This is a genomic window from Variovorax sp. UMC13, assembly GCF_014170375.1.
GTDB lineage: Bacteria > Pseudomonadota > Gammaproteobacteria > Burkholderiales > Burkholderiaceae_C > Variovorax.
The window spans coordinates 169454-281472 of record NZ_LZZW01000024.1; the positions used below are offsets into that span (position 1 = coordinate 169454).

102 protein-coding genes, 3 pseudogenes and 1 riboswitch (2 of these 106 running past the window's edge) are annotated in these 112019 nt (G+C 69.4%); of the genes and pseudogenes, 28 read left to right on the plus strand and 77 right to left on the minus strand.

Annotated features, from left to right (window positions below; all coding sequences use genetic code 11):
* The 4 genes in view from A9977_RS20130 to A9977_RS20145 are tightly spaced (at most 57 nt apart) and all read right to left on the minus strand, a layout consistent with a single transcriptional unit that may run on beyond the window.
* Positions 1-376: the 5' portion of a rhomboid family intramembrane serine protease gene (locus A9977_RS20130; RefSeq protein ID WP_183026652.1), read on the minus strand. The gene continues 218 nt to the left of window position 1, outside the view; only the first 376 of its 594 coding nucleotides appear in the window; it begins with the start codon at positions 374-376; its stop codon lies off the left edge, out of view.
* 57 nt (positions 377-433) lie between these two features.
* Positions 434-1654 (minus strand): MFS transporter, encoded by a 1221-nt coding sequence (locus tag A9977_RS20135; RefSeq protein WP_183026653.1) that lies wholly within the window; start codon positions 1652-1654, stop codon positions 434-436.
* Complete coding sequence (aroC, locus tag A9977_RS20140; protein ID WP_183026654.1) at positions 1654-2766, minus strand: chorismate synthase; 1113 nt, start codon at positions 2764-2766, stop codon at positions 1654-1656. The genes A9977_RS20135 and aroC overlap by 1 nt, the downstream gene beginning before the upstream one ends.
* 32 nt (positions 2767-2798) lie before the next feature.
* Positions 2799-2984: a hypothetical protein gene (locus A9977_RS20145; protein WP_183026655.1), complete on the minus strand. Its 186-nt coding sequence runs from the start codon at positions 2982-2984 to the stop codon at positions 2799-2801.
* Positions 2985-3148: 164 nt separating this feature from the next.
* Between A9977_RS20145 and A9977_RS20150 the strand changes: the two genes are divergently transcribed.
* The 3 genes from A9977_RS20150 (at position 3149) to A9977_RS20160 (ending at position 5179) form a co-directional block, all read left to right on the plus strand.
* Complete coding sequence (locus A9977_RS20150) at positions 3149-3742, plus strand: GbsR/MarR family transcriptional regulator (RefSeq protein WP_183026656.1); 594 nt, start codon at positions 3149-3151, stop codon at positions 3740-3742.
* A 152-nt stretch (positions 3743-3894) separates the two neighbouring features.
* A complete protein-coding gene (locus A9977_RS20155; protein WP_183026657.1) occupies positions 3895-4278 on the plus strand; it encodes a nuclear transport factor 2 family protein in 384 nt (127 codons plus the stop codon).
* A 550-nt stretch (positions 4279-4828) separates the two neighbouring features.
* On the plus strand, positions 4829-5179 hold the full coding sequence (locus tag A9977_RS20160; RefSeq protein ID WP_183026658.1) for a hypothetical protein: 351 nt from the start codon (positions 4829-4831) through the stop codon (positions 5177-5179).
* 19 nt (positions 5180-5198) lie between these two features.
* Here A9977_RS20160 and cydX read toward each other — a convergent pair whose 3' ends face one another.
* The 11 genes and pseudogenes from cydX to A9977_RS20210 all read right to left on the minus strand — a co-directional run bounded on the left by cydX (position 5199) and on the right by A9977_RS20210 (position 19108).
* Positions 5199-5348, minus strand: coding sequence for a cytochrome bd-I oxidase subunit CydX (gene cydX / locus A9977_RS20165; protein ID WP_183026659.1), 150 nt, complete (start codon positions 5346-5348; stop codon positions 5199-5201).
* A gap of 152 nt (positions 5349-5500) precedes the next feature.
* On the minus strand, positions 5501-6655 hold the full coding sequence (gene cydB, locus A9977_RS20170) for a cytochrome d ubiquinol oxidase subunit II (protein WP_183026660.1): 1155 nt from the start codon (positions 6653-6655) through the stop codon (positions 5501-5503).
* A gap of 16 nt (positions 6656-6671) precedes the next feature.
* The gene (locus tag A9977_RS20175; RefSeq protein WP_183026661.1) at positions 6672-8285 is read right to left on the minus strand and encodes a cytochrome ubiquinol oxidase subunit I; all 1614 of its coding nucleotides are present in this window, start codon (positions 8283-8285) and stop codon (positions 6672-6674) included.
* Positions 8286-8333: 48 nt separating this feature from the next.
* Positions 8334-10082, minus strand: coding sequence for an amino acid ABC transporter ATP-binding/permease protein (locus A9977_RS20180; protein ID WP_183026662.1), 1749 nt, complete (start codon positions 10080-10082; stop codon positions 8334-8336).
* Complete coding sequence (gene cydD, locus A9977_RS20185; protein ID WP_183026775.1) at positions 10079-11761, minus strand: thiol reductant ABC exporter subunit CydD; 1683 nt, start codon at positions 11759-11761, stop codon at positions 10079-10081. The genes A9977_RS20180 and cydD overlap by 4 nt, the downstream gene beginning before the upstream one ends.
* A 254-nt stretch (positions 11762-12015) precedes the next feature.
* Entirely contained in the window at positions 12016-12978 is a 963-nt protein-coding gene (locus tag A9977_RS20190) for a nitronate monooxygenase family protein (RefSeq protein ID WP_183026663.1), read from the minus strand.
* Positions 12979-13142: 164 nt separating this feature from the next.
* A complete protein-coding gene (locus tag A9977_RS20195) occupies positions 13143-14933 on the minus strand; it encodes an acyl-CoA dehydrogenase (RefSeq protein ID WP_183026664.1) in 1791 nt (596 codons plus the stop codon).
* Positions 14934-15027: 94 nt separating this feature from the next.
* Entirely contained in the window at positions 15028-15960 is a 933-nt protein-coding gene (locus tag A9977_RS34365; protein WP_259652071.1) for an electron transfer flavoprotein subunit alpha/FixB family protein, read from the minus strand.
* Between the two features lie 195 nt (positions 15961-16155).
* A pseudogene (locus A9977_RS34370) lies at positions 16156-16713 on the minus strand (electron transfer flavoprotein subunit beta/FixA family protein); the annotation flags it as partial.
* A 153-nt stretch (positions 16714-16866) separates the two neighbouring features.
* Entirely contained in the window at positions 16867-18150 is a 1284-nt protein-coding gene (locus A9977_RS20205) for a mechanosensitive ion channel family protein (protein WP_183026666.1), read from the minus strand.
* A gap of 1 nt (position 18151) precedes the next feature.
* Positions 18152-19108 carry a histone deacetylase family protein gene (locus A9977_RS20210; RefSeq protein ID WP_183026667.1) on the minus strand — a complete coding sequence of 319 codons (957 nt, stop codon included), beginning with the start codon at positions 19106-19108 and terminating at the stop codon, positions 18152-18154.
* A 100-nt stretch (positions 19109-19208) separates the two neighbouring features.
* Between A9977_RS20210 and A9977_RS20215 the strand changes: the two genes are divergently transcribed.
* The 4 genes from A9977_RS20215 to mltB are packed head-to-tail and all read left to right on the plus strand — an operon-like array spanning position 19209 to position 24248.
* Complete coding sequence (locus A9977_RS20215) at positions 19209-20129, plus strand: MoxR family ATPase (RefSeq protein WP_183026668.1); 921 nt, start codon at positions 19209-19211, stop codon at positions 20127-20129.
* 12 nt (positions 20130-20141) lie between these two features.
* The gene (locus tag A9977_RS20220) at positions 20142-21110 is read left to right on the plus strand and encodes a DUF58 domain-containing protein (protein ID WP_183026669.1); all 969 of its coding nucleotides are present in this window, start codon (positions 20142-20144) and stop codon (positions 21108-21110) included.
* Positions 21104-23110: a DUF3488 and transglutaminase-like domain-containing protein gene (locus A9977_RS20225; protein WP_183026670.1), complete on the plus strand. Its 2007-nt coding sequence runs from the start codon at positions 21104-21106 to the stop codon at positions 23108-23110. The genes A9977_RS20220 and A9977_RS20225 overlap by 7 nt, the downstream gene beginning before the upstream one ends.
* A gap of 52 nt (positions 23111-23162) precedes the next feature.
* Complete coding sequence (mltB, locus tag A9977_RS20230) at positions 23163-24248, plus strand: lytic murein transglycosylase B (RefSeq protein ID WP_183026671.1); 1086 nt, start codon at positions 23163-23165, stop codon at positions 24246-24248.
* A 15-nt stretch (positions 24249-24263) separates the two neighbouring features.
* Here mltB and A9977_RS20235 read toward each other — a convergent pair whose 3' ends face one another.
* The 6 genes from A9977_RS20235 to A9977_RS20260 are packed head-to-tail and all read right to left on the minus strand — an operon-like array spanning position 24264 to position 30767.
* Positions 24264-25253, minus strand: coding sequence for a tripartite tricarboxylate transporter substrate-binding protein (locus tag A9977_RS20235; protein WP_183026672.1), 990 nt, complete (start codon positions 25251-25253; stop codon positions 24264-24266).
* Between the two features lie 40 nt (positions 25254-25293).
* Positions 25294-26145, minus strand: coding sequence for a CoA ester lyase (locus A9977_RS20240; RefSeq protein ID WP_183026673.1), 852 nt, complete (start codon positions 26143-26145; stop codon positions 25294-25296).
* Complete coding sequence (locus tag A9977_RS20245; RefSeq protein WP_183026674.1) at positions 26142-27497, minus strand: MmgE/PrpD family protein; 1356 nt, start codon at positions 27495-27497, stop codon at positions 26142-26144. The genes A9977_RS20240 and A9977_RS20245 overlap by 4 nt, the downstream gene beginning before the upstream one ends.
* Complete coding sequence (locus A9977_RS20250) at positions 27497-28678, minus strand: CaiB/BaiF CoA-transferase family protein (protein ID WP_183026675.1); 1182 nt, start codon at positions 28676-28678, stop codon at positions 27497-27499. The genes A9977_RS20245 and A9977_RS20250 overlap by 1 nt, the downstream gene beginning before the upstream one ends.
* An 11-nt stretch (positions 28679-28689) precedes the next feature.
* Positions 28690-29859: an acyl-CoA dehydrogenase family protein gene (locus A9977_RS20255; RefSeq protein WP_183026676.1), complete on the minus strand. Its 1170-nt coding sequence runs from the start codon at positions 29857-29859 to the stop codon at positions 28690-28692.
* Positions 29860-29876: 17 nt separating this feature from the next.
* Positions 29877-30767: a MaoC family dehydratase N-terminal domain-containing protein gene (locus A9977_RS20260; RefSeq protein ID WP_183026677.1), complete on the minus strand. Its 891-nt coding sequence runs from the start codon at positions 30765-30767 to the stop codon at positions 29877-29879.
* A 95-nt stretch (positions 30768-30862) separates the two neighbouring features.
* Here A9977_RS20260 and A9977_RS20265 point away from each other — a divergent pair, with 95 nt between their 5' ends.
* Positions 30863-31798 carry a LysR substrate-binding domain-containing protein gene (locus tag A9977_RS20265; RefSeq protein WP_183026678.1) on the plus strand — a complete coding sequence of 312 codons (936 nt, stop codon included), beginning with the start codon at positions 30863-30865 and terminating at the stop codon, positions 31796-31798.
* On the opposite strand, the gene A9977_RS20270 is transcribed toward A9977_RS20265, so the two are convergent.
* Positions 31779-33485: an S-layer protein gene (locus A9977_RS20270; protein WP_183026679.1), complete on the minus strand. Its 1707-nt coding sequence runs from the start codon at positions 33483-33485 to the stop codon at positions 31779-31781. The genes A9977_RS20265 and A9977_RS20270 overlap by 20 nt on opposite strands.
* Before the next feature lie 184 nt (positions 33486-33669).
* Here A9977_RS20270 and A9977_RS20275 point away from each other — a divergent pair, with 184 nt between their 5' ends.
* From A9977_RS20275 to A9977_RS20315, 9 genes are all read left to right on the plus strand, one after another.
* Complete coding sequence (locus A9977_RS20275) at positions 33670-34638, plus strand: protein kinase family protein (protein WP_183026680.1); 969 nt, start codon at positions 33670-33672, stop codon at positions 34636-34638.
* Between the two features lie 18 nt (positions 34639-34656).
* Positions 34657-35634, plus strand: coding sequence for a VWA domain-containing protein (locus A9977_RS20280; protein ID WP_183026681.1), 978 nt, complete (start codon positions 34657-34659; stop codon positions 35632-35634).
* Positions 35635-35647: 13 nt separating this feature from the next.
* Positions 35648-36958 carry an adenylosuccinate synthetase gene (locus A9977_RS20285; RefSeq protein ID WP_310936172.1) on the plus strand — a complete coding sequence of 437 codons (1311 nt, stop codon included), beginning with the start codon at positions 35648-35650 and terminating at the stop codon, positions 36956-36958.
* A 100-nt stretch (positions 36959-37058) separates the two neighbouring features.
* Positions 37059-38696, plus strand: a complete 1638-nt coding sequence (locus A9977_RS20290; RefSeq protein ID WP_183026683.1) for an FAD-dependent oxidoreductase — start codon at positions 37059-37061, stop codon at positions 38694-38696.
* On the plus strand, positions 38693-39022 hold the full coding sequence (locus tag A9977_RS20295; RefSeq protein ID WP_183026684.1) for a ferredoxin family protein: 330 nt from the start codon (positions 38693-38695) through the stop codon (positions 39020-39022). The genes A9977_RS20290 and A9977_RS20295 overlap by 4 nt, the downstream gene beginning before the upstream one ends.
* A gap of 16 nt (positions 39023-39038) precedes the next feature.
* Positions 39039-40022 carry an ABC transporter substrate-binding protein gene (locus A9977_RS20300; protein WP_183026685.1) on the plus strand — a complete coding sequence of 328 codons (984 nt, stop codon included), beginning with the start codon at positions 39039-39041 and terminating at the stop codon, positions 40020-40022.
* Between the two features lie 81 nt (positions 40023-40103).
* Positions 40104-41822 (plus strand): Hsp70 family protein, encoded by a 1719-nt coding sequence (locus A9977_RS20305; protein WP_183026686.1) that lies wholly within the window; start codon positions 40104-40106, stop codon positions 41820-41822.
* On the plus strand, positions 41819-43174 hold the full coding sequence (locus A9977_RS20310) for a J domain-containing protein (RefSeq protein WP_183026687.1): 1356 nt from the start codon (positions 41819-41821) through the stop codon (positions 43172-43174). Before A9977_RS20305 ends, A9977_RS20310 begins: the two co-directional genes overlap by 4 nt.
* A gap of 501 nt (positions 43175-43675) precedes the next feature.
* Entirely contained in the window at positions 43676-44671 is a 996-nt protein-coding gene (locus A9977_RS20315; protein ID WP_183026688.1) for a tripartite tricarboxylate transporter substrate binding protein, read from the plus strand.
* A 362-nt stretch (positions 44672-45033) separates the two neighbouring features.
* On the opposite strand, the gene A9977_RS20320 is transcribed toward A9977_RS20315, so the two are convergent.
* The 7 genes and pseudogenes from A9977_RS20320 to A9977_RS34380 form a co-directional block, all read right to left on the minus strand.
* On the minus strand, positions 45034-45216 hold the full coding sequence (locus A9977_RS20320) for a hypothetical protein (RefSeq protein WP_183026689.1): 183 nt from the start codon (positions 45214-45216) through the stop codon (positions 45034-45036).
* Positions 45217-46261: 1045 nt separating this feature from the next.
* A complete protein-coding gene (locus tag A9977_RS20325; protein ID WP_183026690.1) occupies positions 46262-46468 on the minus strand; it encodes a hypothetical protein in 207 nt (68 codons plus the stop codon).
* Positions 46469-46595: 127 nt separating this feature from the next.
* Positions 46596-46967, minus strand: coding sequence for an Imm8 family immunity protein (locus A9977_RS20330; RefSeq protein ID WP_183026691.1), 372 nt, complete (start codon positions 46965-46967; stop codon positions 46596-46598).
* Positions 46968-46977: 10 nt separating this feature from the next.
* Positions 46978-47262: a DUF637 domain-containing protein gene (locus A9977_RS34655; RefSeq protein ID WP_183026692.1), complete on the minus strand. Its 285-nt coding sequence runs from the start codon at positions 47260-47262 to the stop codon at positions 46978-46980.
* 290 nt (positions 47263-47552) lie between these two features.
* Positions 47553-47948, minus strand: coding sequence for a DUF596 domain-containing protein (locus A9977_RS20340; protein WP_183026693.1), 396 nt, complete (start codon positions 47946-47948; stop codon positions 47553-47555).
* On the minus strand, positions 47945-51787 hold the full coding sequence (locus A9977_RS20345; RefSeq protein ID WP_220811941.1) for a DUF637 domain-containing protein: 3843 nt from the start codon (positions 51785-51787) through the stop codon (positions 47945-47947). The genes A9977_RS20340 and A9977_RS20345 overlap by 4 nt, the downstream gene beginning before the upstream one ends.
* Before the next feature lie 597 nt (positions 51788-52384).
* Positions 52385-53581, minus strand: a pseudogene (locus A9977_RS34380) (filamentous hemagglutinin N-terminal domain-containing protein); the annotation flags it as partial.
* Positions 53582-54000: 419 nt separating this feature from the next.
* On the opposite strand from A9977_RS34380, the gene A9977_RS20355 reads away from it, so the two are divergent.
* Positions 54001-55017 (plus strand): tripartite tricarboxylate transporter substrate binding protein, encoded by a 1017-nt coding sequence (locus A9977_RS20355; RefSeq protein WP_183026696.1) that lies wholly within the window; start codon positions 54001-54003, stop codon positions 55015-55017.
* 17 nt (positions 55018-55034) lie between these two features.
* On the opposite strand, the gene A9977_RS20360 is transcribed toward A9977_RS20355, so the two are convergent.
* Complete coding sequence (locus A9977_RS20360) at positions 55035-55229, minus strand: hypothetical protein (RefSeq protein ID WP_183026697.1); 195 nt, start codon at positions 55227-55229, stop codon at positions 55035-55037.
* Between the two features lie 19 nt (positions 55230-55248).
* Positions 55249-55830 carry a type 1 glutamine amidotransferase domain-containing protein gene (locus tag A9977_RS20365; protein ID WP_183026698.1) on the minus strand — a complete coding sequence of 194 codons (582 nt, stop codon included), beginning with the start codon at positions 55828-55830 and terminating at the stop codon, positions 55249-55251.
* 218 nt (positions 55831-56048) lie between these two features.
* Here A9977_RS20365 and A9977_RS20370 point away from each other — a divergent pair, with 218 nt between their 5' ends.
* The 4 genes from A9977_RS20370 to A9977_RS20385 all read left to right on the plus strand — a co-directional run bounded on the left by A9977_RS20370 (position 56049) and on the right by A9977_RS20385 (position 61225).
* Complete coding sequence (locus A9977_RS20370; protein WP_183026699.1) at positions 56049-56714, plus strand: response regulator; 666 nt, start codon at positions 56049-56051, stop codon at positions 56712-56714.
* A gap of 12 nt (positions 56715-56726) precedes the next feature.
* Positions 56727-58199, plus strand: coding sequence for a sensor histidine kinase (locus A9977_RS20375; RefSeq protein WP_183026700.1), 1473 nt, complete (start codon positions 56727-56729; stop codon positions 58197-58199).
* Entirely contained in the window at positions 58196-59215 is a 1020-nt protein-coding gene (locus tag A9977_RS20380; protein ID WP_259652061.1) for a tripartite tricarboxylate transporter substrate binding protein, read from the plus strand. The genes A9977_RS20375 and A9977_RS20380 overlap by 4 nt, the downstream gene beginning before the upstream one ends.
* 291 nt (positions 59216-59506) lie before the next feature.
* Positions 59507-61225: a hypothetical protein gene (locus A9977_RS20385; RefSeq protein WP_183026701.1), complete on the plus strand. Its 1719-nt coding sequence runs from the start codon at positions 59507-59509 to the stop codon at positions 61223-61225.
* Positions 61226-61230: 5 nt separating this feature from the next.
* Here the strand turns inward: A9977_RS20385 and A9977_RS20390 are convergent, their stop codons facing one another.
* The 12 genes from A9977_RS20390 to A9977_RS20445 all read right to left on the minus strand — a co-directional run bounded on the left by A9977_RS20390 (position 61231) and on the right by A9977_RS20445 (position 78680).
* A complete protein-coding gene (locus A9977_RS20390; protein WP_183026702.1) occupies positions 61231-61812 on the minus strand; it encodes a VWA domain-containing protein in 582 nt (193 codons plus the stop codon).
* Between the two features lie 89 nt (positions 61813-61901).
* The gene (locus A9977_RS20395; protein ID WP_183026703.1) at positions 61902-62993 is read right to left on the minus strand and encodes an ATP-binding protein; all 1092 of its coding nucleotides are present in this window, start codon (positions 62991-62993) and stop codon (positions 61902-61904) included.
* Positions 62990-66820 carry a cobaltochelatase subunit CobN gene (gene cobN / locus A9977_RS20400; protein WP_183026704.1) on the minus strand — a complete coding sequence of 1277 codons (3831 nt, stop codon included), beginning with the start codon at positions 66818-66820 and terminating at the stop codon, positions 62990-62992. Before cobN ends, A9977_RS20395 begins: the two co-directional genes overlap by 4 nt.
* Before the next feature lie 170 nt (positions 66821-66990).
* Entirely contained in the window at positions 66991-68040 is a 1050-nt protein-coding gene (gene cobW / locus A9977_RS20405) for a cobalamin biosynthesis protein CobW (RefSeq protein WP_183026705.1), read from the minus strand.
* 28 nt (positions 68041-68068) lie between these two features.
* Positions 68069-68992 carry an LLM class flavin-dependent oxidoreductase gene (locus A9977_RS20410; RefSeq protein ID WP_259652062.1) on the minus strand — a complete coding sequence of 308 codons (924 nt, stop codon included), beginning with the start codon at positions 68990-68992 and terminating at the stop codon, positions 68069-68071.
* Positions 68989-69759 carry an ABC transporter ATP-binding protein gene (locus A9977_RS20415; RefSeq protein WP_183026706.1) on the minus strand — a complete coding sequence of 257 codons (771 nt, stop codon included), beginning with the start codon at positions 69757-69759 and terminating at the stop codon, positions 68989-68991. The genes A9977_RS20410 and A9977_RS20415 overlap by 4 nt, the downstream gene beginning before the upstream one ends.
* On the minus strand, positions 69756-70709 hold the full coding sequence (locus tag A9977_RS20420; RefSeq protein WP_183026707.1) for an iron ABC transporter permease: 954 nt from the start codon (positions 70707-70709) through the stop codon (positions 69756-69758). Before A9977_RS20420 ends, A9977_RS20415 begins: the two co-directional genes overlap by 4 nt.
* Before the next feature lie 288 nt (positions 70710-70997).
* Entirely contained in the window at positions 70998-71888 is an 891-nt protein-coding gene (locus tag A9977_RS20425; RefSeq protein ID WP_183026708.1) for an ABC transporter substrate-binding protein, read from the minus strand.
* Entirely contained in the window at positions 71888-74056 is a 2169-nt protein-coding gene (locus tag A9977_RS20430; protein WP_259652063.1) for a TonB-dependent receptor, read from the minus strand. Before A9977_RS20430 ends, A9977_RS20425 begins: the two co-directional genes overlap by 1 nt.
* A 129-nt stretch (positions 74057-74185) precedes the next feature.
* Positions 74186-74436: riboswitch (cobalamin riboswitch) on the minus strand.
* A 121-nt stretch (positions 74437-74557) separates the two neighbouring features.
* Positions 74558-75115: a fasciclin domain-containing protein gene (locus tag A9977_RS20435; RefSeq protein WP_183026710.1), complete on the minus strand. Its 558-nt coding sequence runs from the start codon at positions 75113-75115 to the stop codon at positions 74558-74560.
* A 100-nt stretch (positions 75116-75215) separates the two neighbouring features.
* On the minus strand, positions 75216-76289 hold the full coding sequence (locus A9977_RS20440; RefSeq protein WP_183026711.1) for a phospholipase: 1074 nt from the start codon (positions 76287-76289) through the stop codon (positions 75216-75218).
* Positions 76290-76301: 12 nt separating this feature from the next.
* Positions 76302-78680, minus strand: coding sequence for a Tex family protein (locus A9977_RS20445; protein ID WP_183026712.1), 2379 nt, complete (start codon positions 78678-78680; stop codon positions 76302-76304).
* Between the two features lie 81 nt (positions 78681-78761).
* Between A9977_RS20445 and A9977_RS20450 the strand changes: the two genes are divergently transcribed.
* On the plus strand, positions 78762-79262 hold the full coding sequence (locus tag A9977_RS20450) for a hypothetical protein (RefSeq protein WP_183026713.1): 501 nt from the start codon (positions 78762-78764) through the stop codon (positions 79260-79262).
* Here A9977_RS20450 and A9977_RS20455 read toward each other — a convergent pair.
* The 4 genes from A9977_RS20455 to A9977_RS20470 are packed head-to-tail and all read right to left on the minus strand — an operon-like array spanning position 79259 to position 82201.
* Positions 79259-79546 carry a DUF3325 domain-containing protein gene (locus tag A9977_RS20455; protein WP_183026714.1) on the minus strand — a complete coding sequence of 96 codons (288 nt, stop codon included), beginning with the start codon at positions 79544-79546 and terminating at the stop codon, positions 79259-79261. The genes A9977_RS20450 and A9977_RS20455 overlap by 4 nt on opposite strands.
* The gene (locus A9977_RS20460; protein WP_183026779.1) at positions 79543-81117 is read right to left on the minus strand and encodes a PepSY domain-containing protein; all 1575 of its coding nucleotides are present in this window, start codon (positions 81115-81117) and stop codon (positions 79543-79545) included. Before A9977_RS20460 ends, A9977_RS20455 begins: the two co-directional genes overlap by 4 nt.
* 59 nt (positions 81118-81176) lie before the next feature.
* Entirely contained in the window at positions 81177-81413 is a 237-nt protein-coding gene (locus A9977_RS20465; RefSeq protein WP_183026778.1) for a DUF3649 domain-containing protein, read from the minus strand.
* 59 nt (positions 81414-81472) lie between these two features.
* Positions 81473-82201: a DUF4198 domain-containing protein gene (locus tag A9977_RS20470; protein WP_183026715.1), complete on the minus strand. Its 729-nt coding sequence runs from the start codon at positions 82199-82201 to the stop codon at positions 81473-81475.
* Between the two features lie 250 nt (positions 82202-82451).
* Between A9977_RS20470 and A9977_RS20475 the strand changes: the two genes are divergently transcribed.
* Both A9977_RS20475 and A9977_RS20480 read left to right on the plus strand, forming a co-directional pair.
* Entirely contained in the window at positions 82452-83018 is a 567-nt protein-coding gene (locus A9977_RS20475; protein WP_183026716.1) for a DUF2239 family protein, read from the plus strand.
* Positions 83019-83230: 212 nt separating this feature from the next.
* Entirely contained in the window at positions 83231-84529 is a 1299-nt protein-coding gene (locus A9977_RS20480; RefSeq protein ID WP_183026780.1) for an MATE family efflux transporter, read from the plus strand.
* Positions 84530-84548: 19 nt separating this feature from the next.
* On the opposite strand, the gene A9977_RS20485 is transcribed toward A9977_RS20480, so the two are convergent.
* Positions 84549-84827: a DUF4148 domain-containing protein gene (locus A9977_RS20485; protein ID WP_183026717.1), complete on the minus strand. Its 279-nt coding sequence runs from the start codon at positions 84825-84827 to the stop codon at positions 84549-84551.
* 155 nt (positions 84828-84982) lie between these two features.
* On the opposite strand from A9977_RS20485, the gene A9977_RS20490 reads away from it, so the two are divergent.
* Complete coding sequence (locus A9977_RS20490; RefSeq protein ID WP_183026718.1) at positions 84983-85960, plus strand: formylglycine-generating enzyme family protein; 978 nt, start codon at positions 84983-84985, stop codon at positions 85958-85960.
* A gap of 24 nt (positions 85961-85984) precedes the next feature.
* On the opposite strand, the gene A9977_RS20495 is transcribed toward A9977_RS20490, so the two are convergent.
* The 11 genes from A9977_RS20495 to A9977_RS20545 form a co-directional block, all read right to left on the minus strand.
* A complete protein-coding gene (locus A9977_RS20495; RefSeq protein ID WP_183026719.1) occupies positions 85985-87496 on the minus strand; it encodes an FAD-dependent oxidoreductase in 1512 nt (503 codons plus the stop codon).
* A 279-nt stretch (positions 87497-87775) separates the two neighbouring features.
* Positions 87776-88090 carry a type II toxin-antitoxin system RelE/ParE family toxin gene (locus A9977_RS20500; RefSeq protein ID WP_183026720.1) on the minus strand — a complete coding sequence of 105 codons (315 nt, stop codon included), beginning with the start codon at positions 88088-88090 and terminating at the stop codon, positions 87776-87778.
* Positions 88087-88368 carry a YlcI/YnfO family protein gene (locus A9977_RS20505; RefSeq protein ID WP_183026721.1) on the minus strand — a complete coding sequence of 94 codons (282 nt, stop codon included), beginning with the start codon at positions 88366-88368 and terminating at the stop codon, positions 88087-88089. The genes A9977_RS20500 and A9977_RS20505 overlap by 4 nt, the downstream gene beginning before the upstream one ends.
* A 181-nt stretch (positions 88369-88549) precedes the next feature.
* Positions 88550-89050, minus strand: coding sequence for a hypothetical protein (locus A9977_RS20510; RefSeq protein WP_183026722.1), 501 nt, complete (start codon positions 89048-89050; stop codon positions 88550-88552).
* Between the two features lie 49 nt (positions 89051-89099).
* Positions 89100-89720, minus strand: coding sequence for a membrane integrity-associated transporter subunit PqiC (locus A9977_RS20515; protein ID WP_183026723.1), 621 nt, complete (start codon positions 89718-89720; stop codon positions 89100-89102).
* Positions 89717-91357, minus strand: a complete 1641-nt coding sequence (locus A9977_RS20520; protein WP_183026724.1) for an intermembrane transport protein PqiB — start codon at positions 91355-91357, stop codon at positions 89717-89719. The genes A9977_RS20515 and A9977_RS20520 overlap by 4 nt, the downstream gene beginning before the upstream one ends.
* The gene (locus tag A9977_RS20525) at positions 91350-92024 is read right to left on the minus strand and encodes a paraquat-inducible protein A (RefSeq protein ID WP_183026725.1); all 675 of its coding nucleotides are present in this window, start codon (positions 92022-92024) and stop codon (positions 91350-91352) included. Before A9977_RS20525 ends, A9977_RS20520 begins: the two co-directional genes overlap by 8 nt.
* Positions 92021-92671 carry a paraquat-inducible protein A gene (locus A9977_RS20530; protein WP_183026726.1) on the minus strand — a complete coding sequence of 217 codons (651 nt, stop codon included), beginning with the start codon at positions 92669-92671 and terminating at the stop codon, positions 92021-92023. The genes A9977_RS20525 and A9977_RS20530 overlap by 4 nt, the downstream gene beginning before the upstream one ends.
* An 11-nt stretch (positions 92672-92682) precedes the next feature.
* Complete coding sequence (locus A9977_RS20535) at positions 92683-94131, minus strand: MFS transporter (protein WP_183026727.1); 1449 nt, start codon at positions 94129-94131, stop codon at positions 92683-92685.
* On the minus strand, positions 94132-95355 hold the full coding sequence (locus A9977_RS20540) for a multidrug effflux MFS transporter (protein ID WP_183026728.1): 1224 nt from the start codon (positions 95353-95355) through the stop codon (positions 94132-94134). It abuts the gene before it with no gap.
* A 60-nt stretch (positions 95356-95415) separates the two neighbouring features.
* Complete coding sequence (locus tag A9977_RS20545; protein WP_183026729.1) at positions 95416-95889, minus strand: hypothetical protein; 474 nt, start codon at positions 95887-95889, stop codon at positions 95416-95418.
* Positions 95890-96213: 324 nt separating this feature from the next.
* On the opposite strand from A9977_RS20545, the gene A9977_RS20550 reads away from it, so the two are divergent.
* Entirely contained in the window at positions 96214-96564 is a 351-nt protein-coding gene (locus A9977_RS20550; protein ID WP_183026730.1) for an alpha/beta hydrolase, read from the plus strand.
* 23 nt (positions 96565-96587) lie between these two features.
* Here A9977_RS20550 and A9977_RS20555 read toward each other — a convergent pair whose 3' ends face one another.
* The 5 genes from A9977_RS20555 to A9977_RS20575 form a co-directional block, all read right to left on the minus strand.
* The gene (locus A9977_RS20555) at positions 96588-97160 is read right to left on the minus strand and encodes a methylated-DNA--[protein]-cysteine S-methyltransferase (protein WP_259652064.1); all 573 of its coding nucleotides are present in this window, start codon (positions 97158-97160) and stop codon (positions 96588-96590) included.
* Positions 97153-97431, minus strand: coding sequence for a hypothetical protein (locus A9977_RS20560; RefSeq protein ID WP_183026731.1), 279 nt, complete (start codon positions 97429-97431; stop codon positions 97153-97155). Before A9977_RS20560 ends, A9977_RS20555 begins: the two co-directional genes overlap by 8 nt.
* A gap of 25 nt (positions 97432-97456) precedes the next feature.
* Positions 97457-97873, minus strand: a complete 417-nt coding sequence (locus A9977_RS20565; RefSeq protein ID WP_183026732.1) for a hypothetical protein — start codon at positions 97871-97873, stop codon at positions 97457-97459.
* A gap of 86 nt (positions 97874-97959) precedes the next feature.
* A complete protein-coding gene (locus A9977_RS20570; RefSeq protein WP_183026733.1) occupies positions 97960-98763 on the minus strand; it encodes a transporter substrate-binding domain-containing protein in 804 nt (267 codons plus the stop codon).
* A 46-nt stretch (positions 98764-98809) separates the two neighbouring features.
* Positions 98810-99496, minus strand: coding sequence for an RraA family protein (locus tag A9977_RS20575; RefSeq protein ID WP_183026734.1), 687 nt, complete (start codon positions 99494-99496; stop codon positions 98810-98812).
* A 76-nt stretch (positions 99497-99572) separates the two neighbouring features.
* Between A9977_RS20575 and A9977_RS20580 the strand changes: the two genes are divergently transcribed.
* Positions 99573-100289: a FadR/GntR family transcriptional regulator gene (locus A9977_RS20580; RefSeq protein ID WP_183026735.1), complete on the plus strand. Its 717-nt coding sequence runs from the start codon at positions 99573-99575 to the stop codon at positions 100287-100289.
* A gap of 12 nt (positions 100290-100301) precedes the next feature.
* Here the strand turns inward: A9977_RS20580 and A9977_RS20585 are convergent, their stop codons facing one another.
* The 13 genes and pseudogenes from A9977_RS20585 to A9977_RS20645 all read right to left on the minus strand — a co-directional run.
* Positions 100302-100466, minus strand: a complete 165-nt coding sequence (locus tag A9977_RS20585) for a hypothetical protein (RefSeq protein WP_183026736.1) — start codon at positions 100464-100466, stop codon at positions 100302-100304.
* 7 nt (positions 100467-100473) lie between these two features.
* A complete protein-coding gene (locus tag A9977_RS20590) occupies positions 100474-102150 on the minus strand; it encodes a bifunctional diguanylate cyclase/phosphodiesterase (protein ID WP_183026737.1) in 1677 nt (558 codons plus the stop codon).
* A gap of 74 nt (positions 102151-102224) precedes the next feature.
* The gene (locus A9977_RS20595) at positions 102225-103100 is read right to left on the minus strand and encodes a hypothetical protein (RefSeq protein ID WP_183026738.1); all 876 of its coding nucleotides are present in this window, start codon (positions 103098-103100) and stop codon (positions 102225-102227) included.
* Between the two features lie 64 nt (positions 103101-103164).
* Positions 103165-104071, minus strand: a pseudogene (locus tag A9977_RS20600) (SDR family oxidoreductase).
* 85 nt (positions 104072-104156) lie between these two features.
* A complete protein-coding gene (locus A9977_RS20605) occupies positions 104157-105095 on the minus strand; it encodes a glutathione S-transferase family protein (protein ID WP_183026739.1) in 939 nt (312 codons plus the stop codon).
* Positions 105096-105159: 64 nt separating this feature from the next.
* Positions 105160-106785 (minus strand): isovaleryl-CoA dehydrogenase, encoded by a 1626-nt coding sequence (locus A9977_RS20610; RefSeq protein ID WP_183026740.1) that lies wholly within the window; start codon positions 106783-106785, stop codon positions 105160-105162.
* Between the two features lie 23 nt (positions 106786-106808).
* Positions 106809-107825, minus strand: coding sequence for an NADP-dependent oxidoreductase (locus tag A9977_RS20615; RefSeq protein WP_183026741.1), 1017 nt, complete (start codon positions 107823-107825; stop codon positions 106809-106811).
* Between the two features lie 124 nt (positions 107826-107949).
* The gene (locus tag A9977_RS20620) at positions 107950-108408 is read right to left on the minus strand and encodes a PaaI family thioesterase (protein WP_183026742.1); all 459 of its coding nucleotides are present in this window, start codon (positions 108406-108408) and stop codon (positions 107950-107952) included.
* Positions 108409-108422: 14 nt separating this feature from the next.
* On the minus strand, positions 108423-109214 hold the full coding sequence (locus A9977_RS20625) for an SDR family oxidoreductase (RefSeq protein ID WP_183026743.1): 792 nt from the start codon (positions 109212-109214) through the stop codon (positions 108423-108425).
* Positions 109215-109353: 139 nt separating this feature from the next.
* Positions 109354-109632 carry a Dabb family protein gene (locus tag A9977_RS20630; protein WP_183026744.1) on the minus strand — a complete coding sequence of 93 codons (279 nt, stop codon included), beginning with the start codon at positions 109630-109632 and terminating at the stop codon, positions 109354-109356.
* An 11-nt stretch (positions 109633-109643) separates the two neighbouring features.
* Positions 109644-109859, minus strand: a complete 216-nt coding sequence (locus tag A9977_RS20635) for a hypothetical protein (RefSeq protein ID WP_183026745.1) — start codon at positions 109857-109859, stop codon at positions 109644-109646.
* A gap of 17 nt (positions 109860-109876) precedes the next feature.
* Entirely contained in the window at positions 109877-111709 is a 1833-nt protein-coding gene (locus A9977_RS20640; protein WP_183026746.1) for an acyl-CoA dehydrogenase, read from the minus strand.
* Between the two features lie 45 nt (positions 111710-111754).
* A protein-coding gene (locus A9977_RS20645; RefSeq protein WP_183026747.1) for a helix-turn-helix domain-containing protein crosses the window boundary here: on the minus strand, positions 111755-112019 show its 3' portion. It continues 755 nt past the right edge of the window; 265 of the gene's 1020 nt are visible here — the last part of the coding sequence; its start codon lies beyond the right edge, outside the window — the gene reads right to left on this strand; the stop codon is at positions 111755-111757.

The following is a 112019-nucleotide window of genomic DNA, read 5'->3' on the forward strand; positions in this document are numbered from 1 at the left end:
CGAAGCCCAGCAGCAGGCCGAACAGGCCGCCCGAGGCGCCCACCGTGGGCGCGCCGCTGCCGCTCCAGGCCGCGACCGCGAGCTGGGCCAGCGCGGCGAACAGCACGCTCACGAAGTAGAAGACCAGGAAGCGCTTCGGGCCCCAGACGCGCTCGAGCTCGGCGCCGAACATGAACAGGCCGAACATGTTGAACACCAGGTGCGACATGCCGCCGTGCAGGAAGGCGTAGCTCAGCACCTGCCAGGGCATGAAGCCGCCCGAATCGACGGGCCACAGCGCGAACATCGCCAGGCCGTCGACGCCGAGCGACTGCATCAGGAAAACGACCACGCAGCTGAGGATCAGCGCCTGGGTGGCGGGCGGCATGGCAAACATCGGGGCTCCGTTTCTGGGGTCTGGGTCTGGATCAGGGAAGAAGGCGCACGGTGCGACTCAGGCCGCGGCGCGAGGTTCCGGCGCCGGGCCCGAAGTGCCCGCCTCGGCCAGCACCATGCGCCAGGCGCACAGCGTGCCCAGCACCGCGAGCACCGAGGCGGCCGCGAACATCGCGCCGAAGCCGAAGCGGCTGGCCAGCGCCCCGCCGGCCAGCACGCCGGCCACGCCGCCGATGCCGTAGCCGACCACGGTGAACAGCGCCTGGCCGCGGCCGCGCAGCCGGCCCGGAAAATGGCGCGTGACCAGCGCGATGCAGGTCGTGTGATGGGCCGCGAAGCTCAGGCCGTGCAACAGCTGCGCGACCACAATGGCCCACAGCCACTGCCCCGCCGCCCCGGTGAGGGCCATGCGCGCGATCGCCACCACGCTGCAGATCAGCAGCCAGCGCGCCATCGGGAAGCGGCCGATGATCCGGCCCTGCACGAAGAACCAGCCGACCTCGGTCACGATCGACAGCGCCCACAGCGCGCCGATCACGCCCTTGCCGTAGCCCAGCGAATCGAGGTAGAGCGAGAGAAAGCCGTAGATCGAGAAATGCGCCGTGATGTGCAGGCACAGCGAGGCCAGGAACCAGCGCACCGCGGGCTGGCGCAGCACCGGGCCGACCGGCATGCGCGCCTCGTCGTGCGCGGCCGGCGGCTCGCGCACGTCGGGCAGGCGCCAGGCGGCCCACAGCACCAGCGCCAGCGTGATCGCGGCCCAGGCGGGGAAGTGGCCCATGCCGAAGCGATCGAACCATTCGCCCGCGACCGAGACCGTGAGCAGGAAGCCGGCCGAGCCCCAGAGTCGGATCCGGCCATAGCGCCCCCAATCGCCCGCCACCAGCTGCGCCATCGCGGCTTCGGTCAGCCCCATCATCGAACTGGTGTGGGTGAACAGCAGCAGCAGCACGAAGCCGATCCACCAGGCATTGCCCGGCACCCAGAGGCCGAAGGACACGGCCAGCGCGATCGCCGCGCTGATGCGCAGCAGCCGCACGCGCTCGCCGGTGTGGTCGCTCAGCGCGCCCCAGGCATAGGGCGCGAACACGCGGGTGAAGGACTGCACCGCCGCCAGCAGGCTGATGGTGAAGATCGGCAGCCCCTGGTCCTTGAGCCACAGCGGCAGGTAGGGGTTGAAGAAGCCGATGTGCGCGAAATAGCTCGCCGACAGCGCGGCGAACGCCAGCAGGTGACCGCGGCCCCCCGCGGGGGACGGCGGGGGTGGCGCGGTGGCCACTAGAGGAAGGAGGCCTGCAGCGGTGCCGCGGGTGCTTCGGTGTCGGCCGGGGCCTTTTCGCCGTTCTGTGCGCGCTGGCGCAGCGCATGTTCCATCACCACCAGCGCCAGCATCGCCTCGGCGATCGGCGTGGCGCGGATGCCCACGCAGGGGTCGTGCCGGCCCTTGGTCACGACCTCGACCGGCTGGTTGTTCACGTCGATGGACTGGCGCGGGCTGATGATCGAGCTGGTCGGCTTGATCGCGATGCTCACCTCCAGGTCCTGCCCGGTGCTGATGCCGCCGAGCACGCCGCCTGCGTTGTTGCTCGCGAAGCCGTCGGGCCGGATCGAATCGCCGTGCGTGGTGCCGCGCTGCGCGACGCTGGCGAAGCCGGCGCCGATCTCCACGCCCTTGACCGCGTTGATGCCCATCATCGCGAAGGCGATGTCGGCATCGAGCTTGTCGAACAGCGGCTCGCCCAGGCCGACCGGCACCTTCGAGGCGGTCACGCGGATGCGTGCGCCGCAGGAGTCGCCGGCCTTGCGCAGCGCGTCCATGTAGGCCTCGAGCGCCGACACGTCGGCCACGGGCGCGAAGAAGGGGTTGTTGGGCACGTGCTGCCAGTCCTCGAAGGGAATCACGGTCTCGCCGATCTGCGTCATGCAGCCGCGGAACACCGTGCCGTACTTCTCGAACAGCCATTTTTTGGCCACCGCGCCGGCCGCCACCATCGGCGCCGTGAGCCGGGCCGAGGAGCGCCCACCGCCGCGCGGATCGCGGATGCCGTACTTCTTCCAGTAAGTGAAGTCGGCATGGCCGGGCCGGAACTGCTCGGCGATGGCGCCGTAGTCCTTGCTGCGCTGGTCGGTGTTCTGGATCAGCAGCGCGATCGGCGTGCCGGTGGTCTTGCCCTGGTAGACGCCCGACAGGATCTGCACCGCGTCGGGCTCGTTGCGCTGCGTGACGTGGCGGCTGGTGCCGGGGCGGCGACGGTCGAGGTCGCCCTGGATGTCGGCCTCGGTCAGGGCCATGCCGGGGGGACAGCCGTCGATCACGCAGCCGATGGCCGGGCCGTGCGACTCACCGAAGTTGGTGACCGCGAAGAGATTGCCGAAAGTGTTGCCGCTCATGGCGGAGGATTATCCCCACAATGGCGCGCACTTCAGCCGACCCGCGCATCCATCCGCTGGATCAGCTCGCCTATTTGCAGGTCGATGGCGAACAGCCGCTCGTTGAGGATCGCGGTCTGCAGCCGCAGCGCTTCGACGATGGCGCGGGTCTGCGGGTCGGGCGCGTTGTCGACCAGCACCGACAGTTCGTGCAGCTTCTTGCGCAATTCGTTGCTCATGCAATGCCTTTCGTGGGGGCTGGATGTGGCGACCAGTATCGGTGCGGCGCGAAACGCAGGTCAATCCGGAAGCACCCCGGAAGCACCCTGGAAACTGGAAACGTGGAAACGCCAGAATTTCAGAACTTCTTGAAGCTTCAGCACCAACGCGCAACAATCACGGCATGCCCAGCACCAGCAGCCCTCCCCTCGAGCTCCCGCCCCTCAACCGCCAGTTCGTCGCCCACTTCGGCGAGATGGGCAGCAAGTGGGGCATCAACCGCACCGTTGGCCAGATCTATGCGCTGATCTTTTTATCGGAGCGTGCGCTCAACGCCGACGAGATCTCCGAGCTGCTGGCCTTCTCGCGCTCCAACGTGAGCATGGGTTTGAAGGAACTGCAGGCCTGGCGGCTGGTGCGCCTGCGCCATCAGTCCGGCGACCGCCGCGAGTACTTCGAAGCGCCGTCGGATGTCTGGGAGATCTTCCGCGTGCTCGCCGAGGAGCGCCGCCGCCGCGAGATCGAACCCACGCTGTCGATGCTGCGCATGGCGCTGCTCGAGGAACCCACCTCGGCCGAGGAGCGCCATGCCCAGCAGCGCATGCGCGAGATGCACGACCTGATCGACCGGCTGATGAAGTGGTTCGACGACGTGCAGCGCCTGGCGCCCGAGACCGCCATGCAGCTCATGGGCATGGGCGCGACCGTGACCAAGGTGCTGGGGCTCAAGGACCGGTTGACGGGCGGGGGCAAGCGGGGGAAGGCGGCCGAGAAGTAGGCTGCGCGCCGCAGGGGTCCACTTCCGCGACGCGCCAAAAGCTGACGCCGTCATGGCGATCGAGCCGGCAATCAACAGCAGCCGGACGGGTAGAAGCGGCCTGGCCGGTACGCGTTGTTTGCATGCGTCGGCCGAACACAGGAGCGTTTTGAATGTCCGAGACCCACAAGGCAATTCTGCAGAAGGCCAATGCGGCCATCACCCGAGGCGACTGCGAGGGCTTCCTCGCCCTCTGCACCGAGGACACGACCTGGACCTTCGTCGGCGACAGGACACTGCGCGGCAAGCAGGCCGTGCGCGAGTGGATGGCCATCGCCTACAAGGAGCCGCCCCGCTTCGAGGTGCATCGCCTGATCGCCGAGGGCGACGCGCTCGCGGCTCTCGGGGATATCCTGCTGAAGGACGAAGAAGGCAAGACCAGCCGCCACGCGTATTGCGATGTCTGGCGCTTTCGCGACGGCAAGATGGCCGACCTGCAAGCCTTCGTGATCGAGGCCCGTCTGGAAGAAGGCGATGAACTCGCGCAAGGGGGCTGACAACCCGGTACACGCGCCACGCGCCACGCGGCAGGCCCCGGCTCGGCGCGGAAGCGCCCGACTCACTGGATGACGGCGAAGAACTGACCCGAGGACCCCCAGCTCATACCGTCATTTGTAATAGCCACATCGATGAAGCAACCGTAGGGGCCCGTCAGTGCCGGCGTACCGGAGAGGATGCCGGTGGCGGTGTTCAGACCATGCCAGGTGGCAGATCGCACTGTCCGGCCCGCGCCGCGTAAGACTTGGCATCGAGAAACGGCTCCAGTTTGAATGGCTGGCTGACGTAGGCAGCCTGGTAGGAATTGCTCGACCCCGAGCCGCCCGTGTTCAGGTAACTGAAGCTCGCAACGCTGACGTTCGCGCGGCGCGGCGCCCACACTGCTCGAATGGCGCCTCGTCCGTTTCTTGCGGATGGCATGCGATGCAGACATTCCAGCCAGGAGCACACCGTGGACAGAGAGGCAAGGGGTGTCCGTTCGACGACCATGACGCAGGTGGCGAGTGGCCTCGGCCCCCCACGCGTATCGGCCCGGTCGGCGGCCCCGCGATGATGCGGAACGGCGAGCTTCGCGTCCTGGCCACCTTCATCGGCTGGCGCGGGCTGCCGTGGGTCGCACTGGCCAGCAACAGCCTGAATCCGGTCTTTCGCCTTGAAAGCGGGCAGTTGGTGTTCCGCGTGCTGCGCCTGCGGCAGCGGCCTCATGCGGAGGTGCGCGAAGTCGATGTGCGCTCGACCCACGGCACCTTCAATCTGATCTTCACGTTCCGCGACGCGCGCCTGACCTTCGTGGGCAACGTCGGCACCGCCGCCCGCGGCGCGGCCGCCTTGGCACGGCTGCCCGCCAGCGTCCCTCTGTCCGAGCGTGCGCGTGCTGCGCTGCAGCCGCCACCGGCTTGACCGGTCCGTCAACAGCCGGCTACAAGCGCTCCTGATTCCGGGACGGTTCAGGCGTCTCGAACTTGTCGCGGCGAATCGCTTCGTCGTCCATCAGCTCGTACCACATCGCATTGAGCACCGCGAAGGTGGCTGCCAGCGGCAGCCCCAGGATCCAGGCGAAGTACCACATCTGTCAGTCCTTTCCGAACCTCTCGGTTCTCGTTGCATTCCATCGGGGGTGGGCCAGTGACACCGCGGAACCGGCTTTGCCGGGCCGCTGGTGTCGCCCCCTCGAGGGGGAAGCCGAAGCGACACGCAGTGCGCGAGGCCTCGGGGGTGGGCCTAGTACGCGTGTCCGCGCTCATCTCGAATGGCTTCGGCATCCACCTTGCCCCACAGCACGTGGTAGACCCAGGTGGTGTAGGCCACGATGATCGGCAGGAAGATCGCGGTCGCGACCAGCATGTTGAACAGCGTCAGGTGGCTCGAGGACGAGTCCCACACCATCAGGCTGGCGCGCGGGTCAATCGACGAGGGCAGGATGAAGGGGAACATCGACGCGCCCACGCTGAGCACGATGCCCGCGATCGACAGGCCGCTGGCCAACAGCGTGGCCACCTCGCGCCGCAGGCGCAGGCCGATCAGCGCCAGCAATGCGCCCGCGAGACCCAGCACCGGTGCCGCCCACAGCCAGGGCTTGGCCGCGTAGTTGAGGAACCAGGCGCCGGCGTGCAGTTCGGCGGTCTTGAGCATCGGGTTCGACGGGCCGGTGGTCGGCAGCGCGCTGGTCACGCGGTAACCGTCGATCCAGGTCCAGAGCGCGAAGCCGGCCAGCGTGTAGAGCAGCAGCGTGGCGATGGCGGCCCAGCTGCCGTAAGTGCGTGCGCGTTCGGCCACGGCGCTGTCGGTCTTGAGCTGCAGCCAGGCCGCGCCGTGCATCAGCATCATCGCGACCGACACCAGGCCGCACAGCAGCGCGAAGGGGTTCAGCAGGCCGAAGAACGTGCCGTCGTAGAAGATGCGCATGTCGCTGGCAAAACGGAAGGGCACGCCCTGCAGCACGTTGCCCACGGCCACGCCGTAGATCAGCGCCGGCACCAGGCCGCTGGCGAACAGCACCGCGTCCCAGCGCGCGCGCCAGGCCGGCTCCTCGCGCTTGCTGCGGAACTTGAAGGCCACGGGCCGCAGGATCAGCGCGACCAGGATCACGAACATCGCGAGGTAGAAGCCCGAGAAGGACACCGCGTAGAGCTGCGGCCAGGCCGCGAAAACCGCCCCGCCGCCCAGGATCAGCCAGACCTGGTTGCCTTCCCAGACCGGGCCGACGCTGTTGATGATCACGCGGCGCTCGTTGTCGTTGCGCCCCGCGAAGGGCAGCAGCATGCCGGCGCCGAGGTCGAAGCCGTCGGTGACCGCATAGGCGACCAGCAGCACGCCGATCAGCAGCCACCAGACCATGCGCAGGGTTTCGTAGGAGATCAGTTCGTTCAGGACCATGGTGTGTGCTCCTCGGTTATTCGGCGGCGCCGGTCAGGGGGCGCGGCGAGGCGCGCAGCTCGGGTGCGGCACCGGCGCGGTAGAGCGCGGGCGGCGGCACGGGATGCTCCTCGGGCCCCTTGCGGATGGCCTTGAGCATCAGCTTCATCTCGATCACGAACAGCGTGGTGTAGATCGCCACGAAGCCCACGATGGTGATCAGCAAGGTGGTCACGCCCAGGTTCGACACCGCCACGGCCGTTGGCAGCACGCCTTCGATCACCCAGGGCTGGCGGCCGACCTCGGCCACGATCCAGCCGCACTCGGCGGCGATCCACGGCAGCGGGATCGCGAACACCGCGACCTTGAGCAGCCACGGGTGCGCATCGAGCCGGCGCCGCGTCGACAGCACGAAGAAGGTGGCGGTGAGCAGGATGAAGAACATGCCCAGCCCGACCATGATGCGGAAGGACCAGTAGAGCGGCGCCACCGCGGGGACCGTGTCCCAGGCGGCCTTCTGGATCTGCTCGGGCGTGGCCTGGCGCGGGTCGTCGACATAGCGCTTGAGCAGCAAGGCGTAGCCCATCGACTGTCCGTTGGCCTCGAAGGCCTCGCGCGCGGCGGCCGGCACCGCGGCATCGCTGCCGGCCGCGCGGATGGTCTGCAGCGCGTCGTAGGCCTTGATGCCCGCGTGGATATGCTCCTCGGCGCGCTCGACCAGTTCCTCGATGCCGGGGATCACGGTGTCGAGCGAGCGGGTGCCGATCAGGCCCATCACGGCCGGGATGTGGATCGCATAGTGCGTCTCGCGCGCGGCCTGGTCGGGGAAGCCGAAGGCGGTGAAGGCGGCCGGCGCGGGCTCGGTCTTCCACATGGCCTCGATCGAGGCCAGCTTCATCTTCTGGTGCTCGGTCGAGAGGTAGCCGCTCTCGTCGCCCAGCACCACCACCGACAGCGAGGCCGCGAGGCCGAAGGACGCGGCCACGGTCATCGAGCGCTTGGCGAGTTCCAGGTGCCGGCCCTTGAGCACATACCAGGCCGACACGCCCAGCACGAAGATCGCCGCCACCGTGTAGCCGGCCGACACCGTGTGCACGAACTTGGCCTGCGCCACCGGGTTGGTCAGCACGGCGAAGAAATCGGTGACCTCCATGCGCATGGTCTGCGGGTTGAAGGCCGAGCCCACCGGGTTCTGCATCCAGCCGTTGGCGATCAGGATCCACAGCGCCGAGAAGTTGGAGCCGATGGCCACGGCCCATGTGGTCATCAGATGGCCGACCTTGCTGAGCTTGTCCCAGCCGAAGAAGAACAGGCCGACGAAGGTGGCTTCGAGGAAGAAGGCCATCAGGCCTTCGATGGCCAGCGGCGCGCCGAAGACGTCGCCCACGTAGTGGCTGTAGTAGCTCCAGTTCATGCCGAACTGGAACTCCATCACGATGCCGGTGGCCACGCCCATCGCGAAGTTGATGCCGAAGAGCACGCCCCAGAACTTGGTCATGTCGCGCCAGACCGTGCGCCCGGTCATCACGTAGACCGTCTCCATGATGGCGACGATCACCGCGAGACCGATGGTCAGCGGCACGAAAAGGAAGTGGTACAGCGCCGTGAGGGCGAACTGCAATCGGGAGAGAGCGACGATGTCGAGGTCCATGGGGAGGTTCCTTTCGTTTCTTCTTCGGTCGTGGCGTCGTGTGTGGCGTCAGTCGGGGCGCAGGGTGCGCAGCGCGGCCTCGAAGGCCGGGGTGCCGCGCGCGAGCTCGGCCGTGAGGCGGCCGTCGTCGAGGCACAGCAGCCGGTCGGCCAGCGCGGCCTCGCGGCGCAGGTGGGTGGCGATCAGCAGCGTGCGGCCCGTCGCCGCGGCGGCCAGGCGCTGCAGCACGTCGTGGGCCGTGGCGGTGTCGAGCGCTTCGGTGGCCTCGTCCAGCAGCCAGAAGGAGGCGTCGCGCAGCAGCAGCCGCGCGAGCGCGAGCCGGCGCAGCTGGCCGCCCGACAGGCCCAGCCCGCCCTCGCCCAGCGCGGTGTCGAGCCCGACCGCGGTGGCGCGCACCTCGGCCGCCAGGCCCGCGGCCTCGAGCACCGACCAGAGCCGCGCATCGTCGGCCGAAGGGTCGGCCAGCCGCAGGTTGTCGCGCAGGTCGTCCTGGAACAGCTCGGTGCGCTGCGTGAGCAGGCAGTGCGGCGGCACGCGCAGTTCGCCCTGCGTGGGCGCGAGTTCGCCGGCCAGCACCGAGAGCAGCGTGGACTTGCCAGCGCCGCTGGGGCCGATCAGCGCCACGCGCTCGCCGGGCGCGATCGTGAAAGAGAGGCCGTGCAACGCCTGCACCGCGCTGCCTTCGTAGCCCGCGACGATGTCGTGCAGGCGGACGTCCTCGGAGGCGGCGGCCGGCACCGGTGGCGCGCTGTCGTGCATGCGCGGCGCGAGGCGGCGCACCGCGAGCCAGGTGCGGCCGGCCTCGAGTGCGCCGCGGCGCAAGGCGGCGAAGGGCTCCGTGGCCGTGAGCGCCAGCAGCAGGGCCAGCGCCGCGGCCGGCGCGCCGATCGCGCCCTCGCCCGCCAGCGCGCCCACCCCCAGCAGCACCGCGACCAGGGTCAGCGTGCCCGCCAAGCCATAGCCCATGCCGGCGCGCAGTTCGAGGCGGTTGAGCGCCAGGTCGGCGCGCGCGAGCCGGCGGTCGGCCGCGGCCAATGCCTCGCATTGCGCATCGAGCCGGCCCGCCATCGCGAGCTCGGTCTGGCCGGCCACGAGGTCGACCGCGCGGGCACGCAAGGCTTCCATCGCCTGGGCGCGCCGCATCGCATGCGGCTTGGCGCGCTGCGCCACGACCCAGGCCATGCCCCAGCCGAAGGCGATCAGCCAGCCGGTCAGCGCCACGCCCATGCCGATGTGCATGAAGCCCAGCACCGTGCCCGCCAGCAGCGCCGCGCCGAGGGCCGCGAGGGCCGGCACGATCAGGCGCAGGTAGAGCGATTCGAGCGCGTCGATGTCGGCCGTGAGCCGGAACAGCAGCCGGGCCGGCCGGGCCTGCAGCCGCCGCGCCGCCTCGGGCCGGGCCCAGCCGCGGAACAGGCGTTCGCGCAGGTCGGCCAGCGCGGCGAAGGTGGCGTCGTGCGTCACCAGGCGCTCGCCGTAGCGCGCGCCGGTGCGGCCCAGCGCCAGCAGCCGGATGCCGGCCGAGGGCGCGAACACGTCGAACACCAGCGCGGTGCTGGCGCTCAGGCCGGCCAGCGCGGTGGCGGTGATGAACCAGCCCGACAGGCCCAGCAGCGCCATGCCCATCAGCACGGTGAGCGCGGCCAGCGCGGCGCCCAGCGCGAGCCGGCGCGGGGCGGTGGCGAGCAAGGGGCGCAGGACGGTGCGCAACTCGCTGGCGGCACGGCTCGGCGGCACGACCCGTCCGCGGAAACCGGGGCGGCGACGACGCGTCTTCAGGGGAATGCTCGTGCTCATAGCTGAATGACGCGGTTCATGCGCGCGGCCAGGACGGGGTCGTGCGTCACGGCGATCAACGTCTTGCCGTGCGCCAGTTCCATCAGGGCATCCGCCACGCGCTCGGCCGTTTCGCAGTCGAGGTGCGCGGTGGGCTCGTCGACCAGCAGCAGGTCGGCCGCGGGCTGGGCCGCGATGCGCGCCAGCGCGAGCCGCACGGCCTCGCCGCCCGACAGGCCGCTGCCGCCTTCGCCCAGCGCGGTGGCGGGATGGGCCTGCGCCACGCCGCCCAGGGCGGCGAAGCGCATCGCCTGTTCGACCTGCGGGCCGTGCACGCCCTCGCGCCCCAGCGCCACGTTGGCTTGCACCGATCCCGCGAACACATGGGGGCGCTGGCCCATCCAGCCGATGCGGCGGCGCAGGCCGGCGGCGCTCGCGTCGTCCAGCGCGACGCCGCCGATGGCGATCTCACCCGAATCGGCCGGCACCAGGCCCGCGATCAGGCTCAGCAGCGCGGTCTTGCCGGCGCCGCTCGCGCCCATCAGCGCGACGTGTTCGCCGGGCGCGATGCGCAGGTCGAAGCCTTGCAGCACCGGCGCTTCGCCGGCATGGCCGAAGTGCAGGTCGCTGATCCGGACCGAGGGTGCGCCGACGCGCTCGCCCACGGCCGCCTCGCCCTGTGCGCCCGGCAGCGGCACGCCGCCCTCGGCCAGCCCGTCGAGCGCGTCGAGCGCCGCCTCGCCAGCCGCGCGGTCGTGCCACACGGCCGACAGCTCGCGCAGCGGCTCGTAGAAGGCCGGCGCCAGCAGCAGCACGAACAGACCTTCGCCCAGCGTGAGGCGCGTGCCCCAGCTGCCGAATTCCAGCGTGCCCAGCAGATGGAAGCCGACATAGACCGCGACCATCGCCACGCCCAGCGCAGCGAACAGCTCCAGCACCGCGGACGACAGGAAGGCGATGCGCAGCACGGCCATGGTGCGGCGACGCAGCGACTGCGCGGCCTCGCCCAGCCGGCGCGCGGTGGCGTCGACCGCGCCCAGCGCGCGCAGCGTGGCCAGACCGCGCAGCCGGTCGAGCAGGAAGGCGTTCATGCCGCCCATCGCCACCATCTGCTCGCGGCTCGCGGCCTGCGCGCGCCAGCCCACGATGGCCATGAACAGCGGGATCAGCGGGGCCGTGACCAGCAGGACCAGCGCCGCCACCCAGGAGAACCAGGCCACCAGCGGCAGGATGCACAAGGGCACCAGCACCGCGCGCCAGCGCGCGGGCTGGTAGCGCGCCAAGTAGGGCACCACCGCCTCGGCCTGCTCGGCGATCGCGCTGGCCGCCAGGCCCGAGGCCGGCCGGCGCGCATCGAGCGGCGAGCGGGCCGCCAGCGCGCGCGCCACCTGCGCGCGCAAGGCCGAGAGCTGGGTCCGCACCTCGGCGAACACGCGGCGCGCGCCCCAGGCCTCACAGGCCGCGCGCGCCACGCCCAGCAGCAACACGCCCAGCGCCGGCAGCCACACCGCGGCCATGCCCTCGCCCGCGCCCAGCCCCTGCACCGCCCAGGCCAGCAGGCCCGCCTGCGGCAACCAGAACAGCGCCGCGGCGCCCTGCACCAGGCTGCCGAGGCCCGGGGCCGCCAGGGCGCGCAAGGCATCGGTCGACCGGCCGACGGCCTCGGGCGATGGCGTGGTGTGGGAAGGCGACGAAGACATCTTTGTGGGATTCATGTAATTTCAGTATTTACTGAAACTTCCTGAAGTTTAAAGGATGTGCGCTGCGTTTGCACGGCGCATGATGACCGCGATACGTGAAATGGCCAAAGACAGGCGCGCGCGGCTGCGCGGCCACGGGCTCTCGCGAGGTGGCGGCGGGGTCGCAGCAAGGGATTTTTTCGAGCGGCGCTGGACGCGCCGTCGTTCACCGCCCAGGCACTGGGCGGGGGGTCAGCCGGCCGAGAGGAAGCGGATCAGAGCGCCAGCCGCGCGCGCGCCGCGAGGTACTCGCGCTTGAGCTTCTCGACGAAGGCCGCGGTGCTGGTCACCTCGGTGATCGCGCCGATGCCCTGGCCCGAGCCCCAGATGTCCTTCCAAGCCTTGGCCTTGCTGCCGTCACCCGAGGCGAAGTTCATGGTCTTGAGGTCGCCCTGGGGCAGGTTCGCGGGGTCCATGCCGGCCGCGACGATGCTGGGCGCGAGGTAGTTGCCGTGCACGCCGGTGAACAGGTTCGAGTAGACGATGTCGTCGGAGCTGCCGTCGACGATGGCCTGCTTGTAGGCCTCGCTGGCGCGGGCTTCCTCGGTCGCGATGAAGGCGGTGCCGATGTAGGCGAAGTCGGCGCCCATGGCCTGCGCCGCCAGCACCGCGTCGCCGCTGGCGATCGAGCCCGACAGCGCGATCGGGCCGTCGAACCACTGGCGGATCTCCTGGATCAGCGCGAACGGGCTCTTCACGCCCGCATGGCCGCCGGCGCCGGCCGCCACGGCGATGATGCCGTCGGCGCCCTTCTCGATCGCCTTCTTGGCGTACTTGTTGTCGATGATATCGTGCAGCGTCACGCCGCCGTAGCTGTGCACCGCTTCGTTGACGTCGACGCGCGCGCCCAGCGAGGTGATGACGATCGGCACCTTGTACTTCACGACCATCTCCATGTCGTGCTCGAGCCGGTCGTTGCTCTTGTGCACGATCTGGTTGATGGCAAAGGGCGCGGCCGGCTTGTCGGGGTTGGCCTTGTTGTAGGCCGCGAGTTCCTCGGTGATTTCGATCAGCCACTCCTCCAGCTGCGCGGCCGGCCGCGCGTTGAGCGCCGGCATCGCGCCGACCACGCCGGCCTTGCACTGGGCGATCACCAGCTTGGGGTTGCTGATGATGAAGAGCGGCGAGCCGATGATGGGCAGCGGCAGGTTCGCGAGCACGGAGGGGAGCTTGGACATGGTGCTTGTCTCAGGAAAGTTGAGGGATGCGGGATCGGACTTCCGGACGCAGAAGGAAGACAAAAGTGACGCAGAGGACGCAGAAGAGACCGAAGACAAATTTTGATTTTTCTTCTGCGACTTCTGCGTAACCTTTGCGACTTCTGCGTCCGGAAGTCCGTGTTTCAGAAGGCGTCGAGCGCCAACGCAGTGACGCTCTCGGCGCCGTCGACGATGCTGTCGCGCAGGCCCGGCGCCTTGTTGAGGATGTGCTCGGCATAGAAGCGCGCGGTCGCGACCTTGGCCTGCATGAAGGCCACTTCGTGGCCGGCCCGGGCCTGTTCCTCGGCGATCAGCAGCGAGCGCGCCAGCTGCCAGCCGGCCACCAGGTTGCCCGCGAGCATCAGGTAGGGCACGCTGCCCGCGAACACCGCATTGGGCGAGGCCTTGGTCTGGCCGGCGACGAAGTTCACCACGTCGACGAAGGCTTCGCGCGCGGCCTTCAGGCGCTTCTGCACCGCGCGCGCATCGGCACTGTCGCGCTTGGCGAGTTCGGCTTCGGTGGTTTCGATCTGCGCGGCGATGGCCTTGGCGGTCTGGCCGCCGTCGCGCGCGGTCTTGCGGCCCACGAGGTCGTTGGCCTGGATCGCGGTCGTGCCTTCGTAGATGGTCAGGATCTTCGCGTCGCGGTAGTACTGCGCCGCGCCGGTCTCCTCGATGAAGCCCATGCCGCCGTGCACCTGCACGCCCAGCGAGGTCACTTCCAGGCTCATCTCGGTGCTGTAGCCCTTGACCAGCGGCACCATGAATTCGTAGAAGGCCTGGTTCTGCTTGCGCGCGTCGGCATCGGGATGGTGGTGCGAGGCGTCGTAGGCCGCGGCGGCCACCGAGGCCATCGCGCGGCAGCCTTCGGTGTAGGCGCGCATCGTCATCAGCATGCGCTTGACGTCGGGGTGGTGAATGATCGCCGCGCTGCCGTTGATCGAGCCGTCGACCGGGCGGCTCTGCACGCGGTCCTTGGCGTAGGCCACGGCGTGCTGGTAGGCGCGCTCGGCGATTGCGATGCCCTGCATGCCCACCGCATAGCGGGCCGAGTTCATCATGATGAACATGTACTCGAGGCCGCGGTTCTCCTGGCCCACGAGGTAGCCGACGGCACCGCCATGGTCGCCGTACTGCAGCACGGCCGTGGGCGAGGCCTTGATGCCCATCTTGTGTTCGATGCTCACGCAGTGCACGTCGTTGCGCGCGCCCAGCGAGCCATCCTTCTCGACCATGAACTTGGGCACCACGAACAGGCTGATGCCCTTCACGCCCTCGGGCGCGCCGCTCACGCGGGCCAGCACCAGGTGCACGATGTTCTCGGCCATGTCGTGCTCACCGTAGGTGATGAAGATCTTGGTGCCGAAGACCTTGTAGGTGCCGTCGGGCTGCGGTTCGGCACGGCTGCGCACCAGCGCGAGGTCGCTGCCGGCCTGCGGCTCGGTGAGGTTCATCGTGCCGGTCCACTGGCCGCTCACCAGCTTCTCGAGGTACACCGCCTTGAGTTCGTCCGAGCCCGCCGTGAGCAGCGCCTCGATCGCGCCGTCGCTGAGCAGCGGGCACAGCGCGAAGCTCATGTTGGCCGAGTTCAGCATTTCGCCGCAGGCCGCGCCGATGGTCTTGGGCAGGCCCTGGCCGCCAAAGTCCGCGGGGTGCTGCAGGCCCTGCCAGCCGCCCGACACGTACTGCGCGAAGGCGTCCTTGAAGCCCTTGCTGGTGGTGACTTCGCCGTCCTTGAAGGACGAGGGGTTGCGGTCGCCTTCGACGTTGAGCGGTGCCACCACGTCCTGGTTGAAGCGTGCGCACTCCTCGAGCACGGCCTGTGCGGTGTCGAGGCCGGCTTCCTCGAAGCCGGGCAGCTTGGCGATCTCGCCGATGTGGGCCAGGTGCTCGATGTCAAACAGCATGTCCTTGAGGGGGGCGGTGTAGCTCATGGGGTGTCTCCAGGGGGCAGCCGCATCGACAGCGGCTGCAGATATGAAAAAGGCATCGCGAACGATGCCCTCTTGTCCAGTCGTCGAAGGCCGATCAGAGCGCCTTGACGAGCTCCGGCACGGCGACGAACAGGTCCGCCACCAGGCCGTAGTCGGCCACCGAGAAGATCGGTGCCTCTTCGTCCTTGTTGATCGCCACGATCACCTTGGAGTCCTTCATGCCCGCCAGATGCTGGATCGCGCCCGAGATGCCGGCCGCGATGTACAGCTGCGGCGCCACGATCTTGCCGGTCTGGCCCACTTGCCAGTCGTTCGGGGCGTAGCCCGCGTCGACGGCCGCACGCGATGCACCCAGGCCCGCGTTGAGCTTGTCCGCCAGCGGTGCCATCACCTCTTGGAACTTCTCGGCGCTGCCCAGCGCGCGGCCACCCGAGACGATGATCTTGGCGGCCGTCAGTTCGGGGCGCTCGCTCTTCGTGACCTCGCGGCCCACGAAGGCGCTCTTGCCGCTGTCGGCCACGCCTTCGGCGGTTTCGACCGAAGCCGAACCACCCGTTGCGGCTGCCGCATCGAAGCCGGTGGTGCGCACCGTGATGACCTTGGTCGCATCGCCGCTCTGCACGGTGGCGATCGCGTTGCCGGCGTAGATCGGACGCTCGAAGGTGTCGGCGCTCACCACGGCCGTGATGTCGCTGATCTGTGCCACGTCCAGCTTGGCGGCCACGCGCGGTGCGACGTTCTTGCCGTTGGCGGTCGAGGGGAACAGGATGTGGCTGTAGTTGCCGGCGATCGCCAGCACCTGCGCGGCCACGTTTTCAGCCAAGTTCTCGGCCAGGCTCGGGCTGTCGGCCACGATGACCTTGGTGACGCCGGCGATCTGCGCGGCGGCCTTGCCGGCTTCGGCGGCATTGGCGCCAGCGACCAGCACATGGACTTCACCGCCGCAGGCGATGGCTGCGGTCACGGTGTTGAGGGTGGCGGGCTTGACCGTGGCGTGGTCGTGTTCAGCAATGACAAGTGCGCTCATGTTCCAGATCACCTTCGCTTCGTTCTTCAGTTTGTCCACCAGGGTCGCGACGTCGGGCACCTTGATGCCGGCACCGCGCTTGGGCGGCTCGCTGACCTTGAGGGTCTTCAGGCGCGGCTTGACGTCCACGCCCAGGTCCTCGGGCTTGAAGGTGTCGAGCTGCTTCTTCTTCGCCTTCATGATGTTGGGCAGCGTCACGTAGCGCGGCTCGTTCAGGCGCAGGTCGGTCGTGATCACGGCCGGCAGCGTGAGCGTCAGCGTCTCCATGCCGCCGTCGACTTCGCGCGAGACGGTGGCCTTGTCGCCGGCCACTTCGACCTTCGAGGCGAAGGTGGCTTGCGGCAGGTCGGCCAGCGCGGCCAGCATCTGGCCGGTCTGGTTGGCGTCGTCGTCGATGGCCTGCTTGCCCAGGATGATCAGCTGGGGCTGTTCCTTGTCGACCAGCGCCTTGAGCAGCTTGGCGACGGCCAGGGGCTGCAGCTCTTCGGTGGTCTCGACCAGGATGCCGCGGTCGGCGCCGATGGCCATCGCGGTGCGCAGGGTTTCCTGGCACTTCGCGTCGCCGCAGGAGACGGCGATGACCTCGGTCACCACGCCCTTCTCCTTCAGGCGCACCGCCTCTTCGACGGCGATCTCGTCGAAGGGGTTCATGCTCATCTTGACGTTGGCGATGTCGACGCCCGTGCCGTCGCTCTTCACACGGACCTTGACGTTGTAGTCGACGACCCGTTTGACTGGGACCAGAACCTTCATGGGTATGACTCCGTAGGATTGCAAAACTGAGTGAATTCGGGGTAGCCAATCATTCTAGGGCGAGGGCTTCGTGGGCCCTGTCCGTTTCGGTCACCGCCGAGGCAGGCCGATTCCGACTGGCGGAAAAGAACGATCGTGCTTTTTTAGGGAAAATTATACGGGAGGTGCCATCGGCGCCTGCTGAAAACCCTCGGGCAGGGATGCGACCCGCAGCACGCGCTGTGGATAGGGAATGTCGATGCCCGCGGCGCGCAGGCCCTCGAGGATCGCGATGTTGATGGCCGAACGCAGGTTGTCCCGGCCCTTTTCCGGGTCGGTGACCCAGAAATGCAGCGTGAACTCCAGGCCGTCGGGCGCGAAGTTGGTCAAGTAGGCGATGGGCGACGGGTCGGTCATGACCCGCGCCTGGGCCTTGGCCGCCTCGACCAGGATCGACTGCACCTGCGCCACGCTGCTCTCGTAGCCGACCACGATGGCGGTCGTGATGTTGAACTTGCGGTCGGAGATCGACAGGTTCTCGACCCGGCTGGTGATCAGCGATTCGTTGGGCACGATGGCCTCGCGCCCGTTGCCCGCGCGGATCAGGGTGTAGCGGGTCTTGATGTCGGTGATCCGGCCCTCGAAGCTGTCGACCTTGACGTTGTCGCCGATGCGGATCGAGCGCTCGAGCAGGATCACGAAGCCGCTCACGTAGTTGGCCGCCAGCTTCTGCAACCCGAAGCCCAGGCCCACGCCCAGCGCGCCGCCCAGCACCGACAGCGCGGTGAGGTCCACGCCCACGGCCGACAGCGCGAACAGCAGGCCGATCAGCAGCAGGATCGCGCGGATCGCGTTCGAGGCCACCTTGCGCATCGAGAGGTCGGTCACGGCCTCGCGCAGGATGCGCTTCTCGATCGTGCTGGAGATCCAGAGCGCCACCACCAGCACCAGGCCGGCCGAGAGCGTGCCCTGGAAGAAGGTCAGCAGGCTGACCCGGGTCTTGCCGAAGGCCAGCGTGATGTCGTCGAGCTCGGCCAGCACCGGCGGCAGCAGGCCGACGATCCATAGCACCGCGCCGGCCCAGGCCGCCCACGACACGGTGCGCTCGACCAGCCGCACCAGCGTCGAGGCCGGGAACACCGCGCGCAGCACCCGCGCGATCAGCCGGATCGCGGCCAGCGACACGAACACCGAGACCGCGATGCGCAGCACCACCACCACCTGGAAGTCGTGCACCACGCGCCGCGCCAACTCGGTGAACACCAGCGCCAGCAGCGGGAACAGCAGGCCGTCGAAGGTGCGCGCGCCGAACCAGATCGAGTCGCTGGGCTGGTCGCGGCCGAACCAGCGGCTCACGCCCCAGGCCAGCGCCACGCAGGCCACCAGCGCCGCCAGCTCGATCCAGAGGCCGCGCGCCTGGACCTGGGCCAGCCGCGCCATGAAGTCGTCGAGGTTCATCTCAGCGCAGGTCTGCGAGCACCCGGATGTGGGCCTCCACGCTCTGGGCCAGCGCGTCGAGGTTGTAGCCGCCCTCGAGCAGCGACACGATGCGCCCGCGCGCATGGCGCCGCGCCACCTCGTGCACCCGCTCGGTGATCCAGGCGAAGTCGTTCTCGTTGAGCCGCAGCTGGCCCATCTCGTCGTCGCGGTGGGCGTCGAAGCCGGCGCTCACGAAGATCATCTGGGGCTTGAAGGCGTCCAGCCGCGGCAGCCACATCATGTCGATCAGCTCGCGGATGTCCATGCCCTTGGTGTAGGCCGGCACCGGCAGGTTGAGCATGTTCGCCGCCGGATGGTCGACGTTGCTGAAAGGATAGAAGGGATGCTGGAAGAAGCCGACCATCAGCACGCGCGGATCGCCGGCCAGGATGTTCTCGGTGCCGTTGCCGTGGTGCACGTCGAAGTCGACGACGGCCACGCGTTCCAGCCCGTGCACCTCGAGCGCATGGCGCGCCGCGATCGCCACGTTGTTGAGGAAGCAGAAGCCCATGGCCTGCTCGCGGCACGCATGGTGGCCGGGCGGGCGCACCGCGCAGAAGGCGTTCTCGAGCTGGCCCGACATCACGGCGTCGGTGGCGGCCACCGCGGCGCCGGCCGCCCGGCGCGCGGCCAGCACGGTGTAGCGCATCAGCACGGTGTCGGGGTCGAGCATCGCGTGGGTGGGGCCGCCGGCGGGGTTGTCCTCGATCAGGCGCTGGCTCAGCGATTCGAGATGTTCGAGGTGGGCCACGCTGTGGGCCCGGGTGATCTGTTCGAGCGTGGCCAGCGGCACGTCACAGCGTTCGAGGGCGTCGCCGACGCCGGTGAGCAGCAGCCGGTCCTCGATGGCGTCGAGGCGTTCCGGGCATTCGGGGTGCCCGCCGCCCATGTCGTGTTTCCAGCAGTCGCGGTGTGTGAAGTAGCCGGTTTTGCCCATGTCTCGGTCGATCTCACCGCGGACTCGTCGCTGCGCCCCGCCACCCTTAGCCGGCGTGGGCCTTCGCGCCTTGCGGTATGGTTTGCATATGGATACAAAAATGGACGTTGCCGCAAAGCTCGCCAGTTTGCTGGCTCAGCTTAACACGGTGATCGTGGGCAAAGAGGCGCAGGTGCGCGACTGCGTGGCCTGCCTGCTGGCGGGCGGCCACCTGCTGATCGAGGACGTGCCGGGGGTCGGCAAGACCACCCTCGCCCACGCGCTCTCGCACACCTTCGGGCTGCAGTTCTCGCGCGTGCAGTTCACGGCCGACCTGATGCCGGGCGACCTGTCGGGCGTGGCCATCTACGACCGCAACCAGCAGGCCTTCGTGTTCCATCCCGGGCCGATCTTCTCGCAGGTGCTGCTGGCCGACGAGATCAACCGCGCCAGCCCCAAGACCCAGAGCGCGCTGCTCGAGGCGATGGAGGAGAAGCAGGTGACCATCGAAGGCGAGACCCGGCCGCTGCCCACGCCCTTCTTCGTGATCGCCACCCAGAACCCGCACGACCAGCTCGGCACCTTCGCGCTGCCCGAATCGCAGCTCGACCGCTTCCTGATGCGCATCTCGCTGGGTTACCCCGACCGCGCGGCCGAGCGCGAGCTGCTGGCCGGCGCCGACCGGCGCGAGATGCTGGCCACCCTGCCCGCGCTGCTCGACGCGGGCGAACTGCAGGCGCTGCAGCAGCGCGTGCAGCAGGTGCACGCCTCCGAACCGCTCCTGAACTATGTGCAGGACCTGATCGCTGCCACCCGCGACGGCCGCTGGTTCCTGCAGGGCCTGTCGCCGCGCGCGGGCATCGCGATCCTGCGCGCCGCCAAGGCGCAGGCGCTGCTGGCTGGGCGCGACTACGTGGCGCCCGACGACGTGCAGGCCGTGCTGCCGCAGACCGTGGCGCACCGCGTCACGCCCGTGGGCGACGCCGGCCGCGGCGCCTTCGAGCAGGTGCGCGCCATGGTCGCCGCGATCCCCCTCCCCTGACCTGAACCGTCCATGATCGCCACGCTGCGCCGGCGCATCGACGGCTGGTTCCTGTCCCGCCGGCCGCCCAGCGACATGCTCGCGCTGACCCAGCGCAACGTCTACATCGTGCCGACGCGCGCGGGCTGGATGCTGGCGCTGACGCTGGTCGTGTTGCTGGTCGCGTCGATCAACTACCAGCTCAACCTGGGCTACCTGCTGACCTTCATGCTGGCCGGCTGCGTGGCCGTGGGCATGCACGTGAGCCACGCCACGCTGCGCGGCCTAGCCATGCACCTGATGCCGCCCGAGCCGCAGTACGCGGGCAGCGCCGCCATGTTCCGCATCGTGCTGCACAACGCGCGGCGCAGCGTGCGCCACGGCATCGGCCTGGCGGTGCGCGGCAGCGGCCAGTGGGCCTGGTGCGACGTGCCGGCCCAGGGCAGCGAGACGGTCGAGATCGCCTTCAAGCCCGAGCGCCGCGGCCTGCACCCGGTGCCGCCGCTCACGGCCGAGACTCGTTTTCCGCTCGGCACCTTCCGCGTCTGGACCGTCTGGCGGCCGGCCTCGCCGCTGCTGGTCTACCCCGCGCCCGAAGCGCATCCGCCGGCCCTGCCGCCCGGCGAACCGCTGTCCGGCGATGCCAGCACCTCGCTGGCGCGGGCCGCGAGCGCCGGCGAATACGACGGCGTGCGCGCCTACCGCCGCGGCGACCCGCTCAAGCTGGTGGTCTGGAAGAAGGCCGCGCGCGCCCAGGCTGCGGGCTCCGACGAACTGGTGAGCCGCGACACCCAGCAGTCGCAGCGGCACGAGCTCTGGCTCGATGCCCAGCATGCCGGCCTGCCCGATGTCGAGGCCCGGCTCTCGCGCCTGTGCGCCTGGGTGCTGATGGCCGACCGGCTGGGCGTGGACTACGGCCTGCGCGTGGCCGGGCGGCAGGTGCCGCCTTCGCAAGGCGAAGCGCATCGGCGCCGCTGCCTCGAGGTGCTGGCCACATGCTGAACCTGACACAACGGCTCGGCACGCTGCCGCGCGATGCGCGCGACACGCTGTTCCTGCTGTGCGTGATCGCGCTCGTGCTGCTGCCGCAGGTCGGCGCCCTGCCCCTGTGGTGCACGCTGTTCACGCTCGGCGTGCTGGTCTGGCGCGGCACCCTGGCCGTGCAGTCGCGGCCGCTGCCCGGGCGCTGGTGGCGCTTCGCGCTGCTGGCGGTCGCGCTGGCCGCCATCTTCGCCAGCCACCGCACGCTGCTCGGGCGCGATGCGGGCGTCACGCTGGTGGTGGTGCTGCTCGCGCTCAAGACGCTGGAGGTGCGCGCGCGCCGCGACGCGCTGGTGATCTTCTTCCTCGGCTTCTTCGTGATGCTGACCAACTTCTTCCAGTCGCAGTCGCTGCCGACCGCGGTGGCGATGCTGTTGGCGCTGCTGGGCCTGCTGACCGCGCTGGTCAACGCCCACATGCCGGTGGGTCGGCCGCCGCTGCTGCAGGCCGCGCGCACCGCGGGCGGCATGGCGCTGCTGGGCGCGCCGATCATGCTCGCGCTGTTCATGCTGTTCCCGCGCATGGCGCCGCTGTGGGGCACGCCCAACGACGAGATGACCGGGCGCAGCGGGCTGTCGAACAGCATGCGCGTGGGCACCATCGCGCAGCTGGCGCTCGACGACGGCATCGCCGCGCGCGTGCGCTTCGATGGCGGCAGCCCGCCGCCCCAGCCCCAGCTCTACTTCCGCGGCCCGGTGCTGTCGAACTTCGACGGCCGCGAATGGACCGCGACCCCGCCCTGGGAGCGCGGCAGCTTCGACGCCAACCTGCGCGTGCGGGGCGAGCCGGTGCGCTACGAGGTCACGCTCGAGCCCAGCAACCGGCCCTGGCTGCTCACGCTCGACGCCCCCGCGCCGAAAACACTGCCCGAGATCCCCGGCCTGCGCGTGATGGCCACGCCCGAACTGCAATGGGTGGCCAACCGCGCGATCGGCGACCTGGTGCGCTACCGTGCCGAGAGCTATCCGGACTTCCAGAGCGGCCCGCTGCGGCGCACCGCGGCGCTGCAGCCCTATGTGGCGCTGCCCGCGGGCCGCAATCCGCGCACGCTCGCGCTCGCGGCCGAGATGAAGCGCGATCCGCGGTTGGCCAATGCCGACACGCCCGCTTTCGTGCAGGCCGCGCTGGACCGCCTGCGCAGCGGCGGCTACAGCTACACGCTGGAGCCCGGCGTGTACGGCGACGAAACCGCCGACGAGTTCTGGTTCGACCGCAAGACCGGCTTCTGCGAACACATCGCCTCGGCCTTCGTGGTGCTGATGCGCGGGCTCGACATCCCGGCGCGCATCGTCACCGGCTACCAGGGCGGCGAGCTCAACGGCGTCGACGGCTACTGGGTGCTGCGCCAGTCCGACGCCCACGCCTGGGCCGAGGTCTGGCAGGCCGGCACGGGCTGGACGCGGGTCGACCCCACGGCCTCGGTCTCTCCCGGGCGCATCGGCAGCTTCCAGCGGCTGAGCACGCCACCGGGCTTCTTCGCCAACGCGATCGGCACCATGAGCCCGACGCTGTCGCAGAACCTGCGCGCGGCCTGGGAGGCGGTCAACAACCGCTGGAACCAGTGGGTGCTCAACTACACGCAGAGCCGCCAGCTGGACCTGCTCAAGTCACTGGGCTTCGAATCGCCCAGCCTGCAGGACCTGGCCACGGTGCTGCTCTGGATGCTGGTGATCGCGACGTTGGGCGGCGCGGGCTGGACCTTGTGGGAGCGTGCCCAGCACGACCCCTGGCTGCGGCTGCTGCGCCGCGCGCGCCGGCGCCTCGAGAAGGCCGGCCTCGTCCTGCCCGAGCCGGCCACGCCGCGCCAGATGGCGGCGCTGGCCACGCAGCGCTTCGGTGCATCGGCCCAGCCTGCGCACGACTGGCTGCTCGCGCTCGAGGCGCAGCGCTATGCGCCCGCGCCTGCCACCGCGCTGGGCCCATTGCGCGCCGAATTCCGCCGGCTGCGCTGGCCCGCCTGAAAGCAGCGGTATTCCCACAAGGCGCTTTGCGGGGCGACGGCACAATCGACGCATGCGACGCCTCTCCTCGACCGCCCCCTCCCTTCTCGCCGGCCTGCTCCTCGCGGCCCTGGCCCTGCCGCCCGCGGCGATCGCGCAGAACGCCGATGCGCGCCGCGGCGCGACCGCGGTGCGTGGCACCGTGCCCTACGCCACGCGCGACGATGCGATGCGCTTCGCCGACGACGTGGCCGCGCGCCGCAACCTCGACCGCGACTGGGTGCGCGCCACCATCGGCGCCGCGCAGCTGCTGCCCAACGTGCCGCGGCTCATGCTGCCGCCGGCCAAGGGCTCGGCCAAGAACTGGAACGCCTATCGCGCGCGCATCGTCGACCCCATCCGCATCAACGCCGGTGTGCGCTTCTGGCGCGACAACGCGGCGCTGCTGGCGCGGGCCGAGGCCGAGTACGGCGTGCCGCCCGAGATCATCGTGGGCATCATCGGCGTCGAGACGCTCTATGGCCGCATCATGGGCAACTTCCGCGTGATCGATGCGCTGGCCACGCTGTCCTTCGACTTCCCGCAGGGCCACCCGCGCGCGGCCGAGCGCGAGGCCTTCTTCCGCGGCGAGCTCGAGAGCTTCCTGAGCATCGAGAGCCGCACCGCGCAGGACCCGCTGGTGCCGCTGGGCAGCTATGCCGGCGCCATGGGCATGCCGCAGTTCATGCCCAGCAGCCTGGCCAAATACGCGGTCGATTTCGACGGCGACGGCCGCATCGACCTGGTGAACAACACGGCCGACGTGATCGGCTCGGTGGCCAACTACTTCAAGGCCTTCGGCTGGCAGCGCGGCATGGCCTCGATCTTCCCGGTGCGCCTCGACCCCGAGCGGCTGAAGATGCAGATCCTGATGGCGCCCGACATCAAGCCCACCTTCAGCGCCGACAGCTTCGTCGCCGCCGGCGCCACGCTGCGCGGCGAGGCGCTGTCGCACCCGGGCCTGCTCGCGCTGATCGAGCTGCAGAACGGCCCCGACGCGCCCAGCTACGTGGCAGGCACGCAGAACTTCTACGTGATCACGCGCTACAACTGGAGCAGCTACTACGCGATGTCGGTGCTCGAGTTGGGCAACGAGGTCAAGGCGATCGTCTCGCCCTGACCTGGCACGGCCGGATCAGTCCGCCTGCACGCCCGAGGCCTTGATGACCTTCCCCCACTTCGCGGTCTCGGCGGCGAGATGGGTGCGCAGCGATTCGGGCGTGACCTTGTCCATCGGCACGATCTCCGAACTCAGCTCGGCGATGCGAGTCTTCACCGCCTCGTCCTGCAGCGCCGCCCGCAGCGCCACGTTGAGCTTGGCCGTGACCTCGGGCGGCGTGCCTTTGGGCGCATAGACGCCGTGCCAGACCTTCACGTCGAAGCCCTTGAGGCCCTGCTCGTCGAGCGTCGGGATGTTGGGCATCGAAGCCAGCCGCTGCGGCGTGGTCACGCCGAACACCTTGACCCGCTGGCCGTCCTTGATCACCGGCGCGGTCTGCGTCGTCTGGTCGCACAGCAGGTCGACCTGACCGCCCATCAGGTCGTTGAGCGCCGGGCCCGCGCCCTTGTAGGGCACGGTCGTGAGCTCGACCCCGATCTGGCTCGCGAACAGCAGGCCGCAGAGCTGCGACACGGCGCCGATGCCGGCATTGGCCAGCGAGACCTTGTCCTTGTGCGTCTTCACATAGGCCAGCAGCTCGGGGAAGTTGTTGGCCGGGAAGTCCTTGCGCGACAGCAGCGTCATCGGCACGTCGAGCACCTGGCCGATGTACTCGAAGTCCTTCAGCGGATCGAAGCTGAGCTTCTTGTAGAGCGCCGGCGCGGTCGCCATGCCCATGTGATGGATCAGGATGGTGTTGCCGTTGGGCGCGGCGCGCGCCACCCGCGCCGGTGCGATGGTGCCGCCCGCCCCCACCGTGTTCTCGACAATCACCGTCTGGCCCAGCGACTTGCCCATGGGGATGGCCAGCATGCGCGCCACCACGTCGGTCGGGCCGCCGGCCGAGTACGGCACGACCAGGGTGATGGGTTTGTCGGGCCAGGCCGACTGCGCCAGCGCGTGAATCGGCAGCAGTGTCGCGGCCAGTGCGATGCCGCCCAGCCATGTTCGGGTCTTCGATGCCATGTCGTCTCCTAGGGTGTTGTGAACTGAAACCGGTGGCCGCTCAGGCCGGATGAGCCTCCTGCGCCAGCAGGCGCTCGGCCAGCCGGACCACGGGCGCGTCGACCATGCGGCCGTCGACCTTGACCACGCTGCCGCCCGCCGCGCCTACCGCCTCGCAAACGCGGCGCGCCCAGGCCCGCTCATCGGCGCTGGGCGTGAAGGCGGCCTGCACGACCGCGACCTGTTCGGGATGCACGCACAGCTTGGCGCCGAAGCCGCCCCGGCGCGCACGCGCCGCCTCGGCCGCGAGCCGCGCCGTGTCGCGCCAGTCGGCGGTGATGCCGTCCACCGGCGGCGCCAGGCCCGCGCGGCGCGAGGCCAGCAGCAGCGCGAGCCGCACCGGCACCAGCTCGGCCTCGTCGGGCCCGCAGGCCAGGCCCGCGTCGAGCTGGAAATCCAGATGGCCGAACACCAGGCGCAGCACCTGCGGCGCGGCGGCCAACGCAGCGAGCGCATCGAGACCGGCCACCGATTCGATCAAGGGCAGCAGTGCCACGTCAGGGCCCACGGCGCGAGCCAAGGCCGCGAGATCGCCGGCACGCTCGGCCTTGGGCAGCAGCACGCCGGCCAGCCGCCGCTGCGCCGCGAGGCGGCCGGCCAGCGCCACGTCCTCCGCATGCCAGGGCGTGTCGCTGGCGTTGATGCGCACCAGCAGCCGGCCGTGCGCAGCGCTCGGCAGGGCCGCGAAGCTGTGATCGAGCTGCGTGCGCGCCGCGGCCTTGCGCTCGGGCGCCACCGCGTCCTCGAGGTCGACGACGACCGCGCCCGCGCCGCTCGCCAGCGCGCGCGCATGGCGCTCGGGCCGGTCGCCCGGCACGAACAGGAAGGTGCGGGCCAGGGCCAGCGTCGTCATGCGGCGGCCCCGAGCAGCGGGCCGACCACCGGCGCCTCGGCCACGCGCCACAGCGCTGCGATGGCGCTGCGCATCCCGGCCTCGCTCGCGCCGCCGCTGAAGGCCGCGAGCCGCAGCGCCTTGGCCGTGATCTCGTCGCGGCTCAGCGTGTTGCCCGGGTCGCCCTTGGGCTCGTCGACCCGGCCTTCCAGCACACGGCCGTCCCGGGTGCGCACGGTGACCTTGCCGATCCAGCGCCGCGGGTACGCGGCGTCGACCTCGGCGTCGAGCGCCATGTGCACGCGCTCGCGCAGGGCCACCGTGGCGTCGTCGCGGAAGTGCGCGTCGAACTCGGCCAGCCCGGCCTGGCCGAAGCGCGCGACCAGCGCCAGCACCGTGCCCATCGAGAACTTCGACTGGTGCACCGTGGCCGGATCGACCACCGGCCCGAGCACGTCGAGCGCGCCCTGGTGCACGTGGGTCAGCACGCGCTCGATGTCGTCCGCGCGCAGGCCGTGCGCCTGCATCACCGCCAGCAGCGCATCGGCGGCCGGGTGCGTGTGGCGGCAGGAGGCGTGGTACTTGAACGAGGTCTCGGCCAGCGCCCAGCGCGTGCCCAGGCCGTCGACCAGCTTCGCCGGATCGGCGTCGCTCGACATGCCGGCCGCCAGGCCCTGTGGGCCCTCGAGGATCTGTTGCGCGCCGGTGAAGCCGTCGCGCGCCAGGCTTGCGGCCATCAGGCCCGCGGCCGCGGCGTGCGCGGTGTGCAGCTGCTTCGAGTCGGCGGCGGTGCGCAGGAATTCCCACAGCCCCGCGGCCTGCGTGCCGGCCGAGCCGAAGGCATGCTGCATGCGCGCGGCGTCGAGCCCCAGCAGATGGCCGGCCGTGGCCGCCGCGGCCAGCGTGCCCGCGGTGCCCGTGGTGTGGAACACCTTGTAGTGCGAGCGGCCGAGGAACTCGCCGACCCGGATGCCGACCTCGTAGCCCGCCACCGCGGCGGTCAGCAGCTGCCGGCCGCTCGCGCCCAGCGCCTGAGCCCAGGCCAGCGCGATCGGGAACACCACCGTGGCCGGATGGAACACCGAGCCGTTGTGCACGTCGTCCTGCTCGGCCACGTGCGAGGCGGCGGCGTTCACCATCGCCGCGAAGTAAGGGCTGCTGCGGCCGCCGCCCACCAGCAGTTCGCTCTCGCCCTCGGCCGGGCCCATGGCGCGCGCGAAGGCCGCGATGGTCTCGACCGGGCGCGTGCCGTGGCCGGCGATGGCCGAGCCGAACCAGTCGACCAGCAGGTCTTCGGCGCGGCGCAGCACCGGCGCGGGGATGTGTTCGAAGCGCAGTTCGGCCGCGAAGCGGGCCAGCGTGGCGGTGCCCATCAGATGGCCTCCGCCGCGCGCAACGCCGCGATGGTCGCGGCATCGCGGCCCAGCGATTGCAGGATCGCCTCGGTGTGCTCGCCCACCGCCGGCACCGGGTCCATGCGGTAGTCGAAGGCGCTCTGCCGGCCCGGCGGCAGCAGCGCGGGGATCGGGCCCGCGGGCGAGCCGACCTCGCGCCAGCGCGCGCGCGCTTCCAGTTGCGGATGCGCCCACAGCCCGGCCATGTCGTTCATGCGCGCGTTGGCGATCTGCGCCGCATCGAGCCGCTCGAGCACCTGCGCGGTGCTCAGCGTGGAGAAGGTCTCGAGGATGACGGCCTGCAGCGCCTCGCGGTTCGCGTTGCGCCGGGCGTTGGCGTCGAAGCGCGCATCGCCGGCGAGCGCGGGCTGCAGCAGCACCTTCTCGCAGAACAGCTGCCACTCGCGTTCGTTCTGCAGGCCCAGCATCACGGTGCCGCCATCGCCGGCCGCGAAGGGGCCGTAGGGGTAGATGGTGGCGTGCGCGGCCGCATTGCGCGGCGGCGGCGTGGCGCCCTGGTAGGCGTAGTACATCGGGTAGCCCATCCACTCGGCCAGCGACTCGAGCATCGAGACGTCGATGTGCGAGCCCCTGCCGGTCTTGCCGCGCTGCATCAGCGCCGCCAGCACGCCGGTGTAGGCGTACATGCCCGCGGCGATGTCGGCGATCGAATTGCCCGACTTGCAGGGGGTGTCGGGCGTGCCGGTGACCGAGAGGAAGCCGGCCTCGCTCTGGATCAGCAGGTCGTAGGCCTTCTTGTCGCGGTAGGGCCCGTCCTCGCCGTAGCCCGAGATGTCGCAGACGACCAGTGCCGGGTGCACCGCCTGCAGCGTCTCGTAGCCCAGGCCCATGCGCGCCGCGGCACCGGGCGCGAGGTTCTGCACCAGCACGTCGGCGCCGGCGATCAGCTCCCGCAGCACGGCCAGCGCGGCCGGCTGCTTGAGGTCGAGCGTGAGGCTTTCCTTCGAGCGGTTGACCCAGACGAAGTGCGAGGCCTGGCCGTCGACGCGCTGGTCGTAGTCGCGCGCGAAGTCGCCCGTGCCGGGCCGCTCGACCTTGATCACGCGCGCGCCCAGGTCGGCCAGCTGACGGGTGCAGAACGGGGCCGCGATGGCGTGCTCGAGCGAGATGACGGTGATGCCGTCCAGGGGTCGGGTCATGGCGGCCTCCATCAGAACGAACGTGGCAACCCGAGCAGGTGCTCGGCCACGTAGGAATGGATCAGGTTGGTCGAGATCGGCGCCACCTGGTAGAGCCGCGTCTCGCGGAACTTGCGTTCCACGTCGTATTCGCAGGCGAAGCCGAAGCCGCCGTGCGTCTGCAGGCAGGTGTTGGCCGCCTCCCAGCTGGCCTTGGCCGCCAGGTACTTGGCCATGTTGGCCTCGGCGCCGCAGGGCCGGCCCGCGTCGAACAGCGCGCAGGCCTTGAAGCGCATCAGGTTGGCGGCCTCGGTCTCGATGTAGTCGGCCGCGATCGGGAACTGGATGCCCTGGTTCTGGCCGATCGCGCGGCCGAAGACCTGGCGCTCGCTCGCATAGCGGCGCGCCTTGTCGATGAACCAGTAGGCGTCGCCGATGCACTCGGCCGCGATCAGCGTGCGCTCGGCGTTGAGCCCGTCGAGGATGTAGCGGAAGCCCTGGCCCTCTTCGCCGATCAGGTTCTCCACCGGGATCTCGAGGTTGTCGAAGAACACCTCGTTGGTCTCGTGGTTGACCATGTTCAGGATGGGCCGCACCGTCATGCCGTGGCCGATCGCGCTCTTCAGGTCGACGATGAAGATCGACATGCCTTCGGACTTCCTTTTCACCTCGGCCAGCGGCGTGGTGCGGGCCAGCAGGATCATCAGGTCGGAGTGCTGGATGCGCGAGATCCAGACCTTCTGGCCGTTGACGACATAGCGGTCGCCCTTCTTCACCGCCGTGGTCTTGAGCTGCGTGGTGTCGGTGCCGGTGCTGGGCTCGGTCACGGCCATCGACTGCAGCCGCAGCGCGCCGCTCGCGATCCGCGGCAGGTACTGGCGCTTCTGCGCCTCGCTGCCATGGCGCAGCAGCGTGCCCATGTTGTACATCTGGCCGTGGCAGGAGCCCGCGTTGCCGCCGGAGAAGTTGATCTCCTCCATGATCACCGAGGCCTCGGTCAGGCCCAGGCCCGAGCCGCCGTACGCGGTGGGGATCAGCGCGGCCAGCCAGCCGGCCTCGGTCAGCGCGTTGACGAAGGCCTCGGGATAGCCGCGCTGATGGTCGACCTGCTGCCAGTAGGCGGCGTCGAAGCCACCGCACAGCGCGCGCAGGGCCTCGCGCATGTCCTGGTGGCTGTCGGGAGTGGGGATGTCTGTCTTCATGGTGTCTCGTCGTCGGTTCAGGCCAGGGTGGCGGTCGCGCTCATCGTGAGCCAGCCGTCGGCGTCCTCGCCCCAGAGGAGGAAGGTCTTGCCGTCGGCTTCGGGGCGACCGTGCAGCCGGAACGGCGCGGTGTCGAAGGTGGGCCGCACGGCGCGGAATTCGAAGTGCGAGAGGACCGCATCCGGCCGCTCGCGGCGCAGCAGGTCGACCAGCAGGGTGGCGATCAGCGGGCCATGCACGATCAGGCCGGGATAGCCCTCGACCTCGGTCACGTAGCGGCGGTCGTAGTGGATGCGGTGGCCGTTGAAGGTCAGCGCCGAGTAGCGGAACAAGAGCACGTCGTCGGGCACGACGGTGCGGCTGAAGGCGGCGTCCGCCGGGGCCGGCGTGGGCGCGGGCGCGGCTTCGTCGGCGGCGGCCGCGCGGTAGACGATGTCGTGCTCTTCGGTGAGCGCCAGGCCCTGCGCGTTGTGGACTTCGTGCCGCACGCACACGAAGACCAGCGCGCCGCTGCGACCCGCCTTGTGCGTGACCGAGGCGATGGTCGACACGCGCCGCACCGCGTCGCCCACGCGCAGCGGATTGGCCGCCTCCCAGGCCAGCCGGCCGCCGGCCCACATGCGGCGCGGCAGCGGCACCGGCGGCAGGAAGCCGCCGCGCCGCGCATGGCCGTCAGGGCCGATCTCGGACTGGCGGTGGTGCGGCAGGAAGCAGAGCCAATGCCAGAGTTCGGGCAGGCGGGTGCCGGCGTCGGGCGCGGCATCGTCGCGGTCGAGCGTGGCCGACAGCGCGCGCAGCGGCGCGGCGGTGATCTCGTCGTGCAGCGTCTCGCTGCGGCCCTGCCAAGCCTGCAGTGCGGCGAGCACGTCGGCGTCGAGGGAGGATGGAGTGGAGGTGTGGCTGTTCATGCGAGCCGCCATGGTCGCGCCCGCGCCGCCTCCGCACAATCTGCGAGTTTGGAACCAAGCCTTCGGAATCCGCGAAGCCTTGCTAGCATCGGCCCATGCAATTCGACCTGACCGACCTGCGCCTGTTCGTCGCCACCGCCGAGCTGGGCAACCTCACGCGCGCGGCCGAGCGCCAGCACCTCTCGCTGGCCGCGGCCAGCGCGCGCATCAAGGCGCTCGAGGCCCAGGCCGGGCTGCAGCTGCTGACGCGCGAAGCACGCGGCGTGCGCCTGCTGCCGCAGGGCGAGGCCTTCCTGCACCATGCCCGGCTGGTGCTGCACCAGACGGACCGGCTGCGCGACGAACTGCTGGCCTACGGCGGCGGGCTGCGCGGCCACCTGCGGGTGTTCGCCAACACCACGGCCGTGACCGACTTCCTGCCCGAACTGCTGCCGGCCTTCCTGGCGGCGCATCCGCGCATCAACGTCGACCTTCAGGAGAAACCGAACGCTCAGATCCCGCGCGGCGTGCTCGAGGGCCGGGCGGACATCGGCATCGTCGCGGGCAACGTCGACACGCTGGGCCTGGAGGCGATCCACTTCAGCACCGACCGGCTGGTGCTCGTCACCTCAGGCCAGCACCGCTTCGCCAGGCGCAAGCGCATCGCCTTCGCCGAAACGCTGGACGAGGACGCGGTGGGCATGGCGCAGGGCAGCACGCTGCAGGCCTTCCTGACCCAGATCACCGAGCACCTGGGCCGGCGCCAGAAGCTGCGCATCCAGCTGGGCAGCTTCGACGCCATGTGCCGCATGATCGGCAGCGGCGTGGGCATCGGCGTGGTGCCCGAATCGGCCGCGCGCCGCAACCAGCAGGCCATGCAGCTCGCGCTGATCGAACTCAGCGATGCCTGGTGCGTGCGCGAGCGCTACCTGCTGGTGCGCGAGCGCGCCAGCCTGCCGACCTATGCCAAGGCGCTGGTCGAGGCGCTGTGCGCGCACTACGCACAGGCGCCAGAGGCAGAGCGCCCTGAGCTCAGAGCTTCGCGACCTTGACGAACACCGGGTTCGAGTAGAACCACAGGTCGCTGTAGTTGCGCGCGTTGATCGCGTTGAAGCGCACCGCATGGTCGGCGCTCGGCTGGTCGATCTTCTCGTCGGGCAGCGGATCGCCCGCGAGCGTCTCGCCCGGCACGTTGACGCCCAGGTTGGTGCCGCGCAGCCGGAAGTACTGGTTGCCGCTGGCGATCACGGTGAAGCTCACGCTGTTGTAGCCCTCGGCATCGCGTGCCCACTCGTTGGCGGTGAAGCGCTTGATCACGCGGGTCGACGGATTGGTGTCGCGCGCATAGCCCGGCGTGCCCGGCTGCTCGCGCGCGCCCACGTCGCCCACGATCAGGTCGACGTGGTCGACCACCGGCTTGACGTTGGCATAGACGCCGCTGCCCAGCTGGAACTCGTAGTTGTTGCGCTGCGGGCTCTTGAAGCGGATGGTGATCTTCAGCTCCTCGCCGGCCTTGGCCACGAGCTCCGAACCCATCTCGCCATTGCCGGCCGTGCCGGTCACGCGGAAGTCCAGCGCATCGATCAGGCCGCCATTGGCACCGAAGCTGCGGCCCGAGCGCAGCGCATTCAGCAGCGAAGGCGCGTCCTGGATGTCGCCCCAGAGATGGGTCTTGGCGTACTCGCCCGGCGAGTAGCCGCTGCTGTACTGCCCCTTCGAGGTCACGAAGTGGTAGTCGGAATCGGCCACGTTCCAGATCCGGCGCCCCTCGGACAGCAGCGCATCCCAGGTGCCGCCGACCTTGGCGACCAGGTAGTCGACGCCGCCGTACACGCGCGAGGGCAGGTTGGCGGGGATGTAGGCGCTCTCGTAGCCGCCGCGGTTGGGCTCCATCTGGTTGCCGACCATGCCCTCGATCGAGAAGAAGATGTTCGGCGCCAGGTCGTTCATCTCGCGCAGTTGCGCCGCCGTGTACTTGCCCGGATTGCGCGACGGATGGTTGAGCTGCAGGTAGCTGGTGTCGGGGTGGTTCTTCTTGAGCCAGGCGATGGCCTGCAGCGCGTCCTGGTGCGTCGAATAGGCGCGCGTGTCCTTGGCGTCCCAGGCCGCCACGTCGGCTGGCGCGAACATCGCGGCCGGGCGGTTGGTGAACAGGTACTCGAACTGGTTCACCGCCTTGAGCGCCTCGGCCGACATCGAACCGCCGGTGAGGATGCCGATGTTGGCGTGATCGTGCGTGGGCATGTCCCATTCGAAGGACGACAGGATCGTCTTGTCGCGGTACTTGCCGCCGGCCTGCAGGGCCTGGATGCGCGGCACCTCGTACTTCGCCATGCCAAGCGAGAACGGAATCGCATCGATCTTGTGGCCGTCGTTGTCGTAAATGGAAGTACGCAGGTGGTTCGAGATCGCGACCCAGTCGAGGCCGAAGGTGTCGAAGGTCTTGGCCAGCACCTGGTCGAGCGTGGAGATCTGCTGCGTGTCGTCCGACTGGAAGGTGTGGACATGCAGATCGCCGGCGGTCCAGCGGCCGGTCGGCACGGTCGGCTTCGCGGGCTGCGGGTCGGGCGTGGTCGGCGTCGTGGGCACCGGCGGCACGACCGCGACCGGCGTGCCGCTGTCGGAGCTGCCGCCGCAAGCGCTCAGCAGCGCGGTGCCGAGCAGCAGGCTGTAGAGCAGCGGTGTGGAACGAAGCGGGACCGCCGCAAAGCGACGCGACAAGGAGTAAGAAGAAGACATGGTGATGTGCAATGCGGCGCATCAGCGCACCGGCCTGCGAGCGCAGTGCGCGATGTCGACGACACGCACCCAACGGACCAGGAGCGGAACGGGAGGCAGTCTGCGCAAACTGCATGACATGGCGATGAAGAACGGGCATTTTTCCGGCACCGGATGCCCGCGCCGGCCCGTTATGCTTGGCCCGATGCTGACCCTCACGGCCCTCGTCTGTCCGCAATGCGCCGCGCCGCTGCCCCGCGCGGCACGCTGGCGCACCGTGCAATGCCCGTACTGCGGCGCCACTGTCATGCGCGGCGAGGAGATCGTGCAACGCGCCGACTTCCATGCCGCCTGGCTGCGCGCGCAATCGCACGCGGCCGACGGGCAGGTCTTCCAATGGCGGGACGCGCGCTACCGCGTGCTGATGCCGCTGGGCCACGGCCGGCACCACGAGCTGCTGCTGGCCCAGCGCCTGGGCGCCGCGCCCGAGCGCGTCACAGTGAAGCTCGCGCATGTCGCCGGCCACGCCGACGGGCTGCGCCAGGAGTACCAGGTGATGCGCGCGTTGCAGGCGCTGCAAGGCCCGGGCGCGGCCTACTTCACGCAGCGCCTGCCGCAACCCATCGGCGTGGGCCCGGCCACCACGGCGGCCGGCGGCTCGCACGATGCGCTGCTGCTGCGCCACCCGCCCGGCCACTGGGGCAGCCTGGCGGCCGTGGCGCAGGCCCAGCCCGAGGGCATCGATGCGCGCCATGCCGTCTGGCTGTGGCGCCGCATGCTCGAGGTGCTGGGCTTCGTGCATGCCCACGGCTGGACCCATCGCGACCTGACACCGGCGCATGCGCTCGTGCATCCGCACGACCACGGCGTGCTGCTGGTCGGCTGGCGCGAAGCGCGGCAGGCCGAGGGCCGCGCGCTGGCCGATGCGGTGGCGCACGACCTGCGGCAGTCGGCCTGGACGATCCGCGCGGTGCTGCATGGCAGCCGCGACGGCGGCACGCCCGGCCTGGGCGCGCACACGCCCGCGCCGCTCGCCGAGCTGCTGCGCCGTTGCAGCGAAGACGGCACGGCCCTGGACGCGGCCGCCCTCCAGCTCGCACTGACCGAGGCCGCGCTGGCCGCCTTCGGCGCCCCCCGATTCATCCCCTTCAACCCCGCGCCGCACGGCGCGTGAAACCCAGGAGTCAACGAGATGGGCTATGGCAACTACTCGCACGCGGCCCATGCCGCGCTGCTCGCCGACCGTGCCGCGCAACCCGGCCAGGAGGTCTTCACCCAGCGCGGCGTGCACCCGCTGATGAACCCGCGCGGCCTCAAGGTGCGCGAGTCGCGCGACAACGCCGACCATCCGAATTCGCTGCCGGTGGTGTTCGCGCTCGACGTCACGGGCTCGATGGGCGACATCCCGCAGCTGCTGGCGCGCCAGGAGCTGCCGACCTTCATGAAGCTGCTGACCGACTGCGGCGTCGCCGACCCGCAGCTGATGTTCATGGCCATCGGCGATGCGGTGTCCGACTCGGCGCCGCTGCAGGTCGGCCAATTCGAATCGACCGCCGAACTGATGGACCAGTGGCTCACCTCGAGCTACCTCGAAGGCGGCGGTGGCGGCAGCGGCGAGGAGAGCTACGAGCTGGCCTTCTACGTGCTGGCCCAGCACACCGACAGCGACGCCTGGGCCCAGCGCAAGAAGCGCGGCTATCTGTTCATGACCGGCGACGAGCTGCCCTACAACGCCGTCTCGCGCCACCAGATCGAGGCGCTGATCGGCGACAAGCTCGACGAGGACATCCCGATCGAGGAAGTGATCGCAGCCGCGGCCGAGACCTACCACCTGTTCTTCCTGATCCCCGACGCGCAGCGCCGCCGCCGTTGCGAAGGCCGCTGGCGCGAGCTGCTGGGCGACCATGTGATCTGCATGGACGCGCCCGAAGACGCCTGCGCCGTGGCCGCCGGCATCGTGGCGCTGACCGAGCACGCCGTGCCGGGCCTCCAGGGGCTCACGCAGGTGATGGCCGCGCACGGCACGCCCAAGGAGCGCATCGCCACGGTTGCGCATGCGCTCGAGGCCTACGCCGAGCTGCTGGACCCGAACGCGCCGAAACGCGCCCGGCCGACCGCGGCCTCGGCAGCTGCCGGCCCGCGTTCATGGTGGAAGAAGCTGCTCGGATGAAGACAACGCTGCGGTGACGCGCTACGTCTCGCTGCTGGGCCTGGGCTTCGGCGACTGCGGCAAGGGCCTGTTCACCGACCACCTCTGCCGCACCGAGGCCGCCCACACGGTGGTGCGCTTCAACGGCGGCGCGCAGGCCGGCCACAACGTGGTGCTGGCCGACGGCCGGCACCACACCTTCTCGCAGTTCGGCGCCGGCAGCTTCGTGCCCGGCACGGCCACGTTGCTCGCAAGCCCGGTGATCGTGCATCCGACCGGGCTGCTGATGGAGCACGCGGCGCTGGAAGAAGCCGGCGTGCACGATGCCTTCGAACGGCTGCAGATCGACGCGCGCTGCCGCGTCACCACGCCCTTCCACCAGGCGGCCGGGCGGCTGCGCGAATGGTCACGGCGCGCGCAGGCCCATGGCAGCTGCGGCGTGGGCGTCGGCGAGACGGTGCGCCAGACGCTGGCGCAGCCTGGCACCGTGCTGCGCTACGGCGACCTACTGCATCCAGCACGCGCGCTCGAGACGCTCGAAGCCATCCGCCACGCGCTGCACGACGAATTCGCATCGCGCGCGCCGCCGCACGCCGCATGGGCGCAGGAGTTCGCGCTGCTCGCCAGCCCGCAGGTGGCCCGGCGCTGGCTGGCCGCGGTGCAGCCCTGCCTCGAACGCGCGCCGCCCGCCTCGGTCGATGCGGTGGCCGCGCGGCTCGCGCGGCCGGGCTGCGTGCTGTTCGAGGGCGCGCAGGGCGTGCTGCTCGACGAGGCGCGCGGCTTCCATCCCCACACCACCTGGAGCACGGTCTCGACGCAGGCGGTGGAGGCCGTGCTGGGCGATGCCGGCATCGCCGCGCGCGTCGAGCACCTGGGCGTGCTGCGCAGCCACCTCACGCGCCATGGCGCCGGCCCGCTGCCCACGGCCGATGCCGCGCTCGACCGCCTGCCCGAGCCGCACAACGCCGACACCGGCTGGCAGGGCCGCTTCCGCCGCGGTCATCCCGATGCGCTGCTGTGGGCCTATGCGCTGCAGGCCGTCGGCCGGCTCGACGGCCTGGTCGCGAGCCACCTCGATGCCATCGATGCGGCACATCCGCTGCGGTGGTGCGAGGCCTACCGGATCGACGGCGAAGCCGCGCCGGTGAGCGCCCTGCCCTGCCCGCCCGTGCCCGACCTCGACACGCAGGCCGCGCTGACCCGGCGGCTGCTGCGCGCCGAACCCGTGTACGACACGACGCCCGTCTCGACGCCAGCACAATGGATCGAACGCATGCAGGCGCTGGCCGGGCTGCCGGTGCGGCTGACGTCCTTCGGCCCGACCTCCGCGCACGTCCGGGCCTGAGCCCGCCGATCCGCGCATATCGATCCTCGGAAAACTTCCTTGGCCCTCGGCGCGGCCCTGGGTACGGTCGCGGTCTCACGACAGACAAGCGATCTTTCCCATGGGCGCACGCGATTTCCTCCAGCATTCGGCACTTTCCGCCACCGACGGCCAGCGCCGCCACGAGGCCGACGTGCTCGTCATCGGCGGCGGCCCGGCCGGCACCTGGGCGGCGGTCAGCGCCGCGGCGCAGGGCGCGCGCGTGGTGCTGGCCGACAAGGGCTTCTGCGGCACCTCGGGCGCCACCGCGCCCTCGGGCACCGGCCTGTGGCACGTCTCGCCCGAAGGCACGGCGCGGGCCGACGCCAAGGCCGCGCGCTTCGCCATGGGCGGCCACCTGGCCGAGCACGCCTGGATGGACCGCGTGCTGGCCCAGACCTGGGACAACGTCGAGCGGCTCAAGGAATGGGGCTACCCTTTCCCCGCCGACGAGGAAGGCCGGCTGCGCTGCAACTCGCTGCAAGGCCCCGAGTACATGCGGCTGATGCGCAAGCGGGTCAAGGAATCGGGCGCGCGCATCCTCGACCACAGCCCGGCGCTGGAGCTGCTGGTCGACGAGCACGGCACGGTCTGCGGCGCCACCGGCGTCAACCGCCAGAGCGGCGAGACCTGGGTGGTGCGCGCCGGCGCGGTGGTGATCGCCACCGGCGGCTGCGCCTTCCTCAGCAAGGCCCTGGGCTGCAACGTGCTGACCGGCGACGGCCAGCTGATGGCGGCCGAGGTCGGCGCCTCGCTCTCGGGCATGGAGTTCTCCAACGCCTACGGCCTGGGCCCGGCCTTCTCGTCGGTCACCAAGTCGCTGTTCTACAACTGGGCCACCTTCTACGACCGCGACGGTCAACCCGTCGAAGGCGCCGGCTCCTCGCGCGGGCGCAGCATCATCGCGCAGACCCTGCAGGCGCAGCCGGTGTTCGCCTGCATCGACCGCGCCGACGCGCAGGTCCGCGCCTGGATGCGCACCGCGCAGCCCAACTTCTTCGTCTCCTTCGACCGCCAGGGCATCGACCCCTTCACCCAGCATTTCCCCGTGACGCTGCGGCTCGAAGGCACGGTGCGCGGCACCGGCGGGCTCAACCTGGTCGACGACAGCTGCGCCACCTCGGTGCCCGGCCTCTACGCCGCGGGCGATGCGGCCACGCGCGAGCTGATCTGCGGCGGCTTCACCGGCGGCGGCAGCCACAACGCGGCCTGGGCGCTGTCCTCGGGCTTCTGGGCCGGGGCCGGCGCGGCCGCCTTCGGCCAGGACGCACGCAGCGCGGGCGCCCACCGGCCGGCCCTGCGCGCGGGCGGCGTGGCCCTGAACACGCGCGGCGCCACGCCCTTCGACAGCCAGACCGTGGTGCGCGCCGTGCAGGACGAAGTCTTTCCCTACGAGCGCAACTGGTTCCGCCAGGGCGAGGTGCTCGACGCGTCGCTGGCGCGCCTCGATGCGCTGTGGGCGCAGCTGCGCGGCAGCGCCCCGGCGCCCACCGCCGCCGAGGCGGTGCGCGCACGCGAAGCCGCGGCCATGCTGGCCACCGCGCGCTGGATGTACCGAAGCGCGCTGCAGCGCACCGAGACCCGCGGCATGCACCGGCGGCGCGAGCACGGCGCGCTCGACCCGTCGCAGCAGCACCGGCTGCTCAGCGGCGGCCTCGACGAGGTCTGGGTCCAGCGGCAGGCGGTGCTGAACGAAGCCGCGGCGGAGGTGACGGCATGATCGAACTCATCAGCGCCGAGCGCTGCACCGCCTGCAACATCTGCGTCAACGCCTGCCCGACCAACGTGTTCGAGGCCGTGGCCGGCGGCCCGCCGCGCATCGCGCGGCAGGACGACTGCCAGACCTGCTTCATGTGCGAGCTCTACTGCCCCGAGGACGCGCTCTACGTCGCGCCCATCGCCGACCGCCGCGCCACCGCCGAGGAGCGCGAGCCCGCCACCGCCGCGCTGATGGGCAGCTACCGCAGCGCGGTCGGCTGGGGCCGCGGACGCACCTCGACCGCGTCGGCCGACGCGAGCTACGAACTCCTGGGCCGCGCCCACTGATCCTGATCCATCCGCCATGTCCCACCTGCGCTCCCCCACCCGCCGCCGCCTGCTCCAGGGCGCGCTCGGCGCCGCCGCGGCCAGCACCCTGCCCGGCTTCGCGATCGCCCAGGCCCAGGCCACGAACGGCGTGCTGCGCCTGGGCTACATCGGCCCCAGCAAGAAGCCCGCGGCCGCCACCGGCTGGGCGCTGCGCGAAGGCGGCCTGCAGAAGGAACTGGCGCCGCTGGGCATCCGCGAGATCGTCACGCGCAACTTCCCCAACGGGCCCGACCTCAACGAGGCCTTCCTCTCGGGCGCGCTCGACGTGGGCATCTACGGCGACACGCCGGCCGTGGTCGCGCGCGCCCGCGGCTTCGACGCCAGGCTGATCGGCTTCGACACCGTGGGCATGAACGTCTGGCTGCTCACGCCGCGCGGCGGCGTACGCAGCGTGAAGGAACTCGAAGGCCAGACCATCGGCATGGCGCGCGGCTCCTACATGCACCGCTACGTGCTGGGCCTGCTCAAGGAGCACGGCCTGCAGAAGTCGGTCAAGGTGATCCACATGTTCCCGCGCGACGGCGAGGCCGCGCTCGACCGCGGCTCGATCGCGGCCTTCGCGGCGCAGACCGACGTCGGCCCGCTGCTGGCCTCGCGCGGCTACCCGGTGATCGACCAGGCCGACCAGCATCCGACGCTGCGCGGCACGCAGGTGATCGTCGCCTCGCAGAAGACACTGGCCGCCGCGCCCGGCCTGCCCGCGGCCTGGACCCGGGCGCGCCGCACCGCGCTGCAGGACATCCACCGTCGCAGCGATGCCTACTTCGACTTCCATGCCGAGGTCAGCGGCTTCCCGCTCGAGGTGGTGAAGATCTCGCATCCGCTGTCGCAGTTTCCCGAAGTGGCCTACCCGGCCGAGGGCGTGGCGCTGCTGGGCGAGGTCAAGCGCTTCCTCTTGAGCGAGAAGCTGATCGACAAGGACTTCTCGCTCGACGACTGGCGCGTCAGCGACGCCTGATCACGGCGCGGCCCGGGCCCGCCACGCGCGTGCGGCATCATGGTGGCCCTTGCCACCTTGGCGCACACGAGGACCACACCGATGATCATCGGCATCGACCTGGGCACCACGCACAGCCTGGCCGCCGTCTGGAAGGACGGCCGCCCCCACCTGGTGGTGAACGCGCTGGGCGCCTACCTCACGCCTTCCTGCGTGAGCATCGACGAAGACGGCAGCGTGCTGGTCGGCCAGGCCGCGCGCGACCGGCTGCAGACGCATCCCGAACGCACCGCCGCGCTGTTCAAGCGCTACATGGGCAGCGACAAGAGCTTCCAGCTCGGCGCGCGCGGCTTCCGCGCCGAGGAACTCTCGTCGCTGGTGCTACGCTCGCTCAAGGCCGACGCCGAAGCCATGCTGGGCGAGCCCGTGACCGAGGCCGTGATCACCGTGCCGGCCTACTTCTCCGACAGCCAGCGCAAGGCCACGCGCATCGCGGGCCAGCTCGCCGGACTGCAGGTGGAGCGGCTGGTGAACGAACCCACGGCCGCCGCGCTGGCCTACGGCCTGCACCAGGACGAGGACGCGACCCAGTTCCTGGTGTTCGACTTGGGTGGCGGCACCTTCGACGTCTCGATCCTCGAGATGTTCGAGGGCGTGATGGAGGTGCGTGCCACCGCCGGCGACAACTTCCTGGGCGGCGAGGACTTCGTCAACGAGATCGTGCAGCTCTTCTTCGCCGAGACCGGCCTGCCCGAGACCGCGCGTGCCGACGGCGGCTTCATGCAGCAACTCGTCGCACGCGCCGAAGTCGCCAAGCGCGCGCTGTCGGACCACGAGAGCGCCACCCTCGCGCTCCACTGGCAGGAGCGCGAGCACACGCTGGTGCTGACGCAGGAGCGCTTCCGCGCGATCAGCGAGCCGCTGCTGGCCCGGCTGCGCGCGCCGGTGGAGCGTGCGCTGCGCGACGCCAGCATCCGCGCCGGCGAGATCGACAACGTGGTCCTGGCCGGCGGCGCGACCCGCTCGCCCATCGTGCGCCAGATGGTCACGCGCATGTTCGGCCGCTTCCCCGCGATGGACATCAACCCCGACGAGGTGGTGGCGCTGGGCGCGGCCGTGATGGCCGGCCTGAAGGCGCGCGACGCGGCGCTCAAGGAAGTGGTGATGACCGACGTCTGTCCCTACACCCTGGGCGTCGAGACCGTGCACCGCATGCCCGGCGGCGGCGAGGTCGACGGCTACTTCTCGCCCATCATCGAACGCAACACCGTGGTGCCGGCCAGCCGCGTCAAGCGCTACATCCCGGTCAGCGAGGGCCAGCGCATCCTGAGCCTCGAGATCTTCCAGGGCGAGGCGCGGCTGGTGCGCGACAACATCAAGCTGGGCACGCTCGAGGTGCCGCTGCCCCGCGCACCGCGCGCCGAGGCCAACGTCGAGGTGCGCTTCACCTACGACGTGAACGGCCTGCTGGAGGTCGAGGCCACGGTGCTGGCCACGCAGGAGGTGCACCGGCTGGTGATCCAGGGCAACAGCGGCGTGCTGAGCGAGCTGGAGATCGCGGCACGGCTCGCGCAGCTGGCCGAGCTCAAGATCCACCCGCGCGACAAGGCCGAGAACCGGGCGCTGGTGGCACAGGCCGAGCGCGTGTTCCAGCAGCTGCGCGCCGATGCGCGTGAGCGGCTGGGCGACGAGATCTCACGCTTCGAGCTCACGCTGGAATCGCAGGACGAACGGCAGATCCGCCCGGCGCGCGAGCGGCTGCGCAAGGCCATCGGCTTCTTCGAACGCGACAGCCACTTCGACCCGGACTTCGTGTTTTGAGCGCCGTGACCGACGCCTTCGAGCGCCTCGGCATCGCGCCGACCCGCGACATCAAGACCATCAAGCGCGCCTATGCCGTGGCGCTCAAGGCCATCGACCAGGCCAGCGAGCGCGAGGCCTTCGAGCGGCTGCGCCAGGCCTACGAGCAGGCGCAGGCCTGGGCCGCGCGCGCGGACGAGGAAGACGAAGACGAAGACGAAGACGAAGACGAAGAAGAGGAAGAAGGCGACGAGGAGGACGGCGAGGATCGGGAAGACGAGGCGCCCGCCGACACCGACGAGCCGGCCGCGCCCGTGCCGTTCGCAGCGCCGCCCGCCCAGGCGCCTGCGGCGCCCGTGCCTCCACCGCAGCGCCCCGACGAGGCCCGCCAGGCCCTGCAGCACTGGTGCACGCAACTGCGCGACGCGACCCCCGGCGCCATCGCGGCCCTGCTCGAGAACGCCCTGACCGACCCGCGGCTGCTGCACCTCGACAGCCATGCGCAGCTCGAAGCCCGCATCGCCGACCTGCTGCACGACGACCCGGCCGGCCGTGCCGTGCTGTTCGACGCCGCGGCCCGGCGCTTCCACTGGACCGACCGCAACGCCCGGCCGATCGCCAGCACCCAGGCCGCGCAGTGGATCTCCCGCGTGATCAACCAGGGCCTGCAATGGCAGGCGCAGACGCCGGCGGCGATCGCGCTGCAGCAGCAGGCGCTGGCCACGGTCGCGCGCGTGCCCTCGCCGCAGGCGGAGCAGGTGCGCAGCTTCGCCGAGGTGCTCGAGCACCTGGCCAGCGATTTCCCCGACTGGTTCGCGCTGCACCTCGACGCGCAAGGCCACGCCCATCTGCCGGCATGGCAGGCGGTGCATGCGAAGCTTGCGCCGCGCTGGGCGCGCCAGGCCGAGCGCAAGGCCCGCTACTTCGGCACCCGGCGCAAGACGGCCAGCACCGTCCTCGGCGGCCTGTTCGTGCTGATGCTGGCCACGGCCGTGCTCTCGGGCGTGATGAACCGCCTGCTCGGCAGCCACGCGCCGCCCGCCGTGGCCGCGGCGCAGGGCCAGACCGGCATCGGCGCGCCGCCCGCCACGCCCGAAGCGGTGCTGGCCTACGAATTCACCGGCGCCGTGACCCGCGACAGCTGCGAGAGCGCCGAGGAATTCGTGCACGAGTCCAACTGGCTGCAGGTCGACGACAGCGACGCCGTGGCCCTGCTTGCCACGCGCGCCATCCGCTGCCAGGACAAGGGCCTGTGGTCACGCAAGGACGACACGCTGATGGCCTGCCTGCGCGCCGAACGCGCCGCGGCGCTGGGGGCCGGACGGGCCGAGGAAGCGCGGCGCTGTTTGAAGCTCGACGCGGCGGGGAAATAAGCGCACGTTCACGCAGTGCGGACTTGGCCGGCCTTGCCTGCAAGCCGCGGGCGGCCGGCGGTGCGGGTCGTCTTGCGCCACGCCGTCGCCTTCGGCGCTGACGGTGGATGCCGCCGGCATCGCCCCATCTTCAGTTCTTTGATGGTTTTTCATGCCTCAGCTGCGCTGACAGCGTGACGGGCCTCAAGCCCATGCTTGCCGCCAATGAGAAGCGGCTCACAAAAGCGTTTTCCTGATATTCATATCCGAAAAAATTCTATTGAAAGAAAATTTTCGCGGACACAAATAATTCGAAAGATTTATTTCTCTTGTTGATCCGATAGCGGATGTCGCGGGCTTTTCCATAGGCTCGGGATTTTCAGCGAGTGAATCATGATGGGCTTGGCACCAAGGAATAGATCAAGCAACGGAAGCGCAATGCGGTGGCTCAGCGACGCTGTCTGTCCGTGCGGAGCGGGAGGCGATTTCATTCCGGAAAGCATCGATTTCGCCCCACCCCCGATGGCACACCGCTCGCTCACCCTGCTCCTGGGATTGGCACTTGGCACGCTCATCACCTTCACCGCCCTGCCCGCGGCCGCGCAGGCCCCCGCCGCCGACTACCCCACGCAGGGGGTCACGCTCCTGGTGCCCTTCCCCACCGGCGGCATCACCGACAGCATCGCGCGCCTGGTCGCGCAGGAACTGGGCACGGCCTGGGGCAAGCCCGTGGTGGTCGACAACCGTGCGGGCGCCAGCGGCACCATCGGCGCCACGGCCGTGGCCCGCGCCCCCAAGGACGGCCACACGGCCCTCTTCACCATCACCACCCACGTGCAGATGCCGGCACTGCGGCGTAGCCTGCCCTACGACGCCGTGAAGGATTTCGCGGCGGTCTCGCAGATCGGCATGTCGACCTCGGCCCTGGTCGTAACACCCGACTTCCCCGCCACCACGCTGCAGGAATTCGTCACGGTGCTCAAGGCCGAACCCGGCAAGCACGCCTACGGCTCGACCGGCGTCGCGACCACCTCGCACATTTATGGCGAGCTGTTCAAGAAGGAAGCCGGCGTCGACATGCCGCATGCCCCCTACAAGGGTGCGGCACCGATGGTGACGGACCTGCTCGGCGGCCACATCCGCGTCGCGGTGCTCGACACCGGCACCGCGCTGCCCTACCTGCAAAGCGGCAAGCTGCGCGCGCTCGCAGCCCTCGGCACGCGCCGCTCCGATGCCCTGCCCCAGGTGCCCACCTTCCAGCAGGCCGGCTACGCAGGTTTCGAGCCCTACGCCTGGATCGGCCTGTTCCTGCCCGCCGGCACACCGCAGGCCCGCATCGACAAGATGTCGACCACGGTGGCCGCGATCATTGCCAGGCCCGAAGTGCAGAAGAAGATGCGGGAGATGAACATCGAGCCGGTGGGGAGCACGGCGGCGGAGTTCTCGGTGGTGCTGCGCGAGGATGCGCAGACCTGGAAGCAGGTGATCGAGAGGACAGGGATTCGGCTGGAGGATTGACACTCGGCCGGGCGCAGCCGAAGGTATGGCATTTCCCCAAGGCGGGACCTTGCGTTCCATGCGCCCCTGAAGCAACCGCTGTCGCGTTCGTCGCGTGTTTGGCCGGCACGCGCAGGGTTTAAACAGTTGTTCGCCGCCAGGTCCACCTGCGCCCCATCGCCTCCGCAAGCGCAATGGCCAGCCCGGTCATCAGCGCCGCCAGCTGCACCGTGTCGTCGCGGCGCCCCAGTGTCTCGGCGGCCAGCTCGCCGCCGGCCGCGCCGAGCGCACCCGACGCGCAAGCCGCACTGCTGCCGGTGCTCGCGGCTCCACCGCACAGCCAGCCGTCACATGGGCCAGCTTGCTGCCGAGGGCATCGGGCTTCAGATCGCCGATTCGCTGGCCAGTCGCGCCGCCATGGTGTTCAGGAAGGCGCTCGTCAAGCCCGTCGCCAGGTTGGCTTCCAGGCTGCTGCCTTCGAGGCGGTCTTGAGCAACTGCAGCCGCCCCGGCTTTCACGTTCTGCGCGCCCCAGTTTGTCAAAGACCTTGCCCAGGTCGCCGCCATTGTTCATGAACGAAACCGTGACTTGTCCGGCCAGCACGGCGATGCCACCTTGCAACGCGCCAAGGAGGATAGTGCCCGCCCCTTGCGACAGGCCGAGTTGCTTGCCTGCGCTCAGGCGCAGCGTCTCGCCCGCTTCGGGCTTCGCTGAACGACCGCTGAGGTCGCTCTCGGCCCCTGACGCGGAGATCGTGGTGCCGGTCTCGCTGCTCTCCAGCGTGTGGCCCTCGCTGTGCCGTCGCGGCGTTCAGGAATGCGGTCAAGCCCCGCATTTCTGCCAAGTCGGCAGCGTGCTCCCCGCAGCCGCCTGTGGATCGATGCGCCTGAAGTTCTCGGCTGTGCAGTTGGGCTCACAGCGCGGTGAGCCGAGCGTTCCCCATTCTCCCTGGCCACTCCCGCGTTTCACGCACGCCGTCAGCCCCCGATCGGCTGCACAGGCCCCTACGGGCGGCTACCAAGCCTTACCAGGAAGCGTGATCTCAACTGCAACGCCGATATCCACGTCTAACGAAAACCACTGCATACCGGATCCTAGGTTGACCAATTCCACGCTGCTGCGAGGAATCCAATCCATCGCATCTGGAGCTATTCCGTCCGGGTAGGTAGTGCCATGGGATAACCGAAGCCGAAAGGCGATAAAAGGCTCTATGCACCCTGGCAGCCCCTGCTTCCGTGCTTCCTTGTACTTCAGTTCCCAACTAGTACCGGGGTGGTCAATTCTCTCAACCTGCTAAATAACACTCCCCTAGGAATCTAGGCGAAAGACGTTTCTATTTCCATCCTGCACCTCTACCCTCTTCGAGTTATTTTTAAAGAAAAAACAAATAACACAACCGCCATCCGGCATTTTTAGACGCCTGGACTGGCAGTCCTTGAAATCTTCGATTGCCATTTAAAGACTTCACATTTCCAAACAAAGAAACAGATCATCCATCGAAAGCATTTCATCGGCCAAGCCTAAGGAGCTTCAGGCAGGCGGTCAAAATCCACTTATTCTCCAGCGCATACTTTGATTTCATACAGCCAATAAAAATCCGCTTCCGTCAGATCATTTTTTCTTTTCATAAAAGTCCACAAAACTAGTCAATACGCAATACTCTCGCTGCTTCCGCAACATACTTATTGCATGATGAGAATCACCAGCGTCAACAGAAATACGCACTTCCAACTCCTGGTTATCAAACGATTGAAGCTCTTCTATGAGATTTCGTATCGTTTTCCCCTTAAACACCCAAGCCGGCTCTTTTTGATCCATTTTCCACTCCCAATGGCCAATTCAACTGCTAGATCAGCACCGAAATATTCAGCACTCAAATTCAAAACCTTTAAACCGCCCCCCAGCATCGCCATTGCAGTCGCCACATCGCGGGCGGAATATTTTTTCAAATACTTTCTCGATACCCATCAAACTCCCAGGCAAGACGGTTGTTTATTTCCCCTGCAACCTCAACCCAAGAATCTCCTTCAATCTCGCTCAAATAATTTTCAATGAAAAGAATGATCGCCTCAAAAAAATAGTCGACCACAATTAAGGTCGGGCGACTCCCCCACGAAATTGAATCAAAATCAATGTTGCGAGATCGATTTGTCCATAACCATTTCAAAGAACATACCTCGAGTTGAAAAATATCCATGCCCACACTGTCTTCGGGCCCAATTTCCAATTCAAACAAGACACGAAAGGCCGCATCATCTGGAACATAACTCGTTAAATCAACATTGCTCGATATTATCGATTTCAATATCGGCTTCATTATTTCCCCTTTATGCCATGGTGGTGAGCAGGCTCTTCACGCTCGCGCTGTTGCCGAGTTCGTCGAAGACCTTGCCCAAGTCGCCGCCGTTGTTCATGAACGAGACCGTGGCCTGCCCGACCAGGGTCGTGATGCCGCCCTGCAAGGCCCCGGCGAGGATCGTTGTCGCGCCCTGGGACAGGCCCAGCGTGCCGGCCAGACCCGTCCCGGCCGTGGCCGCGGTGGTGCCGGTGGCGGCCGTGCCCGCAGTGCCCGCCGCCGCCGTGCCAGCGCCTGCGGTGGCGACTGCAACCACCAGAGCATGATCAGCGCCGAACTCACCGGCCTCAGGGCTGGTCTGGCCGCACTGCCACTTGTCGTGCGCTTCCCATCAACGTTGGCGTTGTTTTCGATTCTTCGCTAATCACGAGCTTTTTTCTGGCTCCGCCATGCGTCGCGCTTCGACTAAGAGCGCATTGACCTGCGCGATCTGTTCGCGGATGAGCTTCTGTTCGTAGAGCCGTCGCCGAACGTGGTAGCTGCCGAAGCTGGAAACGAATCCGCCGACGACCACACCCTGGTGCTGATCTGCGTCTCAGAAGTGCGTCAATCTGCAAGCTGGTAACTACCGTCTGGCATCTGCCACGCAACACCGGCGGGGCAAATATCCAGAAACCACCAAACATTCATGCCGAAGCCTTCATAGGCAGCTTCAAAGCCGGGCTTGGTGCATCGCTTGTCCGCGTCTTCCTCGCTCGCTGGAAAAGCTAATCGAAACATCTCGACTTGGTCGTCGATCTCGGTTGAAAGAAAGACGCCATTCTTGTGTAGCTTGATGCGGCCTTCGCGAAGGAGGCTCTCAAGAATCCATAAAAAGGCATCGCGTCGCCGGTCGAATTCCGGACCGTCATACCGCAACTGCGTCCAGACTCCCATCAGGCTTTGAGTCTCTGCGTTCCCAACGATTTCGTCATAACGATCCTGGATAATTATTGGAGTCATTTGAACTTCAACTCAAAATTTGTTCCCGGTTTCTTACCTGCAGCACTCTCCAGAGCACCAACGTCTTTCATATCTACCGTCCATCTTCCAACCCCGCTGCTGGAGATGCTGCGCACATTGATCGTCGTACCATCACTGAGCTTCACTGTCCATACACCTTGATCAACGGCCTTGAACGGCTGTCCGGCAGCTAGTTCTCTTGCATAGGTAAAGACCTGCCGCTCAAGCTCCACCGCCGACATACTCGTTGTATCGAACACCTTGGTCGTGCCATTCAAATTACCCTCCATAGTCGCGATATAGCTCTTGCCGCTGATGGTCACGCTACTGGCGCTGGTCTGCCGGCTGAAGAGTTGCGCCAATTCTCCAATACGTTCTTCTTGTTGCAACAGAACTTTCTGCTGGACCACAACCTTCAGCGCTGATGTCAAGGCCTCCACCGCCGGCTCTCCCACCTTGCGCACCATCCCTCCCGCAATCGGCACCAAGCCGACTGCTGCCCAGATGCGACTGGCCTCTTCGCCAGTGAGACTGCTTTGACCGGTGATCAGCTGGAGTACTGATTCGCCCGAGCCATAGACGGGAACAAGCTCCAGCAACGTCTGCGCCAATCGTGTCGCCTGCTCCGGTGTGATGACACCGCGCTTCGCCACTTCCGCAAGATCGGCAGCACGCTCCACCGCAGCCGCCTGTTGATCGATGCGCCTGAAATCCTCGGCTGTGCAGTTGGGCTCACACAGCGCAGTGAGCCGAGCGTTCTCCTTGGCCACCACTTCACGCACACCGGCAAACGGCGAGTGGCTCAGGTAGTTGTTTGCCGCCGCATTCCCCCCCGCCGTCGCCGCCAGGTTCACTTGCCCCGCATCGCCGCCCGCGAGCGCAACGGCCAGCCCGGCCATCAGCGCCGACACCTGCACCGTGTCTTCGCGCCGCCCCAGGGTCTCGGCGGCCAGCTCGCCAACGGCCGCACCGAGCGCACCCGACGCGCAACCCGCGCTGCTGCCGGCGCTCGCGGCCCCCACCGCACAGCCGGCCATCGCATGGGCCATCTTGTTGACGAAGGCATCGAGCTCCAGGCCCCCGATCTCGTTGGCCAGTTGTGCCGCCACGGTGCTCAGGAACGCACTCTTCAACCCCGCCGCCAGGTTGTCTTCCAGGCTGCCGCCTTCGAGGGCGGTCTTGATCAATGCCGACGCAGCACCGGCTTTCACGTTCTGCGTGAGCTGGTCCATGAATAGCTGCTTCCCACCGTTCACGGTGGGGAAGCCATTCGGGTCCATGTTCAGCCCGGCCAGGGCACCGCCCGTGGCCATGGCGGTGAGCAGGCTCTTCACGCTCGCGCTGCTGCCGAGTTCGTCGAAGACCTTGCCCAGGTCGCCGCCGTTGTTCATGAACGAGACCGTGGCCTGCCCGACCAGGGTCGTGATGCCGCCTTGCAAGGCCCCGGCGAGGATCGTTGTCGCGCCCTGGGACAGGCCCAGCGTGCCGGCCAGACCCGTCCCGGCCGTGGCCGCGGTGGTGCCGGTGGCGGCCGTGCCCGCAGTGCCTGCCGCCGCCGTGCCAGCGCCTGCGGTGGCGACTGCGACCACCAGCATGATCAGCGCCGAGCTCACCGGCCCCAGTCCCGTCTGCCGGTACTGCCACTTGTCGTGCGCCTCCTGCACGCGCTGCCAGTCCACCTTGCCCGCCAGCGCCGGATCGTTGACGAGTTGGTCGACCCAGCCCATGCCGGGTTGCCGCGCCAAGGAGGCAGGAGTGTCCTTGCCGCCGATCTGCACCTCGACGCCCCCCTTCGCATCGACCGTCAGCTTCCCCACGTTGAACCGGCTGTACTCCGTGGTCTCGTCCACATGGCCCTTGCCCGAGGCCGACACCCAGGCCGCGTCGCCCTTGGCTTCCTGGTAGCTCGCGCTGTCGGTGCTGTGCTGGGCCTGGAAGACCAGCTTGCCGCTGGCCTGGATGTCCAGCGTGTCGGCCTTGACGTCGGCCGCGCCCAGCACGGTGTTCTCGCCGCTTTGCAGCTCGATGTGCCGCGCCGACAGTTCGGTGCGCGCCAGCGTCACCTGCTGGCTGCTCGCGTCCAGGCTGTAGTGCTCCAGGCCGCTCTTGGTGGCGTGTCGGGTCTCGGCGCTGCGCTGGTTTTCTCCGGCGACCAGGGTGAGTCGCTTGCCCGCGCTCAGGCGCAGGATGTCGCCCGCTTCGAGCGTCGCCGCACGGCCGCTGAGGTCGCCCTCGGCACGCAGCCGCGCGTCGCCCGCCGCGGAGATCGTGGTGCCGGTCTCGGTGCTCTCCAGCGTGTGGCGGCTCATCTTGCCGTTCCAGCGGATGTCTTCCTCGCGGCCCGTGGTCACGGTGCCGAGGTCGATGCGGCCCTGCGCATGCACGCGCATGTCGCCCGCGCTGCGCACCTGCGCGCCCGCGAAGTTGGCGTCGCGGCCCACATCGGCTTCGAGCAGGCCGCCTTCGCCGGTGACGTAGAGGCCCGCGACACGGTCGATGGCGACCGCGCCGAGCTTCACGCCGCGCGGGTCACCGGCAGCACCGGTGCTGCTGGTGGCGCCGCGCGTGGTGGTGGCCACGTTGAGGTCGCGGCCCACGTCGAGCTTGAGGTGGCTCACCGCATCGATGGTGCCGCCGATGTTGTTGAGGTCGTTGCGGGTGGTGATGCCCACGTCGTGGCCGGTGATGCGTCCGCCCAGGTTGTTCAGGTTGTCGGCATTCAGGCGCACCGTGTGGCGGCCGGCCACGGTGCCGGCGCTGTTGGTGAGGTCGCCGCTGAGCTGGACGTCCACGCTCGCACCCGAGAGCAGTGCACCGCTGCCGTCGATGTCGCCAGGCCTCACGCGCACGTAGACCTGCGGCACCAGCACGCGCTGGCTGCTGCCGTCGGGCAGGATCACGGTCTGTTCGACCAGCCAGACGATGTCGCTGGTGAGCTGCGCCATCTGCGCCGCGCTCAGCGCGATGCCGGGGCGCAGGCCGTACTGCTGGGCGAAGGTGGCGCCGGCGTTCATCAGGGCGGTGTACTGCGCCTCGTCGTCGCCGAAGCCTTCGAGATAACGGTAGCCGGTGAGCTGCGCGATCTGCTCGCGGATCAGTTTCTGCTCGTAGAAGCCGTCGCCCAGGCGCTTGAGGGTGCTGTTCGGGTCCAGGCCCAGGGCGTTGAACAGGTAGTCGCTGCTCAGCCATTGGCGATAGCCCGCGAAGCGCGGATCGGTCTCGACCAGGTAGCGGCCGTCGTTGCCCGTGCGGAACAGACTCGCGGTGGGCAGGCCCAGCGGCGGCGTGCCGGTGCGGACCGACACGGGTTTGCCGCCTGATGCACCCGGCGCCTGCGGCACCTCGACGATCGGCGCGGTGCGGGTGTTGGCGTTCACGCTGCCACCGCCGGTGGCGCCCTGGGCGGCCGCACCGGTGGCGACGGGTCCGGGCAGCTCGCCCTCGCCGTTCACCGCGGTGAAGCCTTTCTGGCGCGCCGCCGCCAGGGTCACGGTGCCCGGCTCCGACAGGTTGTAGGCGGCCTTGTCGTAGAGGCGCTCGTCGCTGTCGAAGGTATGCGTTTTGATGTAGCTGTGGACGGTGGTCCCGGTGCGCGTCGTCGGCGCATCGACCTCCTGGCCGATGTCCTTGACGGTGCCGCCGGTCACCTTCAATTCGCCGCCGGCCAGGATCTGGCTCATCTCGTTGCGGCCCTGCCCCACGTCGATGTGCATCGCACCGCCCGCCAGGATCTTGCCCGGCGCCGAACTCCGGAGCACCGGGGTCTGCGTCTGCAGGTCGTAGTCCCAGGCGTCGTAGGTGTTGTAGATGCGTCCGGGCTTGCCGAGGCTGCCGGTCATGGTGCGCACGAACTTTTCCGTGGCCTCGTCGAGCTGCCGGTGGGCCTAGCGATAGGCCTGCCACTGGTCGTACTCGGCCTGGGTCACGGGGTGGTCGAAGGGCTGCAGCACGTCCACCATGCCGCCGGGATCGCCCACCTGGACGACGATGCCTGCCTGCCCGACGATGATGTTCGGATCGATCCGCGCCGGATGGCCAGCAGGCAACTCGACCGCCGGCGGCGTCACGCCGAAGTCGGCCCAGATGGGGTCGCCGATGCCGTACCACGCGCCCGGTTGCTTGACGGTCTCGCAGTAGTCGCTGTCGCCGCCAAAGCATTGGACATAGCTCGCGTCGGCGCTGTTTTGCGGGCTCTTTGCGTAGTAGGGCCTGAACTTCGCCAGCGGGTAGTCCGGCGAGGTCAGCAGCAGCCGGTAGTCGGGGTTGTCGCCCGGCACATAGGGGCTGGGCGCCGCGATGGTGGTGAAGGCGCTGTTGGCGATGCCCGTGTAGCCGCCGAGGATGAACAGCACGTCTTCGGCCTTCCAGCGCTGCGCGCTGCCCGGCACCGCGTACTCGACCACGTGGGTGCGGGGGCCCTGTTCCATCGTCCAGGTCACGCCGCCGTTGGTGTTGTGGAGTTGCGTCGCGCCGATGTCGACCCGGCCCAGGGCCTCGATGGTGGCGGCGTGGTTGCTCAGTTCGCCGGTCCGGCCGGTGGCGTGGCGATCGGCGTCGAGCGCACCACCGATCGCGAGGTCGCCGGCGCTGAAGATCAGCGCGCCGTTGCGGTTCTCGATGCGGCCCGCACCGATGTCCAGCCGCTGGCGTGCCGAAATGCTGCCGCCATGCTTGCCGATGTTCTCCAGCCGCCCCGCCGCGGTGACGACCAGGCCCCCGACCCCCGCGCCGATGTGGCCCGCGTTGCGCACGCCCAGCCCGGCCTCGGTGCCGATCAATGTGATCTTGCCCGCGTACATGCCGCCCAGCGCCGCCACGTCGAGCGCGAAGCTCGGGGTGGGGCCCGTGGGCGCGACCGGCGCCTGCGCACTGCCGTCCACCGTGACCTGGTTGGCGCCGGCCACGACCTTCAGCTCGTTGGCCCAGACCCCCGCATTGAGCTGCACCGCCCGTGCCAGGATGGCCGCGTAGTCGGTCTTGCTGGCGTCCAGGCCCGTGCCCTCGATGTTCACCGTGCCGCCGCGCACCAGGAAGCTGTCGAGCCCGCCGTGGGCGTTGAACTGCGGCGTGCCGGTGGTCAGCGTCGCGCGGCTCGCGTTGAGGAAGCCGCCGCCGTTGACCTGGATGCCCGCCGGGTTGGCGATGATCACTTCGGCGCGCTGGCCCGCGACTTCGACATATCCGCGCAGCTGGCTCGGATTGGCGCTGTTCACCTCGTTGAGGATCACGCGCGCGCCCCCGCCCGCGAGCCAGGGGTTGCCCTGCACCCAGCCGCCCAATTGGGTCTGGGCGTTGGTGCGGCTGATGTTGAGGATCACGCCCTTGGCGTTGACGTCGAACTGGGAATAGGTGTTGCGCGAGACGCCCGCGGCGCTGGGCGTCTGGATGTTGACCAGGGGCACGCCGTTGGGGGCCGCGAGCAGGGTCGGGCGCTGGCGCCCGGGGGCGCCAGGGTCGGCCACGATCTGGGCATGCAGCGGCGCGCTCATCAGGGCCGCGGCCAGCGCCCCCACGCTCACCGCCGCGGAGGTCGCGCCGCTGGCGCCCTTGCCCGTGCTGCGCGCGCTCTCCTGCACCACCATGCGCAGGCCGCGCGCGGCGTTGAAGACAATGCGATGCAAACGCTTGTTCATTTTTTTCTCTCTCCCTGGCAAACACATCGGCCGTCGCGCGACGCTTTCCACACGTCGGCGACTGCCGCTTGAAGCGACGCGCCCGTGGTGACACACGAAGCGCGACGCCGATCGAATCCGCCATCCCCTGCGGAAGCGCGGTCGATGCGAGGGGATTTTCAGCGCAGCCCGCGCGGCTTCACATGAACAACTGCCGAAATGACCGATCGACCCTGGTGTTCACGGCAGAAGCACCGCATTTAGCGGAAGTAGTGCACACCCGACATGACGCCGAGGCTGGCCATATGTGGCGTCATGCCGACACCTTGCGACGCATGCCTTGCGTCGCGTGGCGTCACCGGACTGCGGCTGACAGGCTTCTGAAAGCTTCCTTCAAGCAGTATCGGCAGCTCCTCCTCCAACAATCAGAGACACGACATATGTTCGAGAACGCACCCGGCGTGGGTGAAGCCACGCACCCTTCCCGCAGAACCCTGCTCCAGATGGCCGGCGCCCTGGGCCTGGGCGGCGTGCTGCCCGCGGCTTCGCTGGCGCAGCCGGCGTGGCCCAGCAAGTCGATCCGCTTCGTCGTGCCCTTCGCGCCCGGCGGCAGTTCGGAGATCGTGGCGCGCTCGACCGCGGCCGAGCTGTCGAACACCCTGGGCCAGAGCGTGTTCGTCGACAACAAGCCCGGCGCGGCGGGCAACATCGCGATGTCGGAAGTGGCGCGCAGCGAAGACCAGCACACGATCATCCTGGGCCACATCGGCACGCTGGCCGTCAACCCCTACATCTTCGACAAGCTGCCCTACGACGCCAACAAGGACTTCAAGCCGGTGAGCCTGCTGGCCAAGGTGCCCAGCCTTTACGTGGTGCACCCCGACGTGCCGGCGAAGAACCTGACCGAGTTCATCGCCTATGCGAAGAAGAATCCGGGCAAGCTCAGCTACGGCTCGGCCGGCAACGGCAGCGCGGGCCACCTGGCCTTCGAATACCTGAAGATCACTTCGGGCGTGTTCATGCTGCACGTGCCCTACCGCGGCACCGGCCCCATGCTGACCGACCTGCTCTCGGGCCGGCTCGAGGCCTCGGCCATCGGCGCGGCCGCGATCATCCCCTTCATCAAGGCCGGCAAGGTGCGCTGCATCGCCACCGGCTCGGCCAAGCGCCTGCCCCAGTTGCCCGACGTGCCGACCGTGGCCGAGCAGGGCTTCCCCGGCTTCGAGATGACGCAGTGGTACGGCATGCTGGCCCCGGCCAACATGCCGGCCGCCCACATCGCCAAGCTGTCGCAGGAAACGATGAAGGCGACCAAGACCTCGGCCGTGATCGAGCGGCTGCGCGGCGACGCGGCCGAATCCGTGGGCGACAAGCCCGAGGAGTTCGCCAAGTTCATCGCCATCGAGCAAGAACGCTGGAAAAAGGTGATCGCGCGCGCGAACATCAAGCCCGACTGAAGTCGTCGCGGCGCGCGCTATCGCTTCGGTGGGCCCTTCTTCGCCATGTGGCGCCGGGGCTTCATCGGGCGCGGCCCGCCGCAGCGCAGAAAAGTCTCGTCGGTGCGCAACAGGGACGCCGCCTCCAGGCGGTCCAGCGCATCGAGGCGTTCGCTGGCCCGCGAGCTCTTGCGCGGCGCGCCTGACTTTTCGGGCGTCTTCACGGGCTTCATCGGACTTCCGGCCCGGCCCTCAACCCTTCGCGGGGCGCGTACCGGCGGCGGCGAAGAGCTTGACCATCTCGCGGTCGAAGGCCGGCAGGTCGTCGGGCTTGCGGCTGGTGACCAGCTGGGGCGCCACCACCACTTCCAGGTCACGCCACTCGGCGCCCGCGTTCTCGAGGTCGACGCGCAGCGAAGGCCAGGAGGTCACCTGCCTGCCCTGCACCCCACCGGCGTCGATCAGCGTCCACGGCCCGTGGCAGATCGCGGCGATGGGCTTGCCGGCGTCCACGAAGGCCTTGACGAAGGCGATGGCGCGCTCGTCGATGCGTAGCGCGTCGGGGTTCACGACCCCGCCGGGGAGCAGCAGCGCGTCGTAGTCGGCCGGCTTGGCGTTCTTCAGCGCGACGTCGACCTCGAAGGTGTCGGCCGGGTCGTGGTGCTTCCAGCCGCGCACGCTGCCGTCCATCGGCGAGACGATGGCGGTTGCGGCACCCGCTGCGATCAATGCCTGGCGCGGGTCGGTCATCTCGACCTGTTCGAAGCCGTCGGTCACCAGGATCGCGACCTTGAGGCCGTCGAGGGACGGGTGGGGGGTGGTCGTTGCGCTCATGAAGCACCTTCCTTGTCGAGTGGAACTGAAGTGGGTTGAATCGAATGTCCAAGCCTTCAAGCTACCCCGCCACCGCGCGCGCCGTATCGGCGCAGGGGCGGCATCCGTGTCGGACGGTTCGACGGCGGGGGTGTTGCCGCAAGGCGGCCGGCGGCAGACCCGCGCGACGCGGGTTTGCAGCGTTGCGATCGCCTCCGCGGCAACGCTAGCATCGCGCCATGCGCATCCTGCTCGCGGAAGACGAACACAGCCTCGGCACCTGGCTCAGCCGCGCGCTCGAGCGCGCGGGCATCCAGGTCGAATGGGTCGACGACGGCCGGCTCGCCGACCAGGCCCTGCAGGCCCGCGACCACGATGCGGTGGTGCTCGACCTGGGCCTGCCCGGCATGGACGGCCACACCGTGCTCGAGCGGCTGCGCAAGCGCGACCAGCGCCTGCCCGCGCTGATCCTCACGGCGCGCGATTCGCTGGCCGAACGCGTGGGCTCGCTCAATGCCGGGGCCGACGACTTCCTGGCCAAGCCCTTCCAGCTGGCCGAGCTCGAGGCGCGGCTGCATGCGCTGGTGCGCCGCGCGCGCGGCATCGAGCATCCGCGGCTGGCCTGCGGACCGCTGGTGTTCGACGGCATCAGGCGGCAGTTCCAGCTCGACGGCGAGGTGCTCGCGTTGCCGCCGCGCGAGCTGTCGGTGCTGCGGGTGCTGGCCCAGCGCAGCGGCGAGCCGGTGTCGAAGCAGCAGATCCTCGACCGCGTGTTCTCCGACGAGGAAGACATTCATCCCGAAGCCGTCGAGGTAATCGTGCATCGGCTGCGCAAGCGGCTCGAAGGCAGCGCCGTGCGCATCGTCACGATGCGCGGGCTGGGCTACGCGCTGGAAGCGAGCTAGGTGCAGCCGGGCATGGGCCGCCTTCGCCACGCGCGCACCTGGTTCCAGCGCGCGAGCCTGTGGCAGCGCCTGGCGCTGATGCTGGTGCCGGCCCTGCTGATCGTCACCGCCTCCGAACTCTGGCTCACACGCCACGATGCGCTGGGCGCGGCCAACGCTGCCTACGACCGCTCGGTGCTGGGCGCGCTCAAGGCCATCGACGCCAACATCTCGACCGCCTCGGGCGGCCTGTCGGTCGAGCTGCCCTACACGATGTTCGAGTTCTTCGAGCTGACGGCGAGCGGCCGCGTGTACTTCCGCGTCGCGACCTCCGACGGCCTGGTCGAGCTGGGCAGCGCCGACCTGCCCGAGCCGCCCTTCGCGCTCGCGCCGGGCGTGCCGGCGTTCTACGACGCCGAGTACTTCGGCGAGCCGGTGCGCTTCGCGGCCTACCGCCGCGCGCTCGACCTTCCCACGGCGAAGGAAGACGGCGCCCGCAGCGTGCTGGTGCAGGTCGGCGAAAGCACCAAGTCGCGCCAGGACTTCACCGCGCGCTTCGTGCGCCGCGCCGCGCTGCGCGACTCGCTGGTGCTGGCCGCGCTGATGCTCGCCACCTCGCTCGGGCTGGTCGCGGCGCTGCGGCCGTTGCGGCGCTTCGCGCGCGAGGTGCAGGCGCGCCACCCCGAGGACCTGACGCAGATCGAGGAAGTGGCCATCCCCGCCGACATCCGGCCGCTGGTGAGCGCGGTGAACCAGCACATGGCGCGCACCAAGGCGCTGGTGACGCAGCAACGCCAGTTCCTCGACGACGCCTCGCACCAACTGCGCACCCACCTGACCACCTTGCAGATGCAGGCCGACTATGCGCAGCGCGAGGACGACCCGAAGGAACTCAAGGCCGCGCTCGAAGCCATGCGCATCGAGATCGGCCGCGTGACGCGCACCACCCAGCAGCTGCTGGCCCTGGGCCGCTCCGACACCGCCTCGCTCGAGTTCGAGACCGTCGACCTGGCCGAGTTGCTGCGCGAGGTGGCGCTGGGCCTGCTGCCGATGGCGCGCGCCCGGCACATCGACCTCGGCATCGCCCCGCTCGCGCTGCATGGCCCCGCGGTGGCCGACGCCGCCCTGCTGCGCGAGGCGCTGGGCAACCTGGTCGCGAACGCGCTGGCCTACACGCCCGAACACGGCAAGGTCACGCTCGCTGCGCGCGACGACGAGGCCGCGCGATGGCAGCTGAGCGTGGAAGACAACGGCCCCGGCATGAGCGAAGCCGAACTGGCGTCCATCGGCCAGCGCTTTCGCCGCGGCCGACGCGCGGCGCAAGGCGGCTCGGGCCTGGGCCTGGCCATCGCGGCCTCGATCGCGCAGCGGCATAGCGGCGGGCTCGCGCTGGGCATCGTGAACAAAGACGGCGGCGGGCACACAGGCTTGCGTGCCTGCATCTGGTGGCCCAAGGGCCCCATGTCGACGATGACGGCGATCGCGCCCCAGGAGCCGATGGCATGACCCCCTCGTTCATGCGCGCGCGGCGCGCCCTCGTGCTGCGCACCGGCGCCCTGCTGCTGCCCCTGCCCGCCGCGCTGCACGCGCGGCCGCAGGACCCCAGCCTCGCGCCCGCCGAATGCGTGATCCCCTCCAAGGCCGGCGGCGGCTTCGACCTGACCTGCGCGCTGGCCCGCGACGCGCTGCAGGTGGTGCGCCCCACGCGCCCGCCCCTGGTCCAGCGCTTCATGCCCGGCGGCATCGGCGCCGTGGCCTTCGACCGCATGGCCACGGGCCGCATGGGCGGGCCGGACCTGCTGGTCGCCTTCTCCAGCGGCTCGCTGCTCAACATCGCCCAGGGCCGCTTCGGCCCGCACCCGGCCAACGCGGTGCACTGGCTCGCCACCCTGGGCACCGACTACGGCGTGGTGGCCGTGCACCGCGACTCGCCCTACAAGACGCTGCAGGACGTGATGAGCGCCATCCGCCGCGACCCTTCGGGCGTGGTCTTCGGCTCGGGCGGCACCGTGGGCAGCCAGGACTGGGTCAAGTCCGCCCTGCTGGTGCGCGCCGCCGGCCGCGACCCCAAGGCCATGCGCTTCGTCTCCTTCGAAGGCGGCGGCGACGCGCTGGCCGCGCTGCAGGGCAAGCACGTCGACGTGTTCCCCGGCGATGCCGCCGAAGCACTGCAGGCCATCGCAGGCGGCGCCGCGGTACGCATCGTCGCGGTGCTGTCGGCCACCCGCCTGGGCGATGCGCTCCAGGGCGTGCCCACCGCGCGCGAGCAAGGCGTCGAGATCGTCTGGCCGACCGTGCGCGGCGTATACATCAGCGTCAACGTGCAGAAGGAGGCGGCGCGGCAATGGGCAGCTGCCTTTCAGGAGGCGCTGGCTTCACCGCAGTACGCGTCGCTAAGGGCCAAGCATCGGCTGTATCCGTTTTCGTTGACAGGGGTGGGGATGGAGGAGTTTGTGGCCAGACAACTGGCTAGCTATCGGGAGATGGCGGGGGAGTTGGGGTTGAGGCGGTGGGAGAAGTAGCGCGATTACCAGCGCCATCGATTCAAAAAAGAGGACCGTTTCCACTCCAAATCAATGGATATCCTTCACCTACAGATCCCAAGCGGCGACCGAAAATTGAGGGATCCAAATCAATCGAAAGCGATGAGATCGAGGAGGTAACCCTTGGGTGACGGGCACTTGACCCTCGGGCCCATCGCAACGGAATAGTATTTCCCCGCCTCAAGTGGAGCAGATAGACCGATCGTTAACACTCGTAGACAGCATATTAAGCAAAGGGTTACAGTGCGCGGCAACAAATGATGGAGACGCATGATCCCAATCCTTCCGGACACTGCCTGGCGCGAGTTTCGCGGCGCGTCGAAAAATAAGGGACTCAATCTCACAGTCCATCAAGCACTGATCGCGGACGCGAACGGTCAGGAGCACAAGTGCTATGTCAAGGCGGCGCCGCAGGGCAATGCAATGCCGTTCACCGAGGCCATAGCGTGGCTCGTTGCTGAGTCTCTTGAATTACCGAGACCGCGCTTCGCAGCAGTCTTGCTGCTTCCAGTGCATCGTCTTCGGTCGCACATGAAACTTGATCAGCATTGGATTGCATATACCCATACATTGGCATTCTGCTCTTCAACGGTAGAAGGCAAGCACATTCATGGTCGATGGCAATGGCTAGCGCATCTAAAAAAGACCAAAGCTTTTCGCCATCAAGATGTGCCTCGCATAGCAGCTTTTGATGCATGGGTTGAAAATCGCGATCGGCACAGTGGAAATTTCCTGCGCACACGCGAGGGGAACTACGTTCCTATCGACAACGAGTTCATCCTTTACACCCTCGTCTGGGCAGCGAATATTACGGTGGGCCACCAAAGCTTACAGGCGGAGGCACAAGGAATTCTGCAAGCCGCTGGCTATTCAAAATTCGAGATCTCAATGGTTCTCGCATCTAAACTGCATGAGGCAGCACTTAACAAAGTCGCCCCGGCGCTTCAGCATTTTATCGCTACCATGCATGCAGATCCGGCCCAAGGAGTAGCAGCAGCAAACTGGCATCCTAAAGTTCCTAGCTCAGCGAGCGCACCCGGATTGGCTGGCGAACGAACTAGGGCGCATCGTATGAGCAACATTTTTCTCTCAACTGGCAACGATCCCTTCTCACACCTTAGGACTCATTTGGCGGCGGTGCCGAAGTCGGCATTCGAGGGCGTATGGGCAACGATAGAGTTGCAGCCAGATCCCTTTGCACGCCAACGCTTCACGATCGGAGTCGCAGTAGCCGACCTTCGCGGATCTTTCGCCTTTCGGTTGCTGAGTGACCTGAGCAAGTTCGAGTGCCTTTACGGGCGCGACGACGTCACTACATTGCATGCCCTAATAGAGTCGGCCGAGCACGCGCTGTCTCGAGCGCAAAGAGAAAATCTGGCGCTCAAGGACGTGCAGTTTGAAGCAGACGCTCTATTACTTGGGGATCTATGGCCGACCGCCGGAGCCACATTGGATGCTGTTATTCACCGGCTCTACATGGACGTGATTCCATTGCTCCCACGAGAAGAACGTAAGACGAGAGACTTTTCAACACTCGATAACGGGGCTGTGCGCCGACTAGTCGACGATGAACTGAAACGGATCGCCGGACTCGATTTCGAGCGCATCGCCGTGACCCCTCAACGGGCGATGATGGATAAGTTGACGCGAGAGTCACATTGGTTAGAGTTCAACCTTGAGCCACCGGGAAAGGCCGGAAATGTCATTTCTGCAGTTTACAAGACGCCCGACCGTATCGAACTTAATTTCCTACGTGCTTCACGAGACTTAGCTACATATGCTCGGCTCCGGGAGCTCACCGAACAACTAGCTGTCTTCGTCATGACACCGACAGCTGATTCGATGCCTGCTAGTGATTTCGATCGCGTCGAGAATATTCTTGGCGAGCAAAGCTGGAACCTGGAACAACAGGGATTTTTGGTCTCGTCGCATGACTCGGCGCTCCCTCTCGCGCAGGACATTTGGGACTGGGCCGTTTTGACCACTTGATGCAGCTAACGCCACGTTCCATCGACTCTGTGCAGCGTCGTGTACTCCGCATCCCAATCCAGCGCCAACTCCTCCGCTCGCCGTAACGTCCCCCTTCCCCCTTCAAGATCCACCACCATCGCCACATCCACCCCCGCAGGCCGCGCTGGACTCTCCGCACTCCGCCCATCCGTCAACAGCCACAGCCATCGCTGTGCAGCTTCATGCTTCGCCAGCAGGATCCCGGCCTGCTGAACGCCCAGCGTCAAAGGCGTGCCCCCGCCCCCTGCAATGGGCGCCAGCCAGGCGTCGTTGAATGCGCCAGCACGTCGCGGTGGCATGCGCAGTTCGACCGTGTTGCCACCGAAGCACAGCAGGGCCACGCTGTCGCGGCGTCGGTAGGCCTCTTCCATCAGCGCCACCAGCACGCCCTTGGCGCGCGCGAGCTTGCCGTCCTTGAGCATCGAGGCGGAGCAGTCGAGCAGGAAGCAATGCAGCGCACCGCTGCGGGCCTCCTGCGGGCGGCGGCGCAGGTGTTCGGGGCGCAGCTGGGCTTCGGCGCCGCGGGCCATCAGGGTGCGGGGCCAGTCGTAGGCGGTGCTGCCCATCGGCGATGCGATGCGGCGCGACGTGTCCCGTTGTGTGCCCTGCCTCCGGTCACCCTGGCGTGCGCCAGCGGGGTCGGCGTTCCGGAGGCTCAGGCTTTTTTTGGGGTGGGGGCCGCGGCCATCAGCGGGCGCAGCGGCTTGACGCGTTCGATGCCCACGGGCTCGGGCGGCATCGCGCCCCAGTCGGTGTCGCCGTCGGATGCAGACGTGGAGGCCTTGTCGCCCGATGCGCCGTGGCCCTGGCCGGATGAGGGGCGCGGCGCGTTGGACTGGGATGACGAAGGGGCCGCGCTCTGCTCCGTGCCTGGCTTGCGCCGATGCAGCAGCACCAGGTCGGCCACCTGCTGCACATGCGCGACCGTGAGCGTGTCGGCCTGCTCCCAGGCGGCCAGGGCGCGAGCGGCGCGCAGCATCACCAGGTCGGCGCGCAGGCCGTCGACCTGCGCGGCCATGCACAGTGCGCCGACGGCGGCGTGCACTTCGTCTTCGTAAGGCAGCGCCTCGCGGTCGGCCACGGTGGCGCGGGCGCGGCCCAGGGCCAGGGCCAGGGCGCCCTGGGCGTCGGCATGGTCGGCGCGGAAGCCCTGAGGGTCGGCGTCGAAGGCCAGGCGGGCGCGCACGATGGCCTGGCGCGACGCGGCGTCGTCGATGTTCGAGAGGCGCACGCAGAGGCCGAAGCGGTCGAGCAGTTGCGGGCGCAGTTCGCCCTCTTCCGGGTTCATGGTGCCGACCAGCACGAAGCGCGCGGCATGGCGGTGCGAGATGCCGTCGCGCTCCACGCTGTTGACGCCGCTGGCCGCCACGTCGAGCAGCGAATCGATCAGCGCGTCGGGCAGCAGGTTGACCTCGTCGACATACAGCACGCCGCCATGCGCGCGCGACAGCAGGCCGGGCGCGAACTTCACCTGGTGGCCGGCCAGGGCCTGGCCCAGGTCCAGCGTGCCGACCAGGTGCTCGAGGCTCGCGCCCAGGGGCAATGTGACGAAGGGCGCGCCGGTCAGCAGCTCGGCCAGCGCGCGCGCGGCCGTGGACTTGGCCGTGCCGCGCGGGCCTTCGATCAGCACGCCCCCCAGGCCGGGGTCGACCGCGGCCAGCAGCAGCGCCTGGCGCAGTTGCGGCTGGCCGGCGATGGCGGCGAAGGGAAAGGGCAGCGGCAGGGCCGCGCTCGCGGGGGGGGTCATCGGGTTCCTTCCATCCGCTGCTCCTGATCGAGCAACAGGTCTTCAAGTTGTCGCTGGTAGTCGCCAGGCGCCTGCCACAGGCCGCGCTGCATGGCTTCGAGCAGCCGGCTCAGCATGTCGTGCAGCGCCTGCGGGTTGTGGTCCTGGATGAACTGGCGCGTGGCCGGGTCCATCACGTAGGCGTCGGCCACCATCGCGTACTGGTGGTCGCCGACCACGCGCGCGGTGGCGTCGAAGCCGAACAGGTAGTCGACGGTGGCGGCCATTTCGAAGGCGCCCTTGTAGCCGTGGCGCTTCACGCCGGCGATCCACTTGGGGTTGACCACGCGCGCGCGGATCACGCGGCCGATCTCTTCCTTCAGGGTGCGCATGCGCGGCGCCTGCGGGTTGCCGTGGTCGCCGTGGTACATCGCGGGCTGCTGGCCGCTCAGGTGGCGCACGGCCGCGACCATGCCGCCCTGGAACTGGTAGTAGTCGTTGGAGTCGAGCAGGTCGTGCTCGCGGCTGTCCTGGTTCTGCAGCACCACGTCCATGGTCTTCAGGCGCTCGACCAGCGCGGCCTGCGCGGGCACGCCGTCGCTGCCCTGGCCGTAGGCATGGGCGCCGCCGGCGACATAGGCGCGTGTCAGGTCGTCGTCGCTCTGCCAGTCGCCGCGGTCGAACAGCGGCTGCAGGCCCGAGCCGTAATGGCCCGGCGCCGAGCCGAACACGCGCCAGCCGGCCTGCGTGCGCGCGGTGCCGGCATCGAGTCCCTTTGCTTCCAGCGCCGCCGCCTCGCGCAGGATGCGGGCGCGGATCGGGTTGCGTTCGGCGTCCTCGTCCTCCTGCGCGGCCACGGCCTGCACGGCCGCATCGAACATCTGCACGGCCGCGGGGAAGGCATCGCGGAAGAAGCCCGAGATGCGCAGCGTGACGTCGATGCGCGGACGGCCGATGCCCACGGTGGGCAGCACCTCGAAGTCGACCACGCGCTGGCTGCCGGCCGCCCACTGGGGCCGCACGCCGATCAGCGCGAAGGCCTGCGCCAGGTCGTCGCCGCCCGTGCGCATGGTGGCCGTGCCCCAGACCGACAGGCCCATCGCGACCGGGTACTCGCCGTGTTCCTGCAGGTGCAGCTCGACCAGCCGCGCGGCGGACTTGAGGCCCAGCATCCAGGCCGTGGGCGTGGGGATGGCGCGGGTGTCGACCGAATAGAAGTTGCGCCCGGTCGGCAGCACGTCGGGCCGGCCGCGGGAGGGCGAGCCGCTGGGGCCGGCGGGCACGAAGCGGCCCTGCAGCGCGCGTGATAGCTGATGCAGTTCCTGCGTGCCGCAGGCGTCGAGGTCGGGCGACAGGCGATGGGCGATGCGGCCGAGCACGGCCTGCGTGTGCGGCATGTCTTGCGGCAGGGCGATGCCTGCATCGGCCTCGTCGAGCAGGCGCTGCGCGAGCAGCTCCAGCCGCTCGCGCGTGTCGCCCGCGTGGCGCCAGGGTTCGTCGCTGACCGACTGCAGCAGCGCGGGCCGCGCGCCCTGCCAGGGCGTGGCGGGCTCGATGTCGAGCGGCGCGAAGGCATCACCGGGCAGCAGGTCGCGCGACAGCGCATCGAGCAGGCCCGCGTTCTCGCCCGCGCCGTCGGCCGAGGGGTAGCGCGCGAGCGCGAGCAGGGTGTCGCGGCGCAGCCGGCCTTCGGGCGACTGGCCGAACACGTGCAGGCCGTCGCGGATCTGCGTTTCCTTGAGCTCGCACAGGTAGGCGTCGACGCGCGCGAGCACGGTGTCGTCGTCGGCCGCCGCGGATGGCAACGCGAGTTCCTCGACGAGGTGCTGCGCGCGCACGGTCGCGAGGATCTGCGCGCGCAGCACGCGGGCGCGGCGCGCGTCGACCAGCAGCGCGTCGTAGTACTCGTCGACCTGGCGCTCCAGGTCCTGCATCGGGCCGTGGTTCTCGGCGCGCGTGAGCGGCGGCATCAGGTGGTCGACGATCACGGCCTGCGTGCGGCGCTTGGCCTGCGCGCCCTCGCCCGGGTCGTTGACGATGAAGGGGTAGACGTTGGGCAGCGGCCCGAGGATGGCGTCGGGCCAGCAGGCCTGCGACAGCGCCAGGCTCTTGCCCGGGAGCCATTCGAGGTTGCCGTGCTTGCCCACGTGCACCACCGCGTCGATCGCGAACACGTCGCGCAGCCAGAAGTAGAAGGCCAGGTAGCCGTGCGGCGGCACCAGTTCGGCATCGTGGTAGCTGGCGTAATCCTGCGTGCCCTGCACCGCCAGCGAACGCGCGGGCTGGATGCCGACGAACACGCGGCCCAGCCGCAGGCCGGCGATCATGAAGCGGCCCTGGCGCACGGACGGGTCCTGCTCGGGCGCACCCCAGCGCGCGTCGATGGCCGCGGCCATGCCTTCGGGCAAGGTCGCCAGGCGCGCACGGTAATCGGCCAGCGCATAGCTCTGCCAGGCCGGGCGCAGCGGCCATTGCGCGGGGTCGTTGGCGATGCCCTGCTGCAGCGTGTGCATCAGCGCGTCGCCATCGGCGGGCAGCTTGTCGGCATCGCCCAGCGCATGGCCTTCGGCCGCGAGCGTGCGCAGGATCGCGATCACCGAGGCGGGCGTGTCGAGGCCCACGCCGCTGCCGATGCGGCCTTCGCTGCCGGAATAGTTGGCGAGGATCAGCGCCAGGCGCTTGTCCGCGGCGGGGAGGCTGCGCAACTTGCACCAGCGCCGCGCCAGCTCGGCCACGAAGGCGATGCGGTCGGGCTCGGGCTGGTAGTTCACCACCTCGGTCTGCGTGAGTTCGTCGCGGTGCGACAGGCCCTTGAAGCTGATGGCGCGCGTGACGATGCGGCCGTCCATCTCGGGCAGCGAGATCTGCATCGCGATGTCGCGCGGGCGCAGGCCCTGGCTGTCGGCCAGCCAGTCCTCGCGGTTGCCGCCGCTCACGATCACCTGCAGCACGGGCGCATCGCCCGCGAGCTCGGCCACTTCGTCGCCCGCGTTGCCGCCCTGCCCCAGCGCCGCGAAGGCCGTGGTGTTGAGCACCAGCTGCACGTCGTGCTCGCGGCACAGGCCGCGCAGCGCGGAGATGCACAGCGGGTCTTTCAGGGAATCGAGCGCGACCGGCAGCGGGTTCAGGCCCTCGGCCTGCAAGGCGGCGGCCATCGCATCGAAGACCGCCGTGTTGCCCGACTGCAGGTGCGAGCGGTAGAACACCAGCGCCACCACCGGCGCACCGTCGCGCCACAGCGCGCGCAGGTCGTCGATGCCGGCCACCGTGTGCGCGGCGCCGAAGCCGCCGGGCACATGCAGCGCCACCTGCGGCAGGCTGCGCGGCGGCTGCGGTGCCTCGCCATGGCCCAGGCCGTGGAAGGCGATGGCGCGCAGGAATTGCAGCGCATTGGCCGCGCCGCCCGCGCGGGTGTACTGCCACAGCCGGCGGCTCACGTCCTGCGGCAGCGTGCTGCGCGCCAGCAGGTCTTCGTCTTCCTGCAGGTCGCCCGAGAAGATCGCCAGCTGCTGGCCCTTGCGGCGCGCCAGCTTCTCGATCTGTTGCAGCCCGTAGGCCCAGGCCGATTCGGCGCCCAGGTGGTCGACGATCACCACGCGCGCATGCTGCAGCACCTCGTCGACATAGAGGTCGAGCGAAGCCGGCTGGCGCAGGTACTGCAGGTTGGCCAGCCGCAGCGAGGGGTAGCCGGGGTCGGTGGCGGCAAGCGCGCTGCGTGCCGCGGCCAGCAGCGCGAGCGTGGTGTCGGCCGAGCTCAGCACCACGATCTCGCCCGGCGTCTGATCGAGCCGGGTGACGACGCTGTCGTCCTCGACGAAGCGGCCGGGCTGGGTGCTCAGCAGGTGCATGTCATCGACGCGGGTGCGGGAGCGGGTGCGGGTACCGGACGCAGAGGACGCAGAGGTTTCGCAGAAGGAAATCCAAAAGGGAATCCATTCATTCTGGTGTTCCTTCTCTCATCTGCTTTTTCTGCGTTCTCTGCGAAACCTCTGCGCCCTCTGCGTCCGGCGGTCCGAATTCAGGCCTCAGCACCCGCCAGCGCCGAACGCAGCACCGCCTCGTCGAGGTCCTCGCCGATGAACACCAGCTGCGTGCGCCGGACCTCGCCCTCGCGCCACTGGCGGTCGAAGTGGTGGTCGAAGCGCTTGCCCACGCCCTGCACCAAGAGGCGCATCGGCTTGCCGGGGATCGCGACGAAGCCCTTGATGCGATAGACGGTGTGCGCAGCCACGATCTGCTCCAGCGCAGCCAGCAGGCGGTCGCGGTCGACCGCGGGCAGGTCTATCACCAGCGAGTCGAACTCGTCGTGGTCGTGGTCTTCCTCGTGGTCGTGGTGGCTCGTGCGCTGGTCGATGGTGGTCTCGGCCGCGCGGCCCTGGCCCAGCAGCAGGGCCAGCGGCAGCTTGCCCTGGGTGGCGACGACGATCTTGACCTCGGCCGGGATCTCGGCGCGGATCAGCGCCTCGACCTGCGCGCGCGCGGCCTCGTCGAGCAGGTCGGACTTGTTGAGCACCACCAGGTCGGCGGCCGAAAGCTGGTCTTCGAACAGCTCGTGCAGCGGCGACTCGTGGTCGAGGTTGGGGTCGGCGCGGCGCTGCGCATCGACGGCCTCGGTGTTCTCGGCGAACTGGCCCGAGGCCGTGGCCGGGCCATCGACCACCGTGACCACCGCGTCGACGGTGAACACGTTGGCGATCTCGGGCCACTGGAAGGCCTGGACCAGCGGCTTGGGCAGCGCCAGGCCCGAGGTCTCGATGATCACCGCGTCGATGTCGGCGCGGCGCTCGGCCAGCTGCAGCATCACGGGCTGGAATTCTTCCTGCACGGTGCAGCAGACGCAGCCGTTGGCCAGCTCGTACAAGGCGCCTTCGCGCTCGTCGCCCTCGTCGTCGCAGCCGATGCCGCAGCCGCGCAGGATCTCGCCGTCGATGCCCAGCTCGCCGAACTCGTTGACGATGACGGCGATGCGCTTGCCTTCGGCGTTGCCGAGGATGTGGCGCAGCAGCGTGGTCTTGCCGCTGCCGAGGAAGCCGGTGACGATGGTGACGGGGATCTTGGCGCTTTGCATGGGGTGTGGCTTTCTGGGATGGGATGGATCATGCCGGCTCGCGAAGCGCGGGGAGCACCTCGTTCGCAAAGAGCGTCATGCCGGCGAGGGCTTGGGTGTTGTCGAGCAGGCCATTGGCGTTGAACACGCAGCGCAGCGCATCGATGCCGCTGCGCGCACGCAGGGCGAGGATCTGCGCATGGCATTGCGCGGGGTCGCCGTGGATGAACTGTTCGTGCAGCATGCGTTCGGGCTCGATGCGCGGCACCTGCTCGGGCGGCACGCCGCGCTTGGCGGCGAAGAAGGCGCGGCGCGCCTGCAGCTGGGCCCAGAGGCCGTCGAGCTGCGATTGCACCGACGCGGCGTCGGCGCCGATGCACACGTAGCGCGCCAGCGACGATCGCCGCAGCAAGGTCGAGGGCCGGCCCTGCAGGATGTCGGCCACATGGCCCAGCTGCGTGGTTTCGGGGGGCTCCAGGCTCAGCAGCAGCGGCAGGTCGCGTTCGATCGCAAAGCCCAGCGTCTCGGGCGTGGAGCCGGCCACATAGAGCGGCACGTGCGCGGCCTGGGCCTGCAGCACGATGCAGTGGCGCTCGAAGCGCGCGCGGGTCTCGGCCGCATCGATGTTCAATGCGGCCAGCGTGGCGGGCTCGGTGCCGCGGCCCACGCCGATGTCGATGCGCCCGCCGCTCTGGAAGGCCAGCTGCGCGACCTCGTCGGCCAGCAGCAGCGGCTGGTGCAGCGGCAGCACCAGCACCGAGGTGCCCACGCGCAGCCGTTCGGTGCGCGCCAGCAGCGCGGCGGCCAGCAGCAGCGGCGAGGGGTACGGCCAGTCGGCCGTGGGCAGGCGGAATTCGCTGAACCACACGCCGTCGAAGCCCAGCCGGTCGGCTTCGTCGAACAGCGCGAAGAAGGCGCGCGGGTCGCCCTGCGTGGCTTCGCGGGTCCAGCCGGCGAGGTCGATGCGCATCATGGGCCGGCCTGCCGGCGCAGCCGGGCGCGCAGCATCACGCCGGGCGGCACGCCGATGCGGTCGAACACCACGCCGAAGCTCTCGTCGAGCAGCGCGGCATGGATCAGTTCCTCGCCGCCGTCGATCGCGATGCGGCCGTCGGCCACCACCACGATGCGCTCGAAGTGGCGGAAGGCCAGGTCGAGGTCGTGCATGGCCACGATCACCAGCCGGGTGCGGCCGCGCTGCGCCAGCGCCTCGACCAGCGTGAGCCGGTGCCGCACGTCGAGCGCGGCGCCGGGCTCGTCGGCCAGCAGGATGGGGGGGTCGGTCGCGAGCACGGTGGCCAGCAGCACGCGGGCCTGCTCGCCGCCCGACAGCGTGGACCAGCGCCGGCCGCGGAAGGCCTGGAGCTGGTTGCGTGCGATCACCTCGTCGACCGTGGGCCACTGGGCCGGCGCCTTGCCGCGCGGCGGCGTGAGGCGCATGCCCAGCAGTTCTTCCAGCACCAGGTCCCAGTGCGGCTCGAAGTGCTGCGGCATGAAGCCGATGGCTTGCGCGCGCTCGGCGGCGGGCACGTCGACCACGCGCCGCGCGCCCAGCCGCACCTCGCCCTGGGCCGGTGTTTCCAGGCCGGCCAGCAAGGCCAGCAGCGTGGACTTGCCCGCGCCGTTGGGGCCGATGATGGCCACCGAGCCGGTCGCGCCGAAGCCGATCGACACGTCGCGCAGGATGGACTTGTGGCGGCGCGAGACGCCGAGGTGCTGGGCTTCGAGCAGCAGGCTCATGAGCGCAGCCTCCGCGCCAGCAGCACGATGAAGAAGGGCCCGCCTGCCACGGCCGTGACCAGCCCCAGCGGGATCTCGGCCGGCGGCAGGGCCGAGCGCGCGATGGCGTCGGCCACGGTCACGACGATGGCGCCGGTGAGCGCCGAAGCCGGCAGCAGCGCCCGGTGCAGCGGCCCGACCATCCAGCGCGCGATGTGCGGCGCGGCCAGCCCGACGAAGGCCACCAGGCCGCCATAGGCCACGGCCGCCGCGACCACCAGCGAACCGACGACGACCGCGATGGGCGTGAAGCGCGCCACGTCAAGCCCGAAGCCCTGCGCCGCGCGCGTGCCCAGGCCCAGCAGGTCGAGCCCGTGCGCGATGCGCGAGGTGGCCAGCAGGCAGGCCACGCACAGCGCCGCGAGCAGGCCCAGGCCGGGCCATGAAGGCGTCTGGATGCCGCCCAGCACCCAGCTCATCACGACCTGCAGGCTCACGGTTTCGTCGGACAGGGCGAGCATGAGGAAGGAGCGCAGCGCGCCCAGCATCGCGGCGATGGCCACGCCGGCCAGCAGCATGCCGGCGGCATCGAGCGCGCCCGCGACGCGGGAGACGCCGAGCACCAGGGCGGTCGCGCCCCAGGCGCCGGCGAAGGCCAGCACGGGCAGCGCATAGGACTGGGGCACGCCCAGCGGCACCAGCAGCGCGACGGTCGCACCCAGGGCCGCGCCGCCCGAAGCGCCGAGCAGGTAGGGCTCGGCCAGCGGGTTGCGGAACACGCCCTGGAACACTGCGCCCGACAGGCCCAGCAAGGCGCCGACCAGGGCGGCGGCGAACACGCGGGGCAGGCGCCATTGCAGCAAGAGGCGGCTGCGCAGGCTGTCGTCGCCGGCGAGTGCGCGGTAGAGGGCCTGTGGCGACGACCACTCGTGGCCGGCGCAAGCGGCGAGCAGCAAGGCGACCGTGAGCACCGCGGCGGGCGATGTCGAGGGTTTGGAGGGAGGACATCAGCGGCTCCGGTCGTCGGTCTTGCTCCTTCCCCCTTTGGGGGAAGGCGGGGATGGGGGCTCGCACGATGGAGACGCTGCCGGCCCCTACCCCTGCCCTCCCCCGGAGGGGGAGGGAGCAAGAAGAAGGTCGCGGGATGTCGGGCTCCTTCCCCCTCCGGGGGAAGGCAGGGATGGGGGCGCGCACGATGGAGGCGCTGCCGCCCTCACCCCTGCCTTCTCCCAGGAGGAGAGGGAGTAGAACCGAAACACTCACGGCCGCACCTCCACCGACCCCAGCCACTTCGCAAGGCTTTCGATCCCGTCGATGGTCCGCGGTCCCGGAATCAGGAACTCGCTGCGCGACACCGTCACCGCGCGCTTGTCGCGCACCGCCCGCATGTCGCGCCAGCCCGGCAGTTGCACCAGATCGTCGAGGGCAGCCTTCGTCCCCGCGAACAGCAGCACGTCCGGGTCCGACGCAAGAATGGCCTCCGGCGACACCTGCGCCACCGCCCCCCGCCCCGCGATCGCGAAGCGGCCGCCGGCCATGCGCATCGCCTCGCCGGTGTAGGTGTCGGCGCGCGCCACCAGCAGCATGCCGTTGCCCACACGACCGGTGATCATCACCATGCGCGGGGCGGTGCGTTGCGCGACCTGCTGCGCCACGGCATCCAGCCGCGCCTGCAGCGACTGCGCCAGCGCCTCGCCGCGGTCGGGCACGCCGGTGGCGCGGCCGATCAGGCGGATGTTGTCGAGCACCTCGCCGACCGAGCGGCTCAGCAGCACGATCACCGGCACGCCGATGCGCGTCATCGGGTCGACCAACTGGTTGGCGGCCTGCCGCGCGGGCGTGACGATCACCAGGTCGGGCCGCTGCGCGACCACCGCGTCGACCGAGAAGCCCAGCCGGCCGCCGACCCTGGGCTTGTCCATGACCTCGGGTGGAAAGCGCGTGTATTGCTCGACGCCGACGATGCGGTCGGCCAGGCCGAGCGAGGTCACCAGCTCGGTGTTCGACGCGAAAATGGTCACCAGCCGCTGCGGCGCCGCGGGCAGCACCACGCTGCGGCCCAGCGCATCGCGGACCTCGATCGGCGCGGCCTGCCCCGAGAGGGCCGCCGCGCTCAGACCCAGGACCAGCGCGATGCGCTTGAACCGCATCAGAAGCTGACTTGCATGCCGACCTGGAACTCGCGGCCCGGCATCGAGGTGCCGCAACCGCCGTTCTGGAAGCGCGGATCGGCGATGCACGGCTTCTGGTCGAGCGCGATGAAGATCGAGCTGCGGTTCAGGTCGAACAGGTTGTTGACCGCCGCGAACACCTTCACGCGCTTGTTGATGCGGTAGTCGCCGCGCAGGTTCCAGACGGTGAAGGCGCCCTTCCTGTGGATGTAGGTGCTGTAGGGCTCGCCCTGCGGGATCAGCAGCGCTTCCTCGGTGTCGTACCACATCGGTCCGCGCAGCAGCGCACCGATCTGCAGGCTCCAGTCGTCGGGCAGCTTGCCGGCGCCGCGGCCGTAGCGCAGGCCCAGCGAGGCCTCGTACTTGTACATGCGCTGCACGCGGTCGGTGTCGAGCGCGGTCGCGCCCTTGTCGCGCATCGTGAAGTTGTAGTAGCCGTTGGCGTAGGCGTTGAGGCTGTGGGCGCCGGTCGAGAAGTTCAGCGCCTTCGCCAGGTCCACGTTGGCGCTGGCCTCGATGCCGCGCACCACGATGTCGGCCGCGTTGTTGGCGTAGTCCGAGGTGTTGGTGGTCGGGCCGCGCGAGACGGTGATGATGCGGTCGGAGATCGTGTTCTGGAACAGCGCCACGTCCACGTTCCAGACCGGCAGCTGCAGCGTGCCGCCGAACTCGATCTGGCGGTTGCTCTCGGGCTTGAGGTTCGGGTTGCCGAAGCTGCGGCCGCCGCCCACCGCGGTGAAGTCCGAGCCCAGCTCGGTCGAGGTCGGGGCGCGGAAGCCGGTCGAGATGCCGGTGCGCAGGTTCAGCACGTCGAGCGCGCGCCAGGTCGCGCCGGTCGACCAGGTGGTCTCGCCGTACGACTGGCTGCCGCTGCGCTGCAGCGGCAGGTTGGGCGTGGCATCGAAGCTGGTGCGGCCTTCGGTGCGGCGCGCGCCGCCGCGCACCGTCACGCGGTCGTTGAAGAACTTCTGCGAATCCTCGAAGTACAGCGCGTTGACATGCTCGGTCTGGTTGTTGTCGTAGGGCGCGACCTGGCCGGTGGGGCCGCCGGGCAGCGCGACGCGGAAGCGGTCCGAGCGCAGCCGGCTGCGTTCCCAGTCGTAGCCCAGCAGCAGGTCGTTGCCCTGCCCCAGCTTGAAGCGCGGCTGCAGGCGCGTGCCCAGGATGTCGAGCTTGCGGTCGTTGTAGTCGCTCGAGGTGCCGGGCGTGGCCCGCGTGCCGGAGCGCACCACGGGCGAGGCCCACTTGAACTCGTCCTCGTCCGCCACCGAGTAGATCTGCGCCATCCAACTGATGCGGTCATCTGCGGTGCGGCCTTCGTAGGTGAGGTCGGCCGAGGCGTTGGTGCGGTCGTCCTTGCTGATGGTGTTGGCGCCCGATCCGCGGAAGCCCGCGTTGTAGATGCCGTCGGTGCGCAGCTTGAGTTCGAGCCGGTTGCGCTCGTCGACCTGGAAGCCCAGCGCGCCCGCGAAGCCGCGGCGTTCCCAGCCCGTGTTGGCCAGCTTGCCGCCGCCCTTGCCCGATTCGTAATCGTCGCGCTGGCCGCCCGACACGCCGAAGTACCAGTCGAAGCGTTCGCCGCCGCCGCTGGTCTGCGCATTGGCCTGCACGCCGCCCCAGGAGCCCACGCTGAGACCGGCCTGGCTCGGCGGCGCGTTGTAGCCGCTCTTCATGATGATGTTGATCACGCCGCCCATGTTCTGGCTGCCGTAGATCACCGAGGCCGGGCCGCGCACGATCTCGATGCGCTCGACCTCGTTGGCGCTGAGCTTCGAGATGTTGGCCGTGCCCGCGCGCCGGCCGTTGACCAGCACCAGCACCTGGCCCTTGTAGTCGCGGCCCTGGCCGTCGCTGGTGGCGCCGCGGATGTTGATCGAGGTCTGCGCCGCGGTCCATTCGCTGAAGAAGCCGACCGCGTTCTCGGCCAGCAGGTCGGTCACCGACTTGGCGGTCGAGCGGTCGATGGCGGCGCGGTCGATCACCTGCGTGGTCGCGGCGATGCTGGCGCGCGCCTCGGGGCGGGCCGTGGCCGTGACGAAGATCTCATTGAGGGCATCGGCTTCCTGCGCCATGCTCTGGCCCGCGGCCATCGAGAGCAAACCCAGCACGCCCACTCGGGCCGGGTTCAGGATCGTTATTTTTTTCATGCGTGTTCCAACCGCCCCGCCACCCCGCGGAGCCTCAACCATTGAATACGCTGAAGAAGAAAGAACGCCTCGCGGCCAAGCCCGGTGCGTGTGTGCACCGGCTTGCCCGGACCCTCGCTCTCCCGCAGCGGCCGAAGCGGTTGCGAAGGCCGGTATCCGGGCTTGCGGACCGTCCTGCATGCGCGTTGCATGCAGGACCGAAACCCTCGCCTTCCCACGCCGTGAGGCGCAGTGACTGCCATGCCGACAAGGCATGCGCGTGAGGGATTCTTCGAGATCCGCTGACCGTTGCGGGGGCAGCGCAGGACTTGTCGCGTCGTGTGAAGACGCAAGGCACCTGCTTCCCGTTTAACCCCGAGACCCTCAAGCGATGAGAGCGTGCGGGGCACCTTCGAACCGTGCGGGCGCGGCGCTCACAGCGCCGGCCCGACCACAGAATTATAGGAAGGTAAAGAAATCTGACAGCTTGCCGCGCGAGGCTTGCTGTCGGAGGCGGCCTGCTTACTTGGGCAGCAGCACCTTGTCGACCACGTGGATCACGCCGTTCGACTGGTAGACGTCGGCGATGGTCACGTTGGCGGTGCCGCCCTTTTCGTCGGTCACGGTCACCATGCCGCCGGTGCTCTTGGCCACCAGCGTGCCGCCCGCGACGGTCTTGAGCGAGGCCATGCCCTTGCCGTCGTCGATCATCTTCATGAGCGACTTGGCATCGACCTTGCCGGCCACCACGTGGTAGGTGAGGATGGTCGTGAGCGTGCCCTTGTTCTCGGGCTTGAGCAGCGTGTCGACCGTGCCGGCCGGCAGGGCCGCGAAGGCGGTGTTGGTGGGCGCGAAGACGGTGAACGGACCCGGGCCCTTGAGCGTCTCGACCAGGCCGGCGGCCTTGACCGCGGCGACCAGGGTCGTGTGGTCCTTGGAATTCACGGCGTTGTCGATGATGTCCTTGGTGGCGTACATCGGCGCGCCGCCGACGGTGACCTGGGCGATGGCGGAGACCGCACCGACCGACAGGGCGGCTGCGAGTGCGAGGGAAGCGAGGCGTGAGAACTTGGCTTGCATGGATGGCTCCTGTTGCGTTCACCGCCACGAAGATGCGCGGCGGGTGAAAGGGATACGGCCCCGCCCGCGCCTTGGATTCAAGCGATGCGAAATCTGCGCTTCAAAGTGCGCGCAGCTGCGCCAGGTCGGGTTTTTCCAGCCATTGCTGCAGTTCGTCGGCCAGGCGCTGCGCCTCGGCCGCGGCGGTGCGCCAGGCCTGGATGCGGCCCGCCAGGTCGTTGCCGTAGCGCAGGAAGTCGTTGCGGTCGGGCAGCTTGCCGTTGGGCAGGGTCGCGACCCATTCGGGCGCCGGCGCCAGCACCACCATGGCGTCGAGGAAAGGCGTGGCCTTGTGGCGCCACTTGAGGCCCTTGTCCAGCCAGCCCGGCACCACCGCCTGCTGGAAGTGCGGATACAGCACGATGCCCTGGGGCCCCGCGCGGTAGTCCAGGTGCAGGTGGTAGTCGGTGATGCCGCCGTCCCAGTAGGCCCCGGGCGGCGCGCCCGGGATGTCGTGCACCGCCTCGAGCATGAAGGGGATCGAGCACGAGGCCTGCAGCGCCGGCGCGAAGTTGGCTTCGCTCAGCGCCACGCGGCGGGTCGCGAAATCGGTGGTGGCAAAAGGCAGGGCCGCATCCGGCGTCGAGAACACCACACGCTCCAGCCAGCCGCCCAGCGCCTTGCGCCGCACGCCGTTGGCCATGAAGGCGCCCAGGTAGCCCAGCGCCGTGCGCCCCCGCCCCTCGCGGCCCAGCAGGTGCCGGCCATGGGCGGTGATCACATGCAGGCTGTAGCGCGGATGCTTCAGCACCTCCTGCGCCCGGCCGCCGTAGAAGCTGCGCAAGCCCGCGCCGAACTGCGCGCTGACCTGCTTCGCCGTGAGCCGCTTCTGGCCCGGCGGCAGTTCGAAGTGCTGGGTGATGTAGCCGTCCTCGAAGTCGCGCAGCGCGCGCATCGGGTCGTCGAGGCAGGCATTGGCCAGCCGCCAGGCGCCGATGGAGGCCCCCACCAGGTCGATGGGCTGGTCGGAACGCGGCAGCCAGTCGCCGAACAGGAAGCGGTCGATGGGGCCGAGGATCAGGCCCTTGGGCCCGCCCGCCGCGCCCGGCACCACGCGCACGTCCTCGGGCCGCAGGCCCTGCGCTTCGATCAGGCGCCTGGCGGCCGGTCCGGCATGGATGCGCAGTGCCTTCATCGGGGAGGCGGCTTACTTGCCGCGCAGCCCCTGCAGCTTGGCGAAGGCGCTGGCCATCTGGCCCGCGGGCTGCGGCGTGTTGTCGCGGCGCTGGCCCTGCTGCTGGCCGCGGCCCGCGCCTTCGAAGCGGTTGTCGCGCGGGCCGTCTCGGCGCGCGGGCGAAGCGTCGAGGCGCATCGACAGGCCGATGCGCTTGCGCGCCACGTCGACCTCCATCACCTTGACCTTGACGATGTCGCCGGTCTTGACGATCTCGCGCGCGTCTTCCACGAACTTGTTGGCCAGCTGGCTCACGTGGACCAGGCCGTCCTGATGCACGCCCAGGTCGATGAAGGCGCCGAACTGCGCGACGTTGCTCACCGTGCCTTCGAGGATCATGCCCTCCTTCAAGTCGGCGATGTCCTCGACGCCGTCGTTGAAGCGCGCCACCTTGAAGTCGGGGCGCGGGTCGCGGCCCGGCTTCTCGAGTTCGCCCAGGATGTCCTTGACCGTGATCACGCCGAACTTCTCGTTGGCGAAGAGTTCGGGCTTGAGCGCCTTGAGCATGTCGGCGCGGCCCATCAGCTCGGTGATGGGCTTGCCGGTCTTGACCATGATCTGTTCGACCAGCGGGTAGGTTTCCGGGTGCACGCCGGTGATGTCCAGCGGGTTGCTGCCGTCGCGCACGCGCAGGAAGCCCGCGCTCTGCTCGAAGGCCTTGGGGCCGAAGCCCGTGACCTCGAGCAGCTGCTTGCGGGTGGCGAAGGCGCCGTTGGCCTCGCGCCAGCGCACCACCGCCTTGGCCACGCTGGCCGACAGGCCCGACACGCGCGACAGCAGCGGCACGCTGGCGGTGTTGAGGTCCACGCCCACCGAGTTCACACAGTCTTCCACCACCGCGCTCAGCGTGCGCGCGAGTTCGCTCTGGTTCACGTCGTGCTGGTACTGGCCCACGCCGATCGACTTGGGATCGATCTTCACCAGTTCGGCCAACGGGTCCTGCAGGCGGCGCGCGATGCTGGCCGCGCCGCGCAGGCTCACGTCCACGTCGGGCATCTCCTGCGAGGCGAATTCGCTGGCGGAATAGACCGAGGCGCCGGCCTCGCTCACCACCACCTTGTCGATGGCCATGGGCGTCGCGCCGGCCTGGTCGGCCATCTTCGCCAGCAGCTTGATCAGGTCGGCCGCCAGCTTGTCGGTCTCGCGGCTGGCGGTGCCGTTGCCGATCGCGATCAGGTTCACGCCGTGCTTGGCGCAGAGCTTGCCCAGCGTGTGCAGCGAGCCTTCCCAGTCCTTGCGCGGCTCGTGCGGGAACACGGTGGCGGTCTCGACCAGCTTGCCGGTCGCATCGACCACCGCCACCTTCACGCCGGTGCGGATGCCCGGGTCGAGGCCCAGCACCACGCGGCGGCCCGCGGGCGCGGCCAGCAGCAGGTCGCGCAGGTTGTCGGCGAAGACCTTGATGGCGGTCTTCTCGGCATCCTCGCGCAGGCGGGTGAACAGGTCGCGCTCGGTCGAGAGCGAAAGCTTCACGCGCCAGGTCCAGGCCACGCACTTGCGGATCAGGTCGTCCGACAGGCGGGCCGCGTGGCTCCAGCCCAGGTGCAATGCAATGCGGCCTTCGGCCACGCTGGGCTTGCCCGGCTCGGGCTCGACCGGCAGCACCAGCTTGGCGTCGAGGATGTCGAGCGCGCGGCCGCGGAACACCGCCAGCGCGCGGTGCGAGGGCACGCGGCCGATGGGCTCGTCGTAGTCGAAGTAGTCGCGGAACTTGGACACGTCGACGTTGTTCTCGTCCTTGCCGGTCATCAGCGTGGACTTGAACAGGCCTTCGCTCCAGAGCCACTCGCGCAGCCGCTGCACCAGCGCCGCGTCCTCGGCCCAGCGCTCCGACAGGATGTCGCGCACGCCGTCGAGCACGGCCGGCACGGTGGAGAAATCGGGGCCCGGCTTGCCGTCGTCCAGCGTCTCGGCGGGCTTGAGAAAGGCCTTGGCTTCGACGGCCGGGTCCAGCGTCGGGTCGGCGAAGAGCTTGTCGGCCAGCGGCTCGATGCCGAACTCGCGCGCGATCTGGCCCTTGGTGCGGCGCTTCTGCTTGAAGGGCAGGTAGAGGTCTTCCAGCTCCTGCTTGGTCGCCACGGTGGCGATCGCGATGCGCAGCGCGTCGGTCAGCTTGCCCTGCTCGTCGATGCTCTTCATCACGGCCGTGCGGCGCTCGTCGAGTTCGCGCAGGTAGGCCAGGCGCGCCTCGAGTTCGCGCAGCTGGATGTCGTCGAGGCCGTCGGTGGCCTCCTTGCGGTAGCGGGCGATGAAGGGCACCGTGGCGCCGCCGTCGAGCAGCTCGATGGCCGCCTTCACCTGGTGCTCGCCGACCTTGATTTCGGACGCGAGCTGGCGAATGATTTTCTGCATGTCTGAATGAACCCTGGGCGCGCAATAAAGCGCAGCAGTTTGCCATAGGCCCCGCGGGGCGCCGGGCTCACAATCGCTTGCATGTTGATCCGCTTGCGCCGCCTGCTCCGCCTCGTCGCCACCGTGCTGCTGGTGCCGGTGCTCCTGTTCGAGGAATGGGGCTGGGAACCGCTGGCCGCGCAGGTCGCCAGGCTGGCGCGCCTGCCGCTGTGGGCGCGGCTCGAAGGCTGGGTGCGCAGCCTGCCGCCCTGGGGCGCGCTGCTGACCTTCGCGCTGCCCGTGATCGCGCTGCTGCCGATCAAGCTGCTCGCGCTGTTCCTGTTCGGCCGCGGCCACTATGCGAGCGGCGTGCTGCTGCTGGGCGCGGCCAAGCTCGCGGGCACGGCGGTGGTGGCGCGGCTGTTCCAGCTGGTGCAGCCCACGCTGATGCGCATCGGCTGGTTCGCGCGCTGGTATCCGCGCTGGACCGCATGGAAGGACCGTGTGCTGGGCCTGGTGCGGCAGAGCGCGCCCTGGCGTGCGGTGCGGCAGATGAAGGCCGGCACGCGCCGGTATTGGCGCGCGTTCTGGCGCCTGCGCTAGGCCTTCCGCCGGCCCTGCAGCAGCAAGGCGACAAACACCAGCCCGGCCGCCAGGCTGGTGTGGCCGCTGAAGCTCACCAGCCCCAGGCCCCAGCCCTGCGCACCCACCAGCACGCCAAGCGCGAGCAGCAGCGCGCTCCAGCCCGCCACGCGCAGCCGACGGGTCAGCGACGGCGCGAAGGCATGCGCGAACAGCTCCTCCTGGTGCCGCTCCATGGCCAGCGCCAGCGCGGCGAAGCCCGGCAGGCACAGCACGAAGGCCAGCCCGTGGAACCAGCCGTTCATGCGCCCTCCCCGGCCGGCGTGGCCGTGGTGGTCACCGGCGCGACCGCGCGGCGCGCGGGCTTGACCTTCGCGCTGTGGCGCATCGTGCGGATCGCCAGCAGCGCATGCAGCGCGGCCAGCGCCCACAGCGTGAGCTCCAGGCCGGCGAAGACCCAGTCACCGGCCAGGAGGCTGCGCCACAGCGGTCGCTCGGTGGTGAAGGCGCTCACGATGGGCAGCAGCGCGAGCGCGGCGGTGGCGATCCAGAGCTGCTCGATCCAGGCGCGCTTCGCGGGCCGCAGCATCGCGTGCAGCAGCGCCAGGCCCCAGACGATGAACAGCAGGTCGACCTCCCACTCGCTGCGCCGGGGCAGATCGAGCGGCAGCAGCCGGTTGCCCCACAGGAAGGCCGTCATGGCGATCGACAGGCCCGCGATGGCCGCGATGTTCAGCCGCTCCACCAGCCAGAAGCCGACATACGGTCTGTCGGGGTCGGGCAGCTTCTGCCGCCGCTTGACGGTCCACATCACCAGCCCGGTGCCCACCATCGCGGTGCCGGCCAGGCTCACGAGGAAGTAGAGCCAGCGCGTCGCGGTATCGCCGAAGCGGCCCAGGTGCAGCGCGTACATCACGCCGCGGGTCTCGGCCGCGGGGCCCACGCTGTCCTTGGTCTCGAGCAGCTTGCCGGTCGTGCCTTCGAACAGCATGTACTGCGGGCTCACCGAGGCACGGCCCTCGTCGCCGCGCGAGACGGTCACGCGCGCGGCGGCGTCGCCCGGCAGCGTGATGTTCACGCGCTGGATGTTGTCGCGGCCCCAGCGCGCCTGCGCCTGCCGCACCATGTCCTCGATCGGCGCGAGCGTCGCGGCCTGGCCGGTGGGCTTGGCGGGCGTGATGAAGGCGCTCAGCTGGGCCGAGAGCTCCTGCCGCTCGGCCGGGGTCTTGAACGCCGCCTGGCTGCCCCAGGGCATGTACAGCGCGGCCAGTGTGATCAGCCCGGTGTAGGTGATCATCAGGTGGAAGGGCAGCCCGAACACCGACAGCGCGTTGTGTGCATCGAGCCACGAGCGCTGGCCCTTGCCGCCGCGGAAGGTGAAGAAGTCGATGAAGATCTTCTTGTGCGTGATCACGCCGCTCACGATCGCCACCAGCATGAACATCGCGCAGAAGCCCGCGAGCCAGCGGCCCCACAGCACCGGCATGTAGTGGAACTGGAAGTGGAAGCGGTAGAAGAAGTTGCCGCCGCCGGTGTCGCGCCCCGCGACCTTGTCGCCGCTGACCGGGTCGAAGGTGCCGCTCTGGAAGGCGCGCCGGCCTTCGACGCCGGGCGTGCGCCAGAAGGCGCTGACCACGTTGTTGCGCGCATCGGGCAGGCCGATGCTCCACTGCGGGCTGCCGGCCGCCTCGGTGCGCAGCTTGTCGGCCACGTGCTGCGCCACCACGGCCGCATCGGGCACCTGGGCCTGGTGCGCGATCTCGGGCCGCATCCACTGCGAGATCTCGTCCTTGAAGTAGCTCACCGTACCGGTGAGGAACATCGCATAGAGGAACCAGCCGACCAGCAGGCCCGTCCAGATGTGCAGGTCGGACATGGTCTGGCGGATGCCGCGCGGCTTGGGCGGCGACTTCTTCTTCTGAAGCTTGTCGGTGCTCACGCTGCGGCGCCTCCGCTCCACACCGACCAAGCGGCCAGGCCCAGCGGCACGGCCGCGACCAGCAGGCCGGCCCAGGCGCGCCGCGCGCTGCGCACGGCAAACACCCAGACCACCGCGCCCGCATAGACCGCGAAGCTCGACAGCATGCCCGTGAGCACCGCCTGCGGCTTGCTCATGGGCAGGGCCAGCGCGGCCACGCTCGCGAGCGCAGCCAGGCCGTAGCCGCCGAACATCGCGGCCACGATGCGCGAGAGCAGCGGCCCGACGCGCAGGGCCCGGTGCAGCACGGCGTTCACTTGTTGGGCGTGGCGGCCGGGCCGGCGGCGATCGGGGCCACGCCCTCGGCCTTGACGTAGGTCAGCGTGGTGACGTAGCTCACGCCGTCGTACTTCTCGGGTCCTCCGGCGCCTGGGCGTTCGCCGCCGGTGCGGTCGGTGTGGCTGGCCTCGGCCACATAGGTGCCCTTCCAGGGCATGTCGAAGCGCACCAGGCCCTGCGCGTCGGTGCGGCCTTCCTTGGACCAGCCCGACTGGGTGACCAGCGTGACCTTGGCCTTGGGCAGCGGCTGGCCCTTGAACACCAGCTTGAACTCGCCCGGGGCGCCGGCCGGCACGATGTCGAAGGCCAGCCTGGCTTCCTGCGGCGCGAAGCCGGTGATCAGCCGCGCGGCCGGGTGGTACCAGTTCTTCGATTCCTTGTCGCCCTGCTTCAGGGTGTAGAGCGGATAGCTCGCGTCCTCGGCCACGATGGACTCGCCCTTGGCCGCCTTGAAGGGCAGCGTGAAGCCCTGGGCCGCCTTGCTGCCGTCGGCCTTCTTCTCGCCCTGGGCCGACACCAGCGTGGCGGTGGGCTGGCCGAACTTGTCGAGCAGGCCCGGCGAGGTCTCGCGCAGGTTCTCGCCGAACTCGCCGAAGCGGATCACCGCGCTCTGTCCGGCGGGCTGCTCGAGCCAGATCTGGTGGGCTTGCGAGGCGGTGGCGAATCCCAGCAGGGCGAATGCGGCGGCGAGTGTCTTGTTCATGGATAGGTGTGAAGTCGATGGCGTCGAAGGCAGTGCCCGCTGGACGGGCAGCTCGCGGCCGTGACGCTGGCCCTCGCCCGAGGTTTCGGAGAGGCGACGTGCAGGCCACGGCCATATGAATACGAACAATTCGCATTCTATCAAGGTGTCGAAGTGTCTCCCGACCCACCTCGAGATATTTTTACCCGGAAGATATTGCAATGGTTTTTTCATCCGGGTAGATTCCGTGCTCCGCTGTCAGAGCCCTGCCATGTCCACGCCGCCCTCCTCCGCACTCCCTGCCGACCACCTCACGGTCTTTGCCGGTTTCCGGCGCATCGCCTCCGGGCCGCGCGCCGAGATCGTGGCGCAGCTGCGGGCTGCACCGCCCCCCCAGGAACCGCTGCTGCGCGTGTTCGACGACGCCACCGGCACCCGGATCGACCTGGACCTGCGGCCCGAAGCCGCCGAGGACGCCACCCCGCCGCGCGGCGTGGGCCGGCCCCGGCTCGGCGTGGTGGCGCGCGAAGTCACGCTGCTGCCGCGCCACTGGGACTGGCTGGCCAGCCAGCCCGGCGGCGCCTCGGTCGCGCTGCGGCGCATCGTCGACGAGGCGCGCCGCCTGCACGAAGGACGCGATACGCTGCGCACCGCGCGCGAGTCGACCTACCGTTTCATGTCCGAGATCGCCGGCGACCTGCCGGGCTTCGAGGACGCGACACGCGCGCTGTTCGCCGGAGAACGGCAAGCCTTTGTCGAACGCATCGCGGGCTGGCCCGATGACGTGCGCACCCATCTCGACCAACTGAGCAACGCCGCCTGGGAAAAAACACAATGAAGAAACCCGATGCCCTGAGCGCCGACCTGCAGGCCGACGACCTGCGCGTGGCCGGCGAGATCGCCGCCGCGCCCGCCGCCGTGGCCGACCCTGCCGCGGTGCCCGTGGCACCCGCCAGCGATGCGGTGCCGCCCGCCGCGATCCGGACGGGCGCCCGCACACCCGACCCGCGCCGCCCGCTGTGGAAGATCTTCCTGTTCTTCCTCGCGCCCATGCTGCTGAGCAACATCCTGCAGTCGCTGTCGGGCACGCTCAACAACGTCTATGTGGGCCAGATGATCGGCGTGGGCGCGATGGCGGCCGTGTCCAGCTTCTTCCCGGTGATGTTCTTCTTCATCGCCTTCACCATCGGCCTGGGCGCGGGCGCCTCGGTGCTGATCGGCCAGGCCTGGGGCGCGCGCGACACCGGCAAGGTCAAGGCCATCGCCGGCACCACGCTCACGGTGGGCATCGCCTTCGGCCTGCTGGTCGCGGTGTTCGGCGGCAGCTTCACGCAGCCCCTGCTCGCGGCGCTGGGCACGCCGCCCGACATCCTGGCCGACGCCACCGCCTACGCCCGCATCATGCTGATCGCAATGCCCGGCCTGTTCGTGTTCCTGCTGTCGACCGCGATGCTGCGCGGCGTGGGCGACACCGTCACGCCGCTCTACACGCTGGCCATCTCGACCGGCATCGGCTTGGTGCTGACACCCGCGCTGATCCGCGGCTGGGGCGGCCTGCCACAGTTGGGCGTGGCCAGCGGCGCGGCCGCCACGGTGGTGTCCTTCGTGGTCGCGACGACCTGGCTGGGCTTCCGGCTGCGCAAGACGAAGAGCCCGCTGGCGCCCGACGCCACCTTCGCCCATGCGATGCGCATCGACTTCAGGATCCTGAAGACCGTGCTCAAGGTCGGCGTGCCCACCGGCGTGCAGATGATCGTGATCGCGCTGGCCGAAGTGGCGCTGCTCTCGCTGGTCAACAGCTACGGCTCGAACGCCACGGCGGCCTACGGCGCGGTCAACCAGGTGGTGGCCTATGTGCAGTTCCCCGCCATCTCGATCGCCATCACGGCCTCGATCCTCGGCGCGCAGGCCATCGGCGCGGGCCGCACCGAACAGCTGGGCGCGATCGCGCGCACCGGCCTGCTGATGAACCTGGTGCTGACCGGCTCGCTGGTGTTGCTGGGCTACCTGTTCTCGCGCCCGCTGATGGGCTTCTTCATCACCAGCGCGCCGGTGATCGAACTGGCGCAGACCCTGCTGCACATCATGCTGTGGAGCAGCGTGATCTTCGGCATGGCCTCGGTGCTGTCGGGGATCATGCGGGCCAGCGGCTCGGTGCTGGTGCCCACGGCCATCTCGATCTTCTGCATCGCATTGATCGAGGTGCCGGTGGCGTACTTCATGAGCCACCGCATCGGCATCAACGGCGTGTGGGTGGCCTACCCCGTGACCTTCATCGCGATGCTGGCACTGCAGACCGCCTACTACCGCGGCGTGTGGCGCAAGAAGGCGATCCGCAAACTGGTCTGAGGCCCGGAGGCCTCAGGGCTCAGGTGCCGTAGAGCGAAGCGCCGTTGGCGGCGATCGCGCGCGCACCGGCGCGCACCGTGGCGCGGTCGGCCGAGGCCACGGGCTTGGCCACGCCGGTGCCGCCATTGGTGATCTGCACCGGCTTGAGCGCCTCCTGTGCCACTTCGGCACGCGAACGCATCGACTGGAAGGCCTGCGGCGGGATGTTGCTCTGTTCGCCCTGGAAGGCCTGGGCACTGAAGCCGGTCAGCCCGGTGAAGGCGGCAACGGCAGCGACGGCGATGAACTTGGTGGACATGATGGAACTCCTCTTGGCACGGTGACGACCGCAAACCAGGAGGCCTGCGGAACCTGTGTGCGGCCCGTTCCGGGTCCGCACAGGATCTATACGCGGCGAATTCACGGATGGATGCAGGCCACGCGCGACGACTCCGGATGCCATAGCATCCGCACATGCAGCGCCCCCTCCTGCTCTTGCTCCTGACCTGTATCGTTGCCGGTGCGCACGCGGCAGAGATCGAGCACAACAGCCTCGGCATGGCCTTCGTGAAACTGCCGGCGGGCGAATTCCTGATGGGCAGCGACGAGGCCCCCGACGCGCTGGCCCGCGCCTACCCGCAATTGCCGGCCGCGCGCTTCGCACAGCTGGACGACGAAGGGCCGGTGCACCGGGTGCGCATCACGCGCGCATTCTGGATGGGCCAGCACGAGGTCACGGTGGGCCAGTTCCGCCGCTTCGTCGAAGCCTCGGGCCATGTGCCCGAGTCGGAGGCAGACGGCACCGGCGGCTACGGCTGGCGCGCCGACTACGACCCGGCCACCACGCCGCGCGGCGACGCCTTCGAAGGCCGCGATCGCCGCTACTCGTGGCGCAACCCCGGCTTCGTGCAGGGCGAGGACCATCCGGTCGTCAACGTGACATGGCACGACGCCCAGGCACTGGCGGCCTGGCTCAGCCGCACCGAAGGCCGCCGCTACCGACTGCCGACCGAGGCCGAATGGGAGTACGCCTGCCGCGCCGGCACCCGAAGCCGCTACCACGCGGGTGACGATCCCCGCTCGCTGCTGGGCACGGCCAACGTGTTCGATGCGCGCAGCGCCCGCCACTGGCCGCAGTGGCAGGCCATGGCGCTGGAAGGCGACGACGGCCATGCCTTCACCGCGCCGGTCGGCAGCTTCGCGCCGAACCCCTGGGGGCTGCACGACATGCACGGCAACGCCTGGGAATGGGTGGCCGACTGGCATGGCGACGACTACTACGCCAAGTCTCCGATCGACGACCCGCAGGGCCCCGCCGAAGGCACGGTGCGGGTGCGCCGCGGCGGCTCCTGGCACACCTGGCCCTTCTATGCCCGCGCGTCTTATCGCAACTGGAACGCGCCGAGCACGCGCTACACGCTGGTGGGGATTCGGCTGGTGCGGGAGGATTGAGCGGGGCGGCGGCGACGACGCGGCTCAGCGCAGGCAGCGCCGCAGATAAGCCTCGAACACCTCAGGTCGCCCGTGCGCATCGGCGCAGCCGACATAGCTGTCGGGGCGGATCAGGTAGGCCGCATTGCGCGCCAGCCCCGCCGCCTCGTGGGCCGGGCCGAAGTCGAAGTGGTGCAAGGTGATGCCCTGCGAGCCGCACCATGCAACCAGTTCGTTGCCCGCCATGCCGTAGACATGCACCTGCCATGCGATCTCGCGCAGCGAGCCGTAATTGTCGGCCTGCCGCACCCACGGCAGCCGGTCGCCGCCGCGCACCTCGCCGGCCTTTCCTTCGCTGATCGGGCTGTCGTGGTAGCTGATCATGGCCTGCGAGATCATGCGGAACGCGTACTCGCGCACCGCATCGATGCCATAGGCCAGCGGCGCCAGGACCGGTGCGATGCGCGTGCGCACGAAGTCCGCGAAGCTCCCGTCGGCGGTGACGAAGCTGAACACGCGGTCGGTCGTCTCGACCAGCTTCAGCGCGAAGGCGCGGCGCTCGTCCTCGTAGCTGTCGAGCAGGGTGTCGGGCGCCGCGTGCCGCAGCACGGCCGCCAGCTTCCAGGCCAGGTTGATCGCGTCGCCGATGCCGGTGTTCATGCCCTGGCCGCCGGCCGGGCTGTGGACATGGGCCGCGTCGCCGACCAGGAAGGCGCGCCCGCGGCGGTAGCGCTCGGTCACACGGTGGTGCACGTGGTAGGTCGAGAACCAGTGGACCTGCTTCACCTCGAGGCCGATGGCAGCGATCGCGCGGTGGCCCACGTCGTCGAAGCTCAGCGTCTCGGCACGCGCCGCCCCGTCGTCGTCGGCCAGCCCGATCAGCCGGCCCCGGCCCTGGTCGTCGTAGGGCAGCCAGGCCACGAAGTCGGCGTTGTCCAGCGCGATGTTTGCCTCGCCGTTGGCGGCCGGGCCCGTGGCATGGACGTCCGCCACGTAGAAGATCTTGTCGTAGGTGCCGCCGGGGAAGCCGGCGCCGATCTGGTGGCGCACGATCGAGCGGGCGCCATCGCAGCCCGCGATGTAGGCGGCTTCGCAGACTTGCGTACCGCCGTCGGGCAGGCGAAGCTGAACCAGCACATGGTCGCCCCTGTCGTCGAAGCCCAGGCACTCGGTCTGGCGCTCGACCTCGACGCCCAACGCCTGCAGCCGCTCGACCAGCAGGCGCTCGTGCCGGTCCTGCGGGTAGACGAGCAGGAAGGCATAGGGCGTGAGGTCGCGCCCGGCGGACCCGAAGGACAACGTCGCCCGCTTCTTGCCGGTGGTCCAGAGGTTGATCGCCGGAATGCGGTGCCCGGCCGCCACCACCGCGTCGGCGAGGTCCAGCTGGCGATAGAGCTCCAGCGTGCGCGCCTGCACGGCCATCGCGCGGGAGGTGGTGCCCGGCTCGCTCGTCTTGTCGACGATGCGCACCTTCACACCCTGGCGGGTCAGCCAGAGGGCGAGCACCAGTCCGGTGGGACCGGCACCGACGATGAGCACCGTGTCGGATGTGGGCATCTGGGGTGGCAGTTGGCGCGCCGCGGCTGGCGCACGCGTTGACCGAGAAAAACGCTGCCGCGCACAACGGCCTGTGCGGGGCCAGGTGCCATGCTACGGCGGCCGCGGGAAAAGGTCGAGCGCCGCGGCATCCGACGCTTCAAGGCCGGGTCTGGGCTGCCAGTGTCCTGGCGAAGAAGCCCACCACCGCCGTGTTGAAGCCCGCGTGGAATGCATCCCGGTCGAAGCCAGGCGCAGCGGACGGCCGCGGGATGAAGCGGCATCGCCTTCGGCAGATCGCTAGTGGTAGTCGTCTTCGCGCTGATGGCGGACCGCCGCGATGACGACCCTGTGGTCGTCGACGATTTCGAACAGCGCGACATAGCCCGCGTGGCCGAACGAGATCACCAGCTCGCGCAGGAACGGGCTGGCCCCTGCTTTCCTGCAGGTGAACGGGTTCCATCTGAGTGTTTCCACGCTCTGGCGGATCGCATCGAGCGCCTGTTGCGCGACCGCAAGATCTCCATCGCGCGCCAGTTCACGCTCAAGGATGAAGTCGAACAATCGCTCCAGGTCGTCCGAGGCTTCCTGGGTGAACTGGACGCGGAAGGTCACGACCGAGGGGCCGGCTTGCGCGCCTTGGCAAGCGCAAGCTTTGCATCGAGGCCCATCAGCACCTGATCCGCTTCGATGTAGCCGCGGGTCTGCCGCGCGCCTTCCAGCGAGCGGAGGCCACGGGCGATGAACGCCGACTGGTTCTGCCGCTGGCGCACGGCGCTGCGCACGGCCTCTTCCACGAACTCCGACATCGACTCGCCTTCGGCGAGCAAATGCTCGACCTCGGCGCGCAGTTCCGGTTCGACCCGAACCGAGGGAATGGTAGCGGTCTTCATGCCTCAGTGTATTGCATTTGCGCTACACAACGCAGCTGCGGACCCATCGCACGTGGGTCAGGCATGCACCTGCGTCCCCGCCGGCGCGTTGGTCAGGAGACGCGGCGCGATGGGGCTGGCGCATGGAGACATCGTGCGGGCTGTGGTCCCGGTGGCATCGGGCCGCGCACGGCCAACACCGTCACTTTTTCGACGGCGTGACGTAGTACTCGATCTTCGTCCGGTCCTTGTAGGGATCGTTGTCGAAGAATTTCGACTCCTGCGAGATCTTGATGTCGTAGCCGTCGCGCACGCCCTCCAGGCTGCTCTGGGCGTCATGGGTTACCGGCGCGAGCGCGGGCCGGTGGAATGCCGCCACCGTCTTGAAGTCGTCGGTGCTGAAGGCCTTGATCGATGCGCTCGTCAGGCGCCCGGCGCTGTCGGTGTCCGCGCTCACGTCCGTCATCGCGGTGTTCGGCGGCAGCGAGACCAGGGCCGCCAGCGCGGGAGGCAGCGCCTTGGCGCCGCTCTTTTCCTGGATGCGGTAGTGCAGGCCGCCCTTGTCGTTGGGCTCGCCCTTGGCCGCGGCCGAGTCCTCCATCGAACTCACGACCCAGGCCGACAACAGCAGGATCGGCAGCGCGATCGCGCCGACGTACAACAGGAAGCGAAGACGATCCTTGGTATGAAAAAACTCGATCATCGGCGCGTGCTCCTTGGAGTCAAAATGCTTTCCCGCCGGGCGGACGGCTTCAGCCCGCGCCGCGGCACACCGCCGCCGGGTCCGACTGCAGCGCCGCCACCTGGCGCGCGATGGCCTGGGCCGCCTGTGCCGTCACGCGCTGCGCACCCAGCGCCAGCGCATCGATGCCCTGCCCCACCGATTCGCTGCCCGACCACTGGCAGGTCGCGCTGCGCTCCGCATCCGAGCGCCGCACGGTCCAGCTGAAGGCGGCGTCGACGCGCGTGTCCTCGATGGCGTCGAAGCGCTGCAGCTGCACCGCGATGCGCCAGGCCGGCTGGCTGGGCTGGCGGCCGCCCTTGGTGACGTCGATGGCGCCGAGCCGGCTCGCGATGCCCGCGGCCAGCGCGTCGCGCAGTTCGTTCTCGAAGGAGGCCGACCAGCGGTGCTGCTCGAGCACCGCCACCTGGGCGCCGCCGCCCGTGCGCTGCACCAGCATCTGCGGGCGCGCCAGGCGCTCGGGCACCGCGACCGGCGCGAGCTCGATGAAGACCGGCGTGGCCGATGGCACGGGCACCACATCGGCCGGCGCGGCCAGCGTGTAGTAGCGGTCGGGCGTGCTGGTGGCACAGCCGGCGGCCAGCAGGGACAGGGCCAAGGCGCCCAGCAGGGTTCGGGGCAGTCGCTTCATTTCTTGTTGTCCTCCGGTTTGCCGCGCAGCAGCGACTCGGGATGGCGTTCGAGGTAGTCGGTCAGCACGCGCACCGAGCCGGCCGCGCGCGTGAGCTCCTGCAGCGTCTGGCGCATGTCCTGCTGCAGCGGCGAGTCCTGCGCCAGCGTGCGCTCGGCCGAGTTGATGGTCTTGCGCGCGTCCTTCATGGCAGCCGTGATCTCGGGCGACACGTCGTTGTTGAACGTGCGCGTGAGCTGCTCGGCGCCGACCAGCGTCTTGTCGAGCGTGGCCAGTGCCTTGCGCACATCGGTGCCGATCTGCTCGAACGGCACCTTGTTGACCTTGGTCACGATCTCCTGCACCTGCGACTGCAGCTCGTCCAGGCTGTTGGGCAGCGTGGGCATCTCCAGCGGCGTCTTGCTCACGTCCACATTGACCGGCGGCGCCTTGGGGAAGAAGTCGAGCGCGATGTAGTTCTGGCCGGTCAGCAGGTTGCCGGTGCGCATCTGCGCGCGCAGGCCCTTGCCGATCAGGAACTGCAGGCGCTTGTCCTGCGCGATCCGCGACTCGCGGGGCTCGCCGTTGGCATGGGTGTGCAGCCGGTCGGGGTAGACCGTGACGATCACCGGCATGCGGAACTCGCGCTCGCTGCGGTCGAACTGGATGCCGATCGACTTGACCTCGCCGATCACCACGCCGCGGAAGTCCACCGGCGCGCCGGGCGACAGGCCGCGCAGCGACTGGTTGAAGTACAGCAGCATGGTCTGGGCCGGGCCGTCCGGCGGCTTCATGGCCGAGCTCTCATCGTCGGCCAGCGCGAAGGAGGTGTTCTCGACCGCGAGCGGGCCGCTGTCGTTCTCGGGCGCGCCGAAGGCGATGCCGCCGATCAGGATGGTGGCCAGCGACTGGGTGCGCAGCGTGATGCCGCTGGCATTGAGCCGCATGTCGATGCCGCTGGCCTGCCAGAAGCGCGAGTTGGCGCCGATGAACTTGTCATAAGGAGCGTTCACGAACACCCGCAGCGTCACGCCGCGTCCGTTCTCGTCGAGTTCGTACGCCGCCACCTGGCCGACCTTGATCCGGCGGTAGTACACGGGCGAGCCGACGTCGAGCGAGGCCAGGTCGGGCGCGCGCAGCAGGAACTGCTTGCCCGAGGCATCGCGCGTGACGATGGGCGGCGCCTCGAGGCCGGTGAATTCCTTCGAACTCTCGTCGGCCACGCCGGCGTCGGCGCCGATGTAGGCGCCCGACAGCAAGGTGCCCAGGCCCGAGATGCCCGAGGTGTCGAGGCGCGGGCGCACCACCCAGAAGCGGGTGTCGTTGGCGGTGAAGGCGTCGGCGTCCTTGTTGAGCTGCAGGGTCACGCGCACATGGGAGCGGTCGCGCGCCAGGCGCAGGCTCTGCACCACGCCGATCTGCACGTCCTTGTACTTGACCGCGGTCTTGCCGGCCTCCAGGCCCTCGGCGGTCTTGAAGCTGACCTCGATCTCGGGGCCGCGGTCGATCAGGATGCGCGCCACCAGCGTGATGCCGACCAGCGCCGCCACCACCGGGATCAGCCAGATCAGCGAGGGCATCCCGTCGCGCCGCTTGGCCACGCGGGGCGCGGGCAGCGCGGGCGGTCGCGCGTCGGAGGTCTTGTCGTCGTCACTCATGGCGTGCGTCCCTTGGGTTCTCTTGCTCGGTATCGTCTTCTTCGTCGTCGTCGGGACCGGCGTGGCCGTCCCAGGTCAGCTTGGGGTCGAAGCTCAGCGAGGCCAGCATGGTCAGCACCACCACCGCGCCGAAGGCCGCGATGCCGACGCCGGCCGTGATCTCGGCGAAGCCCTGGATGCGCACCAGGCCGGCCAGCAGCGCCACCACGAACACGTCGAGCATCGACCAGCGGCCGATGATCTCAATCACGTGGTAGAGCTTGGCGCGCTCGAGGCGGCGCCAGCGGCTGCGGCGCTGGGCGCTCACCACCAGCACGAACAGGGCGGCCAGCTTGAACAGCGGCACCAGGAAGCTGGCCACGAAGACGATGGCGGCCAGCCCGTAGGCGCCGGTGACCCAGAAGTAGATCACGCCGCTCATGATGGTGTCGTTCTGCGAGCCGAAGAGCGTGCGGGTGATCATCACCGGCAGCAGGTTGGCCGGCAGGTACATCACGCAGGCAGCGATCAGCAGCGCCCAGGTGCGGTTCAGGCTGTCGGGCTTGCGCAGGTGCAGCGCCGTGCCACAGCGGCCACAGGGCGCACCGTCCTCGGCCTCGGCCCAGGCGGTGCCGCAGTGGCGGCAGCCGATCAGGCCGGTGTCGATGGCGCGCGGTGCCGCCGTCATGCGGCTTCCTCGCGGGCCGGTGGATCGTCTTCGGCCGCCACCGCTGCGCCTTCGGCCAGCGTCCAGAAGCCGCGCGGATCGAAGGCCAGCACCGCCGTCAGCAGCACCGTGAGCGCCATGAAGGCGTAGAGCGCCGGGCCGGGCAGCACGGTCGCCATGCTGGAGAGCTTGACCAGCGCCACCAGCACGCCCAGCAGGAAGACTTCGATCATTCCCCAGGGCCGCAGCGACTGCATGGCGCGCACCAGCCAGGCGAAGCCGGCCACGCGCCGGTGATGCCGCAGGGGCACCAGCAGCCAGACCAGGATCAGCAATTGCAGCAGCGGGAACAGCAGCGTGGTGGCCAGCACCAGCAGCGCCACCAGCGACATGCCCTCGCCCGCCAGCGCGATCACGGCACCGGTCAAGGTGGTCTGGCTGCGCAGCCCGCGCAGTTCGATCTCGACGATGGGGAACAGGTTGGCGATGAAGAACATGATCAGCGCCGCCACCGTGAACGGCAGGATGCGCGCCTTCTGCGCACCCGGGTGCCGGTCGAGCTCGGTGCCGCAGCGCGGGCAGCGGGCAATCTCGCGCTCATGCAGCGGCGCGCGGTGGTACACCGCATCGCAGCCTTCGCAGACGATCGCCTCGGGGATTTCCTTCATTGGCGCCGAGCTTAATGGCTTGGCCCGGTACCCGCCCTCAGACGAAGGCTGCTGCAGATGCCAGCCAATGCCGCGCAGCCGGCCGCCAGGACCAGCGCGATGAGCGGGCCGCGGCCTTCATGCGGGCTCCAGACGCTGAAGATGGCGGCGACCAGCACCGCGCCCAGGGTCTGGCCGGTGAGCCGCGCCGTGCCCAGCATGCCGCTGGCTGCACCGCTTCGGTGCGGCGGCGGCGTGGTCACGATGGTGTGGTTGTTGGGCGACTGGAACAGGCCGAAGCCGGCGCCGCACAGCGCCATGCGCCAGACGATGTCGAGGTTGTCGGGCTGGGCCGGCAGCGAGGCCAGCAGCCCCAGGCCGATCGCCAGCAGCCCCAGGCCGATTCCGCCTAGCAGGCCGTCGGGGTAGCGGCCGATCAGCCGCCCGGCGATCGGCGCCATCACCACGATGGCCAGCGGCCAGGCGGTGATCAGCAGGCCGGCCTGCAGGTGGGTGCGGCCGTAGACGTCGAGCAGCAGGAAGGGCAGCGCGATGTACGACAGCATCTGCGCGCAGAAGGCCGCGACCGAGGTGCCCATCGACAGCGCGAACACCGGGATGCGCAGCAGGTCGATCGGGAACAGCGGCGCCACCAGCGAACGCTGGCGGCGCAGGTAGACGAAGCCCACCGCCACGCCGGCCAGCAGCAGCGCCCAGGCCGTGGGCTGGGCACCCTGGGCCGCGTCGGCCTCGCGCACGCCGAGCCGGTCGGCGCCGACGAAGATCAGCGCGAACATCAGCACGTTGAGCACCACGTCGACCCACGAGAAACGCACCCCGGTGGCCGGTGGCGCCGTGTTGAAGGGCAAGGCGCGCACACCCAGCGCCAGCACCGCCAGCCCCAGCGGCACGTTGAGCGCGAACAGCCAGGGCCAGGAAGCCACCGACAGGATGGCGGCCGCCACCGAGGGGCCGGCCACCGAGGCGGTCGCCACCACCATCGAGTTGATCGCGATGCCGCGCCCCAACTGCGCCGACGGATAGATCAGCCGCACCATGGCGGCGTTGACGCTCATGATGCCGGCCGCGCCCAGCCCCTGGAAGGCGCGCGCGGCGATCAGCGTGCCGAGGGAATTGGCCAGCGTCGCGGCCAGCGAGGACACGGTGAACAAGGCCACGCCCAGCAGGTAGACGCGGCGGTAGCCGATCCGGTCGCCCAGCGAGGCCAGCGGCAGCAGCATCACCAGCGTGGCGATCTGGTAGGCGTTGACCACCCAGATCGAATGCGCGGGGCTGGCGTTGAGTTCGCGCGCGATGCCCGGCAGCGCGAGGTTGACGATGGTGCCGTCGAGCACCGAGACCGCGATGCCCAGGATGATCACCGCCATCGCGTACAGGCGCTGCGGCATGGGCAACCCGTCGCGCGGCGCCGCCGCGGCCACCGGGGACGACGCTTCCTCGCGCAGGGTGCCGGCGCTCATTCAGCGCACCGCAGGCTCGGCCACGGCATCGGAAGCGGCGCCGTAGGCACCGCCCAGCGTGAGCCAGGTCAGCACCACGGCCACCAGCGCGCCGCCGGCCATGCCGGCCACCATGGGCAGCGGACGGCCGTCGGTGAACAGGCCCACCACGCCCATCACGACCGCGCCGGTCAGCATCTGCAGCGTGCCCATCAGCGCCGAGGCGGTGCCGGCGATGCTGCCGTGCTCCTCGAGCGCGAGCACCGAGGTGGTGGGAATCACCAGACCCATCAGGCCGCTGGCGATGAAGTACAGCACCAGCAGCACCCAGATCGAATCGCCGCCCAGCAGGTAGTAGACGAACATCGCCACCATCACCAAGCCGCAGGCCGCCACCGCGCCCTTGACCACGCGCGCCAGCCCGAAACGTTCGCCCAGCGGGCCGTTGAACTGCGCGGCCGCGAAAAAGGCCGCCGCATTGACGCCGAAGGCCACGCTGTACATCACGGGCGACAGGCCGTAGTGGTCGATCATCACGAAGGAAGAATTCGCCAGGTAGGTGAAGAAGCCGGCCATCGCGAAGCTGCCGATGAAGACCAGGCCCAGATAGTGCCAGTCGCGCAGCAGCTGGCCGTAGCCGGCCAGGGCGCTGCCCAGGCTGCTTTCCACGCGTTGTTCAGGGGTGCGGGTCTCGCCCAGCGAGGTGTTGATCAGCACCAGGCCCGCGATGGCCGCCAGCGTGACGGCCCAGAACACCGCGCGCCAGCCGGCCAGCGCGATCACCCCGCTGCCGACCAGCGGCGCCAGGATGGGCGAGATGCTGAACACCAGCATCAGCAGCGACATCAGGCGCGCCGCGTCGTTGCCGGTGTGCAGGTCGCGCACGATGGCCCGCGGGATCGCCATGCCGGCCGCCGCGCCCAGGCCCTGCAGGAAGCGCAGCACGATCAGCGTCTGGATGTCGCCCGCCAACGCGCAGCCCACGCTGGCCAGCGCGAACAGGCCGAGTCCGAAGTACAGCGGCGGCTTGCGCCCGACCATGTCGGAGATCGGTCCGTAGAAAGGCTGGCCCACCGCCAGCGCCAGGAAGAACACCGTGAGGCTCCACTGCACGGCGCCGATGTCGGCCCGCAGGCTGGTGCCGATGGCCGGCAGCGCGGGCAGGTACATGTCGATGGCGAACGGACCGATGGCCGACAGCAGGCCCAGCACGAGCGCCATCTTGAAGAAACGCGAAGAAGTCATAGGGGGTGATTGTCGCCAACCTGGAAACGGCCACCCGGCAGCGCGGCGAGCGCGCCTGTGCTACGACGCCAGCAGGCCCTGGCGGCCGCCCGCTTCGTCGACGCAGGAGATCTGCAGCTGCTGCAGGTGCGAGCGGAAGGCGACGGCGTCGATCCAGCCCTCGACCCGGAAGCCCTCGCGCGCGCGCAAGGTGCCGTCCGCACCGTGCAGCAGCGTCACCGCGTAGCCGCCGGCCGCCTTGTCGGCCTTGACCTCGACCGCCACGGTGCGCAGGTCGATCGCCTCGCGCCGGGCGGCCTTGCCCGCCTTGCCGGCGGCCGTCTCGCGCAGCGCCAGCACGCAGGGCGAGACGATCTCGAAGCCCGTGCGCGTGGCACCGGCCTGCGCGCCCAGGTAACCGTTGAGTGCGCGCACGTGGTCGGTGACCGAGAGCGCGGCCGTGCGGGGGTTGTCGCCGGCCGGATAGCCGTCGGCGCAGGCGGCCAGCAGCAGCACCAGGCCGAGGCCGCCGATCAGCCGTGCGAAGTCGTCCATGGGAGGCAAAGGGAAAGAGGGGGAAGGAGGGGCATGCAAAGCGCGCCAGAGTTTCGACGCAGAAAGCGCCCGGTGCGCGCTTGACCTTGGGGGCGGCCCGTGATTTCAACAGGGCCGCATTGTTTCCATTGCCCGAACGCCATGGTTCTGCGCGCACGCGTTTTTGCAGGCTGTTCAGGATCAAACTTCATCCCACAGACCAACGCAGCAAGTTGATCTGGGTGAACAGGCCACCGAGCGAAGAGGCCGCCCCGGGAAGGGGCGGAGACACCCACCCAAGACCGGTTCTACATCATCCAAATCATTGAAGAAAGAGAAATTGAAATGAACACCCGCAAGATCCTCGCCGTCGCCGCCCTCTCCCTCGTGGCTGCCGTCGGCGCCCAAGCCGAAACCTATGACGGCGTGCTGACGGTGCGCTCGAGCCTGAGCCGCGCCGACACCCAGGGCCAGGCCGTGGCCGCCGCCCGCGCCGGCAACATCTACGGCGACACCTACGGCAGCGGCGTGCTGGCCGTCAATTCGACCGTCGACCGCGCCGCGGTGCGTGCCGAGGCCGTGGCCGCCGCGCACAACCCGCTGCAGAGCCTGGACCGCCGCGCCTTCTACCGCGACCAGGTGCCCACCGCTTACCTGAAGCCCCGCGTGTCCTTCACGCAGCAAGCTTCGCGCTGAACCACGGCGGGCCCGCTGTCCGACTAGAACGCGTCGAACAGCGAGGCCGTCCCGGTCGGCCGCGCGCCCTCGTTGTGCAGCATGCGCATCTTGGCCAGCGCGCCGCCCGGCGCCGAGAAGCCACCCGGGCGTCCATCGGCCGCCAGCACCCGGTGGCAGGGCACGATGGGCGCGAAGGGGTTGCGGCCCAGCGCCTGCCCCACCGCACGGGCCAGCCCCTTGCCGCCGAGTTCCTCGGCAACCTCCCCGTAAGTCCTTGTCTGGCCCGGCCGGATGCGCCGCGCGATCGCATAGACGCGCCGGTGGAATTCGGGCACGCCCTCCTCGTCGAGCACGATCTCCAGCAGGTCGAGGGGCGCACCGGCCAGCATCGCGGTGGTGGCGTCGATGGCCGCCCGCACGCTCGGCGGCGGCAGCGCTTCGGCCAGGGCCGGAAAGCTCGCCTGCATGCGCGCGCGGGTCAGCGCCTCGTCGCGCTCGGGCAGCTGCACACCCACGATGCCACGCTCGCCCCAGGCGATGCTGCAGGGGCCGATCACCGTTTCGAAGACGGCGAAACCGGCGGGGCATTCGGGCTGCATGCCGGCATCAGTCATGCAGCAGCACCTGGCAGCCGTCGGGCCGGAGCTCCAACAGTGTCTTGACCTCGCGTGCGATCTCCGCGCGGTGGCCGGGCTTCAGCGCTCGAAGCCGCTCGCCGTCGACCTGCCGGATCGTCTGCAACAGCAAGGTGATGGGGTAGACCCGCCGGGGCATCTGCTCCGGCACGTCCTCCCAGGCCCAGACACATTCGCCCACGAAACGCACGCCCTCGTCGTCGACGAACTCGAAGGACTCACCGCGGTGGGTCAGGCGGGCGTGCTTCATCGGGCGGAGCTTGGGTCCGGCGCGCCTACTTGAGCGTCCTGGCGAACGCCAACACGCGCTCGCCATCCGCCTCGGTGTAGACCATGGCCGGCGTCAGGCCCACATAGCGCCCGCCTTCGTGTGGCCGGGCCTCGACGAGCTGAAGCCCCACCAGCTTGCCCGAGGGCACATAGCGGGTCTCGATGTAGATGCCGGTCTGCCCTTCCTTGACGATGGGCAGCTGCGCGACCGCCTCGTAGTCCTCGGCCTTGAGCAAGGCGGTCAGGCGGTCCTTCAGGGCGAAGGCATACCAGGCCTGCTCGTACACCATCGACTCGCCGGTCTGCACATGCTTGAGCATCACGAGCAGCTTGCGCTTGAAGAGCTTCAGCTCCTCCATCAGGAACGCGAAAAGGTCGCCGTATTCGCCCGGTGCCGTTTCAGGGGTACGCAAAACTGCCATGGTGTCGTGCTGCCTTTCTGGAGGGATCGAAGGGTGAAAGCCAGCGCACTTTACCCTCCCTCCGCAACACCGCCACCCCGCGCAGTTCAGGAGCCGGACAAGGCGGGGAAGTCGGTGCCCAGCCACTTCTGGTAGAGCTTGTTGAGCTCGCCGTTGGCCTTGTGGCGTGCCACGAAATCGTCCACGGCCTTCTTCAGCCCGGCCTGGCCCGGACGCAGCGCGATGCCCATGCGCTGCTCGGTCAGCACCAGCTTCTGCTCGTAGGTGTTGGCGGGGGCGCGCTTGGCGATCTGCGCGGCCACGGTGGTGGAGCAGCCGATCGCGTCGACCTGCCCCGACAGCAGCGCCTGCATGGTGGTGGCGTCGTCGTCGAAGCGGCGGATCTGCGTGCCCTCGGGCGCGATGGCCGTCAGCGCGACGTCCTGGGTGCTGGCGCGAGCCACGCCCAGGCGCTTGTTCTTGAAATCGGCCGGGCCCTTGATCTCGGTCTTGCTCACCCCGTAGAGCACCACGGAAGCCGTGGCGTAGGGCATCGAGAAATCGACCTGCTTCGCGCGCTCGGGCGAGATGGCCAGCGAGGCGACCAGCAGGTCGACCTTGTTCGTCAGCAGGAAGGGAATGCGGTTCGGGCCGGTGACCGGCACGATGGTGAGCTTCACGCCCCAGTCCCTGGCCAGCAGCCGGGCCACGTCGGCGTCGTAGCCGTCGGGCTGGTTCTGCGCATTGGTCGTGCCGTAGGGCGGGAAGTCGACCAGCATGCCGACAGTGAGCTCGCCCTTCTTCTGGATGTCGGCGACCGACTGGGCCGTGGCGAAGGGCGCGAACACGGCGAGCGCGGCGCCCAGGCCGAGGGCCGCGAGGGCCGTGCGACGGGTGGTGGAAGAGGTCATGCGGGGTGTCTCCTGGGATGCGAAAAATAAGAGTCGGATCGACGCGTCACATCACGCCGAAGGTGTCGAAGGCCTCGACCGTGCTCATGCCGTTCTGGATCGCGATGCGCACCCGGTTCTCGGTGCCGGCCTTCTCCAGCGCCAGGCGGATGGCCTCGACCTCGACCTCGCGCGGGATGACCAGCACGCCATCCTGGTCGCCGAAGACGATGTCGCCGGGCTTCACGCGCACGCCCTGGATCTCCACCGGCACGCGGTAGTCGACCACCTTGCCGCGCGGCCCCTGGTCCTGCGAATAGCCGCCCAGCGAGAACACCGGCAGGCCCAGTTCCAGCACTTCGGAGGTGTCGCGCGAGTAGCCGTCGAGCACGGCGCCCGCGGCCTTGAGGTGCAGCGCACGCGTGGTCATCAGGCCGCCCCACAGCGCGAACTGCGGCGCCGTGCCGGTGGCGACATAGACCTCGTTCGGCTTCAGGTCGTCGAGCGCTTCGAACAGCAGCCCGAAGGCCCGCCGGCTCAGCGCCGACTTGCCCTCGGGCTCGGACCTCGCGAAGCAGTGGGTCTCGAGCACCGGCATCGCGCGGCCCGCGACCACCATGGTGCGCGCCACCGGCCGGATGGCCGCCGGCAGGAACTGGTGCATCAGGCCTAGCGTGTCGAGGATGTCCCCGACCACGGCGGGAAACAGCCGCGTGCGCATCAGGCCGAACAGTTCGTCATCGTCTTTCCACATGTCGTCTCCTTTGGATGCGTGGATTGAACGCGGGCAACCCGCCGCGCACAACCTGTCACCCTGTACGATAGGTCGCATGAGCGCCCATCCTTTCGTCCTCGGCCGCCTCGAGCGCACCTCCTTGTCGGAACAGGCCGTGCAAAGCCTGCTGCAGCGCATCGAGGAACAGCAGCTGCAGCCCGGCACGCCCCTGCCCTCGGAGGCGCAGCTGGGCGAATCGCTGGGCGTGAGCCGCACGGTGGTGCGCGAAGCGCTGCGCACGCTCAAGGGCCTGGGCGTGGTCGAGATCGCCAACGGCAAGAACCCGATCGTCCGGCGCGACCTCGATGCCTCGGCGCTGGGCATCTACTTCTCGCGCGCGCTGCAGGTGCTGGAGAACTCCACCGACGACCTGATGGACGTGCGCGCCAGCCTCGAAGCCCGGGCCGCCGAACTGGCCGCCCGCCGCCGCACGCCGGCCCAGCTGACCCGCATGTCCGAGCTGGTGGTGCAGATGCAGGCGCAGCTGCGGCAGCCCGCGGTCTACGCCTCGCTCGACACCGAGCTGCACCTGGAGATCGCGCGCGCCAGCGGCAACCTGCTGCTGTTCCAGATGATCGGCTCGGTCCGCGCCTCGCTCGAGGCGCAGTCGCGCCAGGGCATGGAGCGGCGCAAGACCGAGGCCAGCCTGCAGAAGGTGCAGGACGCGCATGTCGAGCTGGTCGAACGCATCGGCCTCGGCGATGCCGAAGGCGCGGCCCTCTGCATGCGGGCGCACATGGAGAGTGCGCTGAAGGTGCTGAAGAAGCGCTGAGGGGCCGCTTGCCTATCGGCAGCGCAGCGCGAACTGGCGGTCCCTCGCCTGCTTGCGCCGTGCGTCCAGCAGCAGGCCGCGGTTCGAGGACGGCGCCGGCCGCAGGCGGCGCTCGAAGGCCGTCAAGGGCGCCCGGCTGCTGTGCAGCGGGGCCAGGTCGGAGAACGGAGGAGGCACGGCCAGCTCAGGCAGGGTCCGCGGTCGGCGCGCCGGTCAGCAGGCGTTCGAGGGCCTTGGGCTGCAGCGGCCGCGCGAAGCCGTAGCCCTGGATGTCGTCGCATTTCAGCGCCTCCAGCGCCGCGGCCTGCGCGGGTGTCTCCATGCCCTCGGCCGTGACCTTCATGCCCAGCGCATGCGCCAGCGACACGATGGCCGCGACGATGGCGTAGCCCTTGCCCGGCTGGTCCACGTTCATGACCAGCGAGCGGTCGATCTTGAGCCGGTCGAAGGGAAACTGCGTGAGGTAGGAGAAGCTCGAGTAGCCGGTGCCGAAGTCGTCGATGGCCAGCTCGATGCCCAGCTGGCGCAGCTGTTCGAGCGTGGCCAGCGCGCGTGCCGCGTCGTTGAGGAAGATGCTCTCGGTGATCTCGATCTCCAGGTGCTCGGGCCCCAGGCCCGCATCGGCCAGCGCGCTCTGCACCATCTCGACCAGCCCGGGCGACAGCAGCTGGTGGGCCGACACGTTGACCGCCACCCGCGGCGCCTCGCCGCCCCGGCGCGCCATCAGCCGGTGCAGCCGGCCCACCTCGCGGCAGGCCTCGCGCATCACCCATTCGCCGATCGGCCCGATCAGGCCGATGTCCTCGGCCACCGGGATGAAGGCCGCGGGGCTGACCGGCCCCAGCGCCGGGCATTGCCAGCGCAGCAGCGCCTCCATGTGGCGCACGCGCCCGGTCGCGAGGTGGAGCTGCGGCTGGAACACCAGGCTGAACTGGTTGCGCTCCAGCGCCTCGCGCAGCAGGCCTTCGAGCTGCAGCCGGCCCTCGGCCTGGGACTGCATCGCGTTGCTGAACCAGCGCGCCTGCGCCGCGCCCGCCGCCTTGGCCACGCCGAGCGCCACGCGCGCACGGTGCAGCAGCTCGGTCACGTCGGCACGGTTCTCGAGGTTGCTGATCGCGCCGCCGATGCAGGCCGTGAGGCGCAGGCTGCGGTCGGCGCCCTGCATGGGCAGCGACAGGCCGTGCAGCATGGCGTCGATGCGGGCGTCGACCTCGTGCGTATCGCCGTCCACCACGCAGGCCAGCAACCCGCCGCCCAGGGTCGCGAGCACCGCTTCGGGCCCGAGTGCGCCGCGGATGCGGTGCGCGCACAACTGCAGCACCTGCCCCAGCATCTCGTCGCCCTGCGAATCGCGCAGGCGCGCCATCTGGTCGAGCTCGACCACCAGCAGCGCGCAGGGCCGCTGACGCTGGCGCGCGGACTGCAGCTTGAGCGCCGCGCGCTCGCGCAGCCAGGCCACGTTGGGCAATTGGGTCCAGGCGTCGTGGAAGCCGTCGTTCCAGCGTGCCATCGCCTGCGTCTCGCGCGGCGGCACCGGGACCAGCGTGCCGAGCCAGCTGTGCGGCGCGTCGTCCTGCTGCGGCATCGCGGTGAGCACGAGCTGCACCGGCAGCGTGCGGCCGTCGCGGTGCTGGGTGGTCCACGACGGGCGGGCGAGCGACTCGGGGCCCGACGGCAATTCGAAGGCGCCATGCACCAGCGCGATGGTCTGCCGATCGACTAGCTCATGGGCCGCGTGGCCCGTCAGGCGTTCGTAGGCGGGATTGACCCGCAGGTAGACGCCCTGGGCGTCGCATGCGAACAGCGCCTGCGGCAGGCTGTCGACGATATCGGCATTCCGGACCGCGGCAATGGAGGACATGGGATCACCCGCTCAAAGATGAAGAACCATTGTAGTGAGCGCTCCGGCGGCGCCCGCCCCCTCCCCGCGCGCGGCTAGGAGCCGCTCTTGAGCCGCGCGTACTCGCTGCGCTTCATCTCGAGGTATTCCGAGCGCTCGGTCTCGTGCAGCTGCCGCGCGTAGCGCTCGGTGGCATCGAACCAGGCGGCCAGCCGGCGGTCGAGCTGCTCGGGCCTCGGCGCGTCGAGGAAGGCGTCGATCGCCAGGTAATAGCGCATGGTGTTGCGCTCGACCACGCCGCGCACCCCGCCCACGTAGCCGGACGCGCCCTTGGGCGTGAAGCCGACCTTGTCGCTGCCCAGCGTGCCAAGGTAGGCCTGCATGGCCAGCCGTGCGGCGGTGCCGTAGCCATAGGCATAGGACAGGTGGACGAAGCTCTGCTTGGCACTCAGCGGCGTGGCCTCGAAGCCGATGCGGTAGTCGCGCGTGGACATCGGCCCGCTGGCGGCCGACAACCGCACCGACAGGTAGTCGGCCGTCGCCGCGGCACCGCCCCAGGTGAAGGGCACGCGCTGCGCCTGGTCCAGCGGCTGGTCGAACTTGCGCCCGATCGCCACCTCGACCACGGGTGCGGCCTCGCCGCCCTTGACCACGCAATGCTTGGTGTTGAGGTGCAGCATCAGCACCTCGCACCAGTTGGCCGGCCGCTCGAGCGCCGACAGCTCGGCAAAGGGATGGTCGACCACCGCGTAGATGTCGCCGCTCAAGCGGTCGGTGCTCTCCGTGGAATCGAGCACCAGCCGGCGCTGGAAGGGGTTGTCGGCCAGCCGCGCGGTCAGCGCCTGGTGCCGGGCCTTGAGCGCGGCCGCGTCCTGGGCCGCGGCACCCGTGCCGAAGCACAGCAGGGAGAGGCCGAGCGCGACGGCCGACAGGCCCCGGAGGGCCCGGCGCAGGGTGATGGGATTCGACATGGTCCGGCCACCCTACGCGCGGCCGCGGCGCCGCCGTGTAGGAAAACAGGTCGGCCGGACGGGTTCAGCCGCGCAGTTGGGCGCGCAGCTGCTGGCCGATCTCCGGTCGTTCGAGGAAGGGATCGGCCGGGTTGGTGCCCGAGACGATGCCTTCCATGCGGCTCCTCACGTTGCCCAGCGCCTTGGGGTGGCTGAAGATGTAGAACTGGTTGTCCCGGATCGCGTCGAAGACCTTGCCCGCCACGTCGGCCGCGCTGACCTTGCCGCTGCTCACGGCCTTGGAGGTCATGGCCTGGCCGATCAGCTGGCTCTTGGCTCCTGAGTTCGCCTGCGGGCAGGTCGCCGGGTCGGTTGCGTTCGCTGCTGTTGATGCCGGTGGCCACGAAGTAGGGGCACAGCAGGCTCGCGCCGACCTGGTCGGTCACCAGCGAAAGATCCTGATACAGCGTTTCGGTCAGGCTCACCACCGCGTGCTTGCTCACGTTGTAGACGCCCATGTTGGGCGGCGTGAGCAGGCCGGCCATGCTGGCCGTGTTGACGATGTGGCCGCGGTACGACGGGTCCTTCGCGGCAGCGGCCAGCATCATCGGCGTGAACAGGCGCACGCCGTGCACCACGCCCCAGACGTTGACGCCCATCACCCATTCCCAGTCGGCCACGGTGTTCTCCCACACCAGCCCGCCCGCGCCCACGCCCGCGTTGTTGAACACGAAGTGCGGCGCGCCGAAACGCTGCTGCACCGCCTGCGCGAGCGATTCCATCTGGTCGGCCTTGGACACGTCGACCCGGCGCGCCAGCACCTGGGCGCCCGCGGCCTCCATCTCGGCCTGGGCGCGGTCGAGCGCGTCCTGCTGCACGTCGACCAGCACGAGGTTCATGCCGCGCGCCGCGCCGATGCGCGCGCACTCGAGGCCGAAGCCCGATCCGGCGCCGGTGAGCACGGCGGTCTTGCCCTTGAAATCCTGAATCATGGAAGCGGTCCTTTTTGCGTTGTCGTCTCTGGCCTCGTATTGAACCGCGTTGCGGCGCCGCGCGATGTCCTGCGCGCGACGGCGTTCAGCCCTCGGCCTTGCGCAGCACGTAGCCGATGCGCGGGAAGTGCACGTGCACAGTGCCCGTGCGTTCGCTGCTGCGCGCCAGCGTGTAGTGGGTGCGCGTCGCGGCGACCAGCTGGCCGGCGGTTTCCTCGAGGCCGAAGCTCTCGGCACGGACCGTGACCTGGCTGCCGAGCGGGATGCCGTGGTCGTCCTGGAAGGTGCTGTCGGTCAGCACCGTCATCGGCGTCGCCGCCTGGGCCACGGCGATGGCTTCCGCCGCGCTGAACTTCGCCGGGTGGCCGTGGCCGATGGCGGCGATGCGGTCCATCCAGTCGACCACCGCGGGTGTGAGGTCGAGGATGCCCTTCACGGCCTCGATGCGGCGCGTGTACCAGAGCGGGTGGTAGGCGGAGAAGTCGGCGATGCAGGGCACTTCGCCGAGCAGGAAGGGCTTGTCGTCGAGCATGTCCGACAGGCGCCGCAGGTAGGATTTGTAGGCGCTGGTGGCATCGGCCGGGCGCAGCCGCGTCATGTTGCCCGCACTCATCTTGCCGCGGTCCTCGCCGAAGGCCTTGGCCGCTTCGGGCGGCGCGTTGGCGAAGACCTCGGCCGCGCCCTTCGGCTGGAGGCTCCAGGCCATCGCGGCCCAGAACAGCGTGGTGTCGGCCCACTGCGACAGGATGCGCGACAGGCCCTTCTCGGGCTCGGGGTAGAGCGTGGCCTGGGGCTGCAGGTGTTCCAGCACGTCGGCGATCAGCGCCGAATCGCAGTACATGTCGGCGCCGATCTGCAGGAACGGCGTCTTGCGGTAGCCGCCGGTGAGTTCGAGCACCTCGGGCTTGGGCATGATCGGCGGGATGAAGACCGACTTCCACGGCAGCTTCTTGACGCCCAGGATCAGGCGGACCTTCTCGGAGAAGGGAGACGTGGGGTAGTGATGGAGGATCAGATCGGTCATGCCGCCACCCTACCCGCTCCGCCCCGCAACGTCGAGTCCTGGGCGCGACACGCGCGCCGCCGGCTCAGCGGGGCATGGCCCGGGCGATGATCGCGTCGAAGTCGGCGCCGCGGCCCAGCGTGCCGAAGGCCTGGCCCCAATCGCCGCCCAGGCGCGAGGCGCAAAAGGCGTCGGTGACGGCCGGTGGCGCGGTCTGCGCCAGCAGCGCGCCCTGCACCGCCAGCGCCACGTCCTGCGCCAGCCGGCGCGCCTCGGTCTCGGTGGCCAGGGCCTCGATGCGCGCGGGCAGGGCATCGGCCAGCCGGTCGAGCGCGGCGTGGAGGCCGCGCGCGGGCGCGAGTTCCTGCGCCAGCGCCGCCACCACGTCGCCCTTGCGGGTGGCGCGCAGCAGGTCGAGCGCCATGATGTTGCCCGCGCCTTCCCAGATCGAATTGAGCGGCATCTCGCGGTAGACCCGCGCCATCACGCACTCGCCGCCCTCCTCCACGTAGCCGTTGCCGCCCAGGCATTCCATCGCCTCCTGCGCGAAGTGGCTGCCACGCTTGCAGATCCAGTACTTGGCGACTGGCGTGAGCAGGCGCGCCATCAGGCGCTCGTGGGCGTCGCCGGGCCGGTCGAAGGCGCGCGCGAGGCGGATCGCGAGCGCGGTCGCGGCTTCGCTCTCGAGCGCCAGGTCGGCCAGCACGTTCTTCATCAGCGGATGTTCGATCAGCGGCTTGCCGAAGGCGCTGCGCTGCACCGTGTGGTCGAGCGCCAGCGACAGCGCCTGGCGCATCAGGCCGCTGGTGCCCAGCGCGCAGTCGAGCCGGGTCATGGTGCCCATCTCGAGGATCTGCGGCACGCCGCGGCCCTCCTCACCCACCCGCCAGGCGCTGGCGCCCTGGAACTCGACCTCGGCGCTGGCGTTGGCCTTGTTGCCCAGCTTGTCCTTCAGGCGCTGGATGCGGATCGCGTTGCGCGTGCCGTCGGGCAGCACGCGCGGCAGGAAGAAGCAGCTCAGCCCGGCCGGCGCCTGCGCGAGCACCAAAAAGGCATCGCACATCGGCGCCGAGAAGAACCACTTGTGGCCGGTGATCGCGTAGCGCTCGCCCCAGGCGTCGCTGCCCTCGTGCACCGCCTGCGTGGTGTTGGCCCGCACGTCGGAGCCGCCCTGCTTCTCGGTCATGCCCATGCCCATGGTCAGGCCGGGCTTGTCGCGCCAGGGCTTGAGCGCCGGGTCGTAGGCGCGGCTGGCCAGCTTGTCGCCCCAGTCGGCATGGATGGCGGCGTAGGTCATGGAGATCGGGCACAGCACCGAGGGCTCGAGCTCGGTGAAGAGCATGAAGCCGGCCGCGCGCTCGACGTGCGGCGAGGCCTGCTCCGCCGGCGCGGTGGAAGCCCAGGGCGTGCCGTGCAGGCCCGCACTCACCGCCGCGTTCATCAGCACGTGGTAGCTGGGATGGAACTCCACCTCGTCGATGCGGCGGCCGAAGCGGTCGTGCGAATGCAGCACCGGCGCGTGGGTGTTGGCCTGCCGCGCATGGGCCTGCATCGCGTCGCCGCCGACCAGCGCACCGAGCGCCTCGAGCCCGGCCGTCGGCAGTTGCGGCGCATGGAAGCGCAAGGCGTCGCGCAGCGCGAGGTTGGATGCGAACAGGTTGTAGCCCGCGAGCGGCACGGGCTGGTTGAAAACCTCGTGCGTCGCGTGCATCACGGTGCTCCCGTCTCAGCTGCTCAGATGAGCTTGACCAGTTGCTTGCCGAAGTTGCGGCCCTTGAGCAGGCCCAGGAACGCCTCGGGCGCCGCGGCGATGCCCTCGGCCACCGACTCGCGCGGGCGCAGCTTGCCGCTGGCCACCAGGCCGCCCAGCTCCTTGAGCGCCTCGGGCCAGAATTCCATGTGCTCGCTGACGATGAAGCCTTCGATCTTGAGCCGGTTGATCAGGATCAGCGCGGGGTTGGCCAGCGGCAGCGGCGCACCGTCGTAGCCGGCGATCATCCCGCACAGCGCCACGCGGGCGAAGGCGTTGGTGCGCAGCAGCACCGCATCGAAGATGTAGCCGCCGACGTTCTCGAAGTAGCCGTCGATGCCGTCCGGGCAGGCTTCCTTGAGCGCCTGCGACATGCTCTTGACGTCGGGATGCTGCTTGTAGTCGATGCAGGCGTCGAAGCCCAGTTCCTCGGTCGCGTAGCGGCACTTGTCCGTGCCGCCGGCGATGCCCACCACGCGGCAGCCGCGGGCCTTGGCCAGCGCGGCGAAGGCGCTGCCCACCGCGCCGCTGGCGGCCGTGACCACCACCGTCTCGCCGGCCTTGGGCGCGATGATCTTGACCAGGCCGTACCAGGCGGTCACGCCCGGCATGCCGACCGCGCCCAGGTAGTGCGACAGCGGCACGTGGGTGGTGTCGACCTTGCGCAGCGCGCCGACCACGTTGCCGTCGACCACGCTGTACTCCTGCCAGCCGCCGAAGCCCACCACCTTGTCGCCCACGGCGTACTTCGGGTTCCGGCTCTCGACCACCTCGCCCACCGTGCCGCCCTGCATCACCTGGCCCAGCGGCTGCGGCTGCGCATAGCTCTTGGAATCGTTCATGCGCCCGCGCATGTACGGGTCCAGGCTCAGGTAATGGTGGCGCACCAGCACCTGGTTGTCCTCGAGCGCCGGCGTCTCGGCGGTGACGAGCTTGAAGTTGCCGACGACGGCCTCGCCCTCGGGGCGGTTGTCCAGATGTTGTTGGCGATTGGTGGGCATGAAAAGCTCCTGTTCGATGTCGGTGGTGTCTGTCTTCAGTCGGGAAACACCGCGGAACCGGCTTTGCCGGGCCGCTGGTGTTGCCCCCCTTCCAGGGGGGAGGCGCCGAAGGCGCTTCGGGGGGCTAGTCAGTGGACGGCGGACGTTGCGCGTTCGCGCTCGCCGGCCCCGTCGGCAGCCGCCGCTTCACGTACTTGAAGGTGCCCGTCGACTGCGCGCAGGCCTGCTCCTTCTCATCGTAGATCGTGGCTTCGACGAAAGCCAGCGTCGCGGTGCGATGGATCAGCCGGCCGCGCGCGCGCAGCGGGCCGACCGAGGGCCGCATGAAGCTGGTCTTCATCTCGATCGTGACCACGCCGACCTCGGGGGTATCGCTGCGCGCCGCCGCGGCCATCGCGATGTCCAGCAGCGTCATGCAGGCGCCGCCGTGCGCCACGTCGAAGGTGTTCAGGTGCTCGGGCTTGGGCGTGTAGAGGATCTCGGAGGCCCCGCCCTCGAACTTGGTGAGCTCGAAGCCCAGGTGCCGCGCGAACGGGATCTGGCTGGTGTAGGAACGGACGTTGATGTCCTTGTTGTCGCTCACGGTCGCGGTCCCGTTCAGGCCAGCACGACGCTCACGCCGCCGTCGACCGCCAGCCACTGGCCGGTGATGTGCTTGCCGGCTTCGCTCGCGTAGAGCAGCGTGATGCCCTTGAGGTCCTCGTCGTCGCCCAGGCGGCCCAGCGGCACGGTGGCGGTCATCTTGTCCTCGCCCACGTTCTGGATCAGCACCGAGGCCATCTTGGTCATGAAGAAGCCGGGGCAGATCGCGTTGACGTTGATGTTGTACTTGCCCCATTCGGCGGCCAGCGTCTTGGTGAAGCCGATCACCGCGGTCTTCGAGGTGTTGTAGGCCAGGGTCTGGATCTCGGGGCCGTTGCCGTTCAAGCCCGCGATCGAGGCGATGTTGATGATGCGCCCGGTCTTGTTCGGGATCATGTACTGGTTGGCCACCTGCTGGGCCAGCACGAAGTAGCCGCGCACGTTGAGGTTCATCACCTTGTCCCAGGCGTTGACCGGATGCGATTCGGCCGGTGCGCCCCAGCTCGCGCCGGCGTTGTTGACCAGGATGTCGATCGCGCCCATGCGCTCGAGCGTCTGGTCGGCCAGGCGGCGGGTGTCCTCCTCCTTGGCGCAATCGGCGGCGATCCAGCGCGCGTCGATCCCGGCCGCCTGCAGTTCGGCCGTGGCCTGCTCCAGGTCGTCGGCCTTGCGCGAGCTCAGCATGATCCGCGCACCGGCCTCGCCCAGCGCATGGGCCATCTGCAGGCCCAGGCCGCGCGAGCCGCCGGTGATGAGCGCGGACTTGCCGCTGAGGTCGAAAAGTTGTTGAACGGTGCGTTGGCTCATGGGTGCGTCTTTCTGTGTGTGGGTTCCGATCCGCCGCTTCGCAACCGGCAGGACCAAGTCCAGGGATACCGCGGAACCGGCTTCGCCGGGCCGCTGGTATCGCCTCCTGGGGGGAGGCGCCGCAGGCGCTTCGGGGGGGTTAAATCTCGTAATCGAAGACGCTGCGCGAAGCCCGCGCCGGCAGCGTCGCCACCACCTCCTGGTGCCGCGGATGCACGACATAGGCCTGCAGCGAGGCCGCGTCGTCGAACACCGAATACAGCGCCACGTCGTGGTTGGCTTCCAGGCCCTCGGCCTGCACGGCAACCTCGAACTCGCGCATGCCGGGCACGATGCCCTTGCAGGTCTCGAGCAGCTGCTTGAATTGCGGCGCCTGGGCGGCGTCGACGAGTTTCCACATCACGATGTGCTTGATCATGGTCGGCCCTGTCAGTCCTTGTAGCGAGAACGCAGGTAGATGAGCGCCACGCCGACGGCCGCGGCGAGCGCGCCCGGCGTGGCCATGCTCCAGCCGAGCACCGTGTCGGTGCGGGCGGTGGCGACGCCCAGGATCACCAGGAACAGGCCCCCGTAGATCAGGAGCCAGGTCCATTTCTCCAGGCCGGCGTGCGGCTTGGGCGGTTCGTTCGAACGTAGTTTGGGCATGTAACTTCCGCTGTTCATCAGAATGCTTCCTCGGGCATTTGGGCGCAGGTGGGATCTCGGGTCTCGACCACATGGAGCCACGCGCCGATTTTCGGCAATTCGTAGTGATAGAAATAGCTCGCGGCCCCGAGCCTGCCGACGGTGGCGGGCGTCGACGCCGCGGCATCGTCCTGAAGCGAACGATGTGCGAGGTCGAGCCAGATCCACGCCAGCACGGTATGGCCGAAAGCCTGCATATAGGGTACCGCGTTCGCGAGGGCCGCTCCCGGATCGCCGGTCGACCAGGCGGCGCGGGTGGCGGCCTCGACCTGCGCGAGCGCGTCGGTCAGGGCTTGGGCATCGGCGGCCAGCGCCGGCACGGCAGCCGCGCGCGCGGCCGTTTCGGCGATGCGCGCGGCCAGCAGCGCCAGGCCGCGCCCGTCTTCCATCAGCACCTTGCGGCCCAGGAGGTCGGCCGCCTGGATGCCGTGCGTGCCCTCGTGGATCATGTTCAGGCGGTTGTCGCGCCAGTACTGCTCGACCGGGAAATCGCGCGTGTAGCCATAGCCGCCGTGGACCTGGATGGCCAGCGAATTGGCCTCCAGGCACCATTCGCTGGGCCAGCTCTTGGCGATGGGCGTGAGCACCTCCAGCAGCAGCCGCGCCTCGTCGGCCGCCTGCGCGTCGCCGGTCTTCTGCACGTCGACCAGCCGCGCGCAGTAGAGCTGCAGCGCCAGCGACCCTTCGCAGTACGCCTTCTGCGCCAGCAGCATGCGGCGCACGTCGGCGTGCTCGATGATGCGCACCTGCGGCCTGGCCGCGTCCTTGCCGGCCGGGCCCACGGGCCGGCCCTGCGGCCGCTGCCTGGCATAGGCCAGCGAGGCCTCGTAGCCGGCCATGCCCAGCATCGTGGCCGCCATGCCGATCGCGATGCGCGCCTCGTTCATCATGTGGAACATGCAGTGCAGGCCCTTGCCGGGCTGCCCGACCAGGTAGCCCACGGCGCCGGCCTTGCCGTCGACCGGGTACCTGCCCTCGCCGAAGTTCAGCAGCGTGTTGGTGGTACCGCGCCAGCCCAGCTTGTGGTTGAGGCCGGCCAGCGCCACGTCGTTGCGTTCGCCGGTCAGCGCGCCCGCGGTGTCGACCATCTTCTTCGGCACGATGAACAGCGAGATGCCGCGCGTGCCCGGCACCAGCTTGCCGTCCGCGTCGGGGATCTTGGCCAGCACGATGTGCACGATGTTCTCGGTCAGCTCGTGGTCGCCGGACGAGATCCACATCTTGTTGCCGGTCAGGCGGTAGCGCGGGCCCAGCGGATCGTCCTGGAAATCGGCGCCATCGGGCACCGCGCGCGTGGCCACGTCGCTCAGCGAGGAGCCGGCCTGCGGCTCCGACAGGCACATGGTGCCGGCCCAGCGGCCCGAGAACTCGTTCTTCGCGAACACCTCCTGCTGCGTCGGCGTGCCGTGCACCATCAGCAGGTTGGCGTTGCCGCTGGTCAGCATGTTCGAGCCGATGCTGACCGAGGCCATGGCGAAGAAGGCATTGGCCGCCGCCTGCACCGTGTAGGGCAGCTGCATGCCGCCGATCTCGTAGTCCTGCGCGGCGCTCAACATGCCCGAGCCTGCGTAGGCCTCGTGCGCGTCGTGGGTGGCCTGGGGCAGGATCACCTTCTCGCCGTCGAAGTGCGGCTCCTGCGTGTCGACGATGCGGTTCGCCGGCGCGTACTTCTCGCGCGCGATGCGCTCGCAGGTGTCGAGCACCGCGTCGAAGGTTTCGCGCGAATGGTCGGCGAAACGCTCGTTCTGGTTGAGCGACTCGGCATCGAGCCAGTCGTAGAGCAGGAAGTCGAGGGTGGGGCGAAACGTCATGGCCGTGCCGTGCAGGAAGAAGACAAGCCGGTCAATGTACTGGAATCAATGCGCGCGGCCTGACTCCTTGAAGACACGCGCCGTGTCGCCCGGACGCTCGCCGAAGCGCCGCTGGTAGTGGGCCGCGAAATGGCCCGCATGGAAGAAACCGTAACGTTCGGCGAGCCTCGTCAAGGCGCCGGGTTCCGCGCGGATCGCCCCGCTCACCAGCGCCTGACGCACCAGGTCCAGCCGCAGCCCGCGCCAATGGGCCATCGGGCTTTCGCCGGTGGCGGCCGCGAAGGCCTGCTGCAGGCCGCGCGCGCTCACG

What these genes read in the sequence shown, in the direction of transcription:
- cydB (WP_183026660.1), bottom strand. Translation starts at nt 6,655, where the DNA reads ATGGTCCTGAACGAACTGATCTCCTACGAAACCCTGCGCATGGTCTGG.
- A9977_RS20440 (WP_183026711.1), bottom strand. Translation starts at nt 76,289, where the DNA reads ATGAAGGCACTGCGCATCCATGCCGGACCGGCCGCCAGGCGCCTGATC.
- A9977_RS20615 (WP_183026741.1), bottom strand. Translation starts at nt 107,825, where the DNA reads ATGCCCACCAATCGCCAACAACATCTGGACAACCGCCCCGAGGGCGAG.
- A9977_RS20525 (WP_183026725.1), bottom strand. Translation starts at nt 92,024, where the DNA reads ATGACGGCGGCACCGCGCGCCATCGACACCGGCCTGATCGGCTGCCGC.
- A9977_RS20455 (WP_183026714.1), bottom strand. Translation starts at nt 79,546, where the DNA reads ATGAACGGCTGGTTCCACGGGCTGGCCTTCGTGCTGTGCCTGCCGGGC.
- A9977_RS20275 (WP_183026680.1), top strand. Translation starts at nt 33,670, where the DNA reads ATGCTGACCCTCACGGCCCTCGTCTGTCCGCAATGCGCCGCGCCGCTG.
- A9977_RS20340 (WP_183026693.1), bottom strand. Translation starts at nt 47,948, where the DNA reads ATGACTCCAATAATTATCCAGGATCGTTATGACGAAATCGTTGGGAAC.
- A9977_RS20635 (WP_183026745.1), bottom strand. Translation starts at nt 109,859, where the DNA reads ATGCCCAAACTACGTTCGAACGAACCGCCCAAGCCGCACGCCGGCCTG.
- A9977_RS20460 (WP_183026779.1), bottom strand. Translation starts at nt 81,117, where the DNA reads ATGTCCGACCTGCACATCTGGACGGGCCTGCTGGTCGGCTGGTTCCTC.
- A9977_RS20520 (WP_183026724.1), bottom strand. Translation starts at nt 91,357, where the DNA reads ATGAGTGACGACGACAAGACCTCCGACGCGCGACCGCCCGCGCTGCCC.
- A9977_RS20235 (WP_183026672.1), bottom strand. Translation starts at nt 25,253, where the DNA reads ATGGCATCGAAGACCCGAACATGGCTGGGCGGCATCGCACTGGCCGCG.
- A9977_RS20315 (WP_183026688.1), top strand. Translation starts at nt 43,676, where the DNA reads ATGGCACACCGCTCGCTCACCCTGCTCCTGGGATTGGCACTTGGCACG.
- A9977_RS20430 (WP_259652063.1), bottom strand. Translation starts at nt 74,056, where the DNA reads ATGAAAAAAATAACGATCCTGAACCCGGCCCGAGTGGGCGTGCTGGGT.
- A9977_RS20270 (WP_183026679.1), bottom strand. Translation starts at nt 33,485, where the DNA reads ATGTCTTCTTCTTACTCCTTGTCGCGTCGCTTTGCGGCGGTCCCGCTT.
- A9977_RS20190 (WP_183026663.1), bottom strand. Translation starts at nt 12,978, where the DNA reads ATGTCCAAGCTCCCCTCCGTGCTCGCGAACCTGCCGCTGCCCATCATC.
- A9977_RS20155 (WP_183026657.1), top strand. Translation starts at nt 3,895, where the DNA reads ATGTCCGAGACCCACAAGGCAATTCTGCAGAAGGCCAATGCGGCCATC.
- A9977_RS20280 (WP_183026681.1), top strand. Translation starts at nt 34,657, where the DNA reads ATGGGCTATGGCAACTACTCGCACGCGGCCCATGCCGCGCTGCTCGCC.
- A9977_RS20265 (WP_183026678.1), top strand. Translation starts at nt 30,863, where the DNA reads ATGCAATTCGACCTGACCGACCTGCGCCTGTTCGTCGCCACCGCCGAG.
- A9977_RS20260 (WP_183026677.1), bottom strand. Translation starts at nt 30,767, where the DNA reads ATGAACAGCCACACCTCCACTCCATCCTCCCTCGACGCCGACGTGCTC.
- A9977_RS20375 (WP_183026700.1), top strand. Translation starts at nt 56,727, where the DNA reads ATGGGCCGCCTTCGCCACGCGCGCACCTGGTTCCAGCGCGCGAGCCTG.
- A9977_RS20505 (WP_183026721.1), bottom strand. Translation starts at nt 88,368, where the DNA reads ATGAAGACCGCTACCATTCCCTCGGTTCGGGTCGAACCGGAACTGCGC.
- A9977_RS20530 (WP_183026726.1), bottom strand. Translation starts at nt 92,671, where the DNA reads ATGAAGGAAATCCCCGAGGCGATCGTCTGCGAAGGCTGCGATGCGGTG.
- cobN (WP_183026704.1), bottom strand. Translation starts at nt 66,820, where the DNA reads ATGCACCTGCTGAGCACCCAGCCCGGCCGCTTCGTCGAGGACGACAGC.
- A9977_RS20215 (WP_183026668.1), top strand. Translation starts at nt 19,209, where the DNA reads ATGGACGTTGCCGCAAAGCTCGCCAGTTTGCTGGCTCAGCTTAACACG.
- A9977_RS20145 (WP_183026655.1), bottom strand. Translation starts at nt 2,984, where the DNA reads ATGAGCAACGAATTGCGCAAGAAGCTGCACGAACTGTCGGTGCTGGTC.
- A9977_RS20485 (WP_183026717.1), bottom strand. Translation starts at nt 84,827, where the DNA reads ATGTCCACCAAGTTCATCGCCGTCGCTGCCGTTGCCGCCTTCACCGGG.
- A9977_RS20480 (WP_183026780.1), top strand. Translation starts at nt 83,231, where the DNA reads ATGCTGCTGAGCAACATCCTGCAGTCGCTGTCGGGCACGCTCAACAAC.
- A9977_RS20640 (WP_183026746.1), bottom strand. Translation starts at nt 111,709, where the DNA reads ATGACGTTTCGCCCCACCCTCGACTTCCTGCTCTACGACTGGCTCGAT.
- A9977_RS20290 (WP_183026683.1), top strand. Translation starts at nt 37,059, where the DNA reads ATGGGCGCACGCGATTTCCTCCAGCATTCGGCACTTTCCGCCACCGAC.
- A9977_RS20240 (WP_183026673.1), bottom strand. Translation starts at nt 26,145, where the DNA reads ATGACGACGCTGGCCCTGGCCCGCACCTTCCTGTTCGTGCCGGGCGAC.
- A9977_RS20590 (WP_183026737.1), bottom strand. Translation starts at nt 102,150, where the DNA reads ATGTCCTCCATTGCCGCGGTCCGGAATGCCGATATCGTCGACAGCCTG.
- A9977_RS20250 (WP_183026675.1), bottom strand. Translation starts at nt 28,678, where the DNA reads ATGACCCGACCCCTGGACGGCATCACCGTCATCTCGCTCGAGCACGCC.
- A9977_RS20345 (WP_220811941.1), bottom strand. Translation starts at nt 51,787, where the DNA reads ATGACCGGCAGCCTCGGCAAGCCCGGACGCATCTACAACACCTACGAC.
- A9977_RS20385 (WP_183026701.1), top strand. Translation starts at nt 59,507, where the DNA reads ATGATCCCAATCCTTCCGGACACTGCCTGGCGCGAGTTTCGCGGCGCG.
- A9977_RS20570 (WP_183026733.1), bottom strand. Translation starts at nt 98,763, where the DNA reads ATGACCTCTTCCACCACCCGTCGCACGGCCCTCGCGGCCCTCGGCCTG.
- A9977_RS20180 (WP_183026662.1), bottom strand. Translation starts at nt 10,082, where the DNA reads ATGAGCACGAGCATTCCCCTGAAGACGCGTCGTCGCCGCCCCGGTTTC.
- cydD (WP_183026775.1), bottom strand. Translation starts at nt 11,761, where the DNA reads ATGTCTTCGTCGCCTTCCCACACCACGCCATCGCCCGAGGCCGTCGGC.
- A9977_RS20540 (WP_183026728.1), bottom strand. Translation starts at nt 95,355, where the DNA reads ATGACTTCTTCGCGTTTCTTCAAGATGGCGCTCGTGCTGGGCCTGCTG.
- A9977_RS20220 (WP_183026669.1), top strand. Translation starts at nt 20,142, where the DNA reads ATGATCGCCACGCTGCGCCGGCGCATCGACGGCTGGTTCCTGTCCCGC.
- A9977_RS20565 (WP_183026732.1), bottom strand. Translation starts at nt 97,873, where the DNA reads ATGGCAGTTTTGCGTACCCCTGAAACGGCACCGGGCGAATACGGCGAC.
- A9977_RS20325 (WP_183026690.1), bottom strand. Translation starts at nt 46,468, where the DNA reads ATGGATCAAAAAGAGCCGGCTTGGGTGTTTAAGGGGAAAACGATACGA.
- A9977_RS20205 (WP_183026666.1), bottom strand. Translation starts at nt 18,150, where the DNA reads ATGAACCTCGACGACTTCATGGCGCGGCTGGCCCAGGTCCAGGCGCGC.
- A9977_RS20595 (WP_183026738.1), bottom strand. Translation starts at nt 103,100, where the DNA reads ATGTCGAATCCCATCACCCTGCGCCGGGCCCTCCGGGGCCTGTCGGCC.
- A9977_RS20425 (WP_183026708.1), bottom strand. Translation starts at nt 71,888, where the DNA reads ATGCGGTTCAAGCGCATCGCGCTGGTCCTGGGTCTGAGCGCGGCGGCC.
- aroC (WP_183026654.1), bottom strand. Translation starts at nt 2,766, where the DNA reads ATGAGCGGCAACACTTTCGGCAATCTCTTCGCGGTCACCAACTTCGGT.
- A9977_RS20510 (WP_183026722.1), bottom strand. Translation starts at nt 89,050, where the DNA reads ATGATCGAGTTTTTTCATACCAAGGATCGTCTTCGCTTCCTGTTGTAC.
- A9977_RS34365 (WP_259652071.1), bottom strand. Translation starts at nt 15,960, where the DNA reads ATGAGCGCACTTGTCATTGCTGAACACGACCACGCCACGGTCAAGCCC.
- A9977_RS20580 (WP_183026735.1), top strand. Translation starts at nt 99,573, where the DNA reads ATGAGCGCCCATCCTTTCGTCCTCGGCCGCCTCGAGCGCACCTCCTTG.
- A9977_RS20175 (WP_183026661.1), bottom strand. Translation starts at nt 8,285, where the DNA reads ATGGACCTCGACATCGTCGCTCTCTCCCGATTGCAGTTCGCCCTCACG.
- A9977_RS20415 (WP_183026706.1), bottom strand. Translation starts at nt 69,759, where the DNA reads ATGAGCCTGCTGCTCGAAGCCCAGCACCTCGGCGTCTCGCGCCGCCAC.
- A9977_RS20535 (WP_183026727.1), bottom strand. Translation starts at nt 94,131, where the DNA reads ATGAGCGCCGGCACCCTGCGCGAGGAAGCGTCGTCCCCGGTGGCCGCG.
- A9977_RS20465 (WP_183026778.1), bottom strand. Translation starts at nt 81,413, where the DNA reads ATGTTCGGCGGCTACGGCCTGGCTGCGCTCGCGAGCGTGGCCGCGCTG.
- A9977_RS20360 (WP_183026697.1), bottom strand. Translation starts at nt 55,229, where the DNA reads ATGAAGCCCGTGAAGACGCCCGAAAAGTCAGGCGCGCCGCGCAAGAGC.
- A9977_RS20610 (WP_183026740.1), bottom strand. Translation starts at nt 106,785, where the DNA reads ATGCACGCGACGCACGAGGTTTTCAACCAGCCCGTGCCGCTCGCGGGC.
- A9977_RS20395 (WP_183026703.1), bottom strand. Translation starts at nt 62,993, where the DNA reads ATGACCCCCCCCGCGAGCGCGGCCCTGCCGCTGCCCTTTCCCTTCGCC.
- A9977_RS20245 (WP_183026674.1), bottom strand. Translation starts at nt 27,497, where the DNA reads ATGGGCACCGCCACGCTGGCCCGCTTCGCGGCCGAACTGCGCTTCGAA.
- A9977_RS20515 (WP_183026723.1), bottom strand. Translation starts at nt 89,720, where the DNA reads ATGAAGCGACTGCCCCGAACCCTGCTGGGCGCCTTGGCCCTGTCCCTG.
- A9977_RS20370 (WP_183026699.1), top strand. Translation starts at nt 56,049, where the DNA reads ATGCGCATCCTGCTCGCGGAAGACGAACACAGCCTCGGCACCTGGCTC.
- A9977_RS20495 (WP_183026719.1), bottom strand. Translation starts at nt 87,496, where the DNA reads ATGCCCACATCCGACACGGTGCTCATCGTCGGTGCCGGTCCCACCGGA.
- A9977_RS20410 (WP_259652062.1), bottom strand. Translation starts at nt 68,992, where the DNA reads ATGATGCGCATCGACCTCGCCGGCTGGACCCGCGAAGCCACGCAGGGC.
- A9977_RS20550 (WP_183026730.1), top strand. Translation starts at nt 96,214, where the DNA reads ATGAACACCCGCAAGATCCTCGCCGTCGCCGCCCTCTCCCTCGTGGCT.
- A9977_RS20555 (WP_259652064.1), bottom strand. Translation starts at nt 97,160, where the DNA reads ATGACTGATGCCGGCATGCAGCCCGAATGCCCCGCCGGTTTCGCCGTC.
- mltB (WP_183026671.1), top strand. Translation starts at nt 23,163, where the DNA reads ATGCGACGCCTCTCCTCGACCGCCCCCTCCCTTCTCGCCGGCCTGCTC.
- A9977_RS20380 (WP_259652061.1), top strand. Translation starts at nt 58,196, where the DNA reads ATGACCCCCTCGTTCATGCGCGCGCGGCGCGCCCTCGTGCTGCGCACC.
- A9977_RS20625 (WP_183026743.1), bottom strand. Translation starts at nt 109,214, where the DNA reads ATGAGCCAACGCACCGTTCAACAACTTTTCGACCTCAGCGGCAAGTCC.
- A9977_RS20330 (WP_183026691.1), bottom strand. Translation starts at nt 46,967, where the DNA reads ATGAAGCCGATATTGAAATCGATAATATCGAGCAATGTTGATTTAACG.
- A9977_RS20295 (WP_183026684.1), top strand. Translation starts at nt 38,693, where the DNA reads ATGATCGAACTCATCAGCGCCGAGCGCTGCACCGCCTGCAACATCTGC.
- A9977_RS20470 (WP_183026715.1), bottom strand. Translation starts at nt 82,201, where the DNA reads ATGAACAAGACACTCGCCGCCGCATTCGCCCTGCTGGGATTCGCCACC.
- A9977_RS20605 (WP_183026739.1), bottom strand. Translation starts at nt 105,095, where the DNA reads ATGACCGATCTGATCCTCCATCACTACCCCACGTCTCCCTTCTCCGAG.
- A9977_RS20490 (WP_183026718.1), top strand. Translation starts at nt 84,983, where the DNA reads ATGCAGCGCCCCCTCCTGCTCTTGCTCCTGACCTGTATCGTTGCCGGT.
- A9977_RS20305 (WP_183026686.1), top strand. Translation starts at nt 40,104, where the DNA reads ATGATCATCGGCATCGACCTGGGCACCACGCACAGCCTGGCCGCCGTC.
- cobW (WP_183026705.1), bottom strand. Translation starts at nt 68,040, where the DNA reads ATGCAAAGCGCCAAGATCCCCGTCACCATCGTCACCGGCTTCCTCGGC.
- A9977_RS20225 (WP_183026670.1), top strand. Translation starts at nt 21,104, where the DNA reads ATGCTGAACCTGACACAACGGCTCGGCACGCTGCCGCGCGATGCGCGC.
- A9977_RS20365 (WP_183026698.1), bottom strand. Translation starts at nt 55,830, where the DNA reads ATGAGCGCAACGACCACCCCCCACCCGTCCCTCGACGGCCTCAAGGTC.
- A9977_RS20435 (WP_183026710.1), bottom strand. Translation starts at nt 75,115, where the DNA reads ATGCAAGCCAAGTTCTCACGCCTCGCTTCCCTCGCACTCGCAGCCGCC.
- A9977_RS20195 (WP_183026664.1), bottom strand. Translation starts at nt 14,933, where the DNA reads ATGAGCTACACCGCCCCCCTCAAGGACATGCTGTTTGACATCGAGCAC.
- A9977_RS20390 (WP_183026702.1), bottom strand. Translation starts at nt 61,812, where the DNA reads ATGGGCAGCACCGCCTACGACTGGCCCCGCACCCTGATGGCCCGCGGC.
- A9977_RS20575 (WP_183026734.1), bottom strand. Translation starts at nt 99,496, where the DNA reads ATGTGGAAAGACGATGACGAACTGTTCGGCCTGATGCGCACGCGGCTG.
- A9977_RS20150 (WP_183026656.1), top strand. Translation starts at nt 3,149, where the DNA reads ATGCCCAGCACCAGCAGCCCTCCCCTCGAGCTCCCGCCCCTCAACCGC.
- A9977_RS20355 (WP_183026696.1), top strand. Translation starts at nt 54,001, where the DNA reads ATGTTCGAGAACGCACCCGGCGTGGGTGAAGCCACGCACCCTTCCCGC.
- A9977_RS20210 (WP_183026667.1), bottom strand. Translation starts at nt 19,108, where the DNA reads ATGGGCAAAACCGGCTACTTCACACACCGCGACTGCTGGAAACACGAC.
- A9977_RS20255 (WP_183026676.1), bottom strand. Translation starts at nt 29,859, where the DNA reads ATGAAGACAGACATCCCCACTCCCGACAGCCACCAGGACATGCGCGAG.
- A9977_RS20320 (WP_183026689.1), bottom strand. Translation starts at nt 45,216, where the DNA reads ATGGCGGCGACCTGGGCAAGGTCTTTGACAAACTGGGGCGCGCAGAAC.
- A9977_RS20450 (WP_183026713.1), top strand. Translation starts at nt 78,762, where the DNA reads ATGTTGATCCGCTTGCGCCGCCTGCTCCGCCTCGTCGCCACCGTGCTG.
- A9977_RS20630 (WP_183026744.1), bottom strand. Translation starts at nt 109,632, where the DNA reads ATGATCAAGCACATCGTGATGTGGAAACTCGTCGACGCCGCCCAGGCG.
- A9977_RS20475 (WP_183026716.1), top strand. Translation starts at nt 82,452, where the DNA reads ATGTCCACGCCGCCCTCCTCCGCACTCCCTGCCGACCACCTCACGGTC.
- cydX (WP_183026659.1), bottom strand. Translation starts at nt 5,348, where the DNA reads ATGTGGTACTTCGCCTGGATCCTGGGGCTGCCGCTGGCAGCCACCTTC.
- A9977_RS20445 (WP_183026712.1), bottom strand. Translation starts at nt 78,680, where the DNA reads ATGCAGAAAATCATTCGCCAGCTCGCGTCCGAAATCAAGGTCGGCGAG.
- A9977_RS20560 (WP_183026731.1), bottom strand. Translation starts at nt 97,431, where the DNA reads ATGAAGCACGCCCGCCTGACCCACCGCGGTGAGTCCTTCGAGTTCGTC.
- A9977_RS20545 (WP_183026729.1), bottom strand. Translation starts at nt 95,889, where the DNA reads ATGGACGACTTCGCACGGCTGATCGGCGGCCTCGGCCTGGTGCTGCTG.
- A9977_RS20160 (WP_183026658.1), top strand. Translation starts at nt 4,829, where the DNA reads ATGATGCGGAACGGCGAGCTTCGCGTCCTGGCCACCTTCATCGGCTGG.
- A9977_RS20300 (WP_183026685.1), top strand. Translation starts at nt 39,039, where the DNA reads ATGTCCCACCTGCGCTCCCCCACCCGCCGCCGCCTGCTCCAGGGCGCG.